The following is a 115,343-nucleotide window of genomic DNA, read 5'->3' on the forward strand; positions in this document are numbered from 1 at the left end:
CGAGCGGCTGCGCGGGCAGATCGAAATGCACCGCGCTGCCCGGCTGGCGGCCGGTGGAACCGGTCTCCTGTGCCTGTACGCCGCGCATGCAAAGCACGACGAACGCGAGCCACGCGACGAGCGCCAGGACACCGGTCGGCGCCCGTGAACGAGTCATGAATCCCTGGACGGAAGTGGAGTTGCACGCCGCGTGCCGGAACGCAAACCCCCGTTAGCGGTTCGGCCGCAAGCGAACGACAGATTGTGAGCGGGCACTGTGACAGTCCGGTGAAGCGTATCGCCGCGCGACTCAATCGCGCCGCACCGCTTTCGTGCATCGCCGGATCGCACGCGAACCACGACGCCCGCCGCTCAGGGCCGGCGCACGACGAAGTTGCCGATGCCCGTGCCGACGACGGCCATCCGCACATCGCCGGACCACAGCGTGATCGTCACCGGCACATCGATGCTTTCGCTGCCGAGCACCACGCGCGACGGCACTTCGCCGCCGCCCGTGTAACGCACCGACACGCCCGTCACTTCGCTTCCCCAGCGGCGTGCGCGATACAGGTCGTCGGTCATCGGCGCCCAGGCGCCGCCTTCGGTGCGCTGCACGAAGCGATAGCCGCCACCAACCGGCTGCCATGCGATCGGCATCGCGCGCACCTGTGCTTCGTCGCCGGCCGATTCGAGCAGGTTCGCCAGGCGCTGCGCCTCCTCCGCCAGATCGGTGCGCCGGTTGCGCGACGGCGCGAGCGTCACGACCGCGACCAGCAGCCCGGCGATCATGAGCACGACGAGCATCTCCAGCAGCGTGAAGCCCGCCGCCGTGCGACGCAGGACGCGTGTGTGTCGTATCGGCCGCTTCACGATGCACATGCCGTCACTGCCACGAACCGATGTCCGCATCGTTGCCCTCGCCGCCCGGTTTGCCGTCCGCACCGTAGCTGAACACGTCGATCGCGCCGTGCGCGCCCGGGTTCAGGTATTGATACGCGTTGCCCCACGGATCCTTCGGCAACCGTTCCAGATAGCCGCCGTCCTTCCAGTTGTTCGGTGCCGGGTCGACCGTCGGCTTCTGCACGAGTGCGGTCAGCCCTGCTCCTGCGACGGATAGCGGCCGTTATCGAGGCGATACAGGTTCAGCGACTGCATCATCGTGCCGATGTCCTGCTTCGCGGCGATGCGGCGCGCCTCGTCTGGACGACTCATGATCTTCGGCACGATCAGCGCCGCGAGAATCCCGAGGATCGCGACCACCACCATGATCTCGATCAGCGTGAAGCCGCGTTGCGTGCGGCGACGCGCTTGTCTGCCCGCGTGGCCGGCGTACGACGTTCGGGTTTCGTTGAGGCCCGTCATCATGCATTCACCCTCGCAGCAAAGAATGGAAAACGTCTTGTGCCCATCGCATCGACCCGTCGCCATGAAACCATTCGACCTGCTTCGCATCGCGCCGTCCCGCACCGATCTCCTGCAGCTCGCGGCGACGTTCGCCGCCGCCGCGACACTCGCCGCCGTGTCGCTGTGGGCCGTGCGCGTATTGAGCGGCGCCGATGCGCCGGTCGCAGTGCTTGCACCACCGCCCACGTCGATCGACGTTGCAGCCGGCGCACGGTTGTTCGGCGCGAAACCCGACGGCGGCCGCGATGCCATCCAGTTGCTCGGCGTACTCGCCTTCGATGCACGCCGAGCCGCTGCGATCGTCAGCGTCGGCGGCGAAGCATCGCGCGTCGTGTCGCTCGGCGCGGCGATCGGCGACACCGCGAAGCTTGCCGAGGTTCGCGCGCGCTCGATCGTCGTCGACCGCAACGGGCTGCAACACGAGATCGCGCTGCCCGCCACGGAGAAGGCCAACGCGTTCGTGCGCTGAGCCGCGCATCACTGCACCATGTTGTTCAGCTCGATGATCGGCATCATCACCGCCAGCACGATCACGAGCACCACGCCGCCCATCGCGAGAATCAGCAGCGGTTCGAGCAGGCTCGTCAGGAACATCGTGCGGCGCTCCAGCTCGCGCGATTCGCCTTCGGATGCGCGATCGAGCATCGTCGTCACGTCGCCCGTCGCCTCACCCGAGCGGATCAGGTGCACGAGCACCGGCGGGAACGTCTTCGTATGGGCCAGCGCGCGCGATAGCGCGGAGCCTTCGCGCACGCGCACGATCGCGTCGTCGACGTTCGCGCGCATCGCGCGGTTCGACAACGTCTCGCCGGCCGCCTGCAACGCACGCAGGATCGGCACGCCGGCCGCCGTGAGAATGCCCAGCGTGCTCGCGAAGCGCACCGTGTTGTAGCCGCGCACGAGCTTGCCGGCGAGCGGCGCGGTCAGCACCCACGTGTCGAATCTGAGCCGCGGTGCATCGCGCGACAGCACCTTGCGGATCGCATAGACGATCGCGACCGTCGCCGCGAGCGACGCCCACCACCAGTGCCGCACGAAATCGGACAACGCCATCATCACGACCGTCAGCGTCGGCAGTTGCTGCTTGGTGCTGGTGAACACGTTCGCGACCTGCGGCACCACGTAGCTCAGCAGGAACGTGACGATGCCGAACGCAATCAGCGTGACGATGCCGGGATACGTGAACGCCAGCAGGATCTTTTGTTTCAACGCATTGCTTTGTTCGATGTAGTCGGCGAGGCGCGACAGCACGACGCCGAGCTTGCCCGTGTGCTCGCCGGCCGCGACGAGCGCGCGATAGATTTCCGGGAAATCGCGAGGATGCTGGCTCAGTGCGTTCGCGAACGAATGGCCGCCGACGATTTCCGCGCGGATCGACGCCATCAGCTCGCGCATGTATTCGCGTTCGGCCTGCTCGCTCAATACCGACAGCGATTCGTCGAGCGGCAGACCTGCGACCAGCAGGCTCGCGAGCTGGCGCGTGAGGATCGCCTGCTCGCGCTGCGACAGCTTGCGGCCGAGCGACAGGCGTTGATGACGCTCGCCGTGCAGACGCTGCGCGGCCAGTTCGACGACGAGCGGCGTGAGCCCCTGCGTGCGCAGATGGCTGCGGCCGGCGCGTGCGCTGTCGGCTTCGAGCACGCCTTTCAGCGTGCGGCCGGTGGGATCGATCGCTTCGTAGCGGAATGCCGACATGTCAGTACCCTCTGCCCTCGTGTCACGCGTACGACTTTTTCCGGCGATGTTGCGCAACGGGCCGGATGGAGTCGCCGGAGAAGACTAAGGAGCGAACCGGCGCAAATTTGTGACGGATGTTGGGCTACCTTTTTTGGCGGGCTTTATTACTTTCGATCGATATTCTTATATCGGAAAAACGATTTCATTCCGGATAGCATCCTCAATCACTTGAAGATTAACGATCAGATACGCAAGAATTAGCATTCTTTTATCAAACCCATTCAATCAATTTCAGGAAAATTTCAACAGATGACTCATTCGTCTCCGGAAGAAATGCTCCGTAGCATCCGCCACGAAACTGACTTGGAGTTGCGATAGCGCGGCACCGTATGCCGGGAGCCGTCCGCGTGACGTGCGGAAACGCGCTCCAGCATCCCGCTCCAAGCCCGCTCGAAGGTGCACAGCGGCGCTCGCCGACACAATCTCAACATCTGGGAATTCCGGCACACGTCGAATAGCGGCCAAATCGCCCCTTTATCAATCCGAGTAACGCAATGACTTCTCTGGCGAAAATGTTACGCACCATTCGTTATAAAAAATTCACACGCGTTATTCGGATTTACACCTACATTTACCCGGCGGTCCATAAGCATTCCAACCGCAGTAGCAGGGGTTCCCGTTTATCTTCGTTCAAGGAAATTTCTCATGAAATCCAGCAAGCGCAAGATCTGTCAAGTCCTCGCTCTCGTTGTTTCCGGTCTGGGCGCCACGGCCGCGATGGCCGCAGGCCCGGTGATTCAAGGTGGCGGTTCGTCGCTCGTCGCACCGACGATCGGCGCCAACTCGCCGGCTTCCGGTGAAATCGGCCTGTTCGGCACTTCCAATGCCACGTTCACGTACTACTCGGTCGGCTCGGGTGCCGGCCAGAACGCATTCCTGAACAACCAGCCGACGTACCTCGGCGCGGGCGTCACGGGCACGGTCGACTTCGCGAACAGCGATGCCGCGCTGACGACGGCACAAGTCACGTCGTACAACGCCGGCACGGTCGGTGCAAACAGCGGCCCGCTGATCCAGATCCCGTACATCGTGACGGCCATCACGGTGCCGGTCGTCAACGGCCCGGCCGTGACGAGTTCGATCACGCCGCAAACGACGCCGGGTCAGGCGCACAGCATTGCGCTGAACGACGACGACCTGTGCGGCATCTTCTCGGGCAAGCTGACGAACTGGAACCAAGTTACCAATCCGGAAGGCGGCTTGTACTCGCTGAACAAGCCGATCACGGTCGTCTATCGCGCGGACGGCAGTGGCACGACCGAACTGCTGACTCGCCACCTGCATGCGGTTTGCACGACCGCCAACACGAAGGCCGGCGTGACGTTCGTCGATTCGCTGACGTTCGCGAACACGACGGCGTTCCCGTCCGGTGTGCCGGCAAACTTCGTCGCGGCTTCGGGCAGCGGCGGCGTTCGCGGTTCGCTCGCATCGCTGTCGTCGGCCGGTACGGCCGCAGTCGCCTACCTGAGCCCGGACTACACGAACACGTTCCTCGCGTCGCAAAGCACGGTCGTGACGTCGTCAGGCGCGCTGCAGCTCCCGATCGCCAGCCTGTACAACTCGACGAAGGGCGCGTACTACGCGCCGACGTATGCGAACGCGACGACGGCGCTCGGTACGATTGCTGCTCCGTCGGGCACCGCCGCCGCCGATCCGACCCAGTGGGTTCCGGTTTCCGGCACGGCCTACAGCCAGCTGGCCAACCCGGCCTCCGGCTATCCGGTTTCCGGCACGAGCCAGATCATCCTGAGCCAGTGCTATGCCAATCCGAGCGTAACGTCGAATGTTCAAAGCTTCCTGAACAACCACTACACGAACGCCAGCTACGCGTCGGTCGTGCACGGCAACGGCTTCGACACCGTGCCGTCGAGCTTCAAGACCGCGATCTCCGCGAACTTCCTGAGCAACACGAGCGGAAACAACTTGGACATCGGCGACGCATCGGCCTGCGCTTTCGTCACCGGCCGGTAATCGACAACCGATCCTGCAACACACGGCATTACAGCGCACCGGCCTCGAGCAATCGAGGCCGTTTTTTTTAAACCTCCACCTCAGTCAACGACCCGCCTATAACACCCACATCGGTCGTACTGCATCGATTCGCGCTGCAGTCGAAGGCATCACGATGCAATGGTTATCACGATCCATAACCCGTGGCCGTTAGCCACGCGTGTCAGACGCGGAAGATCGTGGCCGGAGCGAACCGCATCCCCAAGCTGTCGCCAACACCGTTCTCACCTGTCTCAACGTTCGCTACGCACACCATCGATACGGCAAGCCTCGTCTCAGTGAATGCTGCGTCGTGTCTCCCATCTCCCGGAAGCAGCCTCTCGAATCATTCAGGATGTGCTGGACGCAGCTTTCGCGAATCCTGCGACACCGCAACCGCCGACAGCTCATGAAAGAGACGCTCCAAGCGCATACGATTCGGAGATTGGAAATAAAAACTCCCGCTTCAAACATGCAAAGCAGGAGTGTTTTTCCAGTCTACCCGGCTGAATCGGGCGCTACCGAATCAACCTGCATTTCTCGGTCACATTCAGAACCTGTTCAGCTTTCCAAGCTCCTCCTTGCTGAGCAACGTCCGCTGGGTCGGCCCCGCCGCGCCGAACCCCAGCAGCGAAACCGAGTTCGACGAATCGTAACCAACCTGCTCCGACTTGCGTCGCTTCGACCCGCCATCCGGGCCGTTATCCCCGAAACCCTCGACCTGAACGCTGATCGTCCAGCGGCGCGGAGCAACGCCCGATGCATTGTTCTTCGCGATGTCCTGAGCAACCTGACTCGCCGCCGACGCCGCCGAACTCGCAGCCGTCAGCGCGCCCGTATTCACCGCCTGCACGAGCGGAATACCGGTTGCCTTTCCCGTCACCTGAATGTTGTCCGCGTTCACGACACGCAACGCGGCGACGTTCAGGTTACCCGCACGAATGCCTGCGTCCCCGGCATCGACGGTACCGCGTGGCGCAATCAGGTTGACCGTGCCTTTCGGTGCACCCGGTATGCTTTGCAGCGTCGCGATCCCTGCACCAGTTACCTGCCCGCGCGAATCGACCGTGCAGTAGTGGTTCGCATCGCACACGTACTGCGGCGCCGGCGTATCGGCCGACGTCTTCGCGCCCTTGCCCGCGTTGATATCGCCGTTCGAGCTCCAGATCGTCATGTCGCCGCCCTGCTCGGTGAAGATCCGGCTCTGCGCGAGCAGCACGCTCTGGTCCGTGAAGATATCGACGTTGCCCTTCTCGAGCGTCAGAATCCCCATTGTGCCGGGGCCCGCCACCACGTTCCCGTTGGCGTCCACAATCTGCGGCGGCGCCGTCGTACTACCGACGAGTGCCTGCCCGCCCGGCCCGAGGATCGTCACGTCGCCGCCTTGCTGCGTCTGGATCGTCGTGCTGCGGATATCGAGATTGCCCGTGTCGACCTGCTTGTTCGCGCCATTCGAACCACCGCCCAGATTGTTCGCCGTGTAGCCGAACGAAGCCGGGAACAGCGTGTTGATCGCCTGGTAGCCTCTCGCGTACTGGCCGCTGTATCGGCTCGCGGGGTCGTTGAAGTCCGCACCGACTTGCGCGAGCACACCGAACAACACCTTTTCCGCGAAGAGCTGCTGTACGTAAGACGGCAGCGCCTGGAATTGCTTCCACGCGTCGTCGGCCGTCAACTGGGCGACCTTCGCCAGTGCCTTGTCCTTGTCCACCTGCAGTCCCGTATCGACGCCAAGCCCCGCGTCGTACTGCTCCATAAACGCGATCAATGCGGGCGTCGCGCTCGGCACGCCGGCAACCGAGCTGCCCGGCGCGACATAGGTCGAGATGAACCCAGGCAGATCGACGCCGGGGCCCACGCCAAACAGCACGTTGACGTTCGCGCTCTCGTGCGGCAGGTTCGGGTTGTTCGCGTTGCCGACTGCGTCGATGCCCGTGAACGGGTGCGCGATTCCATCTGTGTTGGCCTTCTGGTTATACAACTCGGCCTGACTCGTCAGCGGGCCAATATTGCGCCCGGCCTGAACATCAAACCAACCAGGTCCGCCAAGCGACAAAACCGGAACTGCGCCGCCTCCTGTGAAAGGAATCGGCGTGTCGTAAATGTCCCGACCGGCAACGATCCGCGTCACATCCGAACTGCGCAAATTCTGCCCCCAGAACGCCAGGTTCACGATGTCCTGTCCAGCCTGCACGAGCGCCGGCTTGTCGATCGACAGTGTGACGAGACTCCGGTAGAGGCCGTCACTATAGCCGGGAGCATCGACGGTGCCGTTGACGATGCTTCCGTTCAGACTGTAAAGGCGTGCGGGCTGCAAGTCGTCGCCATGAAGCGCATTTGGAGCATGTGCGGCGAGTGCCGTATTCGTCAACGCCGGGATACTTACCTTCAGTTGCGGGTTCGTCGGCGAAGGCATCTGTGATGGATCGGCGTCGGACAAACCGAACGTATTGGGCAATGCGGCGTTGGTTCGCATGCCTGATACATTGGAAAGGTACACCGATTGGTCCGCGATCAAATTCAACTGACCAACAGCCGACGGATAGAGGACACCGCCGGATTGAACATCAATCGCACCATCGAACGCAATCAGATTCATGCTCGCAGGCAGCACGCCGTTCGCGCCGGTCAACATGCCCCCGGGCGAACCGAGCCGGACGTCGCCGGTCGTGGATAGCACACTGACCGCGGAAGCAGGTGAATAGCCCTGGTTGTCAGGATACTGGCCGTAATCGAAAAGATTGACGATAGCAGTCGGCTGTCCGCCGCTCTGCGCAAAGCTGCTCGAATAAGACGGATTCAGTACCGCACCAATATCCACGCCCTGGCGCGCAGTAACGTCGAATATTCCGTCCTGAGTTGCAAGCACCGTCGACACGTCGAGCGGAGCCACTCCAGTTTGTCGAGACGCCACGGAAATATCCGACCCGATGCTTCCACCAGCCGATATCGTCCCCGTTCCCTTCGCGACGAAGTAGTCGCCGCTCAGAATGTCGCCGCCCGCTCGCACCGCCAGGTTTCCGCCGCCGACAATGACAGGCTTGCCGCTACCATTCAGGTACCACGTGGTCGGCAGCGATACGGCCAGGTCCGAAATTTTGCCACCGGCACTGATCGAGACGTTGCCGCCGACGCTCATCACGCCTTGGTCGAATGCGCCGAAATCGATCGACGATCGGGTCAACGGAGCGACGATCGTACTGTTATTGGCAGTTGTCCCCGGAGTGATCTCCATCCACTGCCACCAATACTGGCTGATGCTGTTCCCGGCGCCGCCGGTCACCGCGCCTGCCGCATCGGCCACGTTCTGGATGCCGTTGATGTCTCCCTGCACACGAATAGATATGTCGCCGGCCGAATCGGGATTCACAGCCGGTGTAACCAGAATGTCTTGCAGGCCCGGGCTGCCACTCACAACTGCCGTGGTAATACCCAATGCCGGCGAACCCTGCGCAGGCGCGCCCGCCGTATATACCACGCCCGGTGCAGTCGTATCCGCCAGCGCAAGATCGTTGCCAGCTGCAATATCGATCGATCCCGTGCCGGTACGGATCGTCGTCGGCTGAAGCAACGTCAATCCGTTCGAATCGACGTACTCGGTGTGCCGGTTTAGCGTTACGTTGCCGGAAGACGCACTGCCGACGTTGAATGCAGCAGCAGGCTGCACGGCAAGCGGATTGGCGCTCGTCAGATCGGCGCCGCCGACCAGGCGGTATGACGAGCTTTGGCCTCCGAGGAGCGCGGCAAAACTGATGGGCAACGGGTTATCGGAGGTTGCAACATTGGCCGGCACGTTACCTGGCAAGTTTCCGATATTGGCAATCCCCGTATCCGGGATAGACAACGGTGCGAGCGGAGCATATACGAAACTGAATGCATTGTTCGGATGCACCAATACACTGGAACTGGATTTAATGATGGAAATTTTACCGACATAAAAATTTCCATACAATGAAATATAGGCACTGTAATCCGTGGGGCTAGACGGCAGAACAGGAGGAGTAGGCGTGCCAAATTTATTGTACACAACCACTCCATTCCTGACCAATCCAGTGATGGTTACGGCATTGTAACCATTCAGCCATGTCGAATACGCACTCGAATAATCCTGATACGAACCATAATCTGAAATAATTGGCGCAGACGTAAAGAGCGGAGAATAAGTCATTACATGAAGCGAATAATTACCCTTGCTCGCACTACCATTCATCCAAAGATCATAATAACCACCCCAGGCATTCGCATAGCCCAGATAATTCGAATAATAATCGGCGGTCTGTTTCACGAGCGGCGCGTTCAACGCGATGTTCGGATCATATAGCGGATTCCCCGAGTTGCTACCGAATGAGGACAAGGACTGAGTCGAACCATCCGTCAATTGCACGGTAATCGACGCCGGATCGTCCAGCGACATCAGGTTGTTGTACAACGCCAGCGCTGCGGCGTACGTCCCCGTAGCCGACGCATTCCCCGCCGCCCCCAGAATCGTCGCGACCTGGTTCTGGAAAAATCCGTCGGTAATGCTTGCTTCCGCATCGAAGTCGTTCGTCGCCCGGAACGTCAGCATCGGCGCGACCGTCCCCTTGTAGCGATACGAAGGCACGATCGTCCCGCTGTTGTTCGGCAGCCCCGCGCCCAGATTCCAGTTCGACAGGATCGAGATGTTGCCGCCATTGATCGCCGGGCTCGGGTTGTCGAACTCGATCCCCGGCGCCACGCGGAAATTCGCGATGCCCGAGGTCGCCCCTTGCAGCATCGGCCCATTGGCGCCGAGCCCGCTCTGAATGAATCCCATCAGCGTGCCGGGCGTCATCGACAGCGTGCCATCGCTCGCCTTCACGATCTGTCCGCCGTAGAAATTCTGATGATCGGCGTTCGCGGTCGTCGGCACGAAGTACGCGCTGCTCATCCCCGGAAAGCCGATCGATGTGATGCCGTTATACAGCGAAGCCAGGTCGGCCTGGCTGTCCGTCAGCGTCACCTGCGCGCCGGTCGCGTCGTTCGTCAGCGTGCCGCCGCCGTCGCCGCTCGCATCCGGCGTAAACGTGAAGGTCGGCGGATTGGTACCTTGCGCGGTGAACGTGCCGGCCAGCAGATGCCCCTTGCTGTCGTACCAGCCCGCCGGGTCGACGATGCCGTCGAAGTGCTGCGCGCCGGACGTCGCATCGGTCGTGTTCCACACCGCGTAGGCCTCGAGCGTCGTCGCGCGGGAACCGACGATGCCCTTGCCGCTGTTGAATGCATTCGGCAACTGGACATCGATGCTGCCGTCCGCGAGCAGCGGCGCCCGGAAATTCACGGTGCCGCCCGACAATCCGCCGGCCGTCCCGCCCGATACGTCGATCAGCGCATTCGCGCCGACACGGATCAGCCCCGAGCGTGACGGGTCGATGTTCTCGTAGCCGTAGGTCGCGTTGTACGGATTCGAAACCGTCGGATCGAACACCGCGCTCGTGCCGATATTCACCTTGCCGCCGCGCTGCGTCGGATCGGAGCCACGCGCGAGCAGCGTACCCTCGACATCGACACCGCTGCGTCCGTACAGGTCGATCTGCCCGCCCGACTTGCCCGACGCGTCGATCGTGCCCAGCACGTTCACGTTGCCGTTCGCGGTCTCCGACGCATTGCCCGCGCCGCCGTCGGCCGTCAGCGACACCGAGTGCGCGGTCAGCGCGTTACCGACCGACAGCGTCAGGTTGCCCGACTTCGTATGAACGGCAATCGACTGGTTCACGCCGCTCGATGCGAGCGTCTTGGCCAGCGAATCGAGGTCGGCTGCGCCGACCGTGTCGAGCGACAGCGAGCCGCCCGCATAGCCGTTCGTCGCGCCGCCCTTGATCGTGCCGTCGAGATTCACGACCTGCTTCGGTGCCGACAGCGTCAGGCTGCCCGCCGCACCGCCGCCCTTCGCACCCGAGAAATCAAGCGTCGTACCCGGTTGCACGTCGACCGTACCCGCGTCGGCGGTCAGGACGATCGAGCCGGCCGGCGCATATTGCGTCACGTCGAAGAACTGCTTCGACACGCCCGCCGAACTGACCGTCGAGCCGCTGCCGATCGTCAGGTTGCCGTTCGTCGCCTCGAGACTCACGTTGCCGGCCGGCGCGGCGATCGTCGCGCCGTTGTCGGCAAGCGTGCCGCCGACGAATTTCCATGCGCCGCCAACCGGCGTTTTCGTCAATGCGGTGCCCGCTGCGCCGTTCAGCGTCAGCGCACCGGCGGTCTTCACGTTCGATGCCGAGCTCGTATCGGCCAGATACACCGGCGCGTTGAGCGTCACCGGCAGCGAACCGAAATCGAACGTCCCCGTGCCTTGCCCGACGATGCCGCCGCTCGCGGTCATGTTCGCCGACGAGAACCCGCTCAGCGTCTTCGTGCCCGTGCCGAAATCGATCTCTTTCGCGTTGACCGTCAGCGTGCCGCTGCCCGGCGTAGCCGTACCGTCGGGCGCGCCCGTCTCGTTCGTGAACGCGATCTGCTGCCCGTTCAGCGTCACGCGGCCGCCGTCGCTCGTGAACGTGCCCGCGCTCAGGTCGACGCTCTTGCCGAACGTCGCGTTCACGTCGCCGACGAAGCCCATCGCGCCGTAGCTGCGCAGCGTGACGAGATCCGCGTTGGCGAGCTGCGCGAGCCCGGCCGGATCGATCACGAACCCCGGCAGGTTCGCAGCGGCCGCGCCGCTCGCATTGGTGAACGTGATCGCCGAGCCGTCCGCCGTGATCGCCTTCGCCCACAGCACCGCGCTCGGGTCGACCTTCAGATTGCCCGAAGAATCGAGCATCAGCGCCTGGCCGCCCGACAGCGTCGCACCTGCGCCGACCGTCAGCAGCCCGGTGCCGGTGCCGCCCGTGCGCGTGAGCGGCGCCATCGCGCCGTTCGACACGCGCAGTATCGCGCCGTCGCCGGCGATCGCGATCGGCTGGTCCTTCGCCGCCGGGTAATCGCCTGCCGCCACGATCGATGCACCTGCGTCGACACGCAAGCCGTTTGCCGCGTTCGAATCCGTGCCACTCGCGTCCGTTTTCGTCACGAGCAGGATCTCGGGCCCCTTCAGCGACGAATTCGCGTCGTTCGACACCACCACGCTGTTCGCGATCGGCGTGATCGTCACGCCCTTCGTCGTCGCCGCACGCGTGCCGCCGATCAGCAGGCTGCCCGCGTTCAGCGAATCGAGCGCATCGCCACCGATCTGCAGATAGCCGGGCAGCGCCGCGCTGCCGTTGCCGGTGATCTGGATGTCCTGCGACGCGATGTCGACCTCGGCCGGCGCGCCGCCCGCACCCGCCGCCGCGTTCAGCGTCGCGCCGAGCGTGAGCGCCTTCGTCGCGGCCAGCACGAGCTGACCGCCGTCCACCGGCAGCGGCGGCGTCACGTTGCCCTGCTTCGCGGCCTGCGCAGTGAAGAAGGCGTTCGCTCCCTTCAGCGTGTATTGCGAGTATTGCTGCCACACGTTGCCCGACTGCACGTTGAAGAGTATCGGCGTCGCGCTGCGACCGCCCGTCACCGCATCGGCGAAGTATCCGGCCGTCATGACGGTACCGTCCGGCAGCACCTGCGACGCACCCGGCACGACGTTGCCGGTCGTAGCCGACACCGTCACGCGATACGCGCCCGGAAGCGTCGCGTATTTGCCTGGCAGCAACGTGTAGTAGCCGGCTGCGAGGCCGGGCACGCCGGACAGGTATACGGCCTTGCCGATCGAATCGTTCGTTCCGGCCTGGCCGACGCCGAGCGTGACGGTCTGGGTCGTCGCCGTACCATTACTGGCGACGTCCGGCTGCACCGACTGCGCGAACACCGGATCGTAAGCGGCCACCGGCGACTGTACGCCCGGCACGATCGCATAGACATTCCCCGCGCCGGCATTGGTCGGCACCGCCGTCGCACCCTTGCCGCTCGCATAGCTCACGTTGTATTGCGACAGCACGTCGCGCGTGCCGCCCGTGCCCGGCGCCCATTCGGCTGCCTGCAGGTCGCCGCCGCCGGACAGGTCGATCGTCGCGCCCTTGTTGAGCGCGACGCTGGTGCCGTTCACGCCGATGTACTTGGCAGGCGGCGCATTCAGGTCGGACGCGGTCGTGCCCGCGAGCGGATTGAACTGCCACTCGACACCGTCGACCGTCGTGCCGTAAGGAATGGTCGTTGTGCCGTTCGAGACCGACGTGATGCTACCGCTCGCAAACGTCACCGAATCCGTCGCGACGAGCGGCAGGCTGCCGAACTGCTTCTGCGTCGCACTGTTCGTCGGATCGCCGACGCCGAATACGAGCGAGCCCGACGGCGCGCGCACGGTGCCGCCCTGCACGATGTTCGTCGCATCGACGAGCAGCGTGCCGCCGGCCGACAGCGGTGTGCCCGACGAACCGGTCGAACCGAACGTGACGGTAGTCGGTGCGAGCTTGCCCGTAACCGGATCGGTGGGGCCGACCGCGTCGACGATGAACGTGGTGCCGGTGGCGGGATACAGGCTCGCAGCATTGAACGTCACGTTGCCCGGCGTATACAGCACACCCGGCGACAGCACGTTGCCCGACGGATTGGTCGAACTCAGCCGGATATCGCCGCTGCTGTTGAAATTGGCCTGGCCAAAATTGTTGAGCTGGAACTGGTTGCGCAGATCGACGAACGACGCATTCACGCTCAGCGTCGCATCGGAGAGCGTCGCGACCGGCGTGAACGTCGGTGTCGACGAAGGCGCCATCGGACCGGTAAGCGCAACATAAGGCGCGTTGATCGTCACCGTCGTGCCGAGCGCTTGGGCCGGCGGTTGCGCGAGCAGGTTCGTGAACGTCGAGCTACCATCTGCCTGCAATGCAGGTTTCGACAGCAGCGTCGACAACTGATCCAGTCCAATTGCTGCGATCCGGCCGGTATTCAGCGTCACCGACTCCGGCAGCGTCAGATTCACGTTACCGGCAAACACGATCGGCGGCGCCGAAAACGGAGAGGGTGCGCCATTGCCCAGCACGAGATTCGCAATCCCCGAATCATTCAGACGATCGGCAACAAACTGGATCACGCCGGTCGGCTGACCGGTCGGCAGGTTGGTGTTCGAATCGATCGGCGTCGGGAAATCCTCGCCCGGCGCAAGCCCGGCGGGTACGAGCATCCCGCTCTGCTGCACGACGAGCGCGGTCGCGCCGGTCGAACCGCTGTTCGAATGCGGCAGGATCGTCAGCATGCCGCCCCGCGCCTGCGGCGCACCGCCATGACCGGCCAGCGCCCCGTCCGCGAAAAGGCCGTACGCGGCCGATAGCGTGATCGACCCGGCATCACTCCACACGGGTTGCGACGCATACGTGCCGTTCGCCTGCAATTGATCGAAGTTCGCCGATGCGCCGGACACGTCTATCTTCGAGCCGGCTTGCGTGACCACGTAGCCCGTATCGCTAGACAGCATCACCGAACCGCCTGGCAGAACCTTCCCGGTATTCGGCACGACGGTCGTTCCACCGATCTTGACCGGCGTTGCCAGCGGATTGACGAGCGCTACACCGGATACGTCGAGCGTCGCATCGGCGCCGAGCCAGACAGACCGGCTGTTGCTCGGCGTGAAGACATTGAATTGCCCCGGCTGACCGGTCGTGGCTCCGGTATCGGCACTCAACACGATCGACCCGCCCGGCGCGACCACCGAGCCGAGCACGGTAACCTGCGTCGGCGACGCGAGAGCAACGCTCGCACCCGCGTCAGCATTGATCGATGCACCGGCCGACAGGGTGACCGCACCGGTCACGCCCGGATACGATGGCGTCGGACCGTCTGGCACGGTTTGCCACGCCACATCATTCCCGCCCGTCAACACGAGGTTCGTCGGTTGCCGGTGATACGCGTCGAGTTGACCGGTCGTCGTCAGGCCACCAGTCGACAGATTCGCACCCGAGCCTGTCTGCTGGAGCGCCAGCGCATCCGGAATGCGATTCAACTGCGTCAGCGCGACCGCTGCGCCAGGTGCGATGGTCGAATCGTAGTACGCGTTCAGCACGTACTTGCCGAAACCCTGTTGCGAGAAGAAGTTTTCGGGCAGATACACGTCCCAAGGCGCCGCCCCCGCCCGGTCACCACCGATCCGGAAGCCGAGCGCCTCGAGCGTCAGCGTGCCGCCCCCTGAAAAACCTTCGCTCAGGATCGTGCCGCCCATCGCGATCGTGCCCGCAGTCGGTTGCGTAGCAGGCAAGGGCGACCCACCGTCGCGCGTATGACCGAACTGCTGCGTCGCCTGCGGAGCGGCGTACGTCTGCAACGTAACGTTGCCGCCACGCCCTGCCGGCACACCGTTCTGCATCAGCAACTGGCCGTTCGCGAGCATTTCGCCGCCGCTCGATACATCGAGCACACTTCCCGGCTGCAGCAGGACCGAACCCGTCGTGTCCACGGCGTCGCCGTTGACGTATGTCGCCCCTTGCGTCGCCGACAGCGAGATGCTGCCGCCGTTGATGAACTGGCTGTTGCCCGGCGTCGTGGCCGGCACGGCCTGTACATCGTTATTCACCCACTGGCCGGCCGCGCTGATCGCGCCCTGCGGCCCGACGACGACGTTGCCTCCGCTCGTGATGGAAATCGAACCGGACGGCGCGGACAGCCGCCCCCCGACATTCACGTCGCCCCCTACCGCAGGGCTGTTCAGCGAGATCGTACCGCCTGGCTGCAAGTTCAGTTGCGTGCCCTGTGCAACCACGATGCCCTTGCCCGCGTTCTTGTCCTCGGTCACGTTCAGGTTCGCGAAGCCGCCGCTGTTCAGCGTCGCGACCGGTACGACCCGCGTCGTCAACAGATTGCTCGGATCGTTGCCGGCAAGCGTCGAAGAAGCATTCTTGTCTAGCGGCGTATCGATCGAGAAGCCCGACATCAACGCGCCAAGCTGCGGCGCCTCGTCCTGCAGAATCGTCAGGCCCGAGATCGCGCTGATCGGCATCAGCGAATTGGCTGCGGCATTCCACGTCATCCCGGCCAACGCTCCGCCGGCAAGCTTCGGATCCGCGCCGAGGTTGAACGTGCCGCCCGAAGGCAGGCTGTTGCCCTGCATCTGCTTCGCGCCGCCGAACGCCTGCGCGCTGATGTCGCCGTCGAGCACCAGCGCCTGCGACGCGAACAGGTCGAGCGTGCCCGCATTGCCGCCGACGATGTAATCGGACTGATAAGTGCCGCCCGTCAGCAGCGGGTTGTACCAGGACTTCGTCACGCCCCAGCGCGGATGGCTCTCGACGAACTGCCCGGCGATGCCGACATAGTTGTCGTACGGGCTCGCCTGACCGACCGGCACGATCGCGCCGTTGGCGTCGACGAGCCGCGTGGTATTGACCATCCCGCCGTTGTAATGCACATACCCGCCGTTCAGGTTCATCGACGAACCTGTCGCGGTCATCACCTCGTTGCCGGACAGCGTGATCGTGCCGCCGTTGGTCAGCAGTTGATCGACCGTACGCGGAATCAGGTTCACGTACCCCGACAGGTTCAGGATCGGGCTGCCGACCCACTGCACGCCGTCGCTGCGCGTGCCCGTCAGTGTGCTGTCGACGACGACGCCCTTCAGCCCGAACAGGAAACTGTTGCGCAGCAGCGGCGAATCGGCCAGTTCGTTCTGGCCGATTCGGTCGATCGTCACGAGCGTCTGCGAGATCGGCGTCTGGACGTCCGCGAGCCCCGACACGTCGATCGTCGCGCCGTCATCCACGTAGATCCGGCCCGGCACCGCGGTCTGGCCGGCCACCTTGTTCGTCACCACCGACGGCGCGTAGGCCGTCACCGACACGTTCGAGCCCGGCGCCTCAATCAGCGAGCCGCCCTGGAACCAGACCGAGCCGGCCGTCATCGTGATGCCGCCGGGCGTGAATGTCGTGCCCGGAGTCGACGTCGCAGTCTGGCCGTTATTGTCCGGCAGCACCGTCGTCACCGATCCTGGCCCGAAGCTCAGCAGGCCGGCACGATTGACGTTGTCGCCCCCACCGACGCCGCCCGTGACCGGGGTTGAACCCGTATACGGGTTGCCCAGCGGATTGTTCGACGCATACTCGTCCGCCGTCGAGATCGTGATCGTGCCCGGCGTATTCACGCTCGTCGTCACGCCCACCACGCCGTTCTGCGCGACGCGGCTGCCGAGCAGGTTCACGTTGCCGCGCGCAGCCTGGACGATGCCGGTATTGGTCAAGGTGCCGGCCGGCGTGACGTCGATCGTTTTGCCGGTCTGCGGATCCGTCGTCACGATCTGCCCGCTCAATTCCGGCAGCAAGACTTGAGGGTTGCCCGTCGCGCCGGTTGCATTGGGCCGCAGGCTCACCCCCACGCCCGCTGCGAGCACGACCTGCCCCGCCGTTGCCGAGATACTGCCCGCGTTCGTCACGTTCGGCGCGGCGACCAGCACGAAACCGCCATCGCTCACCGTGCCGTTGGTATGCGTCGTGATCGAAGCGCCCTGCTCGATCGTGACGTCGCCCGGCGCCTGATAAGTGCCCGTCAGTAGCGCGGCATTACCGAGGCCCAGCACTTCGTTCGGCTTGCCGCCCGAACCCACTACCCCCGTGGAACTCCCCGACTCCGGATAGGCCAGTCCGCCCGTCGTCCCCGCCGGCAAACTCAAAAACTGCTGGTTGCTCGCGACGATACCCTCGGCCGTCGGCACGAGTTGGTTCTTCATGTCGAGCAGATTAAGCGACGACGCAACCAGCGAATGCACGTTGACCTGCGACCCCGCGCCGAACAGCACGCCGTTCCGGTTGATCACGTACACCGCGCCCTGCGCGGTGACGTTGCCGAGAATCTGGCTCGGCCGCCCGCTCGGGTCGTTGATCCGGTTCAGCACGGCCCAGTTGTTCGCGCCGTTCGTCTGCGTGCCGGCCGACTGGTCGAAGTTCAGCGTCGTCTGCCGGCCGACGTTCATCGTCTGCCACGTCAGCACCGCGTTCTGCCCGGTCTGCTTGACGTCGACGTTCACGTGGCCGCTGTTATCGACCGTCTGCTGCGGCCCGTTCGCGTTGACCCACAGCTGCGGATTGCCCGTGTCGGTATTCTGGCTGACCAGATTGCCGTTGCCGTCTTTCGCAAAGGTGATGCCCGGCGCCACCTCCAACCCGCCCGGCGCGAGCCCGTTCGGGACGGTCGAAGGCAGCTTCGCCGCCGCCGCGGCCGCGTTCTGCTGCGCGGCGATCTGTGCGGCGATCGCGTGCGCGGCGTAGCCGAGGTTGCGGATCGACGGCTGGCTCGCCTGCAGCGCCTGCTGCGGCGACACGCCGAGATTCGGCACGCCCGGCGCACCGCCCGCACCAGCCGCGCCACCGCCCGATGCGCGCGCGGTCGCCGCGCCGAGGTTCATGATGCCGGCCGCCTGCGCGTGCGCGGACGCCCCGGTCAGCAGCATCAGGGCCACGGCCCGGACCAGCGGTCGCAGTTCCGATTTCAGGACCGGACGCGAACCCGTCGCGTCAGGTTGTCGTGCCGTGCATGCGCGTGCTGCCATTCTTCACCCCGAATCCTATGAAATTGCGCTGGACGACGATCGCGCCGAAAGCGGCGTCGATCCGTTGCCGCGTCTGGTCGTTGCGCCCGGGCCCGAACCCGGCCACTGGAATCCCAAGAACATACGAAAGCCCGATGGCAGCGGCGTGGCGGGTGTTACGGACCATTCCGGCCGCGTATGAAAGGTTCGTAGCTTTTGTCACAGTCGGCCGGTCACGCCGTTTCGCGGTGCGTGCGGATGCGGGCCGCGAGCGCGTGCGCGACGCGTTCGACCAGCGCCGGCCAGTCGCCGGGTCGCTCCTGCCGGAACAGTGTCGCGGTCGGATACCACGGCCTGTCGTCGCGTTCGAGCAGCCAGCGCCAGTCCGGCACGCGCGGCAGCAGCACCCATACGGGCCGGCCGAGCGCACCTGCGAGGTGCACGACTGACGTATCGACGGCAATCACCAGATCCAGCGTGTCGACGAGCGCGGCCGTTTCCGCGAAATCGGTCAGCGCCGCCTCGAACGACAGCACGCCGCTTGCCCCGAACGCTTCGGCGTCGCGCTCCCGCACGCCGACCTGCAGGCTCACGAACGTCGCGTCGAGTGCGACCAGCGGCGCGAGCGCGGCAAACGTCATCGACCGGTTTTCATCGTTCGCGTGGGCCGGATTGCCCGACCATGCGAGCCCGACCCGCAATCGTCGCGACGGCGTGATCGTGTCGAACCGTTCGATCCACGCGGCGCGCCGCCGGGCGTCGGCATGCAGGTACGGCACGTCGGCCGGCACCGTTTCGAGCATCGTGCGGAATGCGAACGGCAGGCTCATCATCGGGCAATGCAGATCGAACGCCGGCGCAGGCTGCCCGTCGACGACGACGCGGCTCACGCCGCGCAGCGTGCCGAGCAGGTCGGCCAGCGCGGCCGGCGCGTCGATCAGCACGGTCGCGCCGCGTGCGTGCGCGAGGCTCGCGTAGCGGCAGAACTGCAGCGTGTCGCCGAAGCCCTGCTCCGCATGCAGCAGCAGCGTGCGGCCCGCGAGCGGTTCGTCGCCCGTCCATTGCGGGCGGTCCGCATGACGCCGGTGCAGCGTCACGTCGGCGGCGTCCCAGCGTGCCTCGTGCTGCCGCCAGCCGGTGTCGAAATCGCCCATCACCAGGCGGCAGAACGCCTCGGACCGGCGCGCAACGCCATGATTCGGATCACGCACGCAGGCCAGCGCGAAATCGGCGAGTGCGGCTTCGTAGTCGCCGAGCTGCTGGTGCGCGACCGCGCGCGCATAGATCTCCTGGGCCGTGCGGCCCGGTGCGCCGGCCGCCGCCGCATAGCTGGCAAGCGCATCGTCGTAGCGGCCGAGCAGTTGCTGCGTGATCGCGCGGTTGCACAGCACTTCCGCGTGGGGGCCGTTCGATTCGAGCGCACGGTCGTAATGCGCGAGCGCTTCTTCGTAGGCACCGAACGCGCGCAGCGCACCGGCCCGATTGCGCAGCGCGTCGAAATCGGCCGGTGCGCGCGCGAGCGCTTCGCCGTAGGCATGCGCGGCTTCCTCGTGTCGCCGCAGCCCGAGCAGCGCGTTGCCGCGCCCGACCCACGCGCCGACGTTGTCGCGGTCGCGCGCCAGCAGCCGGTCGCTGCGCTTCAGCAACTCGTCACGCAAATGCAGCAGGTCGAGCGCGACGCAGCTCACGAACAGTAGTTGCGTATCGTCCGGCGACCGCGCAAGCGCTTCGTCGAGACACGCCAGCGCTTCGGCCGGCCGCCCCAGTTCGATCAGCGTATAGCCGCACGCGTAGACGAGATCGAGAGTCTTGCCGCGCACGACCATCGCGAGTTGAAAACAATGCAGCGCCTCGTCGCCGCGACCGAGCGCGCGCAGTGCATGGCCGCGCTCGGCGAGCGCCGCCGCATCGTCCGGATCGATTCGCAATGCGCGCTCGATGCTGATCAGCGCGTCGGCGGGCCGACCGATCGCGCGCAATGCCTCACCGCGTCGGACCCATGTCGCCGCGCGGCCGGACTCGCGCGTCAGCGCGAGATCGTACGCGCCGATCGCTTCGCCATGGCGGCCGAGTGCGTGCAGCGCGTCGCCGCGCGCCGCGTGTGCCGGTGCATGGCCGGGATCGCGCGCGAGCGCCTGCGCGGCGGCGTCGAGCGCTTCGCGATGACGGCCCGTGCCCGTCAGCGCCGCCGAATGATTCGCGAAATTCCACGGCTGGTTCAGCCCGAGACGCATCGACCGTGCGATCAGCGGCTCTGCGCGCACGGGGTCGCCGCGCTGCAGATGCACGAGTCCGAGCAGGTGCAACGCTTCGACCTGGTCGGGCATCATCGCCAGCACGCCCTCGTAGAGCCGTTCCGCACCCGCGAAATCGCGCTGCTCGAGCCGCGCGCGCGCGTTGCGCAGCGCATCGTCGACGGCGGCCCGCAGTGACGCGGCGCCTGCACCGAACGCCGGTGCCTGCGCGGTGCTCATCGCACCGCTCCCATCACCAGCGCCAATAGCGCGGCACGGATCCGCTCGACGACCGGCGCCCACTGGCCGCCTTCCGGCTGGCGGAACAATCGCGCGTCCGGATACCACGGGCTGTCGTCGCGATCGAGCAGCCAGCGGAAATCGGGCGTGTGCGGCAGCATTACGGCGAGCGGCCGGCCAAGCGCGCCGGCCAGGTGCGCGACCGACGTATCGACGCTGATCACCGCATCCATCGCATCGGTCAGCGCGGCCGTTTCCGCGAAATCCGTCAGTTCGTCGCCGACGAAGCGGATCGCGCTCGCGTCGAGCGTCGGGCGATCCTCGTCGCGGATCACCTTCTGCAGGCTGATCCATTCATAACGGTCATCGAGCAGCGGTAACAGGTCGGCGAGCGTGATCGAGCGATTGCGGTCGTTCAGGTGCAGCGGGTTACCGGCCCAGACGAGGCCGATGCGCGGCCGGTAGGCCGCGCCCAGGCGTGCGCGCCAGCGCTCGACGCGCGCGGGATCGGCGCGCAGGTACGGCACGCTGGCCGGAATCGACGCGAGATCGGTTCGGAATTCGAGCGGCAGGCTCAGCAGCGGGCAATGCAGGTCGAACGGCGGGAGCGGGTCGCCACGCGCGACGAGCACGTCGACGCCGTCGAGCGTCGCGAGCAGCGCCTTCAGCTCGACGGGCGCCTCGAGCACGACGCGCGCACCGAGCGCCTTCACGAGCGGCACGTAGCGGCAGAACTGCAGCGTGTCGCCGAGCCCTTGCTCCGGATACAGCAGGATCGTCTGCCCGTCGAGCGGCGTCCCGTGCGTCCAGCGCGGCTGCGCGAAGTCGCGCCGACTGCCGTCGAGCTGGCTGTCGCGCCAGCGCCATTCGTATTCGGCCCAACCGGCCTCGAAATCGCCGATCGACAGGCACAAAAACGAACGCATGCAGTGTGCGTGCGCGTAGTCGGGATCGATGTCGATCGCTTCCGCATATGCGTGCAGCGCATCCTCGTGCCGTCGCAACGCGCACAGCGCGCTGCCGCGATGAAAGTGCGCGAACTTGTCGCGCGGGGTCGCAGCGATCACGCACGCGAGATCGTCGAGCGCCTCGTCGTAGCGATGCGTTTCGATCCGCACGCGTGCCCGCGTGAACGACGCGGGCACGTAGTGCGGATCGATCGCCAGCGCACGATCGCACATCGCGTGTGCGTCGTCGTGACGGTTGACATGCATCAGCGCGTTCGCGTAGTTGCACAGCACGCCCGTGCCGTCCGGCTCGACCTCGAGCGCACGCTCGTAGCTATCGACCGCATCCACATATCGGCCCAGGTGGCTCGCCGCATTGCCGCGGTTCGCCAGTGCCCGCGCATGGCGCGGATCGATCGCGAGCACGCGGTCGCAACGCATCAATGCCTCGTCGTGTCGGCCGAGCTGTTCGAGCGCGATCGAACTGTTGAAGATCGCATCGACGAACGTGGGGCTCGCCGCGATCGCCGCATTGAAATCCGCCAGCGCGCGCTCGGGGTCGTGCAAGTCGAGATACGTGACGCCGCGCAGGAACAGCGCGTCGGCGCTGCCCGGCCTCAGCGCGAGCGCATGGCCGTAGCTGTCCGCCGCGTCGCGGAAGCGACCGAGTTCGCGCAATGCTAGCCCGCGCCCGCACATCGCGTCGAACGTGCAGCCTGCGAGCGCGATCGCGCGGTCGCAGTCGGCGAGCGCATCGTCAAACCGGCCGAGCGCGCGCAGCATGTCGCTGCGCTTCACATAGCCGTCGGCGAAACCGGGCGTCAGTTCGAGCAGGCGATCGTAGACCGCGCACGCTTCGTCGTGCCGTGCGAGTTGCGCGAGGAGGCCGGCGCGCTGGAACAGCACGCGTTGATGCACCGGATTGATCGCGAGCGCCTCGTCAAGGCGCGCGAGCGCATCGTGCTCGCGCCCGAGCCCGGCCAGCACCGCCGAGTAGTTCGCGAGCGCGAGCGGCACCGGCTGGCGCTCGATCGAGCGCCGCATCAACGGCTCGGCGTCGTCGAGCCGCCCCTGCTGGAAGCGCACCGCGCCGAGCAGGTGCAGCGCCTCCGGATGCTCGGGATCGAGCGCCAGCAATTCGGCATACGCGTTCTCCGCACGCTGCAGCGCACCTTCGTGATGTGCCTTGCGTGCGCGCAGGAGCAGCCGTTCGAGCAGCGCTGCGTCGGGCGGACGACCATCCCGCGCGACCTGCGCGCTCGCAAATGTCGTCCCTTCCCCGTTCGATGTCATCGTGTGGCCCCCACTCGTCGCTGTTCGTATCGCGTGTCGTGTCTAACGTGTCATCGGCTCGATCGCGGCACGCACCGCGTCGATCACATCGGCCCAGTTGTGGGGCGCCGTCTGGCGAAAGAGGCGCGCGGACGCATACCACGGACTGTCTTCGCGCGCACGCATCCAGCGCCACTCCGGCGGATCCGGCAGCAGCACCCAGACGCGCGCGCCCAGCGCACCCGCCAGATGCGCGATCGCGGAATCGACCGCGATCACGAGATCCAGCGCGCCGATCAGTGCCGCCGTATCCGCGAAGTCGCCGAGTTCGTCGTCGACGCACAGGATCGGGGCCTCCGCGAGCAGCGGCTCGTCGTGTTCGTGCACCGACTGTTGCAGGCTGAACCAGTCGACGTCGAGATCGAACAACGGCGCGAGCCGTGCGAAATCGATCGACCGGTTGCGATCGTCCCGATGCTCCGGATTACCGGTCCATGCGAGCCCGATCCGCGGCCGGCGGCGTGCGCCGAGCCGAGCGTCCCACTGGCGCGTACGCTGCGGGTCCGCATGCAGGTACGCGGCGGGGCTCGGAATGGTGTCGGTTTCGGTGCGAAACGCATGCGGCAGGCTCGGCAGCGGCACATGGCAGTCGAATGCTGGCAGCGGCTCGCCGCGCGCGATCACGCGGGGTGCACCGGCGAGCGATGCCATCAGCGCGCGCATCGACGGCTGCACCTCGAGCACCACGCGTGCACCGCGCGCGGCGACGAGCGACACATAGCGGCAGAACTGCAGCGTGTCGTCGAGGCTCGGCTCCGCATGGATCAGGATCGTCTTGCCGTCGAGCGGTTCGTCGCCGCGCCACACGGGCTGCGTGAACGGCCGCGCATGACGCGCGAGCTGCGCATCGCGCAGCCGCCATTCGTACCCAGGCCAGCCGCGCGCGAAGTTGCCTTCCGTCAGGTACAACGAGGCACGCGCGCAATGCGCGCCGGAGAAATCGGGTTGCAGCGCGATCGCGCGGTCGTAAGCGGCCAGCGCATCGTCCGCCTGCCCCATGTCGGCAAGCAGGTTGCCGCGGGCCAGCCAGTTCGTCGCGTGATCGGGGCTCAGCGCAAGCGCACGATCGAGCGAAGCGGCTGCGTCATCGTATCGGTGCAGCGCCTGCAGCACGCTGCCGCGATTCATCCACGCGTCGGCGAAGTCCGCGTCGAGCGCCAACGCGGCATCGTAGCTGGCGAGCGCCGCGTCGAAACGCTTCAGGTAGCGCAGCGCCGTGCCGCGGTTGCACAGCGTGTCGGCCGCGCGCGGATCGATGTCAAGCGCACGCACGTAGCTGTCGAGCGCGTCGTCGTAACGCTCGAGCTGCAGCAACGCGTTGCCGCGGCTCGCGAGTGCGCGGGCATGGGCCGGATCGACTGCCAGCACACGTTCGCAACGTGCGAGCGCTTCGTCCGCACGGCCGAGCCGTTCGAGCACGGCCGCACTGTCGCAGAGCGCGTCGAGCCGCGCGGGATCGGCTGCGATCGCCTCGTTGAAGGCAGCAAGCGCTTCGTTGAGGCGGTCGAGATCGGAGAGCGTGCGGCCGCGCTCGGCCATGATCGCGACCACACCCGGCCGGATCGAGTTGGCGCGATCGAAGCAATGCAGCGCGTCGGCCGCGCGCCGCAACTCGCGCAACACGAGGCCGCGGTTGAACCACGATTCGAACGAATGCGGATCGACCATCAGCGCGCGGTCGTAGGTGTGGAGCGCCTCGTCGAGGCGGCCAAGCGCACGCAGCGCGCCGCCGCGATTGCACAGGGCGTCGAGCACGAGCGGCGACACCGCGAGCGCGTGATCGAACGATGCCAGCGCGTCGTCGTAGCGGCGTAGCCCGATCAGCGTATTGCCGTGACGCACGAGCGTCTGCACGTCGTCGGGCGCCGCGCGCAGCGCGGTCGCGAAATGGGCCAGCGCCTCGTCGATGCGACCGCGCTCGCCAACGATCGCACCGAGGTCCGACAGCGCACGCACGCCCGGCTCGATCGCGATCGACTGGCGCAGCAGTGCTTCGGCATGATCGGCCGCGCCGCGCTGGAATTGGAGCACGCCGTACAGATGAAGTGCCTGCGGATGATCGGGCTCCTTCGCGAGCACGGCGAGATATTCGCGCGCGGCGTCGTCGAAGCGGCCGGCGCCGTGCCACTGCTGCGCGCGGCTCAGGATCGCCGCCGATTGCCATTGCCAGCGCGCATCGTTCCCCGACGCGCCCGCGTATGCTTCATGCCGGTGCTCGACCGTCACGTTCGCCCCCTTCCCGTTTGCCGATGCCGCCGCTGGCCCGGTTCAATGGAACCGGTCGCGGCGGTCATGCTCGTCACGAGACTAACGGACGGCCAATAACAGCCGTATGACGAAAGTTACGGACCTTTTTGTCCAGGGGGACGGAACGTCTTTCCGCGCAATGGCCCCATATGCCGGACGGCACCGCGCGTTCACTGCCCGATCGGGATCGTCCGCACGTATTCAACCGCCGGCGCCCCCATCGTGACCGCGAAGCGCACCCCCCGCGGCACGGGCACCCCGATCGACGTCGAGTTGCTCACGCCGTGCTGCGCGAGAAACTGCGCATAGCTCTGTTCGATGACGGTCTGGCTCGTCGTCCATCCGCCCGGCGGAATCCACACCGAAAGATGCATCGTCCGCGCATCGTTGCTGACCACCACGCGCGCGAACGCATCCATGTGCTGCAGCGCGTCCTCCACGTCGGCCAGCGACGCGAGCGGCCGCGACGCGCTGCGCACGAGTTCGCGCCCCTTGAGCTGGTAGCGCACGACCTGCATCTGCGCCGGTCCGCCGCCGACGCCGAGATGGCGCACCATCACGAGCTCGTTCGGCCGGATGCGCAGCGGCGGCCCGAACACCTCGTCGGCCGTCACGAGGTTAATCAGGTCGAACTGCAACTGGGAGAAATAGCGGCCGAGCAGACGCGTTTGCGCCAGATTCGACGCGATATCGTCGCGCCCGCGAATCGTCGCGTCGAGGCCGCGCCACGACAGCAGCGCGATCACGGCGAGCAGCGCGATCGCGACCAGCATCTCGATCAGCGTGAAGCCGCGAGCGCGTCCGGCCCCGCGACGTTCAGCGGCGCGCTTCATTCTGGATCACCGTGACGACTTCGGCGAGCACGTTGCGGCTCGATGCGGACGGATAGACGCTCACCGTCACGCGCCGCACGAGCGGGCTCGGCAGCGCGGCCACCGACTGGCGGCACACGAAACGGTAGCGGCCCTGCGGGCACGCGAACGTGTTCGCGCCGACGGACGGCCAGGTCGATGCGATGCGGATCTCGCCGAGCGCGTTGTCGGCGCTCCACAACGCGAGCAGACGCATGCGCGCCGTGTCGGTGTCCGACGCGAGCGCGCCGATGGCGCGCATCACGGCGCCCAGCGCCACGGCCACGATCGCCAGCGCGATCAGCACCTCGATCAGCGTGAATCCCCGTTCCGGCGCGCGCGTCGGGCGCGGTCCGCCGCGCGCATCGCGGTGGTAGTCGGTTCTGTCGTCGCACATGACCTGCATCATTCTCGTCGATGGGTCGGCGTCCGGCGGTCGAACCGCGGCGCAGGCCGCATCGCCGGCGCGACGGACGCCGTGCTCGGACGTTAAGCGCGACGTATGGCACGCACGTGTCGAATGGTACGGACCATTTGGCGCGGCGGGCGCGGACGCACAGGCGCGCCGGCCCGCGCGATGCGCGCATCGCGCAGGGCAAAAGACTGAAAAACGGGAAACGATCGGGAAAGCACCGCCCGGCAGCGAGCGGCCAACGGTGAAGACGATCCTCGGGCGGGATCGCCGCGACGGCGTCAGGCCATCACGGCGGCGTCATATTCGGCACGGGCGAGCTGGCCAGCGGCGTATGCCTCGGCTTCGCCGCGAAAACCTTCCCGGCTGAACGCCACGACTTTCACGCCGACGCCGGTCGCCCGCTTCACCGTCAGCGCCCATTGCCATCCGCCGTCTTGCTCGAAGACGTGCAGCGAGGGTGCGAAGGAAGGGTCGAGTACGGTCACGCGTTTTGCTCCTGCCCCGTTGCGCGCTGCATCGGCAACGCACGGAGGCATATCGAAAAGGTCGCGCCGGCACACCGGCGCGTTTCTGTCATTCCATAGTTTATTCAAGAATTGTTGCGACGCACCATCAGAGGTTTCACTCATCTATCGGAACCGGGCGGTCGATCGAATCTACCTGAAAGCCTTGCGGGACGGGCCTCAGCGCCGCGTCGAGCCGCCCGGCATCGCGTTCGTGCGGCAACGTGCCGCACGCCCGGCCAATTGCTTGCATCACCCTTTCGTGGATCAAGAAAACGGGGCGCGATCTATTCGCCCATCATCGACACGCGCCGAAAGGTCAGGTTCACGCGTTCGCCCTGCACGGCCGGCGCCTTCGGCACGCGGTGCTGCCATTCGGCCTGCGTGCGGCCGCGCATCACAAGCAGGCTGCCATGCACGAGGCGGTACGCATGCGTGACGCCGGTCGCGCGGTGGCGAAGATCGAACACGCGCATCGCGCCGAGGCTCACCGACGCAATCACCGGCGCATCGCCGAGTTCGGGTTCGTTGTCCGCGTGCCAGCCGAGGCTGTCCAGCCCGTTGCGATAGCGATTGAGCAGCACGCTGTTGAAACGCACGCCGCACGTCGCCTCGACCGCATGCTTCAGCCCGAGCACGGCCGGCGTCCATGGCCCGGGTACGTTGCGGATGCCCGAGTACACGTATACAGCATCCGGTTCGCCCTGCCACGCGGTGAGCCGCGGCAACGGAATGCGTCCGCGCGGCGTGCGAATCGTGTCCTGCCGCCAGGCCACCTCGTCGACGAGCGCGGCCAGCGCGCGATCGGCGTCGGGCGGCGCAAGCCAGTCCGGGTACCAGTCCACGTCCGGCACGGGCGTATCAGCGAAGAGATCGGGCGTCGACATGTCGGCAGGAACGGGTGAGAAACGGAGCGAACGGAGCATGTCTGCATACTAGCCAACGGCGCCGGGCGCCGCCATGCGCTTTCATTCGCCGCCGCAACGAAGCCGCCGTGCACCGCGATGCGCGTTCGTATCGCGTCACGGCCGCCTCCCGGCCATCTGCTAGCCGCGCGTCAGTCGAATCAGCGCGATCTCGGACGGCACGCCGAAGCGGTTCGGCGGCCCCCAGTAGCCGGTGCCGCGGCTGGTATACAGCCACATGTCGCCGAAGCGATTCAGCCCGCCGATCACCGGCTGCTGCAGTCGCACGAACGGCGGCCAAGGCAGGAACTGGCCGCCATGCGTGTGCCCCGACAGCTGCACGGTAAAGCCGGCGCGGTTCGCCGCTTCCGCGCTGCGCGGCTGGTGCGCGAGCAGGATCTTCGTGCCGACGTCGCGCGGCGCACCGGCCAGCGCCTGCGCGGGGTCGCTGCGATGGGCGGGATCGAATCCGCCCGCCGTGAAGTCGGTGACGCCCGCGAGCACCGCCCGCGCGCCGCCGCGCTCGATCAGCACGTGCTCGTTCAGCAGCACCGTCAACCCGATACGACGAAACTCGTCGATCCACGCATGCGCCCCCGCGTAGTACTCGTGGTTACCCGTCACGAGGAAGGTGCCGTGCCGCGAGCGCATCTCGCCGAGCGGCGCCGTGTGTTCGCGCAGGCGCTTGACCGAACCGTCCACCACATCGCCCGTCACGACCACCAGGTCGGCGTCGAGTGCATTGACCGCGCGCACGATCCGTTCGATGTAGGGCCGCTTGATCGTCGGCCCGACGTGGATGTCGGACAGTTGCACGATCGTCAGCCCGTCGAGCGCGGCCGGCAGCCCCGCGACCGGAATCGACACCCGCTTGACCGCCGCCGTGCGGCGCGCGCCGACGAACCCGATCGCGGTCACGAGCACCGCGGCCGCCAGCACACCGAGCGCCGTGTCGGGCGCGGCGCCGCTCCACGCGCCGTCATGCCCGAGATGCCGCCACGCGAGCACGCCGAGCAGCACGATTTCGCGCAGGAACGTCAGCACCAGCAGCGACGAGAAGAAGCCCATCGCGAGCGCGCCGGCCCAGCCGAACAGCGTCGCCGCCCACCCTTCGTCGAAGCGGCGCGAGAACATGCCGACCGGAATCAGGACGATGAAACTCGCCAGCACGAGCACCGCGATCGTGCGCGCGAGCGGCGACACGAACGCATCGGGAATGATCCGTATCCCGACGTACAGATGGAACAGCACGCCGATTGCAATGAACCGGACAAAGAAACTTCGCATGGAACCTTCACCTTCGTTGCACTACCGTTTCCGCGACAAGCGTCGCACCGGCCGCGATGCCCGGTGCCGCGCGTCGCGCCATACGCACGATGGTACACAGATCCCGGCCGCGACGACGGGTCGCGGCCGGCGGTGCGGCGCCGTGCGGCTCTGTGGAGCTTCGCCCGATAATCGGCCATCCGCCCGCCGCCGCGTCCATGCATCGACGTCGTTCGTCGCGACACTCGACCACGACTTCATCGGCCTGCACGAAGCGAGCACGATCCACGCCTTCCTGAAACGCGCGACCGCCGACATGCAGCGCATGCCGCGCCGACGCATCCGGGTCAGCAACTTCGAGGCGGCCTGCCGGATGATCGACGCGAACGCCGGCGTGCTGCCCGAAGGCACCGCGCGCCGTCGTGCGAAGACGATGGCGCTGCGCCTCGTCGCGCTCGAAGGCGACTGGGCCGAGCGTGAGTTGCCGATCTGCGTAGCCGACGCCGATGCGCTGCCGCGCTTCGCACGCGATCTCGTCGACCTGCTCGTCGCGGATGTGCGCAGTCGCGCCGGGCTGACCAGATTCGGATAGGTTCGAGCAGCAATCGGCGATTTGCGCGCCGATTCCACTGCGTCGGCATGGCAAATTCCGCTGCGTAATTTCGTCTGACGATCCTTTACAGTCCGTTAGCAACCCTACGCGAGCAGATGCCGGCAGAATCGCGGCGGTCCGGCCATCGCTGCCGACACGCACTGCGGGACCGTCCGGCATAGCCGACGGCGCGGCCACGGCCAGCCTCGCCCCATGCCGCGAAAGCGTGCCGGATCGCTGGCGATCCGCATCGCGCTGATTTATGATCGGCTCCGTATCCCGGAATCGTCGTCGCGGCGACGATCCGCATTGCGCCGCGCCCGGCACCCACCCTCAACGTCGAGCTCGTCACACCATGAGAAAAACAACGCCGCGCGCGCCTCTGCGCGTCGCCGCCGTCCTGGCGCCAGCCCTGCCGCTCGCGGGCTGCGCATCGCGCGGCGCGCCGTCCTACGTGCTGTTCGGCGCGTACTTCCCGCTGTGGCTCGTCAGCGCGATTGTCGGCATCGTCGGCGCAATCGTCGCGCACCGCGTGTTCGTCGCGACCGGCTGGGCCGCGACGGTGCCGTACCAGCTCGCCGTCTGCACCGCGATCGGGCTCGTGGTCGCCGTGATCGTCTGGCTCACCGGCACGGGGCCGTTCGCATGAAGGCCACCGGTATCGCCCGCCCCTCCGTCAAAGGCCGCGTGATCGCGCTCGCGATCGTCGCGCTCGGCATCGCCGCGCTCGCATACGCGTACCACCGCACGACGGCCTACCCGTCCACCGACGACGCGTCGATCGACGCAGACGTCGTGCACGTCGCGTCGCCGGTCGGCGGCCGCATCGTGCAGCTCGCGGTGCATGAAAACCAGCGCGTCGCGAAAGGCGATCTGCTGTACGTGATCGATCCCGTGCCGTACCGGCTGACCGTCGCGCAGGCGCAGGCCGATCTCGAACTCGCGCGCGCGTCGCTCGACACACGACGCCGCTCGCTGATCGGCGAGCGCTCGAACGCGTCCGTCGCCGCCGAGCAGGTCAAGCGCGCGACGCAGAACCACGATCTCGCGACGCGCGACGTGAACCGGCTCGCACCGCTCGCCGCGCAGGGCTACGTCAGCGCGCAGCAGTTCGACCAGGCGAAGGTGCGCCAGCGCGACGCGTCCGTCTCGCTCGCGCAGGCGCAGGAGCAGCAGCGCGCGTCCGCGCAGACGATCGGCGACGACGCCGACGCGATCGCGACGCTGCATGCACGCGAAGCCGCGCTGGCCCGCGCGCAGCATGCGCTCGACGATACGGTCGTGCGCGCGCCGCACGACGGGCTCGTGACGGGCCTGAGCGTGCTCCCCGGCGAAACCCTCGCGCCGAACCAGTCGATCTTCACGCTGATCGACGCGAGCGAATGGTTCGCGGTCGGCAATTTCCGCGAGACGTCGCTCAATCGCATCGCGGTGGGCGACTGCGCGACCGTCTATTCGATGATCGACCGCGACCGCCCGATGACGGGCAAGGTCGTCGGCATCGGCGCCGGCATCGCGGACAGCGACCGCATCAACCTGCCGCGCTCGCTGCCGATCGTGCAGCGCTCGGTGAACTGGGTGCACGTCGCGCAACGCTTCCCCGTGCGCGTGAAGCTCGACGAACCCGACGGCAAGCTCGTGCGTGTCGGCGCGAGCGCGATCGTCGAGGTCCGGCATGGCTCAGCCTGCCGCTGAGGTCCGCTCGCCGGGCCCGCGCGAAGTCCTGCGGCTGCTCGCGCCGTTTCCGGGGCGCACGGCCATGGCCGTGCGCGTCGCGCTGATCTGTGCGCTCGTGGTGCTCGTGACGAGCGGATACGGCACGCCGGAAGCCGCGATTTCCGCGTATGTCGTGTTCTTCCTGAACCGCGCCGATCGCGTGACGAGCGCCGTGCTCGCGGTCGCCATGCTGCTGCTCGTCACGCTCGTGATCGCGCTCGTGATCGGCGTCGCGATCTTCAGCATCGAGTATTCGGTGCTGCGCGTCGCGTGCATGGCCGTGCTGTCGGTCGGCCTGCTCTACCTGACGTCCGCCAGCAAGCTGCGCCCGATCGGCGCGATCCTCGCGATGATCGTCGGCTTCGGGCTCGACCAGCTTGGCCTGGCGCCGGTCGGCGAAGCGGCAACGCGCGCGCTGCTCTATGCATGGCTGATGGTCGCGATCCCGGTCGGCGTGGCGATCGTCGTCAACCTGCTGATCGCGCCGTCGCCGCGCACGCTCGCGCACGCGCAGCTCGCGAAGCGGCTGCGGCTCGCCGCGCGGCGGCTGCGCGGCGACGACGACGCGCGCGCCGCGTTCGACGCCAGCCTGCGCGAAGGCGACAAGCAGTTGCTCACGTGGCTCAAGCTGTCGAAACTCGAAGGCTCGTCGTCGGGCGCCGATGTCGCCGCGTTGCGGCAGGCCGTCGCGTCGAGCACCGCGCTGCTCGTCGCGGTCGCGCTTGCGGATCGCGAACCGGAAGCGCGGCTGCCCGACGCATTCGCCATACCGATCGCGACGACGCTCGACGAGATGGCCGCGATCCTCGAACAGGGAGGCTATCCGGTCGACGTGACGCTCGCGCTGCCGGCCGCCGATGCACTGCCGCCGCTCGCACGCGTCGTCGCGACGGACCTGCACGCCGCGATCACGCAGTTCGCGCAACCGCCCGCAATCGACGCACCGGCCGCATCGACCGACACCGCCGATACCGCCAACACCCGCGCCGCCGACGAACCGGCGGAAGCCACCGCACCACCCGCCCCGCGCGGCTTCTTCGCACCGGACGCGCGTACCAACCCCGACCACATCCGCTATGCGCTGAAGACGACGGCCGCCGCCATGTTCTGCTACCTGCTGTACTCGCAGCTCGACTGGTCCGGCATCCATACCTGCTTCATCACCTGCTACATGGTGTCGCTCGGCTCGACGGCCGAAACGGTCGAGAAGCTCACGCTGCGCATCGCCGGCTGCATCGTCGGCGCGCTGATCGGCACCGCCGCGCTCGTGTTCGTCGTCCCGTCGCTGTCGTCGATCGGCGAACTGATGGCGCTCGTCTTCATCGGTGCGTGGCTGTCCGCGTGGGTCGCGTTCGGATCGCCGCGCATCGCGTACGCGGGTTTCCAGGTCGCGTTCGCGTTCTTTCTGTGCGTGATCCAGGGCGCGGGCCCCGGCTTCGACCTGACGCTCGCGCGCGATCGCACGATCGGCATTCTGCTCGGCAACGTCGTCGTGTATCTCGTGTTCACGCGCATCTGGCCGGTCAGCATCGCCAAGCAGATCGACACGACGCTCGCGGCGCTGCTCGACCAGTGGCGCCGCGTGGCGCAGATCGCGCAGCCGGCCGAACGGCGCGCGCTGGCCGCCGAAGCGTTCGCCCGCCACGGCGCGATCTCGCAGGAGCTCGGCCTGATCCATTACGAACCGTCGTGGGTGCGGCCGGCCGCGACGTGGCTCGCCACCCGGCGGCGCGCGCTCGCGGAACTCGGTGCGATCGAAGGCCCGCTGTTCCTGCTCGCCGAACGCAAGCCCGGCGACGCGGCGATCGGCGCGCGACTCGCGCGTGTGACCGCGCCGGGCGATGACGAAACCGCGCCCCGCACGAATGCCCCGGCGCCACCGTCGGGCGCCGCCCCCGCCGACCCCGCGCGCGACGCGCTGCTGAACCTGATCGACACGCGGCTCGCCCATATCGCCGACGCCGCCCGTCAAGCCACACCGAAGGAGCCCGCCCCTCATGCGTCTACCTGAACCGCCGGCCGCCTCGATCGCCGCCGCCGCGCTCGCGACCGCCGTCGCGCTGGCCGGCTGCGCGACGTCGTCGATCGATCTGGCGCCGGAGGCGTCCGACCGCCCGTGGCAGCCGCAAACGTCGGCCGCGGGCGACATCGTGGCGGCGCCGCCGCGCGCTTCCGCGCAAGGTGCACACGACTACACGCTGCCTGCATCGCCGGCGCTCGCGTCGGTTTCGGCGCCGGCCGCGCTCGATGCCGCGCATGCGTACACGCTGCCCGAACTGATCGATCTCGCGGAATCCGCGAACCCGCTGACCCGCATCGCATGGAACGACGCGCGCAACGCGGCGCTCGCGGTCGGCCTCGCCAAGTCCGCGTATCTGCCGCGCCTGTCGGCGACGGCAATGGGCGCGTACCAGGCGAACCACGGCTCGACGTCGACGATCCTCGGCGATTCGTCCAGCAACACCACCGTGCACGGCACGATTTCGGCGCTGTCGCTGCAATGGCTGCTGTTCGATTTCGGCGGCCGCGCGGCGCGCGTCGAAGCGGCCGAACAGGCATCGATCGCTTCCAACGTCGCGTTCACGGCCGTGCACCAGCAGGTCATCCACGACGTGACGGTCTCCTATTACCGCTACGACGCCGCACGCTCGCGCGCCCTCAGCGCACGACAGGGCCTCGCGAACGCGGATGCGATCCTCGCGGCGTCCCGCGCGCGGCTCAAGCACGGCGTCGGGACGGTCGTCGAGCTCGCCCAGGCGACGCAGAACCGCGCGCAGGCGAACCTCGCGCTCGTGCAGGCGAACGGCGCCGAAAGCGACAGCTACCTCGCCCTCGTCTCCGCGCTCGGCATCTCGCCGCTGTCGAAGCCGACGATCGCCGCGCTGCCGAAGCGGTCGCTGCCGCCCGCGCTCGGCTCGTCGGTCGACGCGATCGTCTCGGACGCGATCGCGCGCCGTCCCGATCTGCAGGGCGCGTTCGCGGTCGAAAAGGCCAATCGCGCGAAGATCAAGGCGGCGCAAGCCGCGTTCATGCCGAAGATCTTCCTGTCCGCGTCGACGTCGTATGCGAGCGGCGGCACGGCCATCTCCGCGCTGCCCGCGATCGGCGACCAGGCGCCGACCGTCAACCTGAACGGCAGCCGCTACGGCGGCGGCGTGTTCCTCGGCGTGACGATCCCGCTGTACGACGGCGGCCTGCGCTCGGCCGTGCTGATGCAGGCGCGCAACGACGCGGAAAGCGCATCCGCGCGCCTCACGCGGACCAAGGAGGAAGCGGTGCGCCAGGTCGTCGCCGCGCAGAACGCGGTGCAGACGAGCCTGGCGTCGCACGATGCCGCGAAGGCGCTCGTCGATGCCGCGCAAACGAGCTACGACGCGGCGCTGACCGCGTACCGGAACGGCGTCGGCTCCGTCACCGACGCGACGATCGCGCAAAGCCAGTTGCTCGCCGCGCGCAACGCGGAAGTCGACAGCTATGCCGGCGCATTGTCGGCCGCCGCCGCGCTCGCGCTCGCGACGGGCACGATCGGTTCGGCGCAGTAGCGCCGCCGCAAGGCGGTTGACGCGGGCGCGCGCCGCCCACTAGAATGCCGCCCATTCTTCCTTCAGGAACCATCGTGGACAGTTGCAGCACTCCGCTGCGTGCGCCGCTTGCCGCCTGAACGCCTGTCCGCCGCAGTTCTCCTGCCCCGGCTCGCGTTCCGCGAGCCGCACGCCATCCGTTTCACATTGAATGACGCATTCGCGCGGTACAGTACCGCGCGATGACGGCCATCGCCGCGTCGCCTTCGGCCTGCGCCGCGGCGACGCGAGCCGGCATGCGCTTCTTGCACGGCAGGACAACCATGACTTTCGATTTCGCACTCCGTCTTTTCACCGCGTTCGCCTGCGGCGTCGCCATCGGCCTCGAGCGCCAGATGCGCCAGCGCACGGCCGGCCTGCGCACCATCACGCTCGTCGCGAGCGGCGCGTGCCTGTTCGTCACGCTCGGCGTGCTGACCGGCAACGGCGTCGCGGGCGTCACGCAGATCGCCGCGTACGTCGTGTCGGGCGTCGGCTTTCTCGGCGGCGGCGTGATCATGCGCGACAAGGGTTCGATCCAGGGCATCAACACGGCCGCGACGCTCTGGTGCTCGGCCGCCGTCGGCGTGCTGTCCGGCTCCGGTCACTACGTGCCCGCGCTCGCCGGCACGGGCGTCGTGCTGCTCACCAATACGGTGCTGCGCGGCGTCAGCCAGGCCATCAACGCGACGCCCGTCTCGAATGCCGACCTCGTGCGCGAATACCAGATCACCGTGATTTGCCTCGCCGCCGACGAAGTGCACATCCGCACGCTGCTGTCGAACGCGATGTATGCGAAGCCGCTGTCGTTCCAGAGCCTCACGAGCGAGGACGTGCCCGAACAACCGGACCGGCTGAAGGTGACCGCGACGCTGAAGCTGCATCCGAAGGATCAGCAGAAGCTCGAGCAGATCGCGAGCCGGATGAGCATGGAGAAAAGCATTTCCAGCGTGAGCTGGACCGCGAAGGAAGCGGAGCCGATGATGGAATGAGCCGCGACGGCGGCTGCCGCATCCGGCGCCGCCGTCGCGTCGCGTCACGTCACGTCACGGCGCTTCGATGAGCCCGGCCGAGATCGCCTTGACGACCGCCTGGACCTTGTTGGTCGCGCCGAGTTTCTCGAGGATGTTGTTCACGTGGAAGTTGACCGTCCGCTCCGAGATGCTGAGGATCTGGCCGATTTCGCACGCGGTCTTGCCCTCGGCCGTCCAGCACAGCACCTCGCGCTCGCGCGCGGTCAGCGTGACGCCCGCCGCGGGGGACAGCTTCGGCACCATGAAGCGGCTCATCAGCGAATGCGACAGGTTAGCGAGCCAGTTCGTCTGCAGCGTCAGCATGTTGATCTCGGCCGGCGTCAGCCGGTCGGCATGACGGGCGATGCTCAGCAGGCCGAACGCGCCGCGCGCCGCCCAGCTCGACTGCGCGACGCCCACCGACAGTCCGAAATCGCGCGCGTCCTGCCACAGCGGGCATGGGTCGATGTTATCGACGTCGGGCCAGACGATCATGTTGGTGCTGAGCGCGCCATCGCGGACCGTCGAGTCGATCTCGATATAGTTCCGCGCCTGATAGTGCGCCATCCAGCCGCCCGGATAGGTATTGAAGATGGCGACCGCCGGCTTCGAAACGGGCAACGGTACGCGAATGCCGTAACAGCAGTATTCGAATCCCAGCCGCTTGGAATAGGCGGCGATCCGCTGGAAGAGCTGCTGCTCGTCTTCCGCGGCGCTGAATTGTTGATAGGCATCCTGCCAGCGCAGTTCCATTCTTTCTCCGACAACGTCACGCTGTCATACTTGTCAGGTTCCAGCACCCGTTCGAGGCTGATACATTCCGCGCATGACTTCACCCTTGCTGCACCCTGTCCCCGGCCCGTCCCCGGACGGCTACGTACGCCTGTCAGAAGGCGCACTGGCCACGCTCGTGCTCGACCATGTCGCGAGCGGCCTCGATCCCTCGCTGCTGGCCGAACTGCGCGACAACGCGATCGACGCCCGCCTCGCCGGCTATACCGAATGGCATCGCGCGGCCGGTGCCGGCGTCGCATACGTGACGGTCGGCTGGGACTGGTACCTCGAACGCGCGACAGGCACGTTCGTGATCGCGGGCGGCGACGTCCGCAGCAACGTGATGGCCATCGACGCCAAGGGCGCCGACATCGGCATGTTCCGCACGGCCGCCGCGCTCGCCGCGCGGCTCGCCGCCATCGACTGGCCTGCCGCGGTCGCGTCGGCCCTGCTCGGGCACAACGACGCCTATCATGCCGGTCCGACGCTTCAGTGACAACCGGCCGCGCATTCCTCTGACGATTTTGCGAGACTGGCGGTCTTTATAAGCAAAAGCGGCCCGGTTTTCAATCCCGTCGATCAAGAAACCGTTACCACCACGCAAATGGCGTCTTTACGCCGTCACCCTGTAAGAGTTACCAGTTACAGGCTCCTCGTGCCGCGCGCTGTAATGGATGCATACAAAAGCACAGATCCGAGGACATCCATGCAGACCTTCGTTCACGAGGAAGGGCGGTTGCCACACGAACTCGCGGTGGATCTCGGGCGCTATCGGCGCCGCGTGTTCGTCGAACAGCTCGGTTGGGCGCTCCCATCGGCGAACGAAAGTTTCGAGCGTGACCAGTTCGATCGCGACGATACCGTCTACGTGTTCGCGCGAAACGCCGACGGCGACATGTGCGGATGCGCGCGCCTGCTGCCGACGACGCGCCCGTATCTGCTGAAGTCGCTGTTCGCCGACCTGGTCGCCGAGGACATGCCGCTGCCGCAATCGGCCGCCGTGTGGGAGTTGTCCCGATTCGCGGCGACCGACGACGAAGGCGGGCCAGGCAACGCCGAGTGGGCCGTGCGCCCGATGCTTGCTGCCGTCGTCGAATGCGCGGCGCAGCTCGGCGCGCGACAGTTGATCGGCGTGACGTTCGCGAGCATGGAGCGGCTGTTCCGCCGGATCGGCATACACGCGCACCGTGCAGGCCCGCCGAAGCAGGTGGACGGACGTCTGGTGGTCGCGTGCTGGATCGACATCGATCCGCAAACGTTTGCGGCATTAGGAATCGAGCCGGGGCTAGCCGCCCGGCCAGCTATCGCCGCCTGAGCCGGAATGCATGTTTCCGTCCGGGCGGCATCGTAACGAAGGAGAATCAACGTGGACCAGTCCCAGGTCTTTCGCGCGATGATGCCCGGGTTGACGAGCATCAGCGGCGCCCGCATCGCGGTCGCCTATCCGTCGTTTCCCAGGCCGTTGCCGCTCGTGCGGCTCGATCGCCGCGGGCTCGTGTTTCGCGCCGCCGGCGCCGCGCCGCTCGTGTGCGGGCTGCCGCGCCCGGCAACCTTGCTGGTCGCGGACGAGCCGCTGTGCTCGCTGCGCCTCGTGATCCGCGACATCGTCGCGACCGGCGACGGCCGGCACGACCTGACGATGCAGCCATCCGGCGCCGCCGGCGACGAATTGCTGTGGCACGCGTTGCGCGATCGCGAGCCGTACCGGCGGATCCGGCAGCCGCTCGCGCCGGTCGATCTGCCCATCGCGATCGACCGCGAGCCGCATGCGGCGGCCGGCGAACCCGCCGCGCGCCCGTCGCGCAGCGCGGCTTTCCGCCTGCCGTGCCACAGCGACGCGCTGTTCTTCGCCGACTGGCTCGAATATCACTTCGACGAACTACGCGCGCTATCGCAACAGCACGGGCCGCAACTACAGCTCAATCAGCTCGAACGACAGGTTGACGATGACGAAGTCGGCGTGCGTTTCGTCTACGACATCGACGGGCATGCGACGCGGCACGCATTGACCGACTGCGCGCGTGAGGCGTGTGCATGGATCGAGACGGAAATGCGCAGCAAATACGCGCTGCCCGTCGCGCAAGAGCGGTTCGGCGCGTTCGCGGCGCACGCACGGGCCGCCGGCATGTGAATGAGGCCATGCCGCGCACCGCCATGCGGCATGCCTCGCGCGCGCCGGTTGTGCGGATACAACGAAGGGCTTGCAAACGTTCGGGTTTTCCCTTAAATTTACGTCTGTCTCCTCCATGTCTCCAAACATGGATTCAGCCCGCTCAAGCAGCGGGCTTTTTTATTGCCTGCGTGGATTGCGGGGCCACATCATTTTCCGTTCCGGTTAGCCAGCCGGACGCACGCCGGCTGGGCGTGGCCAATAGTGAAGCGCCGCACATATCAGCACGACCGCCACGACCACTATCAGCAGCAGGTACAACCACCCCTTCCTGGTCGACGGCAGGTCCGTCACGGCGCCGACGTCGCCCGTCAGCGCCGCCAACACGACCACCGCGAGCCCGGCCAGTATCAACGTCCCCTTTGCCGCCCATCCGAAAGCAGCCTCGAGTCCGGCCGCCCATCGCGACTGACGATACGGTCCGGTAATCGGCCGGCGAAGATCGGGCTTACCCATTCGTCATCTCCCTACCGGCATGCGCGTATCCGTGCGTCGTGCGGCAGACGCTGCGGAACACATGAATTCGAATGTTGTGCAGATGAGTAGCCGCTGCGACGCGGAGTACACACATTGGATTGAGAAGCGTCATGTTTTTTCTTTCGCGAGACGAGGCTCGACAATTCGATCCGTTTGGTCAGGCCGAATCGATATCGTTCGATACGACGAGTATCGCCGGAAACACGATCCGCTCGCGTCGCCCAATCCGGAGCGGCCGGCTTATCATTGACCGGCCCGCCACTTCCCGCCGAGGTCACCTTGCACGCCCATCTGCGCATTGCCCGCCCGGTCAGTAACCTTGCCCGCACCGAGCGCATGTATCGCGACGCCCTCGATCTGTCGGTACTGGCGCGCTTCGAAGATCACGACGGCTTTTCCGGCGTGATGCTCGGACGCGAAGGCCTCGACTATCACTTCGAGTTCACGCACTGCCCCGATCATCCGATCGCGCCGTCGCCGACGCCCGAAGACCTGATCGTGTTCTACCTGCCCGATCGTCCGGAATGGGAAGCCGCGTGCGAGCGCGCGACCGCACACGGCTTCATGCCGGTGACGTCGTTCAATCCGTACTGGGAAATATCAGGCCAGACCTTCGAGGATGCCGATGGCTACCGGATCGTATTGCAGAACGGCACGTGGCGCTGACAGGCAAACGCGCGTGAGCCGTTACGAGCCGGCGTGGCTGCCGGGGCGGTAACACGTCCGCATTCGCCGGTCGCCAACGACGCAGCGTCGGCGTTCTGCATCGACTCGATGGCGTGATCGTCACGCGAGTACGGAACGGACGGACGCCGCGCGCAATGCAGCTGATGCCACGGATCCGGAATCGGAATTGGAACGAATGAGGAGGGAATCGAGATCGTCGCTTGTATCGGCGACGATCGGACAAACAGATGACGAGAAACGGGCGCCGGCGCGCCCGTTCTGGTTACTCGTTTTCTTCGAAGTAATGTCCGAACTTCGTCTGCTTCGTGCGGATATAACGCTCGTTTTCCTCGCGCACGGGCACCGCGAGCGCCACGCGCTCGCAGACGGGAATACCGTGCTTCACGAGCGTATCGAACTTCTTCGGATTGTTGCTCATCAGCCGCACCGACGTCACGCCGAGGATGCGCAGGATCGCAGCGGCCGAGTCGTATTCGCGGGCGTCGTCGGGCAGGCCGAGATCGAGGTTCGCCTCGACGGTGTCGCGCCCCTGCTCCTGCAGCGCGTACGCGCGGATCTTGTTGCTCAGGCCGATGCCGCGGCCTTCATGGCCGCGCAGATACAGCAGCACGCCGCGGTCTTCGGCCGCGATGTAACGCAACGCGAGATCGAGTTGCTCGCCGCAATCGCAGCGGTACGAGCCGAACACGTCACCGGTCAGGCATTCGGAATGCAGCCGGGTCAGCACGGACTGCTCGCCGGTCACGTCGCCCATCACGAGCGCGAGATGTTCGGCATCGCTGCCCGCTACGCGAAACGCGTATGACGTGAACGTACCGTAGCGCGTGGGCAGCGACGCCGTGGCAACGAGCGTCACGCACTCGTCGGCCTGGCCATTGCCCGGCGTGGGCGATTGGGGACGCGAAGACATCATGAATTCAATCGAAACGTTCAGGAATGTAGGAGTTGTGTGGATGGTGCGTGACGGGAGTTTACCGCTAATCTGGAAACGTCACGCGACTGCCGCCGCCCGCCCGGCTATACTGGGCTCACCGGGTGACGCGCATCACGCCCCGCCTGCCCTGCATCGACCTGCACACGGAGAAAGCGAATGAGCACGACTGTCGCGCAGATTCTCAAGGCCAAGCCGGATTCGGGCCGCACCATCTATACCGTCACGAAGACCGATCTCGTCTACGACGCCATCAAGCTGATGGCCGAAAAAGGCATCGGTGCTCTGCTGGTCGTGGACGGCGACGACATCGCGGGCATCGTCACCGAGCGCGACTACGCGCGCAAGGTCGTCCTGCAGGACCGCTCGTCGAAAGCCACCCGCGTCGAGGAAATCATGACGGCGAAGGTGCGCTACGTCGAACCGTCACAATCCACCGACGAGTGCATGGCGCTGATGACTCAGCACCGGATGCGCCACCTGCCCGTCCTCGACGGCGGCAAGCTGATCGGCATCATCTCGATCGGCGACCTCGTGAAGAGCGTGATTGCCGATCAGCAGTTCACGATCAGCCAGCTCGAACACTATATCCACGGCACGCCCACCGTCACGTCCGCCTGATTCGCCCCAGCAAAAAAGGCCCAAACGCGTCAGCGTCTGGGCGGAAAGCCGCCGGCATGCGGCGACGGAGGTTCTGCTCCTGCGGGCGAACGACGCGCGCCACCGGCGCGCGTCTCGTCAATTCGGCGGTGCGCTCGGGCAGACCCGGGGAACGTTCAATCAGTTACCGAAGTAGACCGAGTTCACGGGATTCGGCGCTTCCCGTGTCGCCCGGCGGCCGCCTTGCGCGGCACCCGTCGCCACGGCACCGTAACCGCTCATGTCCGCTTGCGCGAGCATCGGCTGGTTCGGCTGGATACGCTGCTCGGCGGCCTGGACGTTGCTCGGATATTGCGAATCGCTCGCCAGCGGCTTGTAGCCGTTCTGCTCGAGTTGCACGAGTTCGGCCTTGACCTGATCGCGGGTCAACCCCTGCTCGGACTGCGCGAACGATGCAATCGGAGCGGCAAAGACGGATGCGGCGATGGCTGCGTAGATGATCGACTTCATGATTTACCTCCGGAATATGTTCTCTTTTGACGTCGCCTCGGCAGGACGCTGTCTGAAGCGATTGAATTCAGTGTAGTGCGCGCGATTCCAAGGGGAAACCCTTAGTTTGAATATACAGCGTTGCGTTTTTGGAAAAAATCGCCCACTGTTTCCGGACAGGGCCGTTGCAACTTGCTTCATCTACACAACAATCGCTGACGAAAGGCCAACAGTCAGATCACATGGCCGGAAGGTTGTGTTGTAGAATCGTAAGGTTTTATTCGCCAGTCGATAGTCTATCCACCATGTACGCGCTCACGCCCCCTTCGGTTTCGACGTCCGGCCCGGCCGGCGTGCGCGCGCGCGCCGGCCAGCCGGCGCATCCCCTCGCTCGACGCACGGCCCAGGCGCCGCTCGCCCCTGCCCGGCGCCTGATCTGACCGCTCGGTCTCCACCCGGAGCCAGGTTAGACAGGCTCCGGGCGATCCTCATAGGCACGCCACGCCTGCCCCTGCCGATCATTTGGAGAACCACCATGAAACAACGCCTTTACCAGCTGACCGAACTCGACGTCGCTCGCCTCGAAAAGCACGCCGAGCACAACCCGCGCTTTCAGACGATGCTCGACACGCTGCTCGAACGCGCCGATATCGTCCAGCCCGACGCCATCAAGGCGAACGTCGTCACGATGAACTCGCAAATCACGCTGCTCGACGAAGCAACCCAGGAACAGGCTACCTGGACGATCGTTTATCCGGACGCCGCCAACCTCGAACTCGGGCGCCTGAACGTCTTCTCACCCGTCGGCATGGCGCTGCTGGGCACGCAACGCGGCCAGATGGTCAAGGTGATGCAGCCGAGCGGCGCCGAAAAGCTGATGAAGGTTGCCGAGATCGTGTTCCAGCCGGAAGCCAATGGCGAATACACGCGCTGAGCCATCGGCAACCAGCGCCGCGTTACGCGGGCGCAGAACGAAAAAAGCGAGGCACCGGCCTCGCTTTTTTGTGTCCGGACGATCCGGATTCCCGTCATCGCATTCGGAAGACGAAAAAAAGGCGCCCGAAGGCGCCTTTTCGATGCTGCGAAGCGGGTTACCCCGCCCGTCACGCTTAGAAGCGGTGACGCAGACCAACCGTTGCTGCGGTTTGGTTGATCGACGAGCTCGGCAGCGTGCTGTTGTCGCCGTTGTAGATCGACGCGCCAATGCCGTTCTTCGCTGCACGCTGGTACACAGCTTGTGCGTAGACGTCCGTGCGCTTCGACAGTGCGTAGTCAGCTTGCAGACCGAACTGGTTCCAGTGCGTGCTGCCGTTGTTGATCTTCGCGTTCGTGTACGTGTAAGCAGCACCCAGGCCGAGAGCCGGCGTCAGGTTGTACTTTGCGTTGACTTCGTAGTTGTCGGTGCGCAGCGTGCCCAGACCGACTGCGTTGTTGTCGAGGCGTGCTTGCGTCCATGCAGCGCCGACTTGTGCCGGGCCGAATGCGTAGCCAGCAGCAGCACCGTACGTGCGGACGCGGCCTTGGCTAGCGATGCCACCGATCACCGACGACGTCGCGCCGTTTGCGTTCGTACCGTCACCCAGGTTCGCTTGCGAGTATGCAGCAGCCAGCTTCAGACCTTGGAACTGGTATGCAGCACCTGCGCTGTACGCACGGTTGTTGCCGAAGTTCGTGTTGTTCGAGAACGAGTACGTGCCGCCGAATTGCAGGCCAGCGTAGTTCGCGCTCGTGAACTTGATCGTGTTGTTCGCTGCGACGTCGCCGTTCGTGCTGAGGCGATCGAGGTTCAGCGGGTGCGCGAAGTACGTGCCGCCCCACGAGCCCGTTGCCGTCAGCGGCGCCAGGTAGTCTTGCGTTGCGTCATACTGCTTACCCAGCGTGACCGTGCCGTACTGGCTCGACAGGCCAACGAAAGCCTGGCGGTTGAACATGCCGCCGTTGCCGTTTGCGAAGCGGCCGTTACCGATGTTGAAGCCGCTTTCCAACGTGAAGATTGCCTTCAGGCCGCCACCGAGGTCTTCCGAACCACGCAGGCCGAAGCGGCTCTGGTCAACGCCCGAACCCATCGACCAACGCGACTTGCCAGCTTGGCCGAGTGCCGGCTGGACGTTGCTTTGGTAGGTGATGCCTGCGTCCAGCACGCCGTACAGCGTGACGCTGCTTTGCGCGTGAGCGACGGTAGCGAACGATGCTGCAGCTGCTGCAACGATCAGAGTCTTGTTCATTCGTGGAGCTCCCTTCTAAAAAGAGGCAGGTCTCGCGACCTTGTTCATAAACGGTCTCAACCGCCCGGGAGCGCCATCGGTCCTGCTGGCGGCGCCCGGATAGTTGCCCGTTTGGGAACCGTGAGTTTAGGGGTGTACCCTAGGGGAGCGATCCGCAAATAAAGAAATAAGCTTTTCCAGAACTAGAAATAATGAAAGTGGGGCCGTGTCATAAGTATTTGTTTTAACGTTTGTTTTTGACTTCTTGACGCGGGCTTTTTGGAGGCTTTCATCGCACCATTCTTACATGTCATCGTCTTGACGGTTGCATAGAAACAACAAACGGATTCGGTTCAGCACCCCAAATCGGCAATTTGTACCTAATCCGACCTCGAATATTGGCCGGCCTGCATCTAAAAACATCCCCGTCGACCCTAAACGGGGCCACGCGCGTGTCACCGCGAGATCCCGTCAGCCGTCAGAAAGGGAAAGGCGGTTCGCGCCTGCCGTGACACTCGGTAACAGCCTTGACCGCCCGCGTAACCCGGCGGGCCTACCGGCAGGCTAATGTAAGGTGGCCTCGAATACAGAACAGGAACCGCGATGAATCGACGCTCGCTGCTGCGCGCCATCGGATTGACCGCCGCCTTTGTCGGCACCGGCTGGCTGCGCGCCGCCTCGGCCCAGCCCGCCCCGCCCGTGTACCGGCCGTCCGGCCCGAACCGTGCCCCCGGCGGGCCGCCGCCCTACGCGGATCGCCCCGGCTTCGCGCCGCCGGCGGCACGCCACGACCGTCGCCCGCCGCCACCCCGGCCGCACGGCTATATATGGACGGACGGCTACTGGCGCTGGCAGCGCGGCCGCTATATATGGGTGTCCGGCCGCTGGGTCGCACGGCGCCCCGGGCGCCGCTGGGTGCCCGGCTACTGGCGCCGCCAGGGACCGGTGTGGGTCTACGTCGACGGTTCGTGGCGGTGAGCAGCAGCTCGGCTCCGGCCGATTTAGGCCCGGAGCCGAGCCGCACGCGAGAACCGGCGTCACCCGCGGTCGCTCGCACATCCCTCCACGCATCTTCAGAAGGAAAACGCTACATGTCATCGTCCCGCTCCCCCGTTCGCGCCGTTGCCGCATTCGTTTTGCTGGCCACATCGACGGCTGCGCTGGCCGCCGGCCCGGCCGCACGCGACCTGGCCACCGAGGAAGCCAACCGCCAGCTCGTGCTGACGTTCTACGACCGCTTCTTCAACCGGCATGAAGCAGTCGAGGCCGCCGCCGTCGTCGCGGACGATTACAAACAGCACAACCCGCACGTGCCAGACGGCAAGAAGCCGTTCGTGTCGTATTTCGTCGGCGCATTCCAGAAGAACCCGGCATCGCGCGCGCGCATCGTCCGCAGCGCGGCCGACGGCGATCTCGTCTATCTGCACGTGCATGCGATCGAGCGTCCGGGCGATCGCGGCGAAGCGGTGGTCGACATCTTCCGCGTGACGGACGGCAAGATCGTCGAACACTGGGACGTGATTCAGCCGGTACCCGAAACGTCCGCGAACCGGAATACGATGTTCTGATGCGCGCGGCCGGCGCGCGGCACGTTCGCGCAAGCCCGCGTGATCGAAACGTGCTTGCGCGGCGAAGCCGTGTACGCCGCGCCCGGCTGCGCCGACCGACGCGCGAACCGGGCCGCCGTCACGCGACGTCGAGCGCCAGCACCTGCTCGGTGGTCAGCACGTCGCCGAACGTGTCCGACAGTGCGGCCAGCGTCGCGCGATGGAGGTCGCGGTGCGGCACCGTGCCGCCGTCCGCGACGTCGAGGTCGCGCGTCGCACAGGCATCGTCGACGACGATCACCGCATAGCCGAGCGGCACCGCATCGCGTGCCGCGCCGGCCACGCACGCATGCGTCATCAGGCCGGTGACGATCAGCGTGTCGATACCGGCCGCCTTCAGCCGCGCATCGAGGTCCGTCGTCGGGAATACGCTCACCGACGTTTTCTTCACGACCGCGTGAGCGGGCGCCGGCTGCAGGTCCGCATGAAAGCGGAAGCCGTCGCTGCCGTCGGCGAAGATCGGGCTGTCGGCCGTACCGACGTGCTGGACGTGGAACACCGGAATGCCCGCGCGGTCGGCGAACGCGATCACGCGTTGCGCATTGCCCAGCGCACGCGGCCCGTCCGGAATCGGCAGGCGGCCACTGAAGTATTCGTTCTGGAAATCGATCACCAGCAGCGCGGTGCGGGCGGCGGCGATGGACGTCGGCGCGCTCGCGCCGGCCAGGGTACGGATGGTCGGATGTTGCATGGCATGCCCTCTCGGTTGGCACATTGGCGGAACGGCGCGCCGGGCCTTCCGGCGCCGCCGGACGCGGCCCGAAACCTCCCCGGGCCGCGACGCGCCAGTGTCGGGCCGCACGGCGTGACGCGACAGCGGCGCGCGGGACAACGTCCGACAGGATCGGGCCAACATGCATGCGCGCCGCCTACGACGGCACGGCCGTTCGCGCGCCCGGCCGCGTGCGGCCGTACGCGACCATCATCGCGAAGCTGAGCAGGAAACCCGCGCCGCCGATCAGCAGCAGCCCGATTTCGCCGAATACGGGCAGCAGGTTCGTCAGCGCGCCCGTCACGACCCACGCGAGCGCCATCACCGAGCCCGCGACGCCGAGCGCCCAGCCCTGCCGATCGTCGCCGACGGCATCGGAGAACGCCGTATACATCGTCGTGTACGCAACCATGTCGAAACAGCCGACGACCATCGCGAGCGCCCACAGCACCGGTTCGTGCGGAAACAGCGCGGACAGGATCTGGCCAAGGCCGGCCACGAGCAGGCCCGTCTTCGCGATCTCGATCACGCGCCACACGCGCAGCATCAACCGCACGACGCACAACAAGCCGAGCACGAAGCAGATGCCGATCACGCCGCTGAACAGCCCGAGCCGCGCGCTCGTATAGCCGAATTTCGCCTGCAACAGCAGCATGATGGTCTGCAGATAGAGCCCGTAGCCGACCTGCATCAGGAAGAACACCACCGACAGGAACGCGACGTCGCGCTGGCGCGCGGCCTCGCCGATGATCCGCAGCGGCAGCAGCGGATCGATGCGCGTATCGCTGCGCGGCGCGACGCAATCGCGATACGACGCCCAGGTCCAGCACGCGCAGATCAGCGACAGCACGGCGACCAGCGCGAACGGCGTGCCGTAATCGAACAGCGGCGAGATCGTGCGGTCGGACGTGACGCCGCCGAGTACCGGGCCGACGATCACGCCCGCACTGAACGCGAGCGACATGATGCTCATGTTGTGCGCCTTCGTGTCGGGCGTGCTGAGATCGGTGATGGCCGCCTACGCGATGCCCTGGCAGCCGGCCATCAGGCCGGTGAGCCCGCGGCCGGCCAGCAGCAGCGCGACGCTGGCATGCCACGCACCGGCCGCCATCATCGCGTAGCCGAGCGCGAGGCCCAGCACGCACAGCAGCAGGATCCGACGGCGGCCGTAGCGATCGGACAGCTCGCCCATCAGCGACGAGCCGAAGAACATGCACAGCGGATAGATCCCGTAGCCGAGACCGAGATAGAAATTGCGCGTGTGCGCGCCGGCGTCGGCCGGCAGGATGCCCGCGTGCGGATCGCCGAAGATGGCGGACATCATCGGATAAACGAGCCCGAACCCCATCGCGTCGAGCGCGATGGCGAGCAGGCAGGGGCCGAGCAGTTTGTAGTCGAGCCGGGACATGGCGACCTTCCGGACAGAGTGGACGATCGCCCAAGCGTAATGACCGGGCGGCGGCTGCGGCAGGCCGGCGCGCGCGATGCTGAGTATCGGCTCGCGCGATACCCCGCATGCGGCGCGGGCGACGGATCGCCGTCCCGGCCGTGCGGCCGCTATTTGACGCTCAGCGGCTCGCCCTGAAACTGCCGGCGCGCGACCACGCACGGCGCGCCGTCGTGCATGAACACGCTGGCGAGCAGCCCGAACGACGCCGCGAACAGCACGTACCACGCGGGCGCGACGGGCGACCCGCTCACACGCGTCAGCCACGTGACGATGAACGGCGCGAAGCCGCCGAATACCATCACCGCGACGTTGTACGCCAGCGCGATGCCGGTCGAGCGCGAACGGGTCGCGAACTGCTCGGCCAGCGTGGTCGGTGCAGGGCCGTAACAGATGCCGATGATCGCGCAGATCACGAGTTGCATCACCAGCAGGCGTCCGATGCCCGGCGCCGCGGCCAGCCACGAGAACAGCGGATACGTGACCGTCAGCAGCGCGAACGTACCCGCGATCAGGACGGGCCGCCGGCCGACACGATCGGAAACGATCGCCGCAACCGGAATCGTCACCGTCAGCAGCACGACCGCCACCATCTGCACCTTGAACACCTGGTCGAGCGGCAGCCCGAAGGCCTTGTGCACGAACGTCGGCATGTTCACGAGCATCACGTAGAACACGGCCGTACCGGTGATCGTCTGCCCCATCGACACCAGTACGCCGCGCAGGTTGTCGCGTAGCACGCGCGACACGCTCGCCGGCGGCTCGAGCGTCGACTTGCCCGCATCGAGAAATGCCTCCGTCTCCTCCATGTGCCGGCGGATCCAGAGCCCGACCGGCCCGATCAGCAGGCCGAGCGCGAACGGCACGCGCCAGCCCCAGCTGTGCAGCGCTGCCTCCGACAGCGACTGCGTGGCCCACGCGCCCAGCGCGGCGCCCGAGAACACCGCGAGGCACTGGCCGATCAGCTGCCACGATCCGTACAGCCCGCGCCGGTGCGCGGGTGCGCTTTCGACGAGAAACGCAGTCGCGCTTGCATATTCGCCGCCGGTGGCGAAACCCTGCAGCAGCCGCGCGACGACGATCACGACCGGCGCCGCCGGGCCGATGGCCGCGTACGATGGCGCGAACGTGATCAGCGCGATCGACAGCGTCATCAGCAGGATGATGAGCTGCATCGCGGCCTTGCGGCCCTTGCGGTCCGCATAGAGCCCGAGCAGGATGCCGCCTACCGGACGCATGAAGAAGCCGACGCCGAACGTCGCGAGCGACATCAGCAGCGACGCGTACTGGCTCTCGGCGGGAAAGAACACCCGCGCGATGATGCCGGAGAAGAACCCGTAAACGATGAAGTCGTACCACTCGAGGGTATTGCCGACGACGGCGGCAATCACCTGCCGCCGTCGCGAATTCCGACGTGAGTCGCGCATGCTTGTCTCCCGCAGTTTCGTGGTGCCGCGCCGCATGCGTGCCGTCGCCGATGGCGGGCATGGGCGGCCCGGCTGTTCGCATCGCCGCCGATGCGGGACGGGCACGACGGACCCTCCCTTCCCGCGCACGATCGGCGTGAATCGATCATAGGGACGCCGAAAACCGGCATCAATCAATGCCCGCGGCAGATGATTAGCCGGAGATTAAATGTTGTTTCCGCAGGCATCGCCGCGCGAAACCCCGGTCATTCGCTCATTGTTGAGGCCGCGGTTCTGCGGCAGAATCGTCGACCGCCCTTCCCGTCGTTCGTATCATGCGCAACCGCATCAACGAAGAGATCACGTTCCGCAAGCTCGAAGTGCTGCTCGCGTTCATGGAAGCCGGCAGCCTCGCGAAGGCGGCCGAGGCGCTGGGCATCAGCACGGTCAGCGTGCATCGTGCGCTGCATACGCTCGAGGAAGGGATGCACTGCGCGCTGTTCCGCCACGAAGGGCGGAACCTGATTCCGACCGACGCCGCGCAAGTGCTCGCCGAAGTCGCAGGCGAAGTGCTCAAGACGATGACGGCCGGGATCCGTTCGACGCGCGAGGCGGCCGGCTATGGCGCGGGCCAGTTGAAGATCGGCTCGCTGTATTCGCTGACGATCCGCACCGTGCCCGAAGTCGTGATCGCGCTGAAGGAGCGCCGCCCCGACTTGCAGGCCGAACTCGTGCTCGGCTCGAACGCCGACCTGCTCGACAAGCTCAGGCACGGCGCGATCGACGCCACGCTGATGGCGTTGCCCGAACCGGACGCCGAGATCGAATCGATCGCGCTGTTCGAGGACGAGATGTTCTTCGCCGCGCCGGTCGATTCGCCGTATGCGCAATGCGATGCGGTCGATCTCCACGCATGCGGCGCCGAGCCGTTCGTGTCGCTCGGCGAAGGCTTCGCGACGCACCACGGTTTCACGGAGGCGTTCCGCGCGGCCGGCGTCACGCCGAACGTCGTGATGCGGGTGGGCGACATCTTCTCGCTGATCAACCTCGTGTCGGGCGGCGTCGGCTGCTCGCTGCTGCCCGGCCGCGTGCGCGACCTGTTCGCGCATCGGATCACGCTCGTACCGCTCGCCGGAGCGACGATCCGCCAGACCTTCGGCCTGAGCTTCCTGCATCGCCGCCAGCGAGACCCGAACCTGCTCGCGCTCGCCACCGTCTGCCGGTTGACGGTCAAGGGGCCGAACGCGCGGTAACGCGTCGAGCGCTTCGCCCGCTTTTCAGCTCGCGCACGTATCGCGTCGGGACACCGCACCGCACGGCTCCGCACGCCGCCCGCATGCGGCGTTCTCGTCCGTTGGATGGCACGAAGCGCGCGCTTTGTCGCGATCACGGCCCAGGCGGCGCGGGCGATCCGATGTCAGTGCGTCGCCTCGGCCGTCGGCGTGCGGCAGGCAATCAGGCCCCGTTGAACGGCCGGCCGCGCGGCGATATCGGCAAACCAGCGCTCGACGTGCGAAAAGCCGGCAACGTCGAGATCGAGCTCGGCCGCCGTGCGCAGCCACGCAAACGCCGCAATGTCGGCGATCGAATATCGCGACGACGCGAGATACGCCGCGCCGCACTGCTCGCGCTACTTCCCCGACTGGGCGAGCGGACCTTGCGCGCCCTGCCCCGTGCCCGACGGCCAGCCGCCCGCGAGCGCCTTGTACAGCGCGACCGTCGACGCCGCGCTGCGCATCCGCCCGTCGGCCGCCGCGTCCTGCGCCTGCAGCAGCGTCCGCTGCGCGTCGAGCACTTCGTAGTAGTCGATCGCGCCGGCCGAGAAGCGCGCCTGCGCGAGCTGCGCGGCGCGTGCGCTGTCGTCGGCCGCGCGCACGAGATGCGCGGTCTCGTCACGCGTGCGGGCGACACGCAGCAGCGCGTTCTCGGTTTCCTCCAGCGCCCCGAGTACGGTCTGCCGGTACTGCGCAAGCTGGCCGGCCGCTTCCGCGTCGCTCGCGGCGATCCGCGCACGCACACGGCCGACGTCGAGGAACGACCAGTCGATGCCGAGCGCGATCAGGTTCGTGTCGCTGCCCGCTCGGAAGAACCCGTAGCTGCTCGTCGCGCTGCCGAGCAGCCCGGACAGCGTGAAGCGCGGGAACAGGTCGGCGGTCGCGACGCCGACGCGCGCGGTCGCCGCATGCAGCCGCGCCTCGGCGGCCGCGACATCGGGGCGGCGGCGCAGCAGGTCGCCCGGCGTGCCGGGATCGATGTCGGCCGCGAGCGCCGGCAGCGGGACGGGCATACCCGCCGGCGCGGCCGTCTTCGGCAGGTCGAACCGGCCGATCAGCGCATCCGGCGTCTGCCCGGTCAACACCGCGAGCCGATGCTCGTCGACGCCGATCGCGGCTTCGTACACCGCGATCCGCGAGGTCGTCGATTCGTACTGCGCGCGTGCTCGCGCCGCATCGAGTTCGGAGCCTCGGCCCGCGCCGACGCGCGCATTGATCAGTGCGAGCGTCTGCTTCTGGTTGTCGGCGTTCTCGCGGGCGATCCGCAACCGCTCCTGCGAGCCGCGCAGATCGACGTAGGTACTCGCGACCTCCGCCGCGATCGCGACGCGCACCGCGCGTACGTCGGCCGCGCTGGCTGCCGTTTCCGCGCGCTGCGACTCGATCGAGCGGCGCACGCGGCCGAACAGGTCGAGTTCCCACGCGGCATTGATGCCGACGCTCGACGTCGGCGCATCGCGCTGGCTGCGCGGCGCGCCGAATGCCTGATCCTTGCTCATCAACTGATGGCCGATCCGGCCGCTCGCGGTGATCGTCGGATAGCGGTCGAACGTCGCCTGCGACAGCAGCGCGTTGGATGCGTCGTAGCGCGACACGGCGACCTGCAAGTCCTGGTTCGCCGCGAGCGCCGCATCGATCAACCGTGTCAGCGCCGGATCGCCGAACCCGCGCCAGAACGTGGCATCGGCGTCGGCCGACGCGTCGGGCGGCATGTCGACCGGCGCCGCGTCGCGTGCGAACCGCGCGGCGGTGGCCGTGTCGGGCCGTTTGAAATCGGGGCCGACCGCGCATGCGGCGAGCGTCACCGACATCGCGAGCGCGGAAAGACGGAAAGCGGCGCTCATCGGTTTTCTCCTTCGAGGGTGCCGTGCTGTTCGCGCCAGACGGCCGGCGTGCCGCCCGCGAGCTTGCGGATCGCCACATAGAACACAGGGGTGAGGAACAGCCCGAACAGCGTGACGCCCAGCATCCCGGCGAACACGGTGACGCCGGTGGCCGCCCGCACCTCGCTGCCCGCGCCGCTGCCGATCAGCAGCGGCACCGAGCCCGCGATGAACGCGACCGACGTCATCACGATCGGACGCAGCCGCAGCTTGCATGCTTCGAGCGCTGCCTCGACCGCACCCTTGCCCTGGATCTCGAGCTCGCGCGCGAATTCGACGATCAGGATCGCGTTCTTGCACGCCAGCCCCATCAGCACGACCAGACCGACCTGCACGAACACGTTGTTGTCGCCGCCGGACAACCACACGCCGAACAGCGCCGCGCACATGCACACGGGCACGATCAGGATCACCGCGAGCGGCAGCGTCCAGCTCTCGTACAGCGACGCGAGCACCAGGAACACCAGCATCACGGCCAGCGGGAATACGACGAGCGCCGCGTTGCTCTGCGTGACCTGCTGGTAGCTGAGGTCGGTCCATTCGAGCGTGATGCCCGGCGGCAGCACGTCCTTCGCGATCTGCTGCAGCTTCGCGATCGCCTGCGACGACGACATCGCCTTCGGATCGGCGTCGCCGATCAGGTCGGCGGCCGGATAGCCGTTGTAGCGAACGACCGGGTCCGGACCGTACGCGGGCCCGACCGTCACCATCGAGCCGATCGGCACCATCTCGCCCTTCGCGTTGCGCGTGCGCAGGTTCGCGATGTCGGCGGCCGTCTGCCGGTGGCCGGCATCCGCTTGCGCCATCACGCGATACACGCGGCCGAACACGTTGAAGTCGTTCACGTACATCGAGCCGAGATAGACCTGCAACGTATTGAACAGATCGGTCAGCGCGACGCCCTGCGCCTTCGCCTTGAGCCGGTCGACCTTCACCTCGAGCTGCGGGATGTTCGCCTGGTACGAGCTGACGGGGTAGCTCATCCCCGGCGTCTTCGCGACCGCGGCCTGAAACGCGACGAGCGCCTTCTGCAATTCGCCGTAGCCGAGCCCGCCGCGATCCTCCAGGTACAGCGAGTAGCCCGAGCCGTTGCCGAGACCCTGGATCGGCGGCGGCATCAGCGCATAGGTGATGCCGCCGTCGATGGCCGCGAAGCGCGCGTTCAGGTCCGCGTTGATCTGCGCGGCACTGCGATGGCGCTGGTCGAACGGCTTCAGGATCACGTACGAGTTCGTGATGTTCGGCGTGTTCACGCCCTGCAATGCGTTCAGCCCGGCGAACGCCGGCACCATCTCGACGCCGTCGGTGCCGAGCGCGATCTTCGTCATCTGCTCGGTCACCGCGCTGGTGCGCGCGAGCGACGCGCCTTCCGGCAGCTTCGCGCCCGCGAACAGGTACAGCTTGTCCTGCACGGGGATGAAGCCGCCCGGCACCGCGTTGAACAGCAATGCGGTCGCCGCGAGCAGCGCCGCATAGACCGCGAACACCACGCCGCGCCGCTTCAGCGTGCGCGCGACGACGCCGTGATAGCGATCGGAGCTGCGTTCGAAGAAGCGGTTGAACGGATGGAACAGCCAGCCGAATGCGCGATCGAGCGCACGCGTCAACGCATCCTTCGGTGCGCCGTGCGGACGCAGCAGCTTCGCGGCGAGCGCCGGCGACAGCGTCAACGAGTTGATCGCGGAGATCACCGTCGAGATCGCGATCGTCACCGCGAACTGCTTGTAGAACTGGCCCGTGACGCCCGACATGAACGCCATCGGCACGAACACCGCGCACAGCACGAGCGCGATCGCGACGATCGGCCCCGACACCTCGCGCATGGCCTGGTGCGCGGCATCGCGCGGGCTCAGCCCCCGAGCGATGTTGCGCTCGACGTTCTCGACGACGACGATCGCATCGTCGACCACGATCCCGATCGCGAGCACGAGCCCGAACAGCGTCAGCGTGTTGATCGAGTAGCCGAGCAGGTAGAGCCATGCGAACGTGCCGACCACCGACACCGGCACCGCGACGAGCGGAATGATCGACGCGCGCCACGTTTGCAGGAACAGGATCACGACGAGCACGACCAGCACGACCGCTTCGATCAGCGTGTGCTGCACCGCGCGGATCGATTCGCGCACGAATACCGTCGGGTCCCACACGGGGCGGTACGCGACGCCGGGCGGGAAGCGCTTCGACAGCTCGTCGAGCTTCGCGTACACGGCCTTCGCGACGTCGAGCGCGTTCGCGCCCGGCGACAGGAAGATGCCGACCACGGCCGAGTGCTTGTCGTTGAAATACGAGCGCAGCGTGTAGTCGCCCGCGCCGAGCTCGATGCGCGCGACGTCGGACAGCTTCACGACCTGGCCGTCGTCGCCGTTGCGCAGCACGATGTCGCTGAATTCCTGCACCGTGCGCAGGCGGCCGCGCACGTTGATCGACACGAGGAAGTCGTTTTTCTTCGGCGACGGCTCCGCGCCGAGCTGGCCGGCCGACACCTGCACGTTCTGCTCGCGCACGGCCGCGATCACGTCGCTCGCGGTCAACCCGCGCGACGCGAGCCGGTTCGGGTCGAGCCACAGCCGCATCGCGTAATCGCCGGAGGCGTACACGCCGACGTCGCCGATGCCGGTGAGCCGCGACAGTTCGTCCTTCACGTGCAGCGTCAGGTAGTTGCGCAGGTACAGCGAATCGCGGCTGTTGTCCGGCGAATAGAGGCTCACGTACATCAGCGGCGTCGGCGACTGCTTCTGCGTGGTCACGCCGTACTGGCGCACCTCGTCGGGCAGGCGCGACAGCGCCTGGCTCACGCGGTTCTGCACGCGCACGGCGGCCGTGTCGGGATCGACGCCCTGCAGGAACGTGACGACGACCTGCAGGCTGCCGTCCGACCCGGCGACCGACTTCATGTACATGATGCCTTCGACGCCGTTGATCGCCTCTTCCAGCGGCTCGGCCACCGATTCGGCGATTTCCTTCGGATTCGCGCCCGGGTACGTTGCACGCACGACGACGCTCGGCGGCACGACTTCCGGGTATTCGCCGGCCGGCAGCATCGGGATCGAGATCAGGCCGATCGCGAAGATGACGATCGACAGCACGACCGCGAAGATCGGCCGGTCGATGAAGAATCGGGAGAAATCCATCGTATCGCTCCCGTCATTGCGCGGCAGGCGTGCCGGCATCGGCGACCGCCTGCGTCGCGCTGCCCGCATCGGCGCGCGCGGGCAGCGCCTTCGGCTTCACCTGCGCGCCCGGATAGTAGATGCGCTGCACGCCGTCGACGACCACGCGGTCGCCCGCCTGCAGCCCCTTCTCGACGATCCGCTCGCCGTCGAGTTCGCGGCCGATCGTCACGTCGCGGCGCAGCGCCTTGTCGCCCGAGCCGATCACGTACACGTACTTGCGGTCCTGGTCGGTCAGCACGGCCTTGTCGTCAACCAGCAACGCGTCCTGGTCGCGGCCGCTGACGAGCTGCACGCGCGCATACAGGCCCGGCGTGAACGTATGGTCCGCATTCGGCAGCCGCACGCGTGCGCGGATCGTGCCGGTCTGCGGATCGAGCCGGTTGTCGAGGAAATCGACGGTGCCCGCATGCGGGAAGCCCGTCTCGTTCGCGAGGCCGATGCGCACCGGATCGGCGCCGATCGCGCGATGTGTCGGATCGGCGCGCCGCGCGTTGTAGCGCAGGTAGCTCTGCTCGTCGCAATCGAAATACACGTAGACCGGATCCTGCGACACGACGGTCGTCAGCAGCGTGTCGTCCGCACGCGCGAGGTTGCCGACGGTCGCAACCGCGCGGCCGACGCGGCCCGCGATCGGCGCGCGCACTTCGGTGAAACCGAGATTGAGCTTCGCGTCGGCAACGGCCGCATCGGCCGCCTGCAGATCGGCGCGCGCCTGTTCGGCAGTCGCGCGCGCGTTGTCGAGCTCTTCCTGCGACGTCGCGTGCGCATCGATCAGCGTCTGCACGCGCTTGAGTTGCACGTTCGCAAGGCTCGCGGCCGCACGGGCACGCTGCTGCTGTGCATTCGCACGGTCGAGCGCGATCCGGTACGGGCGCGGATCGATTTCGAACAGCAGCGCGCCTTGCGCGACCACGTCGCCCTCCTTGTACGCGACACGTTGCAGATAGCCGCTCACGCGCGGCCGCAGATCGACCGCGTCGACCGCTTCGACGCGTCCGTTGAATTCGTCCGCGAGGCGGACGGTACGCGGCGCGACGGTAGCGACGCCGACTTCTGGAAGAGGATGGGCCGACGATGGGCCTTTGCCGTCGTGACAACCCGACAACGCCAGCAACAGGGCACAGGCGGCGCCCAAAGGCGGCGTCCTGCGTAGGGAAAAGGAGAGCATGATGCCTCGCGACGGGTTAAACTGCCGCGTAGCATAAAAGTTGAAGTTAACTTGAAGTCAAGCTTTCTCGGAGGGCGTCATGGGTATCCAGGAAACCCCGCAATGGCCGCTGATGTCGATCCGCGAAGTGGCCGCGCGCAGCGGCGTGCCGGCGTCGACGCTGCGCTTCTACGAGATGCGCGGGTTGATCAAGTCGCATCGCAACGGCTCGAGCCATCGCCACTATTCGCGTGCGGTGCTGCGGCTGATCGCGTTCATCGTGTTCGCGCAGAAGATCGGCTATTCGCTCGACGAAATCGCCGAACAGCTCGTCAGCCTGCCCGAGGACACCGCACCGAGCAACAAGGACTGGCAGCGGCTGTCGCGCGGCTGGAAGCAGCGCGTCGCGAGCCGGATCGAGGAGTTGCAGCGGCTCTATATCAATCTCGACGAATGCATCGGCTGCGGCTGCCTGTCGCTGAAACGCTGCAAGCTGACCAACCCGGAAGACCGCGCGGGCCGCAACGGGCCCGGCGCGCGGCGCTGGCTCGGCGACAAGCCGCCAACCGATTCCGAATGACGTGCAGGCCGTGCGCGCACTGCGTCACCCGACGCGCCAGCCGCCGTTCACCGCGATCGTCGCGCCCGTGACGAACGACGCGCGCGGCCCGGCGAGCCACGCGACCGCATCGGCGATGTCGTCCGGCCGCCCGGCGCGGCCGGCCGGCGTCTGCTCGCGAATCGTCGCCGCGATGGCCGGCGCGACCCCGCCGTCGCCGAAGAAACGCGTGTCGGCGATATAGCCGGGTGCGACCGTATTGACCGTCGCCCCGCGCGGCCCGAGTTCGCGCGCCAGCGCGACGGTGAAGCCTTCGACGCCGGCCTTCGCGGCTGCATACGCGAGGCCGCCCGGCAACAGGCTGCCGGCGCGCGCCGCGATGGAGCCGATGTTGACGATTCGCGCGGCGTGGTCGGCCAGGTGCGGCAGCACGGCCATCGTCGTCAGAAACAGGCTTTTCAGGTTCGCATGGAGCACCGCGTCCCATACGGACTCGGCCTCCGCCGCTTCGGTATCCGCGCCGACGCGCCCGGTCAGCCCCGCGTTGTTGACCAGCACGTCGATCCGCGGCCATCGCGCGACGATCGCGGCGACGGCCGCTTGCGCGTCGCGCCGCACGCCCAGGTCGCCGGCCTGCCCGATCGCCGCGCCACCCAGGCGCTCGACGGCCGCCTCCAGCCGCGCCACGTCGCGCCCGACGATCGCGACGCGATACCCGTCCTGCACCAGCCGGCGCGCGATCGCGAAGCCGATCCCGCTCGATCCGCCCGTGACGATCGCCGTGCGTTGTCGTTCGTTGTCCGTCATGGCCTACCCCCTTTCCTCGGTGTTGACGATTGGTGACGTTTGCAGTGTGGGCAACGTACGGCGATAGGTAAAATACGAATTCGATGACATCCTGATACGCGGAAGGTATCGCCATGATCGATCTGCGCCAGTTCCGGCAATTCATCGCGGTCGCCGAAACGCTCAGCTTCCGGCGCGCTGCCGAGCGGCTGCACATGGCCCAGCCGCCGCTCAGCGCGGCGATCCGCAAGCTCGAGGACGAACTGGGCGTCGCCTTGCTCGAACGCGACACCCGCGGCGCGCGGCTCACGCCGGCCGGCGAAGCATTCCTGCTCGAAGCGCGGCGCGCGCTCGAACAGGCCGAACGCGCGGTGGCCGTGGCGCGCCGCGCGGGCGCCGGCCTCGGCGGCACGCTGCGGCTGCGCTTCGTCGACAGCACGGTCAATGCGCTGTTGCCGCTGATCCTGCGTGCGTTCCAGGAACGGCATCCGGACGTCGATTTCCAGCTCGAGGAAGGCACGACCGCCGAGCAGGTGCTTGCGCTGCGTCACGATCGCACGGACGTCGGCCTCGTCGTGCTGCCGGTGGCCGATGCCGGCGACGTGCGTGTCGAGCCGCTGCTGCGCGACCGGATGGTGGCCGCGCTGCCCGACGGCCACCGGCTCGCGCGCCGCCACCGCATCGCGCTGGCCGAGCTGGCGGACGAACCGTGGGTCATGTTTGCCGCGCACCACGGACCCGGCATGCATGCGCTGATCGTGACGGCATGCGCGCAGGCGGGCTTCGCGCCGCGCGTGGTCCAGCAACCGCGCCAGATGCAGACGACGGCCGGGCTCGTCGCGGGCGGCATCGGCATCGCGCTGATGCCGCGCCTGTTCGTGCCGATGCAGCCGCAAGGCATTACGTTCTGCGAACTGAAGGATGCGGGCAGCCCGCTCGCGTACGAACTGGCGCTCGCGTACCGTACGCCGTCGCCGCTCGTCGATGCGCTGCGCGAGAGCGCGCGCAACGCGGTGCGCGCGCTGGGGCTGGTTGCCGCGACGTGACCGCGCGCATCGCGCGTGGCGCTCAGTCGCCGAGGAAGTTGAACACGACGCCGAGCACGGCCTGTCGGAATGCGTCCGGCCGCGTCGGCAGCGACGTGAACTCCAGCATCATGTGGCTGTACGACACCGTCATGCCCACGGCGCTCGCGATCATGAAGAACAGCACGTTCGGGTCGACCGGGCGGATCGCGCCGGCCTCGACCGCGTCCGCCAGCAGCGGCCACATCGCGTCGTGATACGGGCGCACGATCCGCTCCTGCAGCCGATCGAGCCGCGCGCCCTCCTCGGTCGCCGCCGTCGAGAAGAACATGCCGATATCCGGCTCCGCGAATTCGTGATCGACGCACAGCTCGAGCGCGCGCCGCACGCGGTCGCGATGCGGTAGCGACGACGTGCGCAACGCGCGCAGCGCGTCGAACATCGGTTCGGCCAGTTCGACGATCTGCTCGACGACCGCCAGCCACAACGTTTCCTTCGTACCGAAGTGATGGGCGATCAGCGCCGCGTCGATGCCCAGTTCGCGCGCGACTTCGCGCACGCTCGTCGCGTCGTAGCCGCGCTTCGCGAACGTGCGGCGCGCGGCCCGCAATATCAGGTCCGGACCGACGGACGCATCCGCCAGCGGCCGTCCGCGCGTACGCCGCTTCGGCGGCACGCGCTCAGTGACTTCTGCCACGTCTTTCCTGCTCCTTGAACGATTCGAATGTCCGTGCCCGGTACCCCGGTTTCAGGTACCGGAAGCGGGCAGCCCGCCCCGCTCCGTTGACACGCGGAGCCGGGAAGCGCTAGGATCATACATTATTCATCGCTTGATGATTTATTCATGACAACCCCTACACGCATCGTCATCGTCGGCGGCGGGATCGCCGGGCTGCAGCTCGCGACCCGTCTGGGCGAACGTCTCGGCCGGTCCGGGCGGGCGCAGATCACGGTCGTCGACCGGAGTCCCACGCACATCTGGAAGCCGATGCTGCACACGATCGCGGCCGGCACGCGCGACGTCCAGCAGCAACAGGTGATCTTCCTCGCCCACGCCCGCGATCACGGCTACACGTACCAGCCCGGCGAACTGAAGGGGCTCGATCGCGCACGCCGCCGCGTGCAGCTCAGCGAGATCCGCTCGCAGGACGGCGACGTGGTGATCGACGCACGCGAACTCGAATACGACGTGCTGATCCTCGCGCTCGGCAGCCAGGCCAACGATTTCGGCGTGCCCGGCGTAAGCGAGCACTGTTACTTCATCGACAGCCAGCAGCAGGCGGAGACCTTCAACGAGGCGTTGCGGATGCGCGTGTTCCGCAGCATCGCGCGCGACGAGCCATTTCGCGTCGCGATCGTCGGCGCGGGCGCGACGGGCGTGGAACTCGCGGCGGAGTTGAGCCGTTTGCTGGAAGTGGCGCAGGCGTACGGCGACGAAACGGTGCGCGAGCGGCTGCAACTCACGCTGCTCGAAAGCGGCCCGCGCATCCTCAACGCGTTTCCGGCGCGTATTTCCGCGTCGGCCCAGCGGCGGCTCGAACAGATCGGCTTTCGCGTGCTGACGTCGACGCGCGTCACGTCGGCCGACGCGAACGGTTTCCACTACGGCGACGGTTCGTTCGCCGAAGCGGATCTGATGGTCTGGGCGGCCGGCGTGAAGGCGCCCGATTTCATGCAGGCGCTGGACGGGCTCGACACGAACCGCGCGAACCAGATCGTCGTCGGCCCCACGCTGCAGGCGAGCGGCGACGAGCACGTGTTCGCGATCGGCGATTGCGGAAGCCTGCTGCCCGACGGCCACGAACGGCCGCTGCCGCCGACCGCTCAGGTCGCGACGCAACAGGCCGAGCACCTCGCGAAGCACTTGCCCGCGTGGCTCGACGGCACGCCGATTCCGCCGTTCGCGTTCCACGATTTCGGCGCGCTGGTGTCGATCAGCGACTACGACGCGTTCGGCACGCTCGGGCAGTTCGGCTTCTTCCGCGGCGGCTTCATCCAGGGACGCTTCGCGCAGTTCAGCCACCTGATGCTCTACCGGCGGCACCAGCAGGCGCTGCACGGTTTCTCCAAGGCGACCTTGCTGTGGATCGCCGAACGGATCAACGGCTGGGTGCAGCCGCGCATCCGCCTGTCGTGATGCCGCGCGTCGCGGCACCGCGTAACGTTTCGAGGAACAGTGACATGAACAACCGTGCAGCGCCCTGGCTCATGACCGTCGCCGCAATCGGCAGCTTCGACATGCCGTCCGTCTCGTGGAGCGGGCCACGGCGGCGCAGCGTCACGCGCGACCGGCTGCCGTCGTGGGACGCGACGAGCAAGCCGACCATCAGCGTGCTCGAACGACCCACGGCCGACACCGTGATGATCTCGTGGTGCGACGCTTGCACCGGGCACTACGGCTACCAGAAGTGGCGCCTGTTCACGACGCGCAAGCGCGGCGTGTGCGCGCTGTCGGGGCGGTCGATCGAGATCGGCGACAGCGTCTATGCGCCGCAACTGCTCGGCTCGGCGCCGGGCAACGCCGCCGCGATGGTGCTCGCGGCGTGCATCGACGATGCCCTGGCAGCCTGACCGTCAGGTCGACGTGGCCTGACCGGCGCCATAGGTCGGATCGCCGTTCTGCCGTTCGAGTTCCGCATCGAGGTGCGCGGCATGGGCGCTCGCTTCGGACTCCGACATCAACTCGCCTTCCCACTTCGCGACCACCGCGCTGGCGATCGAGTTGCCTACCGCGTTCGTGGCCGAGCGGCCCATGTCGAGGAACGTGTCGACGCCGAGAATCAGCAGCAGCCCGGCTTCCGGGATGTTGAACTGGTGCAGCGTGGCCGCGATCACGACGAGCGACGCGCGCGGCACGCCGGCCATCCCCTTCGACGTCAGCATCAGGATCAGCAGCATCGTGATCTGCGTGCCGAGCGACAGGTGGATGTTGTAGGCCTGCGCGATGAACAGCGACGCGAACGTGCAGTACATCATCGAGCCGTCGAGATTGAACGAATAGCCCATCGGCATCACGAAGCTCGAGATCTTGCGCCGCACGCCGAAACGGTCGAGCGCGTCGAGGATCTTCGGATACGCGGCTTCGGAGCTGGCCGTCGCGAACGACAGCATGAACGCTTCCTTGATCAGCACGAGCAGCTTGAACACGCGGCGGCCGAGGAACAGCAGCCCGGCCGCGACGAGCGTGGCCCACAGCAGCATGAGGCTCACGTAGAAGTCGCCCATGAACACCGCGAACTTCAGCAGGATCGACAGCCCGTTGACCGCGACGGTCGACGCCATCGCGGCCATCACCGCGAGCGGCGCGAGCTTCATCACGTAGCCGGTGATCTTCAGCATCACGTGCGCGAGCTGATCGATCGCGGCGACCAGGATCTTCCCGCGCTCGCCGAGTGCGGCGAGCGCGACGCCGAAGAACATCGAGAACACGACGATCTGCAGGATCTCGTTGTTCGCCATCGCTTCGGCGATCGACTTCGGCACCATGTGGCCGACGAAATCCTTCAGCGTGAACTTGGACGTCGCGAGATGCGCGGACGCGCCGATGTCCGGCAGCGGCAGGCCGAGGTTCTCGCCCGGCCGCAGCAGATTCGCCATCAGCAGGCCCAGCAGCAGCGAGATCAGCGACGCGGTGACGAACCAGCCGAGCGCCTTCACGAACACGCGCCCGACCGACGACGCATCGCCCATGTGCGCGATGCCGACGACCAGCGTCGAGAACACCAGCGGGCCGATCACCATCTTGATCAGCCGCAGGAACACGTCGGACACGAGTGAGATGTAGCCGGCGATTTCAGCGGCCGACTGCTTGTCCGGAAGCTGCGTGTAGATCAGGTAGCCGATCAGGATGCCGGCTGCCATCGCGAGCAGGATCCAGCCTGCCGCAGACATTCGTTTGTTCATGACGGAATTCGCCGCACGGCGATGAAGTTGAAGGAAGAAAGGCACGCGTGCCGTGCCGCTCGGGCCCACACGGATGTCCGCGGGCGGACGCGCTGCCGCCGCACCGGCATTCGCGGCAACGCGAACGCCGGCGGCAGCGATTCGGCATCGAACGGTCGGGTCAGTAGCCGATCGCCGAGCCGGCCGGACGGCGCGGGTCGTTGTAGCCGTAGATGAAGCCGACACGCACGTTGCCGGACACGGACGAATCGTTGCCGGAACTCTGGCGGCTCGCCGCTTCGGTGCCCGGCAGGCCGACCATGATCAGCTCGGCGGCACCCCACGGCGTCTGCTCGACCATCTTGTAGCCCATGTTGCCCAGGATCGCGAGCGTGTCGGGCGACAGGCCGTAGGTTTCGTAATAGACCGCGTCGGGCAGCCACTGGTGATGAATGCGCGGCGCGGCGACCGCGTCCTGCGGCGTCATCCCGTAGTCGATCACGTTCAGCACGGTCTGCAGCGTGATCGTGATGATGCGCGAGCCGCCCGGCGAACCGACCACCATGAACACCTTGCCGTCCTTCTTCACGATGGTCGGCGCCATCGACGACAGCGGACGCTTGCCCGGCGCGATCGAATTGCGCGTGCCCTGCACGAGGCCGAACAGGTTCTGCGCGCCGACCTTCACGGTGAAGTCGTCCATCTCGTCGTTCAGGAAGAAGCCCGTGCCCGGCGCGATGACCACGGCGCCGAAGCGGCCGTTGACCGTATAGGTCGTCGACACCGCGTTGCCGTCGTGGTCGACGATCGAGTAATGCGTCGTTTCGGGCTTCTCGTGCACGCCGACACCGGGCTGCACGTCGACCGACGGCGTCGCCGTATCGGCATGGATGCTCTTGCGGATCTGCGCCGCGTACTCCTTGCTCGTCAGCTTCGCGACCGGGTTGTCGATGAAGTTCGGATCGCCGAGCAGCGTGTTGCGGTCTTCGTACGCATGGCGCATCGCTTCGGTCATATAGTGGACCGCCGCGGCCGAGTGGTAGCCGAGCTTGCGCAGGTCATACCCTTCGAGGATGTTCAGCGTCTCGCACATCGTCACGCCACCCGAGCTCGGCGGCGGCGCCGACACGAACTCGTAGCCGCGATACGTGCACGTCAGCGGCGCCATGTCCTGCGCGCGATAGGACGCGAAATCGGCCGCCGTGATCACGCCGCCGCCGCGCCGGGCCGCCGCCTCGACGATCTTCGGGATCTCGCCGTGATAGAACGCGTCGGGCCCCTGCTCCGCGATGCGCTCGAGCGTGCGGGCCAGGTCCTTCTGCACCAGGCGGTCGCCCGGCTGCAGCGCCGTGCCGTCCGGGCGCAGGAAAATGCGCGCGGCTTCCGGGTCGTTCCTGAAGCGCTCGACCGTCGTGTCGAGGATGTCGGTATCGCCGCGCGTCAGCACGAAGCCGTCGCGTGCCAGCCGGATCGCCGGCGCCATCACCTGCTTGCGCGTCAGCTTCCCGTACTTGCGCTGCGCGAGATCGAGGCCGGCCACCGTGCCCGGCACGCCGACCGCGCGATAGCCGTACAGGCTCTGGTCCGGGATGACGTTGCCCGCCGCATCGAGATACATGTTCGCGGATGCCGCGGCCGGTGCGGTCTCGCGGAAATTGATGAAGCGGTCGCGGCCGTCGGCCAGGTGGAGGGTCATGAAGCCGCCGCCGCCGATGTTGCCGCAGCACGAATTGGTCACGGCCTGCGCATAGCCGACGGCCACCGCCGCGTCCACCGCGTTGCCGCCTTCCTTGAGGATGTCGACGCCGATCTGCGACGCGAAGTGCTGCGACGACACGACCATGCCGTTCTTCGCTTCGACCGCCGGGTCCGACGCGGCGAACGCGCACACGCTCATCGCGGACAACAGGATGAATACTACGAGCCGCCTCATGACGGAATCCTCCAGACGAATAAACCGGTCCATGCCGGGATGCACGGCCGCGCCATTGCGTATCGACACCGCCAACCCGGCATGTAATAAACGATACATTTCCGCAAGGCCGCGATCATAACACTCGCTTTTTTGCGTCAAAAACTAGGGTAATCACTGAAAATCAAGGCGAAGAAGTCTCGATGCGCCCGTCGAGGAGTGTTTGATTTATTACATATATGAACGGATCCGTTGGCCGAGTGATGCGTCCCTCTAATTTCGGACCGGACGCGGCCCGCCGCACGTCAATCGGCTAACATGCGTGCAGTTGCCGGCAGACGCCCGTCTGCCGTTTGATCGTTCAATTCAGATAGAGAGCCGGAGGGCCGATGGGGACGAGCATCAGGGCGTTGCTGTTATCCCAGATGGATAGCTTCACGCCGTCGGAACAGAAGGTCGCGCAGGCGTTGCTGGATCGCTATCCGAGTCTCGGGCTGGGCCCCATCGCGCAGTTTGCGAAGCAGGCGGAAGTCAGCGACCCGACCGTGTTCCGCTTCGTCGTCCGGATCGGCTTTCCGAACTACTCGTCGTTCCAGCAGGCGCTGCACGACGAGATCGACACCGCGATGAATTCGCCGCTCGCGCGGATGGATGCATTCCACTCGGAGACGGGCATGCGCGACAGCCATGCGGCGATTTTCCAGCGGCTGTCCGAATCGCTCGCGACCACGATCGAAGGGCTCGACGCGGCCGCGTTCGACGCAGCGGTGGCGGTGCTGGCCGATCCGGACGTGCGCGTCTTCTGCGGCGGCGGCCGCTATACGGCGCCGCTCGCGTCGCTGTTCTCGTTCACGCTGGCCTATGCACGGCCGCACGTGCAGTACGTCGAGCCGAACGTGAATCTCGCCTCCGTCGCGCTGGCCGACATGGGGCGCAACGATCTGCTCGTGATCTTCGACTTTCGCCGCTATCAGAAGGGCAGCATTCGCTTCGCGCAGGCCGCGCATCGGCTGGGCGCCCGGATCCTGCTGATCACCGACGAATGGCGCTCGCCGATCGGCGAATTCGCGGAGATCGTGCTGCGGATCCAGGGCCGCCCTTTCGCGATGCTGCAGACCAACGTGCCGGCGCTGGCACTCGCCGAAGCGCTGGTGATCGGCGTGACGAACCGGCTGCCGGAACTGGCGCGGCAACGGATGGAGAAGATCGAGCAGCTCAACGCGGGCGGGATCGAGTGGGATACCAGCCAGCGCGATTTGCCCGAATGACGCGTGGTCGCCATTCGGGCCTGGATCTCAACTCTCGACATCCTCCAGGCTGAACACTTCCGTCTTGTCGTTGTACGAAAAGACCTCCCCGTACCGCCCCCAGTCGATCACCGCGTCGAGCGTTTCCTCGGCCGCTTCGTCGGACAGGAAATCCTCGAGTTCCTGCTCGAAGCGCACGCGCGGCGCACGGTGACCCGGACGCTCGTTCAGCACTTTCCTGATCCGGGCGGCGAGCGGCACGTGCTTCAGCAGGTGATCCGCGAACATCAGCTTGCGCTCCTGCGTGCCGAATTCCGCGAACACGCGCGCGGGCGGCGTCAGGAACACGTCGCCTTCGCGCACGTCCGCGAAGCCGAGGTGCTGCAGCACTTCCACGATCGGGAACAGCTCGTCGACTTCCAGATGCAGCGTGCGCGCGATTTCCGGCATGTCCGCGCGGCCATGGTACGGCGCCATCGCGAGCGTCTCGATCAGGCCGGCCATCAGGTTGGTCGACACGCGCGGCAGCCAGCTGCCGAGCTCGAGCCCCTTCTTCGTCGCCTCGCCGGTCTGACGCGCGGTCATCTTCGCGTAGATGTCGTCGACGAGCTTGCGGAAATCGGTGTCGAGCCGGTTGCGCGGGTGCTTGAACGGCACCTTGATCTCGGCGATCACGCGGCCCGGGTTCGACGACAGCACGAGGATCCGGTCGCACATGAACACCGCTTCCTCGATGTTGTGCGTGACGATCAGCACCGACTTGATCGGCATGCGGCCCTGCGTCCACAGATCGAGCAGGTCGGTACGCAGCGTTTCGGCGGTCAGCACGTCGAGCGCGGAGAACGGCTCGTCCATCAGCAGGATGGTCGGATCGACGACGAGCGCGCGCGCAAACCCGACGCGCTGACGCATCCCGCCCGACAGCTCGCGCGGATACGCGTTCTCGAAGCCGTCGAGGCCGATCAGGTCGATCGCGGCCAGCGCGCGTTCGCGCCGCTCGCGCGCGCCGACGCCGAGCGCCTCGAGCCCGGCTTCCACGTTCTGCAGCACGGTGAGCCACGGGAACAGCGCGAAGGTCTGGAACACCATCGCGACGCCCTCGGCCGGGCCGCGCAGCGGCTGGCCGAGATAGGTCACCTCGCCGCCGGTCGGCTCGATCAGCCCGGCGATGATGCGCAGCAGCGTCGACTTGCCCGAGCCCGACCGGCCGAGCAGGCCGACGATCTCGCCTTCGCGCAGCGACAGGTTCGCGTCGTCGAGCACGAGCAGTTCGCCCTGCGTCTTGTTGAAGCCGCGGTTCACGTGCTCGACGCGCAGGATCTCTTCACCGAGCCGGGGCGGCTGCAGCGGCTGGGACGTCTTGACGGGGGCGTTGATAACGGTCGAATTTTGCATCGCGCTTACTCTCAATCGAGACGGAGCCGGGATTCCGCATAGGCGTACATCGGACGCCACAGCAGGCGGTTGAACAAGGTAACGAACAGGGACATCACGGCGATGCCGAGGATGATCTTCGGGAAATCGCCGGCGGCGGTCGTTTGCGCGATATACGAGCCAAGACCGTGCGCGACGACCTTCGTGTCGCCCCACTGCACGAACTCGGACACGATGCTCGCGTTCCACGCGCCGCCCGATGCGGTGATCGCGCCGGTCACGTAGTACGGGAAGATGCCGGGCAGGATCGCCTGGCGCCACCACTGCCAGCCGCGGATGCGGAAATTCTTCGTCGCTTCCTTGTAGTCGTTCGGATAGGACATCGCGCCGGCAATCACGTTGAACAGGATGTACCACTGCGTACCGAGCACGATCAGCGGCGACAGCCAGATGTCCGCGTTCAGGTGAAAACGGACGATCACGATCACGAACACCGGAAACAGCAGGTTCGCCGGGAACGCGGCGAGGAACTGCGCGAGCGGCTGGATCTTCTCGGCGAGCTTCGGGCGCAGCCCGATCAGCACGCCGAGCGGCACCCAGATCACGGAGGCGATCGCGATCAGTACCAGCACGCGCAGCAGCGTGACGAGCCCGAGCACCAGCACGTGGCCGACCTCGGCCATCGTCACGCCGGTCGCGACGAAACTGACGACGCGCCACACGACGTACACCGTTAGCAGGATCACGAACGCGCCCCACACGACGTCGCCGATGCGCGACGACCGGCGCGACGATGCGCCGCGCACCCGCGTGCCCTTCGACGCCGGCACGCGCAGCGGAATCCGCGCGGCCTGCGACAGCAGCCAGCCGGCCGGCACGAGCAACTGATGGATCAGATGCGTGCGACGCATCATGTCGAGCAGCCAGGATTGCGGCGCATCGCCCGACGCGGTGTTCTCCATCCGGAACTTGTCGGCCCACGCGACGAGCGGGCGAAACAGGAACTGGTCGTAGGCGAGGATCACGACCGACATCGCGACGATCACCCAGCCGACCGCGCCGAGATTCTTGTCCGCGATCGCCTGCGCGAGATACGCGCCGATGCCCGGCAACGTGATCGTCTGGTTGCCGACGGTGATCGCCTCCGATGCGACGACGAAGAACCAGCCGCCCGACATCGACATCATCATGTTCCAGATCAGGCCCGGCATCGAGAACGGCACTTCGAGCTTCCAGAAGCGCTGCCACGACGTCAGATGGAAGCCGCGCGACACTTCGCTCAAGTCGCGCGGCACCGTGCGCAGCGACTGATAGAAGCTGAACGTCATGTTCCACGCCTGGCTCGTGAAGATCGCGAAGATCGCGGCCAGCTCCGCACCGAGCACACGCCCCGGAAACAGCGCGAGGAAGAACGTGACCGTAAACGAGATGTAGCCGAGCACCGGCACCGACTGCAGGATGTCGAGGATCGGGATCAGCACCATGCCCGCGCGGCGGCTCTTGGCGGCGAGCGTGCCGTAGGCGAGCGTGAACGTAAGCGACGCGACCATCGCGGCGAGCATCCGCAGCGTGGTGCGCAGCGCGTATTCGGGCAGGTTCGACGGATCCAGCGAGATCTTCTGAGTCTGCAGCACGCCGATCGGCGCCATCGTCTGGTGAAAACCGACGATCGCCATCGCCAGCACGCAGATGATCAGCGGAAACGCGACGGCATCCCAGCGGTTGGGCAGCACGCGCCACGCCGAGGCGTTCGCGGTGCGGTTCGGATCGAAACGGATATCCATCGGTAGCGTCTTGTGTCGAATTGAAAATCGATGGGTCCGGCCGCGTGCCGCGCGGCCGGGCGTCGCACCCATGGTGCGAATCAGGTCAGCCCGTGCAGTGCCCGGCAGGAGATGGCCGATCGCGCGAACGGCAGCACCGAGCCTTCCTTGACGAAGCGGAAATCGACGCCGGGACGCATGCCGACATGGGCGATGCCGCGGGCAATGATCAGAAAAAACAGCGCGAGGCTGAAGGTGCGCGTGCGGTGACCGACCGCACCGACCGTGTCCGTTGCCGCGAGGCTCGGCATGAAGGGCTCCGGAGAGGTGATTCGGAGTGGGAGGCTATCGGGCGGTCGTGACGCAAATGTGACGTGTCACTTACAGGACATTGACAGGTCGTCCGGCGGGCGTCGCGCATCGCCCCGTCGGGCGCCAACACGAGGGTTCGATCTCGCAACGGCCGGGAATAAATCCGCCGCGTCGCCGGTATCGCATGCGAAAGCGCCGGCTTATTCCAGGACGATCCGGCCGTCCGGTTTCGTCACACGAATGCGAGGCTTACATGTCTTCATCGACCCCCACCCGCCCGTCGCGCCGCAAGGCCCTGCAGTGCATGGCCTTCGGTGGGCTCGGCACGCTGTTCACGCTGTCGGGCGGCATCCTCACCCCGTTCGACCTCGCCCTCGCGCAGACCGGCGACGCGCGCCCGGCCGACGCGGGCCGGCCGCTGTTCGTGCAGATCAGCGATACGCACATCGGCTTCAACAAGGACGCGAATCCCGACGTGTCGGCCACGCTGAAACAGACGATCGACCTCGTCAACGGGATGCCCGCGCTGCCCGCGCTGACGATCCATACCGGCGACATCACGCACCTCTCGAAGCCGGAGGAATTCGACCACGCGTCGCAGTTGCTGTCCGCGCTGCGCGTGCCGGAACTGCATACGGTGCCCGGCGAACACGACGTCACCGACGGTTCGGGCGCCGAATATTTCGGCCGCTTCGGCAAGGCGTCGGATAATCGCGGCTATTACAGCTTCGACCATGCGGGCGTGCACTTCATCGGCCTCGTCAACGTGATGCACTTCAAGCCGAACGGGCTCGGCAGCTTCGGCGACGAGCAGCTTGCGTGGCTCGCGCAGGACCTGAAAGGCCGCTCGTCGAGCACGCCGATCGTCGTGTTCTCGCACATGCCGATGTGGACCATCTACGAACCGTGGGGCTGGGGCACCGGCGACGCACCGCAGACGATGGCGCTACTGCGCCGCTTCGGCTCGGTCACCGTCCTGAACGGACACATCCATCAGATCGTGTCGAAGGTCGAGGGCAACGTGACGTTTCATACCGCCCGCTCGACCGCGTTCCCGCAACCGACTGCCGGCAACGGCCCGGGTCCCGTCCCGCTCACGGTGCCGCACGACCGGCTGCCGTCGATGCTCGGCGTGACGACCGTCGAGTTCGCCGGCCATCCGGTCGCGTCGTCGCTGCACGATGCGACGCTCGCATGATCGATACGAGGAGACCGACATGATCCGCTTCAAGCCATCTCGAGTCATCGCGGTGCTGATCCTGTGCGGCGCGGCCGCCGGCACGCCGCTCGCCGCATTCGCGCAGGGCCCGGACGGCCCGCTCGTGACGATCCGCAATTTCATGTTTTCGCCGATGTCGACCACGATCAAGGCCGGCACGACCATCACGTGGAAGAACCTCGATGCGGAGCCGCACACCGTCGTCAACGACGCGGGCATCTTTCATTCGAAGGCGCTCGACCAGGACGAGACGTACGCGTTCCGCTTCGACAAGCCGGGCGTCTACAAGGTGTTCTGCGGGATTCATCCGTACATGAAGGAGACGATCACCGTCGAATGACGCGGGCCGCCACGACACGCGCGAGCGAACGACGGGCGGCAGCCGCCTGCGAAGGCCGTCGTCCCGTTCGCCCGCGAGGTGAACGGAGCCGCCCACGATGCGTGCATTTTCCGGTCGATCGATTTTCGTCACGGGCGAGCCTTGCATGCGGGCTCACTGCCCCGCTGCGCACAGGTCCGGCGCGGTGCCGGCGACGACCGGACACGACTGCGGCAACGCCTGCCCGAACAACACGGCCAGCCCGCAAGCGGACGTGAACATGCCGAGGCCGTCATGCCCGACACCCGGCACTTCGACGACCTGCTGCGCGAGATCGTCCGGATGCCGCTTCTTCAGGTAATCGAAATAGGCGAGCCCGCGCGCCAGCCGGTACGGCCCCTGCGCCATCGCCGCGCACGAGCGGTCGATGAAATGCGTGTATGGATTCGTGTCGGCCTGCCCGAGCAGGTACACGACATGACGCGCGACGTAGCGCGTTTCGAGATCGCGCACGTCCTGCGACGCAACGTACGGCGGCGCCGACTTCAGCCCGTACTTCCATTCGGTCGCGCGCGGACAGGCGCCGCCTGCAAGGGCCTCGGCATTCGGCCGTTCGTCGTCGAAATACAGGTAACTCGACGGGTTCGCGACCACGTAGCGCACGGCAATGCCGGTGCGCGCGAGCGCGTCGCCTTCGCGCCCCGCCACCGCATAACGCTGCAGCAACTGTGCGCCGGCGGAGTGGCCGATCACGACGACCGTCGACAACGACGGATACAGGCCGCGGTCGGCGAAATGCGCGAGCAACGCGTCGAGCGCCGCGAACGAACTGATCGGGCCCGGCTCGCGCGCCGGTTCGCCGCCCTTCCATCCTTCCTGCGTCCACGCGAGCGTCGATGCGTCCAACGAAAACGCACGCGTATCGGCGCGTGTCAGGAACTGCGGCGCGACCACCATCGTGCCCGCGCCGGTCGCGCCGGCCTTTTCGACGACCTTGCGCCCCGATGCGTAGTACGCGTCGGCGTTACGGAGCGTGCCGTGAATCACGATGAACACCCGCGTGACGTCGGGCGCGGTCTGGTCGAGCGGATGGTCGGCGTAGACGGGCAGCTCCGCACGGCCCTGCGGCGTGTCGACGGTCACGCGCTGGTCGGCGACGGCCTTGACCGGCGCTTCGAGACGTTCGCGCTGCGTGGGCGTGGCGGCTGCGGCCGGCTGCGCGCCGGCCAGCATGCCGGCCGCGGCCCAGGCTACCGCGAGCGGAACGGCGAATGACAGGGCACGAGCATCCGGCAACGCACGCGAGCGTCGGATGCGGGCAAAGGCGACGGAAATGACGGACATGGCGGCGGCTCGGGTGGCGGATATGACTTGAACGGCGATGGTCGCAGAATCCGTCGCTCGCTGCCGGCCCGTTGCGGAAAACGGGTCAGCCGGCCGGTTGCGCACCCGGTTCGGCGTCGGCGCACGCTTCGCCCGCTCGACGCTGCATCTGCTGCACGATGCCGGCCAGTTCGCCGATATGCGTCGGCACGGCCTGCTTGCCGGCGCGCACCCACGCGTCGAACGACGTCATGCCGCTCACCGCGCCGACGAACGGCACGCCGGCACGCTCGGCCGCCTGCGCGTCCACGGCGTGGTCGCCGACGTAGATCGCCGCCGCAGCCGGCAAGCCCAGCCGCGCCAGTGCCTGCACGAGCCCTTCCGGGTCCGGCTTGTGGCGCTGCACGTCTTCCCCGCCGATCAGCACGTCGACCAACGATTGCAAGCCATTGCGTCCGAGAATCGCCTCGATCCGGTAGCGAAACTTGGACGACACGATCGCGACGGCGAGCCCTTGCTCGCGCAACGCCGCAAGCAACGGCGGCACTTCGGGATAAATACGGGTGCCGGGCACCATGATCTCGTCGGCGCGCGCCACGAAATGCCGCGCGAACGCATCGGCCCGCGCCGCACCGGTGTCTCCCGTCAACGAACGGAACATGTCCGGCAGCGGAAGTCCGATCACGGCGCTGATCCGCGCGGGTGTCGGGCCGGCGGCGCCGAGCTGATGCAGCGCATATTCGGTGCACGCGATGATCGCGGCGGACGAATCCGCCAGCGTCAGGTCGAAATCGAATATGACGGCCCGAACAGGCATGAACGACTCCATATGCAAAGCGCGATGGCACGTATGTTACGCGGGTGGCGATAGGGAATCGTCGACGAGATGGCCTGAAACCGGCGGCCGCGTCGAACGTACTTCGGCCGCGCTTGATCGCCCCCCGATCGTCGCACGCTATCAACCCCATTGCCGGCAGTGCTTTCAAGCATATCGTCAAAATACGATATAAGATTCGCCCATCGACGATACCCGTTTGCCTGATCGAAACACCCACCCTTTCCATGCCGACCGAACTCGACATCGACGCGATCCTGAAAGCGCTCTCGAATCCCGTGCGCCGGGAGATCCTCGTCTGGCTGAAAACGCCCGGTGAGCATTTTCCGCAGCAGACGCTGCCGTACGAACACGGTGTCTGCGCGGGCCAGATCGACGCGCGCTGCGGGCTGTCGCAGTCGACCGTCTCCGCGCACCTCGCCACGCTGCAGCGCGCGGGGCTCGTGACGTCGACGCGGATCGGCCAATGGGCGTTCTTCCGGCGCAACGAGGCCGTCATCGACGCATTTCTCGACGCCCTGCGCCGCGAACTCTAGCCAACGGCCGAACCGGCCATGCGGGGCGCCATCGCACATGACGCGATGGCTTCCACGCCTTTCGTGAAGAGGTTATTTGCCATGCCCACACTGTTCGATCCCGTTACCCTCGGCGACCTGACCCTGCCGAACCGCATCGTGATGGCGCCGCTCACCCGCTCCCGTGCGGGCGCGGCGCGCGTGCCGAACGCGCTGATGGCGCGCTACTACGCCGAGCGCGCATCGGCCGGCCTGATCATTACCGAAGCGACGTCGGTCACGCCGCAAGGCGTCGGCTATGCCGACACGCCCGGCATCTGGTCCGACGAGCAAGTCGAAGGCTGGAAGCAGATCACGCAGGCCGTGCACGCGGCCGGCGGGCGCATCGTGCTGCAACTCTGGCACGTCGGCCGGATCTCCGATCCGATGTTCCTGAACGGCGACCTGCCGGTCGCGCCGAGCGCGATCGCCGCGGGCGGCCACGTGAGCCTCGTGCGCCCGCAGCGCCCGTACGTGACGCCGCGCGCGCTCGAACTCGACGAAATCCCGGGCATCGTCGCCGCGTACCGCAAGGGCGCCGAGAACGCGAAGGCTGCGGGCTTCGACGGCGTGGAGATTCACGGCGCGAACGGCTACCTGCTCGACCAGTTCCTGCAGGACAGCACCAATCGCCGCACCGATGCGTACGGCGGCCCGATCGAGAATCGCGCCCGCCTGATGCTCGAAGTGGTCGACGCGGCGATCGACGTGTGGGGCGCCGGCCGGGTCGGCGTGCACCTCGCACCGCGCGGCGACGCGCATACGATGGGCGACTCCGATCCGGCGGCAACGTTCGGTTACGTCGCGCGCGAACTCGGCCGCCGCAAGATCGCGTTCATCTTCACGCGCGAATCGTATTCGGGCGACCACTTGAGCCCGCGCCTGAAGGAAGCGTTCGGCGGCCCGCTGATCGCGAACGAGCAGTTCACGCTCGATACCGCGCAGGCCGCGCTCGCGAACGGCAGCGCCGACGCGATCGCCTGGGGCAAGCTGTTCATCGCGAACCCGGACCTGCCGCGCCGCCTCGAAATCGGTGCGCCGCTCAACAAGCCGGTGCCGGAGACGTTCTACGCGGAAGGCGAAACGGGCTACACCGACTACCCGGCGCTGAGCGACGCGGCCTGACGGCACGACGGCGCGTGTTCAGGCGTGCACGTCCGCACGCATGAACACGCGCCGCGTTTCGTCGAGACCGAGCGCGACGTGGTGCGCGCGGATCGCGCGTAGCGCGTCGTCGAGCGCCGCATCGTCGATGATCCGGAAACCGAGGCGCGCGTAGTAAGGCGCGTTCCATGGCGCGTCGCGGAACGTCGACAGCACCACCTGCTCGACGTGCTCCCGCGCCGCGCACACCATCACCTGTTCGATGAGACGTGCGCCGATCCGCTGTCCGGCATGCGACGGCGCGACGTCCAGTTCCTCCAGATACAACCGCTGCGCATCGAGCAGCCGGTAGAACGCGAAGCCGACGCACGTGCCGTGCGGATCGACCGCGACATACGCGCGACCGTCGTCGATCCGCATCAGCACGGCGGCCGCATCGGTGGGCTCGCCGTCGGCGATATCAGCCATGCCGATCGTGCGAAACCGCTGCGCGGCGGCGACTTCCACGGCGGCCATCGCGGCCGCGTCTTCCCGCGTGGCGGGACGAATCAGAATCGATGCAGGCATGACGGCAATTCAGGCAGGCGGTCTGGAACGGCCGTCACTATAATCGAAACTTCATACGTATCGTTTCGAACGGTTTCGAACGCCCGAACCACGAGGTCCGTCATGACGTTGTCCGCACTCGCCGTCTTCGCCTTCGCACTGCTCGTCACGGCCGGCACGCCCGGCCCGAGCGTCGCCGCGCTCGTCGCGCGCGTGCTGACGAACGGCGTGCGCGACGTGCTGCCGTTCCTCGCCGCCATGTGGCTCGGCGAAGCGCTGTGGCTCACGCTCGCGGTCGCGGGGCTGTCCGCGTTCGTGCGCACGTTCGCAACGGGCCTGATCGTGCTCAAGCTGCTCGGCGTCGCTTACCTGCTGCTCCTCGCGGGGAAGATGTGGAGCGCGCCGACCGATACGGGTGGGGACGACCTGCCGCGCGGCCAGTCGCCGTGGCGCATGTTCGTCGCGGGCATGCTGGTCACGCTCGGCAACCCGAAGATCATGGTGTTCTATCTCGCGCTGCTGCCGACGATCGTCGACCTCACGCACGTCGGTGTCGTCGCGTGGGCCAAGCTGGTCGGCACGATGCTCGCGGTGCTGATCGCCGCCGACTGCCTGTGGTCATTGCTCGCGTCGCGCGCCCGCGCATTCCTGACGTCGGCCCGCGCGAAGCGGATCGCGAACCGCACGAGCGCGACCGCGATGGCCGGTGCCGCGGTGGCGATCGCGACGCGCTGAGCGGCGCCTCTTTTCTGCAAGCGCGATACATCGCGCATCACGCTCGAAGCGACCAAGTCACCCTCAAATGCTTCAGGCTGCCCCGATCAGCACATCGGCCGGAATATGCAGGCCCTCGTGCAACCTACGGATCATCGCCAAGCTCAACTCGCGCCGACCATTCAGCACTTCGTACACACGGTTGCTGTTCCCGATGTAAGGTCGCATGTCCGGCACCGACAGGCCAGCCTGCTCCATTCGGAAACGAATCGCCTCGACCGGCGTCGGAGCCCGCAGCGGGAAATGCTCACTCTCATACTTCTCGACGAGGATCGCGAGAATTTCGAGCTGGTCGCCCTCGGGCGTGCCCGGCGCCGGATCGGCGTCGACGAGTCTGGACACCACCTTCAGGGCGGCGTCGTAATCAGCCTCGGTTCGAATCGGTTGAATGTCCATATCGTTACTCCATTTCCACGGTCACCGCGTCCACCTTGTCGTATTCCGCGTGCGTTCCCACAAACTTCACGTACACGACGCCGACCTGGTACGCGACCGCAACAATCAGTCGGAAGTCGTTTCCTTTGACATTGAACACCACCCGATTCCGACCGATGAAGCTGGCACTCGCGTACTGATCCTTGATGTCCTGCGGGGTCTTCCAGTTCGCCTTCGATGCTTCCGCGTACCATGCGAGCAGTTGCTGCTCGGACTGCGCATGCCGCTCGATGAAGGTCAGGAGGGTTCTCTTGGCAACGATTCGCATGCGATGCATTATAGTCCCATATTGGGACTATCACAAGCGATCGTGTGGCTGGCTAATTCAGGTGCTCTGCCAATATGTATTTACAGCCACGCTCGGCAACCCGAAGATCATGGCGTTCTATCTCGCGCTGCTGCCGACCATCGTCGATCTGACGCATGTCGGCATCGTCGCGTGGGCCGAACTCGTCGGCACGATGTTGGCAATCCTGATTCTCGCCGACTGCTTCTGGTCGCTGCTCGCTTCGCGTGCGCGTGCGTTGCTCACCTCGGCCCGCGCGAAGCGGATCGCGAACCGCACGAGCGCGACCGCGATGGCCGGTGCCGCGGTGGCGATCGCGACGCGGTAAGCCGCCGGGCGGCGCGCATCGCGCCTCCCTTTGTCCGTCGCCTCGGGAATCGACATGAAAACCTGGCTATCGACTGTCCTGCTCTGCCTGTCCGCCACGGTCGCGCACGCGGCCGGTGTCAAGTTCGTCCGGATCCCCGCCGATGCATCCGGCCCCGAGTTGCGTGCGATCGTGTGGACGCCGTGCGCGGAGGCGATGCAAACGCTCACGGTCGGCCCTTACACACTGAAAGGACGTCGCGACTGCCCGACCGCCGGCGACAAGCTTCCGCTCGTCGTGATCTCGCACGGTCATGGCGGCACATTCCTCGGCCACCACGATCTGGCCGAAACGCTCGCCAATGCAGGCTTCGTCATCGCGGCGATCAACCATCCGGGCGACACGTTCTCCGACATGAGCCGCGCGACCGACCTGCAGGACTTCGTCGAGCGGCCGGCCGATATCAAGCGCCTGGTGGACTACATGCTCGATCACGCGCCGGATGCCGCGCACATCGACCGGGCGCGCGTCGGTTTCTTCGGCTTTTCGCGCGGCGGGTATACGGGCCTCGTACTCGCCGGCGGCAATCCGGATTTCGCACACGCGCCGGTCGCCTGCCCTGACCCGACCTGGCCGATCTGCAAGCAGATCTGGGCCGGCGACCTGCCGAAGGCGCCGCTGACGCACGACCCGCGCATCAAGGCCTACGTGCTCGCCGATCCGCTCGACGAATTCCCGACGGCCGATACGCTAAAGGACGTGCATGCACCGATCCAGCTCTGGGCGTCCGAGGCAGGCGGCGACGGCGTGGAGCCGGACACGGCCCCCGCGCTGGCCGCGCTGCTGCCGCAACGGCCTGACTTCCACGTCGTGCCGAATTCCGCGCATTTCGCGTTTCTCGCGCCGTGCCCCGAACAACTGGCCCACGACGCGCCCGACATCTGCACGGACGCAAAGGGATTCGATCGCACCGCGTTCCACGCCTCGTTCGACGCGAAGGCACTCGCATTCTTCAACGCGAATCTTCGCTAACTAACAGCGAAACGCCTTGCGCCACGTGCCCGGCGCTGGCACATGATCGTTGCATTCGATCAGCGCACGCACCAGCGCCCAGTCGTCGTCGTCGCAGAAATCGAGCAGCACCGCGCCATGCGGGCCGCGCTGCTCGCGCAAGCGCTCGGCCAGTCGCGCATGAATGCCCTGCACGCGGCCATCGCCGAATGCGACCACCGACGGATTCGCCCCCATCCCCGTTCCGCTGCAGAAACTGAGCGCCCAGCGGCCGCTGTCCGGCAACGGCAGATGCGTCAGCAGCGCGTCGATCGCGCGCCACTTCCACGCGATCGACGCGGCCACCGGCACGCGATATTCGTCCTGAATCACGAATGCACCGTCCGGATGGTCGATCGTAAACGTCGCGTTGTCGGGCCACGCGGTCAGGTCGATGCCGAGCGGCCGGCCGCTGCGAAAGCGCCGCAACAGCACGACCGCGCCGCGCACGTCGCCGAGCGTCGGCAGCGCGCCGCCGGCATGCCAGCGCAGCCGCGGATGCCGCGCGCGATGCGCGTCGAACGTCGCATCGAAACCGCGCGTGCATGCCTGCGCCGGCCACTCGTCCTTCACCGACATCACGATGCATTCGCGCGGATGCGTATCGAGAAAGCGCGTACAGGTTGCCAGCACGTCGTCGAACGTCATGCCGAGCGCGATGCCGCCATGATGGATGTCGAATGCATCGCGCGCGTGCCGGCAGCGGATGTCGAGCAGCCGCACGCCATGTGCGAGCTGCGCATCGAGCGGCGCTCGCTGCGTGCGCACCAGCCGATCGTCGACCGTATACGCACAGGTGTCATGGCTGCCCGGTAGGGTCAGCGTATGCAGCAGCCGCGCGTCGTCGAGCGCCGACATCCAGTCGGCAGGCGGCATGCACGTATCGTGGCTCGAAGGGATCATGAATCGATGAATGACAAGGAAAGAAAACCGTGGGTCACCGCGGCGGATGTCGCGGCGCGGGCCGGCGTCTCGCGTTCAGCAGTGTCGCGCGCGTTCTCGCCGACGGCAAGCATCGCACCGCAAACACGTGAGCGCGTGATGGTCGCCGCGCGTGCGCTGGGCTACCAGGTCAACCTGATCGCGCGCGACATGATCACGCAGCGCAGCAGCATGATCGGCGTCGTGACGGCCGGGTTCGAGAACCCGTTCCGCGCGCGGCTGCTGTCGGACCTGATGGCCGCGCTCGGGCAGCGCGCGTTCACGCCGCTCGTGACCAATGCGGAAGATCCGCGCCAGGTCCGGCAATCGCTCGAACAACTGCTGAGCTACCGGATCGCGGGCCTCGTGATGACGTCCGCATCGCCGCCGCTGTCGGTCGCGCAGCAGTATCTCGAACACCGGATTCCGGTCGTGATGATCAACCGCGAAGCGAACCTGCCGGGCGCGGATGTGGTCGTCAGCGACAACGCGGCGGGCGCCGCCCATGCCGCGCAGCGGCTCGTGCGGGCCGGCGCGCGCCGGCTCGCGTTCGTCGGGCCGCGCGGCGCGAGCTACAGCGCGCGGTCGCGCGCCGTGGCGTTCGAGCAGGCGATCGGGCAACGCGACGCGTTCGACGCGACGCTCGTACGCGTGCTCGACACGCCGTCCGACACCCACGCCAGCGGGATCGACGCCGCGCGGCAACTGTTCGCGACCGGCGAGCGGCCCGACGGCGTGTTCTGCTCGTCCGACCTGCTCGCGCTCGGTGTGATCGACGTCGCGCGCGGCGAATTCGGCTTGCGCGTGCCGGAGGATCTGCGCGTGATCGGCTTCGACGATATCCCCGCCGCCGAATACGACGCGTATCGGCTGACGACGCTGCGGCAGGACACGCGCGGCCTCGCGCACGCGGCGATCGACCTGCTCGCCGACCGGATGCAGACGTTCGACGGCCCGTCGCGCACGTGCGTCGTACCGGTCACGCAGGTGGTGCGGGACAGTTGCGCGTAACGACGCCGGACCGGGCGCGGCCGCGCCGCGCGTCACTTCAACCCGCCCGCGAACCCGCGCAACAGGTAGCGCTGCACATAGCCGGCCACGGCGAGCGTGGGCAGCGACGCCATCAGCCCCGCACTCATCAGGTCGCCCCAGTCGATGCCGTTCTCCGTCACGTAGCCGGCGATCGCGAGCGGCAGCGTGAAGCGGCTCGGCGTCGACACGAACAGCAATGCGATCAGGAATTCGTTCCAGGCCGCGATGAACACGAAGATCGCGGTCGCGATCAGCCCCGGCGCGCACAGCGGCAGCACGATCTGCACGAGCCGCCGCGCGAGCCCCGCGCCATCGATGCACGCCGCTTCCTCGTATTCGATCGGTACGTCGCGCACGAACGCGAGCAGCATCCAGATAGCCATCGGCAGCGCGTAGATTTGATACGCGAGCATCAGGCCGAGCGTGGAATCGAGCAGGTGCAGCCGCTTCGCGAGCGCGAACAGCGGCACCGCGATCGTGATCGGCGGCATCAGCTTCAACGCCAGCACGAGCACCAGGAACAGCAGGTCGAGCCGCGCCGGAAACCGCAGCCGCACGAGCGCGTACGCTGCCGGAAACGCGAGCGCCAGCGCGAGCAGCGTCGTGCCGAAGCCGACCAGCAGCGAATTGGCGAGCGGCGCGCCGATGCCGTTGGACCACACCGACACAAAATGCTCGACGGTCGGTGCGGCCGGCCAGATCCGCAACGGATGATCGAGGCGTTCGAGTGTCGGCATGAAGGCCGCGCCGGCCATCCACAGGCACGGGAGCAGCAACAGCGCGAGCGCGACGACGCGCAGCGCCCACGGCATCGCGTGACCGAGTGCGGCGCCCGTTCGTGCGCGCGAGATGCCTGCCGATTGCGTCGTCATGCGCGCCGCTTGCGGACCGTCTGCCATACGTACCCCGAGACCAGCAGCGCGGACGCCGCGAGCATCAGCACCGACGCGGCACTCGCCGGCCCGACGTTGAAGAAGCGGAAGCCCGTATCGTAGATGTAGGTCGACAGCGTCTGCGTCGCATTGCCGGGGCCGCCGCCCGTCAGCGCATAGACCTTGTCGAACAGCTTGAACGTGTCGATCGAGCGCAGCAGCAGCGCGAGGCCGATCTGCGGCGCCGCGAGCGGCAGCGTGATGTCGCGCAGGCACTGCCACTCGCTCGCGCCGTCGGTGCGTGCGGCTTCGTACAGTTCCTGCGGGATCGACTGCAGCCCGGCCAGCACGATCAGGAACGCCATCGGCGTCCACTGCCACACGTCGACGAGCGCGAGCGACCATAGCGCGAGGTGCGGATCGGACAGCCAGCGCACGCCGTCGACGCCGAACGCCGCGAGCAGCGCGTTCAGGAACCCGTCGAAGTTCAGCCAGTTGCGCCAGATCGCCGAGCACACGAGCGTGGACAGCATCATCGGCAGGATCGCGAGCGGCAGCGCGATACGCCGCCCCGGAAACGCGCGCACGAACAGCAGCGCGAGGCCGAAACCGAGCGCGACTTCGGCGAGCGACGCGACGATCGTGAAGCGCAGCGTGTTGCCGAAGCCGGCCGTGAACGCATCGTCGCCGAGCACCGCGCGATAGTTCGCCAGCCCCACGAACGCGCGGCGGCCGGCCGAGTAATCGACCCGGCAGAACGAGTCGATCAGCACCTGCGCGACCGGATACAGCGCAAGCGCGGCGAGCACCAGCAGCGCCGGCCCGAGCAGCGCGACGAACGGCAGGCCGCGACCGAACGCTTTCATGCGGCCTCCCCGGCCGACGGATTGACGTGCGCGGTCACTTGCCGGCCGCGGCCGTCGCCTGCGCGATCTTCTGCTGCGCCTGGCGCAGCGCGGCATCGGGCGCGGCCTGCCCCGTCAATGCGAGCTGCAACTGATCGCCGAGAATGCTCTCGACCTGCTGCCAGTCCTTCACGCGCGGCCGCGCGCGGCCGGCCTCGAGCGCCTTCAGTTGATCGGGATACCAGCGGTACTGGCGCACCAGCGCCGGATCGTTGAAGACGCTGCGGCGCGTCGGCGGAATGCCGATGCCGGCGAGGCGCGTTTGCGTATCGCGCGCGCTCAGGTAAGCGAGGAAATCCTGCGCGAGCTTCGCGTGCGGCGCGTCCTTCGGAATGCCCATCTGCCAGATGCCGAGCATCGGCGCCGGCCCTGCGGTCTGCCCCGGCGGCGGCTGCAGCGCGATCTGCCCGACCACGCGCGACTGCTTCGGGTCGTCGAGCGCCGGCACCCAGGCGGGCCACACCTCGATCGACTGCGCGGCCGTGCCGCGCTGCAATGCGTCGCGCACTTCGGCCGCGCCGTACACGTCGACGTCCTTCGGCGCGAACGCCTTCAGCGCGAGGAACGTCTTCAGGGCGGCCTGCGCTTCGCGCGAATCGATCGTCACGTTGCCGGCATGGTCGAACACGTCGCCGCCGTACGCCCACAGGATCGGCAGGAAGCCCGTGACGACCGGGTTGCCTTTCGTGCCGCGGAACACGACGCCCGACACGCTCTTGTCCGCGCCGCCGACGGTCTGCGCGATCTTCAGCACGTCGTCCCAGTTGCGCGGCGGTTGCAGCTTGTACTTCGCGAGCAGATCCTTGCGGTACGCGAACATCTCGACGTTGCCGACGATCGGCAGCGCGTACAGCGCGCCAGCCGCATTGCGGCCGAGCGCGACGGCGGACGGCACGAGATCGGCGTCCGCGAGCGATGCGGGCAGCGGCTTCAGCCAGCCGTTAGCGATGAATTCGGGCGCCCACGTGTCGTCCATCATCACGAGATCGTAGGCGCCGGTGCCTTCGCGCATCGACAGCTTGAGCTTCTGGTACAGGTTCGCGTTCGGCAGCTTGAGCAGTTCGATCTCGGTGCCCGGGTGCAGCTTGTTGAAGCCGGCGACGGCGTCGGCCAGCCCCTTGCCGTAGATGTCGTCGCGGCCTGCGATGACGAGATCGGCGGCCACGGCGTGCGTGGCGGCGAAGGACAACGCAAGGGCGGCGGACAGCGCGCGCAGGCGGCTCAGCAAGGTCATGGGTCTCTCTCGATCGGCGTATGGAGCGGAACGGTCATGCGTTGCACACGTGTGCAACGCCGGCGACAGGTCAGGTCGCCTGAAGCGTCGCCATTGTTCACGCAGACCGTGAAGGTATTGTGGCAAGCCGCAAGCCGGGCAACCTGACGCGCGCATTCCGTCAATCCGGGTCCATTCAGTCAAGCATACGGACGGTTTTTTTCAAGCAAGGCTTTCCATCAATCGCCCGATGCCGCCCACGCGCATGAAGACCGCACGACGGCACGCGACCGGCGTGCCCCCGCCCGCCGTTCAAGGTCAAAAGTTCACACGAATCCCGGCCATCACCGCCAGTTGGCGGCTCGAATTGCTGTTCGCGAGCACCGGAATCTGCGCATAGTTCGTCGCGTTGCCGTCCGCATCGGTGCCCAGCCCCTTGCCGCTCGCGATTTGACCGATCGCGACCGCATACAGCGCCGTGCGCTTCGACAGGCTGTAGTTCGTGCCGACGTTCAACTGGTGGAACCGCGTCGTGCCGCGCCCGTCCGTATGCGCGGCGTTGAAGATGTACGCGACGCCGCCTTGCAGCGCCGGCGTGAACATGTACGTGACGTTCAGCTCGCCGATGTCGAACGTGAACGCCTGCGTGCGCGGCTGCGCGGCGGTCGAGAAATAGCGGCTGTCGCCCAGACGCGTATGCGTGTAGGTCAGCGCGAGCGTCGCCGCGCCGAACGTGACGGATCCACCCGCGCCGAACGCGCGCATCGAGCCGGCATCCTGCAGCAGGCAATACATCGCGCCGGGGTTGCTGCACGCGAAATCGCCGATATAGCCGCTCGCGCCGCCGAGCGCCGCGTCGAGCGGCTGATGCAGGTCGAGATAGCCGACCGAGAACGCCACCGGCGCACGCGTGTACGTCGCGGCCACCGCATAGCCGCGTTTCGCGGAAAAATCGCCGGCCTGCCCGCCGAAGCTGAACGTGCCGCCGAACGTGAGCCCGTTGAAATCGGCGCTGGTGAATTTCACCGCGTTGTTGAAGTTGAATGCGGCATTCAGGTTGTCGACGTCGCCGAGATGCGAGCCGTACGGCGTCGCCCAGTTGTTGCTCGACACGTACGCACCGAGCATGTCGGTGTACGAGTCGTATTGCCGGCCGAGGCCGAGCGTGCCGACCCCGTCCTGGCGCAGCCCGACCCATGCCTGCCGGCTGAATGCGGTGCCGCCCTGCAGCGCCTGCCCGTTCGCCGACAGGAACTGCTGTTCGAGCGTGAATACCGCATTCAGGCCGCCGCCGAGCGGCTCGGCGCCCTGGAAGCCGAAGCGCGACGGCACAAGGTTGCCGCCGCCCATCTGCCACGCATGGCCGCCGCCCGTGCTGCCGTCGGTGCGCATGAACTGCTGGTTGGTCGAGTAGATAATGCCGGTGTCCACGGTGCCGTACAGCGTCACGCTCCCCGAAGTCTGCGCGTGCGCATGCAGGCAACCCAGCATAGCCGCTGCCGCGGCCGCGGTCAGTCGTCGTCCGTTCTTCATGTCCCGCCCCTCAATGTTCATCGGTTCGCAGTGCAAATCGATGGTGTTGTCGATATGGGTGGCAGGACTTTATCCAGCGAAAATTCCGGACCTCTATCCCAAATCAGCAAACGGTGAGGAGGACGGGCGATACGGCGGCGCCGTCGCGGCGCGAGAAGGTCAATCGGGACGCAAGGTTTGCGACGGCAGCTCGCCGAACAGGTCGCGATACTCGCGCGCGAAATAACCGAGGTGCGTGAAGCCCCAGCTCGCGGCGGCTTCGCCGACGCCGAGCTGCTGCACCGGCGTCGTGCGCAGCAGGCGACGCACCGCGTTCAGCCGGATCGTGCGCAGATAGCCAACCGGCGTGACGTCGGCCACGCGTTGAAAGCTCGTTTGCAGCGTGCGGCGGCTGCAGCGCAGCGCGCGGCACAGTTCGAGCACGGTGACGGGTTCCTCGGGGCGCTCGCGCAGATGCTTCTCGCAGCGGCTCACGATATCGCTGTAGGTGGCGTGCGTGATGTCGCGGCGCTCGACGCCGATGCCTTGCTCGAGCGCATCGAGGAACATGCCGAGCATCGCGTCGCGAAACATCCTGCGGGTGGCCGCATATTCGAGGCAGCCCGGGTTGCGCTGGGCGTCGTCGATCAGCGCCGACAGCCGCACGCCGAGCGCGACGCCCTGCGCATCGGACAGCCGCGTCACGTGCCGCAGCCTGCGCGCGGCGGCCGCGCCGAATTCGGCTTCGCACAGCTCGTCGACCATGTCGGACGCCGCGCTGATCCCGACGAGCCCCATCCCTTCCGGCGTGTGGAATTCGAAATCCTCGCCGGCGCGCAGCGCGAGCAGCGCATAGCCGTCGACCGGCTGCCCCTGGAACGTGCCCGCGAGCGGCACGGACAGCGGCACCGCGAGCGACGTGCGCCCGAGCGGCGCGAGCCCGGTTTGCGCGACACGCCGGTTGGTCGTCTCGCGGAAGAAGTGGAAATCGTCGTACAGCACCTGCGTGACGGTGCCCTTGAAGCGGCCCGGGGTCATCTGACGGTAGACCTGATGCCAGCCCGCGATCGCGAGCCCGTGATCGTGCACGTCTTCGTGTGAGCGTGACTGGAACAGCATCGGCGTCTCCGGTAAAACCCTTGGGTACTGGATGCGGCCGCCGGGTTCGCACGGCGCGCATCGCCATAGCTTACCCTCGCAAAATCCTGCGTAGTGCGGTTTCGAATGCAAGACAGGCCGCCGACAGCGCGGCGGCCTGCTCGTCGATCAGCCTGACATAGCGACGAAACGACGGCATCCGGTTCACGACCTCGCTACCGCCGAACGGCACGATCGCGAGCGTCCAGCGGCCGTCGCGCGCGTCGATCGCGCAGTCGGTCAGGTGCAGCGGCCGCAGCGCATCGACGAGCGCCGGCTCGGCGACCAGCGCGGCCAGCGTGTCGGTGAAGAGAGGGTCGCATCCGGGCACCGGTACCGCATCGATGCCGGTGCGACGCAGCCAGCCGGTCTGTCGCACGCGCGCGCTGCCCCGCGCGGTCGGGCCGTCGGCGGCCGCCGTCACCTTCACGCTGACCGTATGCATCAGGAACTGGCGCTCGACGCGCTCTTCGACGCTCACGCGCACGCCGTTCGACAGCCGCGCCGTGACGCCACCGACGTCGCCGACACCCTCGGCATCGCGCACGGCCCGCAGATCGGCGAGCACGCGCGCGGCGATCACGCCGGGACGGTGACCGGGCGGCGGCGCATCGGGCGTCGCGCGCCACCGGGCGAGTACGGCCTTCACGACGCGACGTGCTCGTTGCGCAGCACGTCCTCCACCGGCACCGGCCTGAACGGATGCCGGCGCTGCACGACGAGCGTCCAGAACAGCGCATACAGCGCGGTGAGCCCGAGCATCGCGCCGAACGGCACGTAGATGTCGCGCGGGTTCATGCCGGGCGGCGTGATGTACCAGATCGCGAGCACGATGCCGACGCTCGACACGACCTGCGGCAGCGGGAACCACGGCGAACGGTACGGGCGCGGCAGGTCCGGGCGGCGGATACGCAGCATCACGACCGACGCGGTGACGAGCAGGTACGCGGTACCCCACGCGCAGGTCGCGGCGAGCACGAGATGCAGGATGCTGTCGAGATTGCCGTTGATCAGCCACGCATGGAAGATCGGCACGATCGCCGACGCGATGATGCCGACCACCGGCGTCTTGAAACGCGGATGCAGGTACGCGAAGCAGCGCGGCAGCGCGCCGTCGATCGCCATCCCGTACAGAATCCGCGGCAGCCCGGCCATCAGCGTGTTGATCGTCGCGGCGCCCGCGCACAGGAACGCGATGCCGAACCACACGCGGCCGAATGGCCCGAGCACCTGCAGCGCGAACGCGGGAATCGCGCCCGGCGTGTCGAGCAGGTGCGTGAGGCCGTCGGCGCTCACCGGCACGTTCGCGACCTGGCGGCGGATCGCCGCGCCGTACAGGAACATGCAGATCGCGACGCCGACGAGGCCGATCGACATCGCGCGCGGGATCGTGCGGCCCGGCGCCTTCATTTCCGGCGCGAGCGGCGTGACGAACTCGCAGCCGACGAACATGAACATCGCCATCCCGACCAGCGACAGCACGGCCGGGATCGACGTGCCGACTTCCGAGCCGCCGAACCAGCCGTCGAGATGCACGGCCGGCGCGGCCGCGAGCCCGAGGATCCCGAAGATCATCAGCGACAGCCACATGCCGGCCGTCAGCACGATCTCGAGCTTGCTGAACACCTTGATGCCGACGATGTTGGTGATCGCGAACGTGACCACGAGGCCGACGCCGACGAGCCACGAACTGTTGTGCTTCTCGAACGCGGCGTTCAGCGATTCGAAGTTCACGAGCGCCATGATGCCGCTCAGGATCGTCTCCGCCGTGCCGGCGAACACGTGCACGAGGAAATACGCGGAAATCGTGCCGGTGATCGCCCAGAAGCGGCCGAGCCCGCACGACAGGTAATCGTAAACCGAGCCGGCCGTCGGCAGCATCGCGGCGGCTTCGGAGAACGTGGTCGCCTGCGCCTGCATCATCACGAACGCGATGATCATCGCGACCGCGAACGCCCAGCCGCCCATCCCGAAGCCCGACGTCGCGGTGAGGATCACCGGGCTCGCCATGATGAGGCCGACGGCGCTCGCCAGCGCGGTCGGAAAACCGACGGCGCCCGCCTTCAATGCGGCGCCGCCGCCCGCTTCAGCCGGCGAGCCGGCGGACGTATCGCCCGCGGCGCCGGTCATTCCCGACCATCCCGACATCGTTGTCTCCTTCGTTGGTTGGCCTGAACCGGCGCTTCGTCAGCGGCCGGGGCCAGATGCTTCGCGGTCGGCCCCGGGCGGTGCGTCAGCACTGCGAGACCCGGGCCCCCTGTCGATCACACCGTGATCCGATGTCGAAAAAATACGCAGGCAAAATAATCCAGTCATAGCGCAAATCGGCAAACCCGCGATGGCGTTTACCCGCCGCCGCGGGTTTGCCGTCGAGCGGTCACGCCGTCATGCGAACGGTACTGCCTCGAAGCCGGCCGCGAGCGCGTCGACGATCCGGTCGAGCTGTTCGCGCTGGATCACGAGCGGCGGCGACAGGATGATCTTCGTGCCGACCGGACGCACCAGCACGCCGTTCTCGCGCGCGACTTCCGCGACCGCGTTCGCATAGCCCGACAGCGGATCGATCGGCTCGCGGGTGTCCTTGTTCGCGACGAGATCGAGCGCGAGCATCAGCCCCTTGCCGCGCACCTCGCCGACTGCCGCGAAGCGTTCCGCGAACGGCTGCAGCGCCTCGAGCAGATACGCGCCCTGCTTCGCCGCATTCGCCGGCAGGTCTTCCTTCACGACGATGTCGAGGCTCGCGATCGCGGCCGCGCATGCAACCGGGTGGCCGGCGTACGTGTAGCCGTGCATGATCGCGCCGCCGAAATCGGCATTCGCGGCGAACGCGTCCTCGATCCGCGCGTTCACGACCGTCGCGCCGAGCGGCACGTAGCCCGACGAAATCCCCTTCGCGAGACACATGATGTCCGGGCGCACACCCCAGCCGCGGCTGCCGAACAGGCTGCCGCTGCGGCCGAAGCCCGTCACGACCTCGTCGGCGATCAGCAGCACGCCGTAGCGGTCGCACACTTCGCGCACCAGCGGCCAGTAGTTGGCCGGCGGCACGATCACGCCGCCCGCGCCCTGGATCGGCTCCGCGATGAATGCGGCGACCGTGTCGGGGCTCTGGAACTGGATCTCGCGCTCCAGCATCTCCGCGCAGATCCGGCCGAGTTCCTCCGGATCCCGCGTGAACGGGTTGCGGTACAGCCACGGCGTCTCGACGTGGAAGCAGCCGGGCAGGTTCGGTTCGTAGTTGCGGCGGAACACCGTGTTGCCGTTCACCGACGCGCCGCCGAAATGCGTGCCGTGATAACCCTGCTTCAGCGAGATGAATTTCGTGCGATCGGCCTGACCGCGCACCTTCCAGTACTGGCGCGCGATCTTCAGCGCGGTCTCGATCGAATCGGAGCCGCCCGAGCTGTACAGCACGCGGCGCATCCCTTCCGGTTCGAGCATGTCGATCAGCTTCTTCGACAGCTCCTCGGCCCGCGGATGCGAAATGCCGTCGAACAGCTGGAAGTATTCGAGCTCGTCGAGCTGACGCACGATCGCGTCCTTCACTTCCTGGCGGTTGTGGCCGACGTTCACGTTCCACAGGCCCGCGACGCCGTCGACGAGCTTGCGCCCCTCCTCGTCGAATACGTAGCAGCCGTCGCCGCGCACGATGCGGATCGGCTTGCGCTGCTTCATTTCGTTCGGGTGCAGCATCGGGTGCCAGAACTTTGCTTCGTTGTAGCTCATTGCAATCTCCACTGTCGGATCGGTTGAATCGGGTTCGTTCGGGTTCGAGCGTCGCGCGTCAGTGCGCGATGCAGACGGATTTGGTTTCGGTGAAGCCTTCGATCGCGTACTGGCCGAATTCGCGGCCGATGCCCGATTGCTTGTAGCCGCCGAACGGCATCGACGGATCGAGCGGGATATGGCAGTTCACCCACACGGTGCCGGCCTCGATCCGCGGCACGAGGTTCATCACGCGTTTCAGGTCGTTGCTCCAGATGCTCGCGGCGAGACCGTACGGCGACGCGTTCGCGAGGCGCACCGCGTCGGCCGCGTCGTCGAACGGCACGACGACGATCACCGGGCCGAACACCTCGTCGCGCACGATCGCGCTGTCCGGGTGCGGATCGACGATCACGGCCGGCTTCACGTAATAGCCGGGCAGATCGTCGGCCGGCGTGCCGCCCGCGAGGAACGTGAGGCCCGCGCGGCGCGCGCCTTCGATGTGCTCGACGACCTTGTCGCGATGGTGCGCGGAGACCAGCGGATTGATCTGCGCGGTGGTGTCGAGGCCCGCGCCGAGCTTCATCGACCGCGCGACGCCCGCGAGACCGTCGGCGAGTTGCGCGAACTTGCTGCGATGCACGTAGATGCGCGACGCGGCCGCGCATACCTGCCCCTGGTTGAAGAACGCGCCAGCCGCCACCCCGTCGAGCGCCTGCGCGACGTCGACGTCGTCGAGCATCACGATCGGGTTCTTGCCGCCGAGTTCGAGCGAGAAGCGCGTCATGTTCTGCACGGCCGCCGCGCCGACCAGCTTGCCGGTCGCGGTCGATCCCGTGAACGAGATCTTCGCGACCGACGGGTGACTCGCGAGCGCCGCGCCGCAGACGCGCCCGCCCGTGACGACGTTGAACACACCGGGCGGCACGCCGGCTTCGCGTGCGAGCTCGGCCAGGCGCAGCGCGGTGAGCGGCGTTTCCGGCGACGGCTTCAGCACGATCGTGCAGCCGGCCGCCAGCGCGGGAATCAACTTCCACACCGCGATCATCAGCGGGAAATTCCACGGCACGATCGCGGCGACCACGCCGACGGGCTCCTTGCGCGTATAGGCCGTATAGCGCGTGCCGGGCGGGAACGGGATCGACACGTCGAGCGTCTGGCCGGTGATCTTGGTCGCCCAGCCGGCCATGTAGCGCACGTATTCGACGCTCGCGCCGACTTCGATCGCGCGCGACACGTGAATCGACTTGCCCTGGTTCAGCGTTTCGAGTTGCGCGAGCGTTTCGGCGTCGGCTTCGATCAGGTCCGCGAGTTTCAGCAGGATGCGTTCGCGGTCGGCCGGCCGCAACCCGCTCCAGACGTGCGTGTCGAACGCGTGTTTCGCGCTGGCGACCGCGCGGTCGACGTCGTGTGCGTCCGCATCGGCGACGGTCGCGAGCCGCTCGCCCGTGGCGGGGTCGTACACGTCGAGCCGCGCGGCCGCGTGCGCGGGCTGCATGGCACCGTCGATGAAGAGGCCGAAATCGCGCGCAACGAAGGTGCGCACGGTGTCGCTGACGGCGACGAAGTTCGTGTTGCTCATGGGCGTCTCGTTGATTGTCGTGGCTGGACCGCGTGCCGGTGAGGCACGCGGGCGTCGGACCACTGTATCGACGGGCGATCGCGCCCGGTGAGCGCAAATTGGCAGCGCGTGGGGCGCTGAGAGGGCCGGGGTTCGAACCCCGCCCGGTGACGCACGGCGGATCGAGGCCGGCAACCGGCTCGATATCGCCGCGGGCAGGTCGGACAGCTTACGAAACGATTACAGAAACAACGCCCCGACCAGCTCCGTGCGATTCGACACGCCGAGCTTGCGGTACATGCGCATCAGGTGAGTCTTGATGGTTGGCTGGCCAAGGGCGAGATCGCGTGCGATCTCCTTGTTCGAGCAGCCGTCTCGCACGAGGCGCGCAATCTGCTCCTCGCGGTAGGTCAGCCGCTCTTCGCAGCCGATCCTGTGGATTCCACGCCGCGCGCGCAGCAGCGGGGTCAGCGCGGCTTCGGCGACCGGCTGCAGCCGCGCGAGCGCGTCGATCTCGCCGGGTGCGAACCGGCCTGCCATGCCATTCCCGGCCACGCCGCCGCCCGCCGCGCCGCCCCCGAAGCGCAGCAACGAGAACGCGCCGACCGTCCGGCCCGCGTCGCGCAGCCAGATCTCGACGACGTCCGCCACATCGTGCCGCCGCAGGAAACGGGTCCAGTACGCGGACGCTTCACGCCTTTCGTCGGGCAATTGCGATGCGAGCGTAACGACCGCCCCGACGCCCGCAGCGCAGCGCGACGGATGCAGCGGATCGAGCATCCGGTAGCGGGCAACATAGGTCCGATGCATCGACTCCGGCATCCCGAACAGCTCGAAATCGGCCGGTTCACCGCTCGCGTCGAGCCGGTAGAACACGATCGCGGACGGGCTCGCGAACGCGTCGAACGCGTCCACGCATGCGCGCAGCGCGCGCCGCCAGTCGGCGGCGTCCGAATCGGCAGGGAGGGGGAGGCTCGGCATGAACGATATCGGCGGACGGGCAAATGCGACGAAAACCGGGCCAGCCTACGCGCGGCGGCCACGCGTCCGTGAGCCCGAATCGGCAAATCGCCGCGCCGATCGCCCGAAGTGACTGCCTCCGCTCAGGACAGCCGCCCGGGCAACAGCGGCGAGCGGCCCGGTCGCTGCCGGTATCCGACCGGCGGAAAATGATCGGCGAGCAGACAAAAACAAGACAGGACACCCGACCAAGCATGTGATAATGCGCTCGCTCGCGGCGAACTCCTCGTTGTCGCTTCGAGGCATCCACCTTCATCTCACCAGCCATCGCGTCGACCAGGACGGGAAATTCCGTCCAGAGGCGATTTTCTATCCCGCGGCGCTCCGCCGCGACCTGGCGCGCCAAAGCGACGACGCTGCTTCCGTCATTCCCCTCAATGGACGTTCGTCGTTAGCGAACGGCAACATTCCCGCATGGTGCTCAGGAAAAATTCTTGAAACAACTCGGTCACGCCCTCATCGTCACGCTGCTGCGCGCTTTCTCGGTCCTGCCGTACCCGTTGGTCGCCAGGCTTGGCAGTGTCCTCGGGGCAGCGTTATATGCGCTTCCGAGCCGCCGCAAACATATCGTATTCGTCAACCTGCGCCTTTGCTTTCCGGAAAAGACCGAACGTGAGTACAACGATCTTGCGAAGAATCATTTTCGGCAGGTGGTCCGCAGCTATCTCGAACGCGGCATTCAGTGGTTCGGCAGTGCGCAGGCAATAAGGAATATCGTCCAGATCGACAGCAGGATCGATCTCGAAGACAAGGATGCGCCACCGACCATCTTCATGGGGTTCCACTTCGTGGGCATCGAGGTCGGATGCATGCTGTACTCGATGCAGTTTCCTGTCGCGGCGCTGTACACACGCATGTCGAACGCGCGCCTCTGCGACCTCGCAAAGCGACAACGCGGCAGGTTCGGCGCGGAGATGATCGAACGTTCCACGAGCGCCAGAAAGATCCTGGGAATACTTCGCGCCGGCAAACCGGTCATGCTCGCGGCGGACATGGATCACGGCATCGACAACTCCGTGTTCGTCCCGTTCTTCGGCGTTCCCGCCTGCACGCTGACCTCCGTCTCGCGGCTTGCAACCCTGGGCCATGCGCGGGTAGTACCGTTCGTGACGGAGGTGCTGCCGAATTTCAAGGGATACAAGCTGACCATCTTCGAGCCGCTCAGCGATTTCCCGTCCGAAAGCGACACGACCGATGCACGGAGAATGAACGCGTTTCTCGAGGCGCAGATCTTGCGATTTCCGGAACAGTATTACTGGGTGCATCGACGCTTCAAGCACCGCCCGCCCGGCGTTCCGGCGGTCTACTGACGGTGCCGGTTTGCCCGGGGTGTCTTTTGTTATCCGGGCACGGCAGTGATCTGCCGGGATCACCCGGACAGGTTGCCTGAAGCGGATCAGGCGAAGGTCTGGTGCAAGTGGCGCCCGACGCGTGACCGGGCCACCGCAACGGAGGCTCACGCACGACCGCTCCGGCGTGCGCGAACGCCCCAGGTACGTCTACGTCAGCGTGCGTTCGCGGCGAACGTGTCGCAGGCGCTCACCTCGCCCGACTCCATCCCGTGCCGCAGCCAGTACACGCGCTGCTCGCTGGTGCCGTGCGTGAAGCTTTCGGGCACGACGTAGCCCTGCCCTTGCTGCTGCAGCCGGTCGTCGCCGATCGCCGCGGCGGCCTTCAGCCCCTGCTCGAAATCGCCCGGTTCCATCAGCCGCTGGTTCGCGCGCTGCGCGTTGTTCGCCCACACGCCGGCAAAGCAGTCGGCCTGCAACTCCATCCGCACCGACAGCGCATTCGCGCGCGCCTGGCTCGAGCGCCGGCGCGCGGCGTCGACCTTGTCGGCAATGCCGAGCAGGTTCTGCACGTGATGGCCGACTTCGTGCGCGATCACGTAGGCCTGCGCGAAATCGCCGCCCGCGCCGAAACGCTTGCGCAGCTCGTCGTAGAAGCCGAGATCGATATACACGTTGCGGTCGCCCGGGCAGTAGAACGGCCCCATCGCGGTCTGGCCGGTGCCGCACGCGGTCGGCGTCGAGTTCGTGAACATCACGAGCTTCGGCGGTTCGTACTGCGCGTGCAGCTGCGTGTTGAACACGCCCGTCCACGTGCGTTCGATATTGCCGAGCACCTTGCGCGTGAACACCGCACCGGGATCGTTCGCCGCTGCGCCCTGGCGCTGGGTCGGCGCGGGCTGCGCCTGCTGCTGGCGGCCCTGCAGCGCCGACGCGCCTTCGAGCACGACACGCGGGTCGATCCCGAAGAAATACGATGCGGCCAGCGCGACCACGATCGTACCGATGCCGATCGTCGCGCGCCCGCCGCCGAACCCGCCGGCGCCCCGTCGATCCTCGACGTTGGCGCTTTCTCTTTCGTCGTCCAGCCTCATTGCCGGCCCCTCCCTGTTCTTTTGTCGATGGTCCGGCCGCGCCAGCGCGCAACCGGGCGATACGCCGTGACGACACGAGCCGTCGGCGGACGCGATGCCTGCGCATCGGACGCCCGCTCGCGCCGATCCCGCCTGCCGCTCCATTCGTACGACGGAACCGGTCGGCCGACGCGCCGAGCGCCGCTGCGCGCGCCCGCTCGCTCGCGCTATTTTGCCGGGCTTTCGCGGCTTATCGCAAAAATGTGGAGGATAGAGCGATTCGGCGGCGGACATCGTCAGCCTTTGCAAAATGAGCAATGTCGGCGCTTTCCAATGGAACAGGAGCCTGAGCGAGGGTCTGGGCTGGCGCTCTTGTGTAGCGCTCACTCCTCCAGGCTCCTTCCGGTTTTGGAAAGTACTCGGCTGCGCCGCCCGGCCGTTCGGACGACCCGCGTTCATCCTTTCGGCGGATACCGGTGCGCGCCCGCGCCGCATAAAGTGGCCGGAACGCCCCCTTTCCGGAGAACGACATGACGCACCCGCCACCCCGCACGATCGCGATCACCGGCGCAGGCACCGGCATCGGCGCCGCGTGCGCGCGCCGCTTCGCCCGTCGCGGCGACCGCGTCGTGCTGATCGGGCGCCGCCTGGCACCGCTCGACGCGCTGGCTGCCGAAACCGGCGGCCTCGCGCTCGCGGGCGACGCCGCCGGCACGGCCGACTGGGCCGGCTTCCTGCCGCGCATCGCGGAACGCTTCGGCCGCGTCGATGCGCTCGTCGCATGCGCGGGCGGCCACGGCATCGGCCGCGCGAACGAAACCGACGACGCGCAATGGCGCGACGCGATGCACGCGAACCTCGACACCGCATTCGTCAGCGCGCGCGCGTGCCTGCCCGACCTGATCGCGCAGCGCGGCAATATCGTGCTGGTCGCGTCGATCGCCGCGCTCGCGGCCGGCCCCGGCGTATGCGGCTACACGGTCGGCAAGCACGCGCTGCTCGGGCTTGCGCGATCGCTCGCACGCGACTACGGCCCGCATGGTGTGCGGGCGAACGCCGTCTGCCCCGGCTGGGTCCGCACGCCGATGGCCGATGCGGAAATGGAACCGCTGATGGCCGCGCACGGCGATTCGCTCGACGAGGCGTACGCCCGCGTCAGCGCCGACGTGCCGCTGCGGCGCGCGGCCGATCCCGACGAGATCGCGGCCGTCTGCGCATTCCTGGCGTCGCCGGACGCATCGTTCGTGACCGGCGCGACGCTCGTCGCGGACGGCGGCGCGACGGTCGTCGACGTGCCGACGCTCGCGTTCGACCGGCTTTGACGCCGCCGGAAGGCGTCGCGCGTGCCGGCCCGCTCCCGAATCCATTAACATCGTCCCGATCCGCCGCCTGGCGCGGCACCGCCTCACCGTTCGGAATTCGATGAACATCCGGTTTCTGGAAACCTTCGTCTGGCTCGCGAAGCTGGAAAACTTCCGGCTCACGGCCGAGAAACTGCACACGACGCAGGCGGCCGTGTCGAGCCGCATCGCGTCGCTCGAGGAAGCGTTCGACGTGCGCCTGTTCGACCGCAACACGCGCTCGGCCACGCTCACCCCCGCGGGCCGGCGCATGCTGGCCTACGCGGAGCGGATCGTGCGGCTCGACGGCGAAATGCGGCGCGACATCGACGCGGCGAGCGACGCGGGCCTGATCCGGATCGGCGTGATCGAATCGATCGTGCACAGCTGGTTCCCCGCGCTGATGGCGCAACTGCGCGAGCGCTATCCGCGCCTCGACGTCGAGATCACGAGCGACACGACGCTGCACCTGATCCGCCTGCTCAGTACCGACGGCGTCGACCTGATTCTGCAGACCGACCCGGTGCCGGGGCCGGACTTCACGAACCTGCCGCTGTGCGAATTCCCGGTGCGCTGGGCCGCGAGCCCGCGCCTCGGGCTCGGCGGCCAGCCGCTCGACGTCGCGCGTCTGGCCGGGTTTCCGATCATCAGCTTCTCGCGCCACTCGGGGCCGCACGCGACGATCGAGCGGCTGTTCGCGGCCGTCGAACGGCCGGCCAGCATCAACTGCATCACGTCGGTCGCCGCGATGATCCGCCTCGTCGCCGACGGCTTCGGCGTGGCCGCGCTGCCGCCCGCGATCATCGGGCGCGAACTGCACGAAGGCACGCTCGAACTGCTCGACGTCGAGCCCGAATTCCCGGCGCTGCCGCTCGTCGCGACGTACCGCAGCCAGGGGCTGCCGGTCGCCGCGCGTATCGCGGAACTCGCGAGCGAAGTCGCGCGCGCGATGGCGGCCGCCGCGAACCTCGCGAAGCCGGCCGCCCCCGATCGCGCCAACGCAGCGCCCACGCGCAAGGCAACCGCCACAAAAACGAACACGTCGGCCAAAACGAAACGCACGGCGAAAGCCGCCTCGCCCGCCACACCCGCCGCAAAACGCCGCCCGCGCCGCTCATAAGAAAACCTGTTCACCGCGAATTTGTTTTCTTGTTGGACGGGCGCGGCCCGTCTTCGGGACACTGCGGTTCCTGACACCTCCGTCACGAGGAACCCCGCGATGACCCGCCTTTCCCTTCCGCACGGCCAGCTTTGCGTCTGGACGGATATCGACCCCGCGCACGAAGCCGATTTCAACGCCTGGTACGACCGCGAGCACATGCAGGAGCGTGTCGCGATTCCCGGCTTCACGCATGCGCGGCGGTTTCGCGCGACCGACGGCGGCCCGCGCCGATATCTCGCGCTGTACGTAACGGAGGCGCTCGACGTGTTCCGGGGCGACGCGTACCGGCGCGCGTTCACGCAGCAGACCGCGTGGTCGCTCGCGAACTTCGAGCGCATGACGGGCACGCAGCGGCGCGTCGGCGAGCTGACGATCGAGGCCGGCGACGGCGAAGGCGCGCATCTCGCGCTGTTCGTACTGCCGCCGGAACGCATCGACGTGCCGCACCTGCGCGAGCGCTTCGACGCCACGCTGCACGAACCGGGCATCCACGCCGCGCGGCTCTTCCGCACGTCACCGGACCTGTCCGCGCCGATCGGCGCCGCGGCGGCCGCTCGCCCGGCCGCCGATGCGCTCGTGCTGATCGAAGGCAGCGACGCAGCGGCCACGCGTCGCGTCGCCGCCGCACTCGCCGGGCACGACGACGTGCGCACCTTCGACCTGCTGTGGCGCGCCGCCGCGCCGCTGCCTGCCCGGCGACGCGACACCGACGCCGAACCGGCCAGCGCTGCCGCCCTGCCTGCCTGAACGCCGGACGCCGACACCGGCCCCGCGCTTCATCCCGTCCTACGTCACGACCTGCCCGATACCATGAGCACTCTCGCCCAGCCCGCCGCCCACGCGCCCCGCCGTGTCCGCAACAGCCGACTCGCGACCGCGAGCATGATCGGCACGTCGCTCGAGTGGTACGACTTCACGATCTACAACACGCTCGCCGCGCTCGTTTTCAACCATCTGTTCTTTCCGTCGGTCGATCCGCTGGCCGGCACGATCCTCGCGTTCTCGACCTATGCGGTCGGCTACGTGTCGCGCCCGCTCGGCGGCTTCGTGTTCGGCAACCTCGGCGACCGCATCGGCCGCCGCGCGGTGCTGATGCTCACGCTCGTGCTGATGGGCGTGACGACCGCGCTGATGGGCGCGCTGCCGACCTATGCGCAGGCCGGCATCCTGAGCCCGATCCTGCTCGTCGCGCTGCGCTTCGTGCAGGGCGTCGCGCTAGGCGGCGAATGGGCCGGCGCGGTGCTGCTGTCGGTCGAGCACGGCGACCAGAAACGGCGCGGGCTGTCCGCATCGTGGACGCAGATCGGCCCGTCGTTCGGCACGCTGCTCGGCACCGGCTGCATCGCGCTCGTCACGCTGTCCACCACGTCCGACACCTTCCTGTCGTGGGGCTGGCGCGTGCCGTTCGCGGCCAGCGCGCTGCTCGTCGTGTTCGGCTTCTGGCTGCGGCGCGGGGTCGACGAAACGCCGCAGTTCGAGCAGCTCGCCGAATCGCACGCGACCGCCGAAGTGCCCGTCGCCGACGTGCTGAAGTACCACTGGAAGCGCCTGCTGATCGCGGGCGGCTCGCGGATCGGTTCGGACGTGCTGTATGCGCTGATCGTCGTGTTCACGCTGACCTACGTGACGACCGTGCTGCACCTGTCGCGCCCCGTCGCGCTGACGGCCGTGATGATCGGCACGGCCTGCAACGCGCTCGCGGTGCCGTTCTTCGGCGCGCTGTCGGACCGTTTCGGCCGTCGGCCCGTGTATCTCGCCGGCGCGCTCGCCGGCATCGTGTGGGCGTTCGCGTTCTTCGCGCTGCTCGATTCGGCGCGCCCCGCGGCGATCGTCGCGGCCGTCGCGATCGGCCTCGTGATCCATGCGGTGATGTACGGCCCGCAGGGCGCGTTCGTGACCGAACAGTTCCCGACGCGCGTGCGCTATGCGGGCGCGTCGCTCGCGTACACGCTCGCCGGCATCGTCGGCGGCGGCTTCGCGCCGCTCGTGATCGCCACGCTGTTCCGGCAGACGGGCACGACGACGGCCGTGTCGCTGTACGTCACCGCTGCGCTCGTCGTCACGTCGATCGCACTCGTCGTCGCGCGCGAGACCGCGCACCGGCCGCTCGAGGATTGAGCGCCGCCGCCAGCCGGTTCGTTCCTTCGCACTTCAAACGGATATCCGCATGCCAACCCTGTCGTTCAACGTGATTTCCCTGCAAGGCCCGCCGGCCGCCGTCGACGTCGACGTCGAACGCGTCGTGATCGCCGGCTGGGCCGGCCGAGATCCGGCCGCGATCCGCGCGCACATCGACGAACTCGCGGCGCTCGGCGTCGCGCCGCCGTCGACCACGCCGTGCTTCTATCGCGTGTCGTCCACGCTGCTCACGCAGGCGCCGTCGATCGGCGTGCTCGGCGCGCGCTCGGGCGGCGAGATCGAATGCGTGCTGGTCGACAGCCCGGCCGGCACGCTGGTCACGGTCGGCTCCGATCACACGGATCGCGAAGTCGAAGCGTACGGCGTCGCCGTGTCGAAGCAGGTGTGCGCGAAGCCGCTCGGCCGCGACGCGTGGCGACATGCGGATGTCGCCGATCACTGGGATGCGCTCGAGATGCGTTCGTGGCTGATCGCGCGCGACGGCGAGCGGCTCGCGTACCAGCACGGCGCGGTCAGCGCCCTGCTCGCGCCCGACGTGCTGTGGCAGCGGTTCGACGATCGCCGCACGATGCCCGCACGCTGCGCGATGTATGGCGGCACGGTCGCCGTGCACGGCGCGATCGCGGCGATGGGCGACGGCGATGCATTCGAGATGGAACTGCACGATCCGGTGCTCGGACGCAGCCTCACGCATCGCTATGTCGTCGAGGTGTTGCCGGTCGTGGCGTAACGGCGAGCGGAAAAACGCACGGCACACGGGCACGACGGCTTTCGGCCGTTGCGCCCGTTTCTATCTGTACGACTCGAAGCAGTGGTAGTCCGGAAAGTTGAACTGCGCGCTGTCGCAGTACAGCACACCTGCCAGGTTGGTACACCCGCTCAGCGCGAACATGATTGCCCCCGCAACCGACGTTTTCCATCCGAAATACCCCATCGCGCCCCCGTTTCCTCCTTGTCGGTGTTGACCGACATGATGCGCATCGGACGCACGCGGGTATGTGGAGAATTGTGGTCCCGGGCATTCTTCGGTTCGCCGTGACGCGTTTCCGCGCCCGGGGCGCAGCCTGGGCTACCTTTCTTGCTCACCCTAGACACCCGAGCCCCGCCAGCGTCGCCTCCACCGCGGTATCGAGCGGCGTCACCGGCTCGCGGCCGAGCACCGCGGTCACGCGCGCGTTGTCCATCCGGACCGGTTCGCGCCACAGGTAACGCATCTCGAGCAATTCGCGAAGCGTCGTGACGAACGGCGCGGCCACCCACACAAGCCACCACGGAAAATCGCGCAGCGCCGGCCGCATGCCGTGCCGCTGCGCCACGCGTTGCACGGCCCGCGCCATCTGCATGCCGTCCTCATCCCAATGCCCGCCCAGATGAAATCGCGCGAATGGCTCCAGCGTCTCGCGCCGCTCGATCAGTTCGACCATCACGCGGGCCACGTCCGGCACATACGACCATTGATGGCCGACGCCGCGGCTCGGCACGCTGATGGCCGCGACGGGCCGCCCCGGCTTGATCAGCCCCTGAGAGAACCAGCTGTTGCCGAGCTGCGGCCCGAAGAAATCGCCGGCGCGCACGACGATCGCCTGCACGCCGTGCGCGCTCGCATCCTGCAGCCGCCGCTCCAGCTCGACGCGAATCGCGCCCTTGCGGGTGGCCGGATGCTGCGGCGCATCTTCCCGCAGCACCGGAAACGCATCGGCGCCGAAGTTATAAACCGTGCCCGGCAGCACGACGGTCGCCTGCGCGGCCCGGGCCGCCGCGATCGTGTTGTCGATCATCGGCAGCACCTGCGTGGCCCAGTTCCGGTATCCGGGCGGGTTCACCGCATGCACGATCACGCCGCAGCCGCGTGCGGCACGCACGACCGCGTCGCGATCCAGCGCGTCGCCGCGCATCCATGCGATGCCGTCGCGCTCCACGACCTCGCCATCGAGCCCGCGCTTGAGCGCACGCACCTGCCAGCCCGCGTCGCGCAACTGCCGCGCGACTTCCCCGCCGATTCCGCCGCTCGCGCCGAGCACGAGTGCCTGCCGTTGCGTCCCGCCTGCGTCGATCGTCATTGCCGCTCTCCTTGAATGGAACCATCACGACACGCATTCTGGCGCGCCGGCGACTATCAAGGAATTGCCTAACCCGACGGATCAGCTATACATTTATGCATGATCACCGATCTGAACTGGGAACGCTACCGCACCTTCCTCGCGGTGCTGACGGAAGGCTCGCTGTCCGGCGCGGCGCGCGCGCTCGGCATCACGCAGCCGACGGCCGGCCGCCATGTCGCGGCGCTCGAAGCCGCGTTCGGCCAGACGCTGTTCACGCGCTCGCCGTCGGGCCTGCTGCCGACCGAGGCCGCGCTCGCGCTGCGCGGCCATGCGGAGGCGCTGCGCAGCGCGGCGGCCGCGTTCGAGCGGGCGGCGGCCAGCCATGGCGCCGGCGTGCGCGGCATCGTGCGGATCTCGGCCAGCGACGTGATCGCCGTCGAGGTGCTGCCGCCGATGCTCGCGCAATTGCGGCGCGACCATCCGGGGCTCGTGATCGAACTGGTGCCGACCGACCGCATTCAGGACGTGCTGAAGCGCGAGGCCGATATCGCGGTCCGGATGGCACCGCCCGCGCAGGATGCGCTCGTCGCGCGGCGCGTCGGCGAAATCGAGGTCGGGCTGTATGCGCGCGACGATTACCTGGCGCACCACGGCGCGCCCGCGACGATCGACGCGCTCGCGCACCACGCGCTGATCGGCTTCGATACGGTCACGCCGTTCATCCGCTCCGCGGGGCGCGGCATGCCGATGTGGAAGCGCGACGCGTTCGCGCTGCGCACCGACAGCAATCTCGCGCAGCTCGCGATGATCCGCGCCGGCTACGGGATCGGCTTCTGCCAGACGGCGCTCGCGAAACGCGACGCGCGGCTCGTGCGCGTGCTGCCGGACGGGCCCGCGATGCGGCTGGAAACCTGGGTCGTGATGCACGAAGACCTGCGGACAAGCCCGCGCTGCCGGGCCGTGTTCGATGCACTGGCCAACGGGTTGCGTGCGTATGCGGACGGTGAAGTCGCCGAGTAGAAAGCGGCGTGCGTGAATCGCCCGGGCCGCGTTATTCGTAGATTTTCCCGGCGAACAGGATGTCGGCGATGCGCCGCCATGGGTTCTCGGGCACGTCGTAGTCGCGCAGCCCCTCTTCCGACGCCTCGGCCCAATCGATCATCGCTTCCAGGTATTCGCCGATCGAACGGTTTTCCCAGCCGAGCGCCGCGTGGGCATACGGCGACAGCGGCGCGTCGGCCTCGAGTTGCCGCTCCGTGTGCCAGTCATGGCCGAGCACCCGCAGGAAATGGACCAGCGAGCGCTCGTCGACCACGCGCTCCAGCGCATGCTGCAGCTTCGCGGCCATCTGGTTCTTCAGTTCGTCGTCGTTCATGCCCGTAGCCCCCTGGCGCGCCCGTCGGTGACGCGCCGCCGCGTGACGCGCGGCATGGTTTTACATCAGCAGCTGACGCGACAGCACCTCGCGCGCCTGGGCGACGGTCTCGCGTTCGCCCGGCAACGGCGGCGTCAGCGAAAACACCGCGTCGGGCAACGGCGGCAACCGGTATTTCGTGCCGAGCCGCATCAGGCCGTCGCCGATCGCCGACGCGCACAGGCAGCCGACCCCGAGCCCCGCCGCGAGCATCGACTGCAAGCCCGCGACGCCTGACGCGCTGTGCACGAGCACGTACGGCGTGTGCTGCTCGTCGAGCGAGCGCACCGCGACCTGATGCATCATGCAATCGTCCGGCAGCAGCACCAGCGGCAGCGGTTCGGGCAACTGTTCGGCGAGCGCGGGCGACGCGACCCACGACAGCGGTTCGCGACGCAGCACCCAGCGCGTGTCGGCCGACACCGGCCGGAACGGCCCGCTCGACATGTTCATCACGACGCCGAGATCGATCTGCCCGCGTGCGTGCGCCACTTCGATATCCGCGCTCTTCATCGCGCTCACGTGCAGGCTCAACTGCGGGTAGCACTCGCGCAGCCGCGCCAGCATGCCCGCGACTTCATTCGTGCGGTAATAGTCGGTGATCGCGACGCGCAGTTCGCCCTTGATCGCCTGCCCGCGCAGTTCGTCGAACGCGGCCTCGTTCAGCGCGACGATGCGCCGCGCGTGTTGCAGCAGCCGCGAGCCGGCCGGCGTCGGCTCGACGCCGCGCTTGCTGCGCACGAACAGCGGCACGCCGGCGCGCGATTCGAGCTTGCGCACCTGCTCGCTGACCGTCGATTGCGACAGGTGCAGCAGCGGCGCGGCGGCCGTCAGGCTGCCGGCATCCGCGACCGCCGCGAAAGTGCGCAATTGATCCAGATCGAAACCGCGCATCGTCATTCCTTGTCCATCGATTAACCCGATGGATGCTACCACTCTTTCCCGCTTTTCCGAACCATGGGCGATGCCCAGAATAATGGGGCAACGGCCTGCCTGCGCCTGTCGCCTATCGGGCCCTCATTCTTTCGGATCCTGTTTTCATGCCAAACAACACCCTTGCCCCCTGCGCGCCGGCCGGCGCGGCTGCCGCGACGCCGCGCAGCCACCACGGCTGGGCGCTCGTGGTCCTGCTGGTCGGCGCCATTCTGCCTCCGCTCGACTACTTCATCGTGAACCTCGCGCTGCCGGCCATTCGCGACGGCATCGGCGCACGCCAGGCCGAGCTGCAACTCGTCGTGTCGGCCTATGCGTGCGCGAACGCGGTCGTCCAGATCACCGGCGGCCGTCTCGGCGACCTGTACGGACGCAAACGCATGTTCATGGTCGGCATGGCCGGCTTCGTGCTCGCGTCGACGCTGTGCGGGCTCGCCGGCAACGGCACGGTACTCGTCGGCGGCCGCGTGCTGCAGGGCCTGTTCGCCGCGATCCTGGCGCCGCAGGTACTCGCGACGATCCGCAGCGTGTTCAGCCCGCAGGAGCAGGTGCGCGTGATGGGCTTCTACGGGTTCGCGTTCGGTCTTGCGGCCGTGATCGGCCAGCTCGGCGGCGGCGCACTGATCAGCCTGCATCCGTTCGGGCTCGGCTGGCGCGCGATCTTCCTCGTCAATCTGCCGATCGGCATCCTGGCGCTGATCGGCAGTTGGCGCTTCATCCCGGAAAACCGCGCGCCGCGCGGCCAGCGCATCGACGTGCCGGGCACGGTGCTGATGTCGCTGTTCCTGCTGATGCTCGTGTACCCGCTCACGCACGGTCGCGAAGCCGGCTGGCCGCTGTGGATGATCGCGTGCGGCGTCGGGGCGCTGCCGATGCTCGGCGCGCTGCTGGCGGTCGAAACGCGCCGGCTCGCGCGCGGCCACGATCCGCTGCTGGACGTGCGCCTGTTGCGCAACCCGGTCGTCGCGCTCGGGCTGCTGCTCGCGTTCCTGTTCTACACGCTGAGTGCGTTCTTCCTGAGCTACGGGATCTATCTCCAGGGCTGCCTGAACTGGTCGCCGCTCGCGTCCGGGTTCGCGATCCTGCCGCTCGGGATCGGCTTCCTCGCGAGCCCGCTGCTGATGCCGCGCCTCGTCGCCCGCTTCGGCGGGTATCGCGTGCTCACGCTCGGCTTCGCGATGCTCGCGGCCGGCGTCGCGAGCGCCGCCGCGCTCGCCCGCGCCGGCGCGCCGGGCCCCGGCTTCTATGCAGGCATCGCGGCGATCGGCATCGGGCAAGGGCTCGTGCTGCCGTCGGTCGTGCGGATCGTGCTCGCCGAAGTCGATGCGGCCCGCGGCGGGGTCGCGTCGGGAATGGTCAGCGCGATGCTGCAGATCGGCGCGGCGGTCGGCGCCGCGACGATCGGCGGCGTGTTCTTCGCGCGGCTCGGCGTGCATCCGGCCGCGCTCGATTACGTGCAGGGGTTCAGGACGTCGATGTTCACGCTGACGGTCGTGTTGCTGGCCTGCATTGCGCTGTCGATGGCGCTCGGACCGCTGCATCGGCGGCTGCATGCGGATGCGTGACACGGAGCACGCGACGAAACAGCACCGTCAGGCCGACGCGGCGATCAGCGCGATTCAGGCGCGGCATGGCGACTCGCCGGCCTCCGGTTCATCGGTGAGGCTCGCGCTGTGCCTGCCGCGCCTCCCATTCGGCCAGCTCGACGCGATAGCGCGCGAGCGCTTCGTCGTACAGGTCGAAGACGCACGGCGAGCAGCCGCTGTTGCAGCAGTCTTCCAGTTCGGGTTGTACAGGTGGGGTCGGACGGGGATCGTCGACGGACGGATCTCCGGAAACTTGGTTCGGCACGGCGTGGTCCGGTAATGTGGAATGGTCAGTATAGGGCGATCCGGGCCGCCGCCGCGTTCGGCAGGCCGGGCGGATCGACGATGAACGCGCCTATCATGGCGCGATCGCCGCGCGCGGCATGCCGCTGCGTTTGGCCGTATTTCGATCCCACAGGAGCTGCGCGATGGCCGAAGCCGTGAATCCACCGACAGTCTGGGCGCCGTTCGGCGCGTTCTCGATGGCCATGATCCAGGGCGACGGCCGGATCGTGCATCTGAAGGGGCAGGTCGCGCTCGATCGCGACGGGCAGGTAGTCGGCGCCGGCGACATGCGCGCTCAGGTTCGCCAGACGCTCGACAACATTCGCGACGTGCTGGCCGCACTGGGCGGGCAGATGCGCGACGTGATCTCGCTCGTCCATTACGCTACCGACATCGACGCATTCATGCAGGCCGGCGATATCCGCAACACCTGCTTCGCCGCGCCCTATCCGGTGACGACGACCGTCCAGGTCGAGCGTCTCTACCATCCCGACCTGCTGATCGAAATCGCGGCCATCGCCGAAATTCCGTTGGCGCGGTTTCGTCGCCCGCTATCGCATGCGTGAAGCGTCTCGGGCCCGCGTGAAAACGCGCGCCGGTCACGGCTTTCCCGACCGGCGCGCGCTTGCCAGCAACTCGCTCGCTTACTTCGCGGGCGCACCCGGCTTCACCGCCCCCGGCTTGTCGGCCAGCGGCTGCCACGCGGCGCCGAGCGAATACCAGTCGACGCGGCGCGTGAGCGTCATGATGCCGGCGAGAATCGCGAACAGCAGCAGCGAACCGAGCATCAGCGCATTGTCCTCCGACAGCAGCAGCCCGTAGAGCGCGGCGTACAGCATCGCGAGCAGCGCCGCGAACGTCGCGCCGCGCTTCACGCTGTGCAGCACGAACGACAGATAGAAACCGAGCAGCCCGATGCATGCGCCGCTCGCCGCGAGATACGCATAGCCGAACGCAATATGTTCGGACAGGCTCAGCAACAGCAGGAAGAACAGCGCGAGCGACAGGCCGACCAGCGTGTACTGGATCGGGTGAATGCGCAGCCGCTTCACGAGCTCGTACATGAAGAAGCTCGCGAACGTGAGCATCACGAACAGCGCGCCGTATTTCGTCGCGCGTTCCGCCTGCAGATAGACGTTCACGGGTTCGATCACCGACACCGACGCCATCTCGATCCCGCCGTCGCCGTTGCCGTTGCCGGACGCCACTTGCTCGCGCGCCTTCGTATTGAACGACGTCACGTGCCAGTTGCCGACGAAGCCGCGCGCATCGATTTTGCGCTCGGCCGGCAGGAATTCGCCCCCGAAGCTCGGATGCGGCCACGTCGATTTCAGCGAGAAGTCGTTCTGGTCGCCCACCGGCGCGAACGCGACCGATTCCGCGCCCGCCAGCGGCAGGCCGATGCTGAACGGCACGACCGTCGCCCCTGCGTTTGCCTGCGCCAGCGCCGCGAGATCGACGTTCGCATGCACGCCCTGGCGCAGGCTGTCGAGCCGCGTACCCTGCTCCACGTCGATCCGCTTGCCGCCGATGCGCAGGTCGGGCTGCGCCTTCAGCCCGCGAAGGTCGCCGATGCCGAGCGCGACATACGTGCCGTCGATCCTGAAGCTCACGTGGCCGTCCGCTTGCGGCAGCTTCTTAAGGTCCGGCAGCGGCAGCGTGCCCGTCATCCGGCTGTCGAGCCCGTACACGAGCGCCTTGTGAATGCCGCGATAGCGCTCGCTGACCGACAGCGTGCCGTCGACGTTCAGCGTCTTCGGGAACACGAGCAGCCGTTTCATCTCGCTTTTCAGGGTGGTTTTCGCCTTGCCGCCGGCGCGCGCGTCGTCGCTCACGCGCGTGACTTCCGTGTAACGGACGACGAGCACCGGCCCCGTCACCGTCTGCGGCCCCGCGTAGCTCGCCCAGATGCTCTGCAGCGCGCTCTGCCGATAGTCGGCGCGTTCCCGCACGATGCTCTGGACCATCTGCAGCGGGATCAGGATTGCCAGCGCGAGAAACGCGGTAATCATGGACTTGAACAACAGGACTCGATTCATTGCTGGCAGGTACCGGAGTGGAAGGTACGGTCAGCATGAGCGGCCCCGGTGAAGGGCGATTGAAGCCGGCGTGAAGCGAATGTGTGGCGAGCGTGAAGCGGGCGGTCAGCCGGCCGACGGCAGCGTGAGCGTCGCGCACGCGCCGCCCTCCGCGCGGTTCGCGAGCGCGACCTGGCCACGGTGCAGCATCGCGACTTCGCGGACGAAGCACAACCCGAGGCCCGTGCTGCGATCCTGCCCGTCGGGGCGCGGCAGCGAATAGAAACGCTCGAACACGCGCGACAGCGCATAGTCGGGCACGCCGGGGCCGTCGTCCGCGACGCGCACGACCGCGACGTGCGCCCTGCCCGCCGGCTGCCGCTCGAGCGCGATCCGGATCGTGCTGCCCCGCGGCGCGAAATCCAGCGCGTTGTCGAGCAGGTTGCCGAGCGCCTGCCGTAGCAGGAACGGATCGCCGTCGACGACCGCCGGATCGGCCGCATCGTTCGCCTCGATCCGCAGGCTCACGCCGCGCTGCCGCGCGCGCGGCTCGATATCGTCGACGAGCTGTTCGAGCACCGGCCGCAGCGCGACCGGCTCGTGCACCGACAGGCGCTGTTTCTGCTCGACCTCGGCCAGCGCGAGCAGCTTGCGGATCATCTGTTCGAGGCGGCCGGCCTGGCGGCGGATGTTCTCGGTGAAACGCCGGCGGTTCGCGACCGGCATGTCTTCCTGCAACAGCTCGGCCGCGCCGCTGATCGCGGCCAGCGGGCTCTTCATCTCGTGCGTGAGCGTGTGGATGTAGGTTTCGACGTACTGCCGGTCTTCCAGCCGCTGATGCATGCTTTCCACCGCGCGCCCGAGCTCGGCCAGCTCGTTCGCGCCCTGCAGCGGCATCGACGCGCGCTCGCCGGCCGCGATCGCACGCGCATAGCGCTGCAGACGCCGCAACCCGAGCACCAGCCACCACGTGCACGCGGCGCCGATCAGGATCGCACCGCCCATCAGCAACGCGCCGTACAGCATGATCTTGCGCTGGCTGCGCGCGATGAACGGCGCGACCGTCTGGTTCGGCTTCGCGATCGTCAGCACGCCGATGATCTCGTTGCCGCGCCGGATTGGCGCCGCCACGTGCATCACGGTGCTGCCGTCGTCGTTCGGATCGCTGCGCGTGCTGCGTGCGCCGTATTCGCCGCGCAGCGTCCGGTACACGTCGTTCCAGCGCGAGTAGTCCTGCCCGACCGCGCTACCGGCCGAGTCGTAGCGCACGATGCCGTGCGCGTCGGTGATGTAGAGACGGTAACCGATCGCGTTCTTCTGGATGCCCCACACGTTCGCGCTGACCGGGCGCTCGTGCAGTTTCCCGAGCTGCCGTGCGAACGCGCCGTCGGCGATATGTCCGTTCGCCATGTCGTCGGCGGCCAGCGTCGCCAGCACTTGCGCGGTATCGACGAGCGTGTCCTCCATCGCTTCGCGCACGCCGGGCTTCACCTCCCGAATACGCGCAGCGTGATCAGCGCGGCCAGGCCGACGATCAGGAAAAAACCGAAGAAGATGCGCAGGCCGATATGCATGGGCGGTGCCGGTCGTTACGGTTGCAGCGAATAGCCCATTCCGCGATGCGTGCGGATCGGGTCGCGCTCGGGATCGATCGCGCGCAGCTTGGCGCGCAGCGTCTTGACGTGCGTGTCGACCGTACGGTCGGCCGAATCGAGCGCCTCGTGCCACACGAGATCCATCAATTGTTCGCGCGAATAGATGCGCCCCGGATGCCGGACCAGCAGCGCCAGCAGCCCGAATTCGTAGCGCGTGAGGTCCAGCGCGTGGCCGAGCCACGACACGCGCGCACCGTCGGCGTCGAGAGTGAAGCCGGCGGCGACCGGTGCAGGCGCGTCGGCCGGCGTGGTCACGGGCGCCGGTTCCAGTGTGGTCACGGGCGCCGGTTCCGGTGCGGCCGCCCGGTGGAAGCGGCGCAGGATCACGCGCACCCGCGCGGCCAGCTCGCGCGGCGAAAACGGCTTGACGACGTAATCGTCGGCGCCGATCTCGAGCCCGACGATCCGGTCGATCTCGTCGTGCCGCGCGGTCAGGAAAATCACCGGAACATCGGTGAACGTGCGCAGCCGCCGGCATACCTCGAAGCCGCCGAGGTCAGGCAGGCCGACGTCGAGCACCACGAGATCGACACGCGTGTCGCGCAGGCGCTCGAGCGCCGCCTGCCCGAGCGTGCAGTGGACGGTCTGCATGCCGTCGGTGCCGAGGGCATAGACGATCGTGTCCGCGATCGCCTGTTCATCTTCGACGATCAGGATGGTGGGCTGAGTCATGGTCTCGGGTTCGGGTCGCGCAATCCGGTGCGACATTGTACGCACGGCCGGCCCCGGCGAGCCCCTCCCCGGCGCGCTACGCGACGCGGCCGCTCACCGGAATCGACGCACCGGTGATCGCCTGCGCGTCGTCCGACAGCAGGAATCCGATCGTCGCCGCGAGCTGTTCGGGCCGCACCCAGCGCGAGAAGTCGGCGTCGGGCATGTCCTTGCGGTTCGGCGGCGTGTCGATGATGCTCGGCAGCAGCGCGTTCACGGTCACGCCGCGATCGAGCAGTTCCGCCGCCAGCGCCTCGGTGAGCCGCGCGACACCCGCCTTCGCGGCCGCATACGCGCCTATCCCGGCGCCGGCCTTGAACGCCGCACCCGCGCCGATGTTGACGATGCGGCCGGCCTGGCTCGCCGCCAGATACGGCAGCGCGGCCTTCGATGCGTTCAGCGCCGTCTTCACGTTCAGTTCGTACATGCGGTCCCACGTGGCGGCGTCGCCGTCGGCGATCGTCTGCCACGCGAATGCGCCGGCGATGTTCAGCAGCGCGTCGACCCGGCCGAATTCGCGGTTGACCGTGTCGAGCGCCTGCGCGGCGGCCTGCGGATCGACGAGATCGATGCCGCCGATGCGCAGCGCATCGGCCGGCACGCCGGGCAGCGCCTGCGCCGCCGGGGCCGCGCCGCGGCCGATCAGCGCGACGCGCGCGCCGCGCGCGCCGAGCCATGCGGCCGTCGCGACGCCCAGATGACCGAAGCCGCCGGTGATCGCGACTGCCTTGCCTTTCAGGTCGTGTTCCATCGATGTGTTCTCCTGGATCGAGGATGATGGGATGAAATGCCGACAGCGTAGCGCCGTTCACGCGTTCGTGCGCACGGCGATGCGGGTGCGGTGATGCGGTCCGTCCGTCGTTTCGCCGTGGTTACCGGGCGCCGGCGCGGCGGCGGCATCGCGAGACGGATCGCAATCCATGCATCGCCGGAGAAGCCCGGCAAGCGCGCAGTCGGACGGCCGGGCATAATGCGCGATGCCCGCCAGGCGTGGCGCGCGGCACGACGGCCGGGCCGGCCTGCCCGCCGCCCGTGTCACCGCCAGCTCGCATCCCGAACCTCAACCCGTCCATCCCATGCAAGTACTCGTCATCGGAACCGGCAAGCTCGCCAACGAGTTGCTCGGCTCGCACAAGCTCGACCCGGCCACCTGTCGCGTGATGCCATGGTCGGACGGCACGCGGACCGACACCCGGTCGATCGTCGTCCATGCCGGTTCCGGCCGCGAACTCGCCGCGGCGATCGCGTTCTGCCAGGCCACCGCGTCGCCGCTCGTCGAGTTGTCGACCGGCTCCGACCTCGAAACCGGGGCGTACGGCTTTCCGGTCGTGCTGTGTCCGAACACGAACATCCTGATGCTCAAGTTCATGAGCATGCTGGAAACCAGCGGCCACCTGTTTCGCGACTGCGAGATCAACGTGACCGAATCGCATCAGGCCGGCAAGACGTCCGTCCCCGGCACGGCCGTCGGCATCGCCCGGTCACTCGGCGTGCCGCCGGAAGACATCCGCTCCGTGCGCGACCCGGCCGTGCAGCGCGGCGAATTCGGCATCCCCGACGATCAGCTCGGCCGCCATGCGATTCACCGGATACGCATCGACGACGGCGCATGCAGCCTCCAGTTCGAATCGCGCGTATCCGGCGCGACGCCCTATGCGGATGGCGTATCGCGCATCGTCGAGGCCGTCCGGCAGCACGATCTCGAGCATCGTCGCTATTCGATCGTCGAATTCATCCGCAACGGCTGGCTGTAGTCGCGGCGGCAGTGGGCGGCACGGGCTCGCATCGTGCGGGGCCGCACGCCGACGCCGGCACGGCCTCGCCGCAACCACCGCCCTCGCTGGCTCGCCGCTACCCCAGCACCGCGCCGCTCTCCGGCAAGGTTGCTCCGCCGTCGACGACGATCGTCTGCCCGGTGATGTATGCCGCATCGGCCGAGGCGAGAAACAGCATCGCGTTCGCGATGTCCTCCGGTTCGCCCATCCGTGCCAGCGGAATGTCGCGTGCGATTTGCGCCGCGACCGACGCGTCGCCGAGATTGCCGGCCGCCGGCGTGCGGATCATCCCCGGTTCAACGCCGTTGACCGTCACGTTGCGGCGCGCCAGCTCCAGCGCCGCCGCCCGAATGAAGCCGTTCACGCCGGCCTTCGACGCCGCGTAATGCGCGAGCCCCGGATAGGCGACGCGCGGCCCCGTCACCGACGACGTGACGAGCAGCCGCCCGGCCCCCGCGCGCTCGAATGCCGGTAACGCGGCCTGCGCAAGCCAGAACAGCGCCGACAGGTTGACCGACAGCGTGCGCTGGAGCGTCGGTTCGTCGATCCGGACGAACGGCGTCAACGGAAAATACGCGGCATTGTGGACGACGACATCGAGCCGTCCGCCGTCACGCTCGACCGCCGCGACGAGCGCACCCAGTTCATCGCGGCTCGCGGCATCGACCCGGTATGCGCGTGCCTCGCCGCCCGCGCCGGCCAGTGCGTCGGCCTGCGCGGCTGCCGCGTCGCCGTTCAGGTCGGCGACCGCGACGAACGCGTCGGATTCCGCGAAACGGCGCGCGATCGCCGCGCCGATCCCTTGCGCGGCGCCCGTGACAAGCACGACACGCCCGCTGAAATCCGCACGCAGGCGGCCGCTGCCCGGCACGGCCGTCATCGCCGCGCCTCGCCGCCGAGCGGGTGCACGGTTTCGTTCAGCACCTGCGCGTAAGCGCCGATCTGGAAATTCGACAGCGTGCCGAAATCGCCGCCCTGATAGCCGAAGATCTTGCCGTCGGTCTTGCGCTGCGCAAGGTCGATCAGCACGACACCGAGCGTCGGCACCACCTTTTCGCGCCACACGAACAGATACAGCGCGTCCGCGATCCTGAAGTAATGACAGCGGTCGACATCGGCCAGCCCGCCTTCGACGCCCTGCAGGCACTGCCACGCGTAGAAATTCTCGTTCAGGTAGATGTGCTCGTAGCATTCGGTCGGGCTGTAGCGGTACATCGTCCGCTTGCCGATCAGCTCGCGCGTGGGCGCATGCAGCGGCCCCGGCCGGGCATGGCCGCCGAGCGTGCCGTGCCGGAATTGCACATCGACGGCCGTCAGCGGCAGCCCGCGCGCGACGCGCGTGAACGCATCGATGCGCGTGTCGGCTTCCGTCGGCAGCGTACCGACGACCGACGTCCACACGCCGGTGTCGAGATCGATCACGAGGCTCACCGAGGTCGCCCGAGCGGTGGCATCGATGTAGTCGACGAAGTACAGGCCGTCCCGCAGCCGCGTCACGCGGCACGACGCGCGGCCGCCCGTATCGGTCGCCGTATCGCGCCACTGCAGCGCGCCCGGCTCGAACGTATAGAGGCGCCACGTGCCCGATGCGTCGCCGAGCGTCAACGTCCGCCCGACGAGCGCGTCGACGGGTGCGAGGACGTTCGCTTCCGGCGCGAAGCCGTCCGCCAGCGCGCCCACCTGAATGAATACCGGATCCTGTCGTTCCACCTGCCGTCTCCCGCGCAGCTTCAGGCCCGGCGGGCCGTGTACGCTGCTCACGTGCACATGGTGCGGGCTGCGCGCGCGGCGCGGTATCCCCCAAAAGGATGAAGGGCGCGCGGCGCCGGAACGCGCTAAAGTGCACGTGATCCGCGCCGCAACCGGCGCGAGGAGCACCCATGCACCGTGTCACCCACTACCGACGCACCGGCGAAGGCATCGAGGCAATCAGCCTCGAATCCGATCGCGCGTTTCCGCGCCACGCGCACGACGAATTCGGGGTCGGCGTGATCATCAGCGGTGCGCACCGGTCGTGGAGCGGCCGCGGGCAGGTCGACGCGCTGGCCGGCGACGCGATCATGGTCAACCCCGGCGAGATGCACGACGGCTCGCCGCTCGAAGCCAGCACCGGCCGGCGCTGGCGGATGCTGTACCTCGCCCCCGCGCTTGTCGCGGGCGTCGCGGCGGAAGAAGGCCTCGGCGGCGTCGAGCTCGCGCATCCAGCCGTGCGCGACGCGCGGCTCGCGGCCGCCGTCGGCCGTCTGCATGCGCGCATCGTCGCAGGCGAAACCCAGCCGCTGGCCCGCGACGAAGCGCTCGTGATGCTCGTCGCAGGTTTGCTCGCCCGACACGCAAACCGCACGCTGCCGGCGGCGGGCGTCGCGCCGGCGGTCCGCGTCGCCCGCGAGCGGCTCGACGCAGCGCCGGGCGCAGCCGTGTCGCTCGCCGAGCTGGCCGACCTGAGTGGCGTCAGCCGCTTCCAGTTGCTGCGCGGCTTCGCGCGCGAGCTCGGCATCACGCCGCATGCGTATCTGGTTCAGCAGCGCACGCGGCTGGCGCGCGCGCTGCTGGCCAGCGGCCTGCCGATCGCCGATGCCGCGGTTGAAGCCGGCTTCGCCGATCAGAGCCACCTGACGCGCGCGTTCGCGCGCCAGTTCGGGATCACGCCGGGGCGGTTCACGCAGGCGGGTTAAGTAACGCCATCGCCCGCGCAGCGCGGGGCCGCCGGGCACATTGCATTCGAAGGCGGTGGCCACCTCGATGGCAGCCGCGACCTATTACGTCGGTGCTTGTCGACGGCACACCGCATTCCACGCCTCTCCCGCTGCAATTTCGTTCAAGACGCATCCTGCCGCCGTACGCGACGATGCGGCGCATGAAGACACGACTGATCGGCTATCTCTATCTCGCCGCCGCGATGGCGGGCGTCGGCAGCACCGTCATCGCGAGCCGCCTCGCGGCCGGCGGCCTGCCGCCGTTCGCGGCCACCGCGCTGCGCTTCCTGATCGCGACCCCGCTGCTGTTCGCGCTGATGCGCGCGCAGCGCATGCGCTGGCCGCGCATTTGCGCACGCGACGCCGTGCTGCTCGTCATCCAGGCCGCGGCG

At 67.4% G+C, this 115,343-nt stretch carries 97 protein-coding genes and 5 pseudogenes (2 of these 102 cut by a window edge); 42 read left to right on the forward strand and 60 right to left on the reverse strand.

The features are described 5' to 3' along the window. The 3 genes and pseudogenes from HWX09_RS18870 to gspG all read right to left on the reverse strand — a co-directional run. Window positions 1-157, reverse strand: the 5' portion of a protein-coding gene (locus tag HWX09_RS18870) for a secretin and TonB N-terminal domain-containing protein (RefSeq protein ID WP_027780982.1). It extends 590 nt beyond the left edge of the window; only the first 157 of its 747 coding nucleotides appear in the window; the start codon lies at window positions 155-157; its stop codon lies off the left edge, out of view. A 194-nt stretch (window positions 158-351) separates the two neighbouring features. Next, window positions 352-858, reverse strand: a complete 507-nt coding sequence (locus HWX09_RS18875) for a GspH/FimT family pseudopilin (protein WP_051421294.1) — start codon at window positions 856-858, stop codon at window positions 352-354. Window positions 859-862: 4 nt separating this feature from the next. Beyond that, a pseudogene (gene gspG, locus HWX09_RS18880) lies at window positions 863-1,245 on the reverse strand (type II secretion system major pseudopilin GspG). Window positions 1,246-1,405: 160 nt separating this feature from the next. On the opposite strand from gspG, the gene HWX09_RS18885 reads away from it, so the two are divergent. Continuing rightward, window positions 1,406-1,852, forward strand: coding sequence for a type II secretion system protein N (locus HWX09_RS18885; RefSeq protein WP_051421295.1), 447 nt, complete (start codon window positions 1,406-1,408; stop codon window positions 1,850-1,852). An 8-nt stretch (window positions 1,853-1,860) separates the two neighbouring features. Here HWX09_RS18885 and gspF read toward each other — a convergent pair whose 3' ends face one another. Continuing rightward, a complete protein-coding gene (gspF, locus tag HWX09_RS18890; RefSeq protein ID WP_027780985.1) occupies window positions 1,861-3,078 on the reverse strand; it encodes a type II secretion system inner membrane protein GspF in 1,218 nt (405 codons plus the stop codon). Window positions 3,079-3,765: 687 nt separating this feature from the next. Between gspF and HWX09_RS18895 the strand changes: the two genes are divergently transcribed. Continuing rightward, window positions 3,766-5,091 (forward strand): substrate-binding domain-containing protein, encoded by a 1,326-nt coding sequence (locus HWX09_RS18895; RefSeq protein ID WP_027780986.1) that lies wholly within the window; start codon window positions 3,766-3,768, stop codon window positions 5,089-5,091. Window positions 5,092-5,659: 568 nt separating this feature from the next. Here the strand turns inward: HWX09_RS18895 and HWX09_RS18900 are convergent. The 10 genes from HWX09_RS18900 to HWX09_RS18945 all read right to left on the reverse strand — a co-directional run bounded on the left by HWX09_RS18900 (window position 5,660) and on the right by HWX09_RS18945 (window position 29,502). Then, window positions 5,660-18,463 carry a filamentous haemagglutinin family protein gene (locus HWX09_RS18900; RefSeq protein ID WP_027780987.1) on the reverse strand — a complete coding sequence of 4,268 codons (12,804 nt, stop codon included), beginning with the start codon at window positions 18,461-18,463 and terminating at the stop codon, window positions 5,660-5,662. Window positions 18,464-18,527: 64 nt separating this feature from the next. After that, window positions 18,528-18,728: a hypothetical protein gene (locus tag HWX09_RS18905; protein WP_080681169.1), complete on the reverse strand. Its 201-nt coding sequence runs from the start codon at window positions 18,726-18,728 to the stop codon at window positions 18,528-18,530. A gap of 46 nt (window positions 18,729-18,774) precedes the next feature. Beyond that, window positions 18,775-21,015, reverse strand: a complete 2,241-nt coding sequence (locus tag HWX09_RS18910) for a tetratricopeptide repeat protein (RefSeq protein WP_027780988.1) — start codon at window positions 21,013-21,015, stop codon at window positions 18,775-18,777. Next, window positions 21,012-23,255 (reverse strand): tetratricopeptide repeat protein, encoded by a 2,244-nt coding sequence (locus HWX09_RS18915; protein WP_027780989.1) that lies wholly within the window; start codon window positions 23,253-23,255, stop codon window positions 21,012-21,014. The genes HWX09_RS18910 and HWX09_RS18915 overlap by 4 nt, the downstream gene beginning before the upstream one ends. 42 nt (window positions 23,256-23,297) lie before the next feature. Then, window positions 23,298-25,520: a tetratricopeptide repeat protein gene (locus HWX09_RS18920; RefSeq protein ID WP_027780990.1), complete on the reverse strand. Its 2,223-nt coding sequence runs from the start codon at window positions 25,518-25,520 to the stop codon at window positions 23,298-23,300. Between the two features lie 191 nt (window positions 25,521-25,711). Further along, the gene (locus HWX09_RS18925) at window positions 25,712-26,374 is read right to left on the reverse strand and encodes a prepilin-type N-terminal cleavage/methylation domain-containing protein (protein WP_027780991.1); all 663 of its coding nucleotides are present in this window, start codon (window positions 26,372-26,374) and stop codon (window positions 25,712-25,714) included. Next, window positions 26,358-26,789, reverse strand: coding sequence for a type II secretion system minor pseudopilin GspI (gene gspI, locus HWX09_RS18930; RefSeq protein ID WP_027780992.1), 432 nt, complete (start codon window positions 26,787-26,789; stop codon window positions 26,358-26,360). The genes HWX09_RS18925 and gspI overlap by 17 nt, the downstream gene beginning before the upstream one ends. 296 nt (window positions 26,790-27,085) lie before the next feature. Further along, window positions 27,086-27,292, reverse strand: coding sequence for a hypothetical protein (locus tag HWX09_RS18935; protein ID WP_027780993.1), 207 nt, complete (start codon window positions 27,290-27,292; stop codon window positions 27,086-27,088). Between the two features lie 305 nt (window positions 27,293-27,597). Continuing rightward, on the reverse strand, window positions 27,598-28,197 hold the full coding sequence (locus HWX09_RS18940; RefSeq protein WP_027780994.1) for an alpha-ketoglutarate-dependent dioxygenase AlkB: 600 nt from the start codon (window positions 28,195-28,197) through the stop codon (window positions 27,598-27,600). A gap of 159 nt (window positions 28,198-28,356) precedes the next feature. Further along, a complete protein-coding gene (locus HWX09_RS18945; RefSeq protein WP_027780995.1) occupies window positions 28,357-29,502 on the reverse strand; it encodes a metallophosphoesterase in 1,146 nt (381 codons plus the stop codon). Between HWX09_RS18945 and HWX09_RS18950 the strand changes: the two genes are divergently transcribed. From HWX09_RS18950 to HWX09_RS18975, 6 genes are all read left to right on the forward strand, one after another. Further along, window positions 29,432-30,073, forward strand: coding sequence for a LysR substrate-binding domain-containing protein (locus HWX09_RS18950; protein ID WP_080681264.1), 642 nt, complete (start codon window positions 29,432-29,434; stop codon window positions 30,071-30,073). The genes HWX09_RS18945 and HWX09_RS18950 overlap by 71 nt on opposite strands. A 355-nt stretch (window positions 30,074-30,428) precedes the next feature. After that, on the forward strand, window positions 30,429-30,722 hold the full coding sequence (locus HWX09_RS18955) for a hypothetical protein (RefSeq protein WP_012339766.1): 294 nt from the start codon (window positions 30,429-30,431) through the stop codon (window positions 30,720-30,722). Next, window positions 30,719-31,768: a multidrug transporter subunit MdtN gene (gene mdtN, locus HWX09_RS18960; RefSeq protein WP_027780996.1), complete on the forward strand. Its 1,050-nt coding sequence runs from the start codon at window positions 30,719-30,721 to the stop codon at window positions 31,766-31,768. The genes HWX09_RS18955 and mdtN overlap by 4 nt, the downstream gene beginning before the upstream one ends. Beyond that, window positions 31,749-33,800, forward strand: a complete 2,052-nt coding sequence (locus HWX09_RS18965) for an FUSC family protein (protein WP_027780997.1) — start codon at window positions 31,749-31,751, stop codon at window positions 33,798-33,800. The genes mdtN and HWX09_RS18965 overlap by 20 nt, the downstream gene beginning before the upstream one ends. Further along, a complete protein-coding gene (locus HWX09_RS18970; RefSeq protein WP_027780998.1) occupies window positions 33,787-35,331 on the forward strand; it encodes a TolC family protein in 1,545 nt (514 codons plus the stop codon). The genes HWX09_RS18965 and HWX09_RS18970 overlap by 14 nt, the downstream gene beginning before the upstream one ends. Before the next feature lie 302 nt (window positions 35,332-35,633). Next, window positions 35,634-36,341, forward strand: coding sequence for an MgtC/SapB family protein (locus tag HWX09_RS18975; protein WP_027780999.1), 708 nt, complete (start codon window positions 35,634-35,636; stop codon window positions 36,339-36,341). A gap of 54 nt (window positions 36,342-36,395) precedes the next feature. Here the strand turns inward: HWX09_RS18975 and HWX09_RS18980 are convergent, their stop codons facing one another. Then, complete coding sequence (locus tag HWX09_RS18980) at window positions 36,396-37,115, reverse strand: autoinducer binding domain-containing protein (RefSeq protein ID WP_027781000.1); 720 nt, start codon at window positions 37,113-37,115, stop codon at window positions 36,396-36,398. Between the two features lie 73 nt (window positions 37,116-37,188). On the opposite strand from HWX09_RS18980, the gene HWX09_RS18985 reads away from it, so the two are divergent. From HWX09_RS18985 to HWX09_RS18995, 3 genes are all read left to right on the forward strand, one after another. Then, window positions 37,189-37,632, forward strand: a complete 444-nt coding sequence (locus tag HWX09_RS18985) for a DUF4902 domain-containing protein (RefSeq protein WP_027781001.1) — start codon at window positions 37,189-37,191, stop codon at window positions 37,630-37,632. 210 nt (window positions 37,633-37,842) lie between these two features. Then, on the forward strand, window positions 37,843-38,451 hold the full coding sequence (locus HWX09_RS18990; RefSeq protein ID WP_027781002.1) for an acyl-homoserine-lactone synthase: 609 nt from the start codon (window positions 37,843-37,845) through the stop codon (window positions 38,449-38,451). Window positions 38,452-38,502: 51 nt separating this feature from the next. Then, window positions 38,503-39,267: a hypothetical protein gene (locus HWX09_RS18995; protein ID WP_027781003.1), complete on the forward strand. Its 765-nt coding sequence runs from the start codon at window positions 38,503-38,505 to the stop codon at window positions 39,265-39,267. 204 nt (window positions 39,268-39,471) lie between these two features. Here HWX09_RS18995 and HWX09_RS19000 read toward each other — a convergent pair whose 3' ends face one another. Then, window positions 39,472-39,762 (reverse strand): hypothetical protein, encoded by a 291-nt coding sequence (locus HWX09_RS19000; protein WP_027781004.1) that lies wholly within the window; start codon window positions 39,760-39,762, stop codon window positions 39,472-39,474. A gap of 300 nt (window positions 39,763-40,062) precedes the next feature. Here HWX09_RS19000 and HWX09_RS19005 point away from each other — a divergent pair, with 300 nt between their 5' ends. Then, window positions 40,063-40,449, forward strand: a complete 387-nt coding sequence (locus HWX09_RS19005) for a VOC family protein (protein ID WP_027781005.1) — start codon at window positions 40,063-40,065, stop codon at window positions 40,447-40,449. Window positions 40,450-40,732: 283 nt separating this feature from the next. On the opposite strand, the gene ribA is transcribed toward HWX09_RS19005, so the two are convergent. Further along, window positions 40,733-41,383 carry a GTP cyclohydrolase II gene (gene ribA / locus HWX09_RS19010; protein ID WP_027781006.1) on the reverse strand — a complete coding sequence of 217 codons (651 nt, stop codon included), beginning with the start codon at window positions 41,381-41,383 and terminating at the stop codon, window positions 40,733-40,735. A gap of 177 nt (window positions 41,384-41,560) precedes the next feature. Here ribA and HWX09_RS19015 point away from each other — a divergent pair, with 177 nt between their 5' ends. Then, complete coding sequence (locus HWX09_RS19015) at window positions 41,561-42,022, forward strand: CBS domain-containing protein (protein WP_027781007.1); 462 nt, start codon at window positions 41,561-41,563, stop codon at window positions 42,020-42,022. 159 nt (window positions 42,023-42,181) lie between these two features. On the opposite strand, the gene HWX09_RS19020 is transcribed toward HWX09_RS19015, so the two are convergent. After that, window positions 42,182-42,511 (reverse strand): DUF4148 domain-containing protein, encoded by a 330-nt coding sequence (locus HWX09_RS19020; protein WP_027781008.1) that lies wholly within the window; start codon window positions 42,509-42,511, stop codon window positions 42,182-42,184. A 514-nt stretch (window positions 42,512-43,025) separates the two neighbouring features. Between HWX09_RS19020 and HWX09_RS19025 the strand changes: the two genes are divergently transcribed. Next, window positions 43,026-43,424 (forward strand): GreA/GreB family elongation factor, encoded by a 399-nt coding sequence (locus HWX09_RS19025; RefSeq protein ID WP_027781009.1) that lies wholly within the window; start codon window positions 43,026-43,028, stop codon window positions 43,422-43,424. A 175-nt stretch (window positions 43,425-43,599) separates the two neighbouring features. Here the strand turns inward: HWX09_RS19025 and HWX09_RS19030 are convergent, their stop codons facing one another. Continuing rightward, window positions 43,600-44,715: a porin gene (locus HWX09_RS19030; protein WP_027781010.1), complete on the reverse strand. Its 1,116-nt coding sequence runs from the start codon at window positions 44,713-44,715 to the stop codon at window positions 43,600-43,602. Between the two features lie 582 nt (window positions 44,716-45,297). Between HWX09_RS19030 and HWX09_RS19035 the strand changes: the two genes are divergently transcribed. Together HWX09_RS19035 and HWX09_RS19040 are read left to right on the forward strand one after the other, a co-directional pair. Beyond that, window positions 45,298-45,672, forward strand: coding sequence for a YXWGXW repeat-containing protein (locus HWX09_RS19035; protein ID WP_027781011.1), 375 nt, complete (start codon window positions 45,298-45,300; stop codon window positions 45,670-45,672). 113 nt (window positions 45,673-45,785) lie between these two features. Continuing rightward, entirely contained in the window at window positions 45,786-46,262 is a 477-nt protein-coding gene (locus HWX09_RS19040; RefSeq protein WP_027781012.1) for a nuclear transport factor 2 family protein, read from the forward strand. A gap of 118 nt (window positions 46,263-46,380) precedes the next feature. Here HWX09_RS19040 and HWX09_RS19045 read toward each other — a convergent pair whose 3' ends face one another. The 3 genes and pseudogenes from HWX09_RS19045 to HWX09_RS19055 form a co-directional block, all read right to left on the reverse strand. Further along, window positions 46,381-46,992 carry a cysteine hydrolase family protein gene (locus tag HWX09_RS19045; RefSeq protein ID WP_027781013.1) on the reverse strand — a complete coding sequence of 204 codons (612 nt, stop codon included), beginning with the start codon at window positions 46,990-46,992 and terminating at the stop codon, window positions 46,381-46,383. A 178-nt stretch (window positions 46,993-47,170) separates the two neighbouring features. Next, window positions 47,171-48,421, reverse strand: a pseudogene (locus HWX09_RS19050) (MFS transporter). A gap of 149 nt (window positions 48,422-48,570) precedes the next feature. Next, complete coding sequence (locus tag HWX09_RS19055) at window positions 48,571-49,887, reverse strand: MFS transporter (RefSeq protein ID WP_027781014.1); 1,317 nt, start codon at window positions 49,885-49,887, stop codon at window positions 48,571-48,573. A gap of 314 nt (window positions 49,888-50,201) precedes the next feature. On the opposite strand from HWX09_RS19055, the gene HWX09_RS19060 reads away from it, so the two are divergent. After that, complete coding sequence (locus HWX09_RS19060) at window positions 50,202-51,119, forward strand: LysR family transcriptional regulator (protein WP_027781015.1); 918 nt, start codon at window positions 50,202-50,204, stop codon at window positions 51,117-51,119. 164 nt (window positions 51,120-51,283) lie between these two features. Here HWX09_RS19060 and HWX09_RS19065 read toward each other — a convergent pair. From HWX09_RS19065 to HWX09_RS19080, 4 genes and pseudogenes are all read right to left on the reverse strand, one after another. Further along, a pseudogene (locus HWX09_RS19065) lies at window positions 51,284-51,478 on the reverse strand (glutathione binding-like protein); the annotation flags it as partial. Window positions 51,479-51,496: 18 nt separating this feature from the next. Continuing rightward, on the reverse strand, window positions 51,497-52,984 hold the full coding sequence (locus HWX09_RS19070) for an efflux transporter outer membrane subunit (protein WP_027781016.1): 1,488 nt from the start codon (window positions 52,982-52,984) through the stop codon (window positions 51,497-51,499). Further along, window positions 52,981-56,154, reverse strand: a complete 3,174-nt coding sequence (locus HWX09_RS19075; protein ID WP_027781017.1) for a multidrug efflux RND transporter permease subunit — start codon at window positions 56,152-56,154, stop codon at window positions 52,981-52,983. Before HWX09_RS19075 ends, HWX09_RS19070 begins: the two co-directional genes overlap by 4 nt. A gap of 13 nt (window positions 56,155-56,167) precedes the next feature. Further along, window positions 56,168-57,364, reverse strand: coding sequence for an efflux RND transporter periplasmic adaptor subunit (locus HWX09_RS19080; protein WP_027781018.1), 1,197 nt, complete (start codon window positions 57,362-57,364; stop codon window positions 56,168-56,170). 79 nt (window positions 57,365-57,443) lie between these two features. On the opposite strand from HWX09_RS19080, the gene soxR reads away from it, so the two are divergent. Continuing rightward, the gene (gene soxR, locus HWX09_RS19085; RefSeq protein ID WP_027781019.1) at window positions 57,444-57,923 is read left to right on the forward strand and encodes a redox-sensitive transcriptional activator SoxR; all 480 of its coding nucleotides are present in this window, start codon (window positions 57,444-57,446) and stop codon (window positions 57,921-57,923) included. 24 nt (window positions 57,924-57,947) lie between these two features. On the opposite strand, the gene HWX09_RS19090 is transcribed toward soxR, so the two are convergent. Then, window positions 57,948-58,709 (reverse strand): SDR family NAD(P)-dependent oxidoreductase, encoded by a 762-nt coding sequence (locus tag HWX09_RS19090; protein WP_027781020.1) that lies wholly within the window; start codon window positions 58,707-58,709, stop codon window positions 57,948-57,950. Between the two features lie 113 nt (window positions 58,710-58,822). On the opposite strand from HWX09_RS19090, the gene HWX09_RS19095 reads away from it, so the two are divergent. After that, window positions 58,823-59,734: a LysR family transcriptional regulator gene (locus tag HWX09_RS19095; protein ID WP_027781021.1), complete on the forward strand. Its 912-nt coding sequence runs from the start codon at window positions 58,823-58,825 to the stop codon at window positions 59,732-59,734. A gap of 22 nt (window positions 59,735-59,756) precedes the next feature. Here HWX09_RS19095 and HWX09_RS19100 read toward each other — a convergent pair whose 3' ends face one another. Next, window positions 59,757-60,410 (reverse strand): TetR/AcrR family transcriptional regulator, encoded by a 654-nt coding sequence (locus HWX09_RS19100; protein WP_027781022.1) that lies wholly within the window; start codon window positions 60,408-60,410, stop codon window positions 59,757-59,759. Between the two features lie 147 nt (window positions 60,411-60,557). On the opposite strand from HWX09_RS19100, the gene HWX09_RS19105 reads away from it, so the two are divergent. Both HWX09_RS19105 and HWX09_RS19110 read left to right on the forward strand, forming a co-directional pair. Next, window positions 60,558-61,850 carry an NAD(P)/FAD-dependent oxidoreductase gene (locus HWX09_RS19105; protein ID WP_027781023.1) on the forward strand — a complete coding sequence of 431 codons (1,293 nt, stop codon included), beginning with the start codon at window positions 60,558-60,560 and terminating at the stop codon, window positions 61,848-61,850. Window positions 61,851-61,894: 44 nt separating this feature from the next. Continuing rightward, window positions 61,895-62,284: a DUF3331 domain-containing protein gene (locus HWX09_RS19110; RefSeq protein ID WP_027781024.1), complete on the forward strand. Its 390-nt coding sequence runs from the start codon at window positions 61,895-61,897 to the stop codon at window positions 62,282-62,284. Window positions 62,285-62,287: 3 nt separating this feature from the next. Here HWX09_RS19110 and HWX09_RS19115 read toward each other — a convergent pair whose 3' ends face one another. After that, window positions 62,288-63,616 (reverse strand): dicarboxylate/amino acid:cation symporter, encoded by a 1,329-nt coding sequence (locus HWX09_RS19115; RefSeq protein ID WP_027781025.1) that lies wholly within the window; start codon window positions 63,614-63,616, stop codon window positions 62,288-62,290. Window positions 63,617-63,776: 160 nt separating this feature from the next. Continuing rightward, window positions 63,777-65,528 carry a gamma-glutamyltransferase gene (gene ggt, locus HWX09_RS19120; RefSeq protein WP_027781026.1) on the reverse strand — a complete coding sequence of 584 codons (1,752 nt, stop codon included), beginning with the start codon at window positions 65,526-65,528 and terminating at the stop codon, window positions 63,777-63,779. Between the two features lie 368 nt (window positions 65,529-65,896). On the opposite strand from ggt, the gene HWX09_RS19125 reads away from it, so the two are divergent. Continuing rightward, entirely contained in the window at window positions 65,897-66,775 is an 879-nt protein-coding gene (locus tag HWX09_RS19125) for a MurR/RpiR family transcriptional regulator (protein WP_027781027.1), read from the forward strand. A gap of 27 nt (window positions 66,776-66,802) precedes the next feature. On the opposite strand, the gene HWX09_RS19130 is transcribed toward HWX09_RS19125, so the two are convergent. From HWX09_RS19130 to HWX09_RS19140, 3 genes are all read right to left on the reverse strand, one after another. Continuing rightward, complete coding sequence (locus tag HWX09_RS19130; protein WP_027781028.1) at window positions 66,803-68,149, reverse strand: nitrate/sulfonate/bicarbonate ABC transporter ATP-binding protein; 1,347 nt, start codon at window positions 68,147-68,149, stop codon at window positions 66,803-66,805. 11 nt (window positions 68,150-68,160) lie between these two features. Next, entirely contained in the window at window positions 68,161-69,912 is a 1,752-nt protein-coding gene (locus tag HWX09_RS19135; protein ID WP_027781029.1) for an ABC transporter permease subunit, read from the reverse strand. An 80-nt stretch (window positions 69,913-69,992) separates the two neighbouring features. Further along, entirely contained in the window at window positions 69,993-70,202 is a 210-nt protein-coding gene (locus HWX09_RS19140; RefSeq protein WP_027781030.1) for a hypothetical protein, read from the reverse strand. Between the two features lie 254 nt (window positions 70,203-70,456). On the opposite strand from HWX09_RS19140, the gene HWX09_RS19145 reads away from it, so the two are divergent. Together HWX09_RS19145 and HWX09_RS19150 are read left to right on the forward strand one after the other, a co-directional pair. Then, window positions 70,457-71,401, forward strand: coding sequence for a metallophosphoesterase (locus tag HWX09_RS19145; protein WP_027781031.1), 945 nt, complete (start codon window positions 70,457-70,459; stop codon window positions 71,399-71,401). A gap of 19 nt (window positions 71,402-71,420) precedes the next feature. Continuing rightward, window positions 71,421-71,762: a cupredoxin family copper-binding protein gene (locus tag HWX09_RS19150; protein ID WP_027781032.1), complete on the forward strand. Its 342-nt coding sequence runs from the start codon at window positions 71,421-71,423 to the stop codon at window positions 71,760-71,762. A gap of 153 nt (window positions 71,763-71,915) precedes the next feature. On the opposite strand, the gene HWX09_RS19155 is transcribed toward HWX09_RS19150, so the two are convergent. Next, window positions 71,916-73,085, reverse strand: a complete 1,170-nt coding sequence (locus tag HWX09_RS19155) for a hypothetical protein (RefSeq protein ID WP_027781033.1) — start codon at window positions 73,083-73,085, stop codon at window positions 71,916-71,918. Between the two features lie 85 nt (window positions 73,086-73,170). Continuing rightward, window positions 73,171-73,881, reverse strand: a complete 711-nt coding sequence (locus HWX09_RS19160) for an HAD-IA family hydrolase (RefSeq protein WP_027781034.1) — start codon at window positions 73,879-73,881, stop codon at window positions 73,171-73,173. A 245-nt stretch (window positions 73,882-74,126) separates the two neighbouring features. On the opposite strand from HWX09_RS19160, the gene HWX09_RS19165 reads away from it, so the two are divergent. Then, entirely contained in the window at window positions 74,127-74,435 is a 309-nt protein-coding gene (locus HWX09_RS19165) for a helix-turn-helix transcriptional regulator (RefSeq protein WP_027781035.1), read from the forward strand. An 81-nt stretch (window positions 74,436-74,516) separates the two neighbouring features. After that, the gene (locus tag HWX09_RS19170; RefSeq protein ID WP_027781036.1) at window positions 74,517-75,578 is read left to right on the forward strand and encodes an alkene reductase; all 1,062 of its coding nucleotides are present in this window, start codon (window positions 74,517-74,519) and stop codon (window positions 75,576-75,578) included. A gap of 18 nt (window positions 75,579-75,596) precedes the next feature. Here the strand turns inward: HWX09_RS19170 and HWX09_RS19175 are convergent, their stop codons facing one another. After that, window positions 75,597-76,124, reverse strand: a complete 528-nt coding sequence (locus HWX09_RS19175; RefSeq protein WP_027781037.1) for a GNAT family N-acetyltransferase — start codon at window positions 76,122-76,124, stop codon at window positions 75,597-75,599. A 102-nt stretch (window positions 76,125-76,226) separates the two neighbouring features. Here HWX09_RS19175 and HWX09_RS19180 point away from each other — a divergent pair, with 102 nt between their 5' ends. After that, entirely contained in the window at window positions 76,227-76,838 is a 612-nt protein-coding gene (locus HWX09_RS19180) for a LysE family translocator (protein ID WP_027781038.1), read from the forward strand. 72 nt (window positions 76,839-76,910) lie between these two features. Here the strand turns inward: HWX09_RS19180 and HWX09_RS19185 are convergent, their stop codons facing one another. Both HWX09_RS19185 and HWX09_RS19190 read right to left on the reverse strand, forming a co-directional pair. Further along, window positions 76,911-77,273 (reverse strand): transcriptional regulator, encoded by a 363-nt coding sequence (locus HWX09_RS19185; RefSeq protein WP_027781039.1) that lies wholly within the window; start codon window positions 77,271-77,273, stop codon window positions 76,911-76,913. A 4-nt stretch (window positions 77,274-77,277) separates the two neighbouring features. Further along, entirely contained in the window at window positions 77,278-77,580 is a 303-nt protein-coding gene (locus HWX09_RS19190) for a type II toxin-antitoxin system HigB family toxin (protein ID WP_027781040.1), read from the reverse strand. Window positions 77,581-77,668: 88 nt separating this feature from the next. Here HWX09_RS19190 and HWX09_RS19195 point away from each other — a divergent pair. Both HWX09_RS19195 and HWX09_RS19200 read left to right on the forward strand, forming a co-directional pair. Continuing rightward, window positions 77,669-77,926, forward strand: a pseudogene (locus HWX09_RS19195) (LysE family transporter); the annotation flags it as partial. 54 nt (window positions 77,927-77,980) lie between these two features. Then, window positions 77,981-78,937 (forward strand): alpha/beta hydrolase, encoded by a 957-nt coding sequence (locus tag HWX09_RS19200; RefSeq protein WP_027781041.1) that lies wholly within the window; start codon window positions 77,981-77,983, stop codon window positions 78,935-78,937. Here the strand turns inward: HWX09_RS19200 and HWX09_RS19205 are convergent, their stop codons facing one another. Beyond that, the gene (locus HWX09_RS19205) at window positions 78,938-79,858 is read right to left on the reverse strand and encodes a phosphatidylinositol-specific phospholipase C (RefSeq protein ID WP_155257267.1); all 921 of its coding nucleotides are present in this window, start codon (window positions 79,856-79,858) and stop codon (window positions 78,938-78,940) included. Window positions 79,859-79,864: 6 nt separating this feature from the next. On the opposite strand from HWX09_RS19205, the gene HWX09_RS19210 reads away from it, so the two are divergent. Next, the gene (locus HWX09_RS19210; protein ID WP_027781043.1) at window positions 79,865-80,887 is read left to right on the forward strand and encodes a LacI family DNA-binding transcriptional regulator; all 1,023 of its coding nucleotides are present in this window, start codon (window positions 79,865-79,867) and stop codon (window positions 80,885-80,887) included. Window positions 80,888-80,919: 32 nt separating this feature from the next. Here the strand turns inward: HWX09_RS19210 and HWX09_RS19215 are convergent, their stop codons facing one another. The 10 genes from HWX09_RS19215 to HWX09_RS19260 all read right to left on the reverse strand — a co-directional run bounded on the left by HWX09_RS19215 (window position 80,920) and on the right by HWX09_RS19260 (window position 92,794). Continuing rightward, window positions 80,920-81,780 carry a carbohydrate ABC transporter permease gene (locus HWX09_RS19215; protein WP_027781044.1) on the reverse strand — a complete coding sequence of 287 codons (861 nt, stop codon included), beginning with the start codon at window positions 81,778-81,780 and terminating at the stop codon, window positions 80,920-80,922. After that, a complete protein-coding gene (locus HWX09_RS19220; RefSeq protein WP_027781045.1) occupies window positions 81,777-82,646 on the reverse strand; it encodes a sugar ABC transporter permease in 870 nt (289 codons plus the stop codon). The genes HWX09_RS19215 and HWX09_RS19220 overlap by 4 nt, the downstream gene beginning before the upstream one ends. Window positions 82,647-82,680: 34 nt before the next feature. Further along, window positions 82,681-83,919 (reverse strand): ABC transporter substrate-binding protein, encoded by a 1,239-nt coding sequence (locus HWX09_RS19225; protein WP_027781046.1) that lies wholly within the window; start codon window positions 83,917-83,919, stop codon window positions 82,681-82,683. 297 nt (window positions 83,920-84,216) lie between these two features. After that, window positions 84,217-85,431 (reverse strand): porin, encoded by a 1,215-nt coding sequence (locus tag HWX09_RS19230; protein WP_027781047.1) that lies wholly within the window; start codon window positions 85,429-85,431, stop codon window positions 84,217-84,219. 159 nt (window positions 85,432-85,590) lie between these two features. Then, entirely contained in the window at window positions 85,591-86,529 is a 939-nt protein-coding gene (locus HWX09_RS19235) for a helix-turn-helix domain-containing protein (RefSeq protein ID WP_027781048.1), read from the reverse strand. A gap of 70 nt (window positions 86,530-86,599) precedes the next feature. Next, window positions 86,600-87,196 carry a DUF3156 family protein gene (locus HWX09_RS19240; RefSeq protein ID WP_027781049.1) on the reverse strand — a complete coding sequence of 199 codons (597 nt, stop codon included), beginning with the start codon at window positions 87,194-87,196 and terminating at the stop codon, window positions 86,600-86,602. Continuing rightward, window positions 87,193-88,695, reverse strand: coding sequence for an APC family permease (locus HWX09_RS19245; protein ID WP_027781050.1), 1,503 nt, complete (start codon window positions 88,693-88,695; stop codon window positions 87,193-87,195). The genes HWX09_RS19240 and HWX09_RS19245 overlap by 4 nt, the downstream gene beginning before the upstream one ends. Window positions 88,696-88,932: 237 nt before the next feature. After that, complete coding sequence (locus HWX09_RS19250; protein WP_027781051.1) at window positions 88,933-90,273, reverse strand: aspartate aminotransferase family protein; 1,341 nt, start codon at window positions 90,271-90,273, stop codon at window positions 88,933-88,935. Window positions 90,274-90,331: 58 nt separating this feature from the next. After that, a complete protein-coding gene (locus HWX09_RS19255) occupies window positions 90,332-91,834 on the reverse strand; it encodes an aldehyde dehydrogenase family protein (protein WP_027781052.1) in 1,503 nt (500 codons plus the stop codon). A gap of 219 nt (window positions 91,835-92,053) precedes the next feature. Continuing rightward, a complete protein-coding gene (locus HWX09_RS19260; protein WP_027781053.1) occupies window positions 92,054-92,794 on the reverse strand; it encodes a LuxR C-terminal-related transcriptional regulator in 741 nt (246 codons plus the stop codon). Window positions 92,795-93,267: 473 nt separating this feature from the next. On the opposite strand from HWX09_RS19260, the gene HWX09_RS19265 reads away from it, so the two are divergent. Further along, entirely contained in the window at window positions 93,268-94,143 is an 876-nt protein-coding gene (locus HWX09_RS19265; RefSeq protein WP_027781054.1) for a lipid A biosynthesis lauroyl acyltransferase, read from the forward strand. A gap of 194 nt (window positions 94,144-94,337) precedes the next feature. On the opposite strand, the gene HWX09_RS19270 is transcribed toward HWX09_RS19265, so the two are convergent. Then, complete coding sequence (locus tag HWX09_RS19270) at window positions 94,338-95,216, reverse strand: neutral zinc metallopeptidase (RefSeq protein ID WP_027781055.1); 879 nt, start codon at window positions 95,214-95,216, stop codon at window positions 94,338-94,340. Window positions 95,217-95,725: 509 nt separating this feature from the next. On the opposite strand from HWX09_RS19270, the gene HWX09_RS19275 reads away from it, so the two are divergent. The 5 genes from HWX09_RS19275 (at window position 95,726) to HWX09_RS19295 (ending at window position 100,566) form a co-directional block, all read left to right on the forward strand. Continuing rightward, entirely contained in the window at window positions 95,726-96,517 is a 792-nt protein-coding gene (locus tag HWX09_RS19275; RefSeq protein WP_027781056.1) for an SDR family oxidoreductase, read from the forward strand. Between the two features lie 100 nt (window positions 96,518-96,617). Next, on the forward strand, window positions 96,618-97,655 hold the full coding sequence (locus HWX09_RS19280) for a LysR family transcriptional regulator (RefSeq protein ID WP_027781057.1): 1,038 nt from the start codon (window positions 96,618-96,620) through the stop codon (window positions 97,653-97,655). A 99-nt stretch (window positions 97,656-97,754) separates the two neighbouring features. Then, window positions 97,755-98,444 (forward strand): DUF4286 family protein, encoded by a 690-nt coding sequence (locus tag HWX09_RS19285; RefSeq protein ID WP_027781058.1) that lies wholly within the window; start codon window positions 97,755-97,757, stop codon window positions 98,442-98,444. Window positions 98,445-98,495: 51 nt separating this feature from the next. Continuing rightward, window positions 98,496-99,815, forward strand: a complete 1,320-nt coding sequence (locus HWX09_RS19290; protein WP_027781059.1) for an MFS transporter — start codon at window positions 98,496-98,498, stop codon at window positions 99,813-99,815. A gap of 49 nt (window positions 99,816-99,864) precedes the next feature. Beyond that, window positions 99,865-100,566, forward strand: coding sequence for a DUF2848 domain-containing protein (locus HWX09_RS19295; RefSeq protein WP_027781060.1), 702 nt, complete (start codon window positions 99,865-99,867; stop codon window positions 100,564-100,566). 352 nt (window positions 100,567-100,918) lie between these two features. Here HWX09_RS19295 and HWX09_RS19300 read toward each other — a convergent pair whose 3' ends face one another. Continuing rightward, complete coding sequence (locus tag HWX09_RS19300) at window positions 100,919-101,896, reverse strand: NAD-dependent epimerase/dehydratase family protein (RefSeq protein WP_027781061.1); 978 nt, start codon at window positions 101,894-101,896, stop codon at window positions 100,919-100,921. 99 nt (window positions 101,897-101,995) lie between these two features. Between HWX09_RS19300 and HWX09_RS19305 the strand changes: the two genes are divergently transcribed. Continuing rightward, window positions 101,996-102,898, forward strand: coding sequence for a LysR family transcriptional regulator (locus HWX09_RS19305; RefSeq protein WP_027781062.1), 903 nt, complete (start codon window positions 101,996-101,998; stop codon window positions 102,896-102,898). 31 nt (window positions 102,899-102,929) lie between these two features. Here HWX09_RS19305 and HWX09_RS19310 read toward each other — a convergent pair whose 3' ends face one another. Together HWX09_RS19310 and HWX09_RS19315 are read right to left on the reverse strand one after the other, a co-directional pair. Further along, window positions 102,930-103,253, reverse strand: coding sequence for a hypothetical protein (locus HWX09_RS19310; protein WP_034185231.1), 324 nt, complete (start codon window positions 103,251-103,253; stop codon window positions 102,930-102,932). A gap of 60 nt (window positions 103,254-103,313) precedes the next feature. Further along, window positions 103,314-104,186, reverse strand: a complete 873-nt coding sequence (locus tag HWX09_RS19315) for a LysR family transcriptional regulator (RefSeq protein WP_027781064.1) — start codon at window positions 104,184-104,186, stop codon at window positions 103,314-103,316. Between the two features lie 146 nt (window positions 104,187-104,332). Here HWX09_RS19315 and HWX09_RS19320 point away from each other — a divergent pair, with 146 nt between their 5' ends. Beyond that, window positions 104,333-105,790 carry an MFS transporter gene (locus tag HWX09_RS19320; protein WP_027781065.1) on the forward strand — a complete coding sequence of 486 codons (1,458 nt, stop codon included), beginning with the start codon at window positions 104,333-104,335 and terminating at the stop codon, window positions 105,788-105,790. 88 nt (window positions 105,791-105,878) lie between these two features. Here HWX09_RS19320 and HWX09_RS19325 read toward each other — a convergent pair whose 3' ends face one another. Further along, window positions 105,879-106,076, reverse strand: a complete 198-nt coding sequence (locus HWX09_RS19325; RefSeq protein ID WP_006492647.1) for an oxidoreductase-like domain-containing protein — start codon at window positions 106,074-106,076, stop codon at window positions 105,879-105,881. A gap of 163 nt (window positions 106,077-106,239) precedes the next feature. Here HWX09_RS19325 and HWX09_RS19330 point away from each other — a divergent pair, with 163 nt between their 5' ends. Next, window positions 106,240-106,662, forward strand: coding sequence for a RidA family protein (locus tag HWX09_RS19330; protein WP_027781067.1), 423 nt, complete (start codon window positions 106,240-106,242; stop codon window positions 106,660-106,662). A 78-nt stretch (window positions 106,663-106,740) separates the two neighbouring features. Here HWX09_RS19330 and creD read toward each other — a convergent pair whose 3' ends face one another. From creD to HWX09_RS19350, 4 genes and pseudogenes are all read right to left on the reverse strand, one after another. Further along, on the reverse strand, window positions 106,741-108,135 hold the full coding sequence (creD, locus tag HWX09_RS19335) for a cell envelope integrity protein CreD (protein WP_027781068.1): 1,395 nt from the start codon (window positions 108,133-108,135) through the stop codon (window positions 106,741-106,743). A gap of 105 nt (window positions 108,136-108,240) precedes the next feature. Further along, a pseudogene (gene creC / locus HWX09_RS19340) lies at window positions 108,241-109,688 on the reverse strand (two-component system sensor histidine kinase CreC). A gap of 15 nt (window positions 109,689-109,703) precedes the next feature. Next, a complete protein-coding gene (gene creB, locus HWX09_RS19345) occupies window positions 109,704-110,441 on the reverse strand; it encodes a two-component system response regulator CreB (protein WP_027781069.1) in 738 nt (245 codons plus the stop codon). 76 nt (window positions 110,442-110,517) lie between these two features. Next, entirely contained in the window at window positions 110,518-111,231 is a 714-nt protein-coding gene (locus HWX09_RS19350; RefSeq protein WP_027781070.1) for an SDR family NAD(P)-dependent oxidoreductase, read from the reverse strand. A gap of 325 nt (window positions 111,232-111,556) precedes the next feature. Here HWX09_RS19350 and HWX09_RS19355 point away from each other — a divergent pair, with 325 nt between their 5' ends. Beyond that, window positions 111,557-112,234, forward strand: a complete 678-nt coding sequence (locus HWX09_RS19355; RefSeq protein WP_027781071.1) for a hypothetical protein — start codon at window positions 111,557-111,559, stop codon at window positions 112,232-112,234. Between the two features lie 97 nt (window positions 112,235-112,331). Here HWX09_RS19355 and HWX09_RS19360 read toward each other — a convergent pair whose 3' ends face one another. Then, a complete protein-coding gene (locus HWX09_RS19360) occupies window positions 112,332-113,135 on the reverse strand; it encodes an SDR family oxidoreductase (protein WP_027781072.1) in 804 nt (267 codons plus the stop codon). Further along, window positions 113,132-113,965: a molybdenum cofactor biosynthesis F family protein gene (locus HWX09_RS19365; RefSeq protein WP_027781073.1), complete on the reverse strand. Its 834-nt coding sequence runs from the start codon at window positions 113,963-113,965 to the stop codon at window positions 113,132-113,134. Before HWX09_RS19365 ends, HWX09_RS19360 begins: the two co-directional genes overlap by 4 nt. A 170-nt stretch (window positions 113,966-114,135) precedes the next feature. Between HWX09_RS19365 and HWX09_RS19370 the strand changes: the two genes are divergently transcribed. Together HWX09_RS19370 and HWX09_RS19375 are read left to right on the forward strand one after the other, a co-directional pair. Further along, window positions 114,136-114,930, forward strand: coding sequence for an AraC family transcriptional regulator (locus HWX09_RS19370; RefSeq protein WP_027781074.1), 795 nt, complete (start codon window positions 114,136-114,138; stop codon window positions 114,928-114,930). Between the two features lie 182 nt (window positions 114,931-115,112). After that, a protein-coding gene (locus HWX09_RS19375) for a DMT family transporter (protein ID WP_027781075.1) crosses the window boundary here: on the forward strand, window positions 115,113-115,343 show its start. Its footprint extends 702 nt past the window's final position; the window shows 231 of its 933 coding nt (coding positions 1-231); the start codon lies at window positions 115,113-115,115; the stop codon falls past the right edge of the window.

The sequence above is a fragment of the Burkholderia sp. BCC1208 genome (genome assembly GCF_902833095.1).
Lineage (GTDB): Bacteria > Pseudomonadota > Gammaproteobacteria > Burkholderiales > Burkholderiaceae > Burkholderia.

Bases quoted from the DNA above. Each gene is read 5' to 3' on its own strand.
- HWX09_RS18875 (WP_051421294.1), bottom strand. From the start codon at position 858: ATGTGCATCGTGAAGCGGCCGATACGACACACACGCGTCCTGCGTCGC.
- HWX09_RS18885 (WP_051421295.1), top strand. From the start codon at position 1,406: ATGAAACCATTCGACCTGCTTCGCATCGCGCCGTCCCGCACCGATCTC.
- gspF (WP_027780985.1), bottom strand. From the start codon at position 3,078: ATGTCGGCATTCCGCTACGAAGCGATCGATCCCACCGGCCGCACGCTG.
- HWX09_RS18895 (WP_027780986.1), top strand. From the start codon at position 3,766: ATGAAATCCAGCAAGCGCAAGATCTGTCAAGTCCTCGCTCTCGTTGTT.
- HWX09_RS18900 (WP_027780987.1), bottom strand. From the start codon at position 18,463: ATGCTGCTGACCGGGGCGTCCGCGCACGCGCAGGCGGCCGGCATCATG.
- HWX09_RS18905 (WP_080681169.1), bottom strand. From the start codon at position 18,728: ATGGTCCGTAACACCCGCCACGCCGCTGCCATCGGGCTTTCGTATGTT.
- HWX09_RS18910 (WP_027780988.1), bottom strand. From the start codon at position 21,015: ATGAGCACCGCGCAGGCACCGGCGTTCGGTGCAGGCGCCGCGTCACTG.
- HWX09_RS18915 (WP_027780989.1), bottom strand. From the start codon at position 23,255: ATGACATCGAACGGGGAAGGGACGACATTTGCGAGCGCGCAGGTCGCG.
- HWX09_RS18925 (WP_027780991.1), bottom strand. From the start codon at position 26,374: ATGAAGCGCGCCGCTGAACGTCGCGGGGCCGGACGCGCTCGCGGCTTC.
- gspI (WP_027780992.1), bottom strand. From the start codon at position 26,789: ATGTGCGACGACAGAACCGACTACCACCGCGATGCGCGCGGCGGACCG.
- HWX09_RS18940 (WP_027780994.1), bottom strand. From the start codon at position 28,197: ATGTCGACGCCCGATCTCTTCGCTGATACGCCCGTGCCGGACGTGGAC.
- HWX09_RS18950 (WP_080681264.1), top strand. From the start codon at position 29,432: ATGATCCGTATCCCGACGTACAGATGGAACAGCACGCCGATTGCAATG.
- HWX09_RS18945 (WP_027780995.1), bottom strand. From the start codon at position 29,502: ATGCGAAGTTTCTTTGTCCGGTTCATTGCAATCGGCGTGCTGTTCCAT.
- HWX09_RS18955 (WP_012339766.1), top strand. From the start codon at position 30,429: ATGAGAAAAACAACGCCGCGCGCGCCTCTGCGCGTCGCCGCCGTCCTG.
- mdtN (WP_027780996.1), top strand. From the start codon at position 30,719: ATGAAGGCCACCGGTATCGCCCGCCCCTCCGTCAAAGGCCGCGTGATC.
- HWX09_RS18965 (WP_027780997.1), top strand. From the start codon at position 31,749: ATGGCTCAGCCTGCCGCTGAGGTCCGCTCGCCGGGCCCGCGCGAAGTC.
- HWX09_RS18970 (WP_027780998.1), top strand. From the start codon at position 33,787: ATGCGTCTACCTGAACCGCCGGCCGCCTCGATCGCCGCCGCCGCGCTC.
- HWX09_RS18975 (WP_027780999.1), top strand. From the start codon at position 35,634: ATGACTTTCGATTTCGCACTCCGTCTTTTCACCGCGTTCGCCTGCGGC.
- HWX09_RS18980 (WP_027781000.1), bottom strand. From the start codon at position 37,115: ATGGAACTGCGCTGGCAGGATGCCTATCAACAATTCAGCGCCGCGGAA.
- HWX09_RS18985 (WP_027781001.1), top strand. From the start codon at position 37,189: ATGACTTCACCCTTGCTGCACCCTGTCCCCGGCCCGTCCCCGGACGGC.
- HWX09_RS18990 (WP_027781002.1), top strand. From the start codon at position 37,843: ATGCAGACCTTCGTTCACGAGGAAGGGCGGTTGCCACACGAACTCGCG.
- HWX09_RS19000 (WP_027781004.1), bottom strand. From the start codon at position 39,762: ATGGGTAAGCCCGATCTTCGCCGGCCGATTACCGGACCGTATCGTCAG.
- ribA (WP_027781006.1), bottom strand. From the start codon at position 41,383: ATGATGTCTTCGCGTCCCCAATCGCCCACGCCGGGCAATGGCCAGGCC.
- HWX09_RS19015 (WP_027781007.1), top strand. From the start codon at position 41,561: ATGAGCACGACTGTCGCGCAGATTCTCAAGGCCAAGCCGGATTCGGGC.
- HWX09_RS19020 (WP_027781008.1), bottom strand. From the start codon at position 42,511: ATGAAGTCGATCATCTACGCAGCCATCGCCGCATCCGTCTTTGCCGCT.
- HWX09_RS19025 (WP_027781009.1), top strand. From the start codon at position 43,026: ATGAAACAACGCCTTTACCAGCTGACCGAACTCGACGTCGCTCGCCTC.
- HWX09_RS19030 (WP_027781010.1), bottom strand. From the start codon at position 44,715: ATGAACAAGACTCTGATCGTTGCAGCAGCTGCAGCATCGTTCGCTACC.
- HWX09_RS19035 (WP_027781011.1), top strand. From the start codon at position 45,298: ATGAATCGACGCTCGCTGCTGCGCGCCATCGGATTGACCGCCGCCTTT.
- HWX09_RS19040 (WP_027781012.1), top strand. From the start codon at position 45,786: ATGTCATCGTCCCGCTCCCCCGTTCGCGCCGTTGCCGCATTCGTTTTG.
- HWX09_RS19045 (WP_027781013.1), bottom strand. From the start codon at position 46,992: ATGCAACATCCGACCATCCGTACCCTGGCCGGCGCGAGCGCGCCGACG.
- HWX09_RS19055 (WP_027781014.1), bottom strand. From the start codon at position 49,887: ATGCGCGACTCACGTCGGAATTCGCGACGGCGGCAGGTGATTGCCGCC.
- HWX09_RS19060 (WP_027781015.1), top strand. From the start codon at position 50,202: ATGCGCAACCGCATCAACGAAGAGATCACGTTCCGCAAGCTCGAAGTG.
- HWX09_RS19070 (WP_027781016.1), bottom strand. From the start codon at position 52,984: ATGAGCGCCGCTTTCCGTCTTTCCGCGCTCGCGATGTCGGTGACGCTC.
- HWX09_RS19075 (WP_027781017.1), bottom strand. From the start codon at position 56,154: ATGGATTTCTCCCGATTCTTCATCGACCGGCCGATCTTCGCGGTCGTG.
- HWX09_RS19080 (WP_027781018.1), bottom strand. From the start codon at position 57,364: ATGCTCTCCTTTTCCCTACGCAGGACGCCGCCTTTGGGCGCCGCCTGT.
- soxR (WP_027781019.1), top strand. From the start codon at position 57,444: ATGGGTATCCAGGAAACCCCGCAATGGCCGCTGATGTCGATCCGCGAA.
- HWX09_RS19090 (WP_027781020.1), bottom strand. From the start codon at position 58,709: ATGACGGACAACGAACGACAACGCACGGCGATCGTCACGGGCGGATCG.
- HWX09_RS19095 (WP_027781021.1), top strand. From the start codon at position 58,823: ATGATCGATCTGCGCCAGTTCCGGCAATTCATCGCGGTCGCCGAAACG.
- HWX09_RS19105 (WP_027781023.1), top strand. From the start codon at position 60,558: ATGACAACCCCTACACGCATCGTCATCGTCGGCGGCGGGATCGCCGGG.
- HWX09_RS19110 (WP_027781024.1), top strand. From the start codon at position 61,895: ATGAACAACCGTGCAGCGCCCTGGCTCATGACCGTCGCCGCAATCGGC.
- HWX09_RS19115 (WP_027781025.1), bottom strand. From the start codon at position 63,616: ATGAACAAACGAATGTCTGCGGCAGGCTGGATCCTGCTCGCGATGGCA.
- ggt (WP_027781026.1), bottom strand. From the start codon at position 65,528: ATGAGGCGGCTCGTAGTATTCATCCTGTTGTCCGCGATGAGCGTGTGC.
- HWX09_RS19125 (WP_027781027.1), top strand. From the start codon at position 65,897: ATGGGGACGAGCATCAGGGCGTTGCTGTTATCCCAGATGGATAGCTTC.
- HWX09_RS19130 (WP_027781028.1), bottom strand. From the start codon at position 68,149: ATGCAAAATTCGACCGTTATCAACGCCCCCGTCAAGACGTCCCAGCCG.
- HWX09_RS19135 (WP_027781029.1), bottom strand. From the start codon at position 69,912: ATGGATATCCGTTTCGATCCGAACCGCACCGCGAACGCCTCGGCGTGG.
- HWX09_RS19140 (WP_027781030.1), bottom strand. From the start codon at position 70,202: ATGCCGAGCCTCGCGGCAACGGACACGGTCGGTGCGGTCGGTCACCGC.
- HWX09_RS19145 (WP_027781031.1), top strand. From the start codon at position 70,457: ATGTCTTCATCGACCCCCACCCGCCCGTCGCGCCGCAAGGCCCTGCAG.
- HWX09_RS19150 (WP_027781032.1), top strand. From the start codon at position 71,421: ATGATCCGCTTCAAGCCATCTCGAGTCATCGCGGTGCTGATCCTGTGC.
- HWX09_RS19155 (WP_027781033.1), bottom strand. From the start codon at position 73,085: ATGTCCGTCATTTCCGTCGCCTTTGCCCGCATCCGACGCTCGCGTGCG.
- HWX09_RS19160 (WP_027781034.1), bottom strand. From the start codon at position 73,881: ATGCCTGTTCGGGCCGTCATATTCGATTTCGACCTGACGCTGGCGGAT.
- HWX09_RS19165 (WP_027781035.1), top strand. From the start codon at position 74,127: ATGCCGACCGAACTCGACATCGACGCGATCCTGAAAGCGCTCTCGAAT.
- HWX09_RS19170 (WP_027781036.1), top strand. From the start codon at position 74,517: ATGCCCACACTGTTCGATCCCGTTACCCTCGGCGACCTGACCCTGCCG.
- HWX09_RS19175 (WP_027781037.1), bottom strand. From the start codon at position 76,124: ATGCCTGCATCGATTCTGATTCGTCCCGCCACGCGGGAAGACGCGGCC.
- HWX09_RS19180 (WP_027781038.1), top strand. From the start codon at position 76,227: ATGACGTTGTCCGCACTCGCCGTCTTCGCCTTCGCACTGCTCGTCACG.
- HWX09_RS19185 (WP_027781039.1), bottom strand. From the start codon at position 77,273: ATGGACATTCAACCGATTCGAACCGAGGCTGATTACGACGCCGCCCTG.
- HWX09_RS19190 (WP_027781040.1), bottom strand. From the start codon at position 77,580: ATGCGAATCGTTGCCAAGAGAACCCTCCTGACCTTCATCGAGCGGCAT.
- HWX09_RS19200 (WP_027781041.1), top strand. From the start codon at position 77,981: ATGAAAACCTGGCTATCGACTGTCCTGCTCTGCCTGTCCGCCACGGTC.
- HWX09_RS19205 (WP_155257267.1), bottom strand. From the start codon at position 79,858: ATGATCCCTTCGAGCCACGATACGTGCATGCCGCCTGCCGACTGGATG.
- HWX09_RS19210 (WP_027781043.1), top strand. From the start codon at position 79,865: ATGAATGACAAGGAAAGAAAACCGTGGGTCACCGCGGCGGATGTCGCG.
- HWX09_RS19215 (WP_027781044.1), bottom strand. From the start codon at position 81,780: ATGACGACGCAATCGGCAGGCATCTCGCGCGCACGAACGGGCGCCGCA.
- HWX09_RS19220 (WP_027781045.1), bottom strand. From the start codon at position 82,646: ATGAAAGCGTTCGGTCGCGGCCTGCCGTTCGTCGCGCTGCTCGGGCCG.
- HWX09_RS19225 (WP_027781046.1), bottom strand. From the start codon at position 83,919: ATGACCTTGCTGAGCCGCCTGCGCGCGCTGTCCGCCGCCCTTGCGTTG.
- HWX09_RS19230 (WP_027781047.1), bottom strand. From the start codon at position 85,431: ATGAAGAACGGACGACGACTGACCGCGGCCGCGGCAGCGGCTATGCTG.
- HWX09_RS19235 (WP_027781048.1), bottom strand. From the start codon at position 86,529: ATGCTGTTCCAGTCACGCTCACACGAAGACGTGCACGATCACGGGCTC.
- HWX09_RS19245 (WP_027781050.1), bottom strand. From the start codon at position 88,695: ATGTCGGGATGGTCGGGAATGACCGGCGCCGCGGGCGATACGTCCGCC.
- HWX09_RS19250 (WP_027781051.1), bottom strand. From the start codon at position 90,273: ATGAGCTACAACGAAGCAAAGTTCTGGCACCCGATGCTGCACCCGAAC.
- HWX09_RS19255 (WP_027781052.1), bottom strand. From the start codon at position 91,834: ATGAGCAACACGAACTTCGTCGCCGTCAGCGACACCGTGCGCACCTTC.
- HWX09_RS19260 (WP_027781053.1), bottom strand. From the start codon at position 92,794: ATGCCGAGCCTCCCCCTCCCTGCCGATTCGGACGCCGCCGACTGGCGG.
- HWX09_RS19270 (WP_027781055.1), bottom strand. From the start codon at position 95,216: ATGAGGCTGGACGACGAAAGAGAAAGCGCCAACGTCGAGGATCGACGG.
- HWX09_RS19275 (WP_027781056.1), top strand. From the start codon at position 95,726: ATGACGCACCCGCCACCCCGCACGATCGCGATCACCGGCGCAGGCACC.
- HWX09_RS19280 (WP_027781057.1), top strand. From the start codon at position 96,618: ATGAACATCCGGTTTCTGGAAACCTTCGTCTGGCTCGCGAAGCTGGAA.
- HWX09_RS19285 (WP_027781058.1), top strand. From the start codon at position 97,755: ATGACCCGCCTTTCCCTTCCGCACGGCCAGCTTTGCGTCTGGACGGAT.
- HWX09_RS19295 (WP_027781060.1), top strand. From the start codon at position 99,865: ATGCCAACCCTGTCGTTCAACGTGATTTCCCTGCAAGGCCCGCCGGCC.
- HWX09_RS19300 (WP_027781061.1), bottom strand. From the start codon at position 101,896: ATGACGATCGACGCAGGCGGGACGCAACGGCAGGCACTCGTGCTCGGC.
- HWX09_RS19305 (WP_027781062.1), top strand. From the start codon at position 101,996: ATGATCACCGATCTGAACTGGGAACGCTACCGCACCTTCCTCGCGGTG.
- HWX09_RS19310 (WP_034185231.1), bottom strand. From the start codon at position 103,253: ATGAACGACGACGAACTGAAGAACCAGATGGCCGCGAAGCTGCAGCAT.
- HWX09_RS19315 (WP_027781064.1), bottom strand. From the start codon at position 104,186: ATGCGCGGTTTCGATCTGGATCAATTGCGCACTTTCGCGGCGGTCGCG.
- HWX09_RS19320 (WP_027781065.1), top strand. From the start codon at position 104,333: ATGCCAAACAACACCCTTGCCCCCTGCGCGCCGGCCGGCGCGGCTGCC.
- HWX09_RS19330 (WP_027781067.1), top strand. From the start codon at position 106,240: ATGGCCGAAGCCGTGAATCCACCGACAGTCTGGGCGCCGTTCGGCGCG.
- creD (WP_027781068.1), bottom strand. From the start codon at position 108,135: ATGAATCGAGTCCTGTTGTTCAAGTCCATGATTACCGCGTTTCTCGCG.
- creB (WP_027781069.1), bottom strand. From the start codon at position 110,441: ATGACTCAGCCCACCATCCTGATCGTCGAAGATGAACAGGCGATCGCG.
- HWX09_RS19350 (WP_027781070.1), bottom strand. From the start codon at position 111,231: ATGGAACACGACCTGAAAGGCAAGGCAGTCGCGATCACCGGCGGCTTC.
- HWX09_RS19355 (WP_027781071.1), top strand. From the start codon at position 111,557: ATGCAAGTACTCGTCATCGGAACCGGCAAGCTCGCCAACGAGTTGCTC.
- HWX09_RS19360 (WP_027781072.1), bottom strand. From the start codon at position 113,135: ATGACGGCCGTGCCGGGCAGCGGCCGCCTGCGTGCGGATTTCAGCGGG.
- HWX09_RS19370 (WP_027781074.1), top strand. From the start codon at position 114,136: ATGCACCGTGTCACCCACTACCGACGCACCGGCGAAGGCATCGAGGCA.